Source organism: Pseudomonas oryzihabitans, assembly GCF_032027545.1.
GTDB lineage: Bacteria > Pseudomonadota > Gammaproteobacteria > Pseudomonadales > Pseudomonadaceae > Chryseomonas > Chryseomonas oryzihabitans_F.
The window spans coordinates 113,229-223,759 of the sequence record NZ_JAVSJB010000008.1; the positions used below are offsets into that span (position 1 = coordinate 113,229).

At 65.5% G+C, this 110,531-nt stretch carries 106 protein-coding genes, 1 tRNA gene, 3 pseudogenes and 2 riboswitches (2 of these 112 cut by a window edge); of the genes and pseudogenes, 50 read left to right on the forward strand and 60 right to left on the reverse strand.

Translation table 11 applies throughout. The annotated features are described in order from the left end of the window. Together rhmD and RND78_RS15465 are read right to left on the reverse strand one after the other, a co-directional pair. On the reverse strand, nt 1–341 hold the start of the coding sequence (rhmD, locus tag RND78_RS15460) for an L-rhamnonate dehydratase (protein ID WP_312729999.1). 844 nt of this gene lie to the left of the window's left edge; 341 of the gene's 1,185 nt are visible here — the first part of the coding sequence; its start codon is at nt 339–341; the stop codon falls past the left edge of the window. 12 nt (nt 342–353) lie between these two features. Further along, a complete protein-coding gene (locus RND78_RS15465; protein ID WP_312730000.1) occupies nt 354–1,652 on the reverse strand; it encodes an MFS transporter in 1,299 nt (432 codons plus the stop codon). Between the two features lie 178 nt (nt 1,653–1,830). Between RND78_RS15465 and RND78_RS15470 the strand changes: the two genes are divergently transcribed. The 4 genes from RND78_RS15470 to RND78_RS15485 all read left to right on the forward strand — a co-directional run bounded on the left by RND78_RS15470 (nt 1,831) and on the right by RND78_RS15485 (nt 4,466). Continuing rightward, nucleotides 1,831–2,778, forward strand: coding sequence for a LysR family transcriptional regulator (locus tag RND78_RS15470; RefSeq protein WP_312730001.1), 948 nt, complete (start codon nt 1,831–1,833; stop codon nt 2,776–2,778). 146 nt (nt 2,779–2,924) lie between these two features. Next, a tRNA-Asp gene (locus RND78_RS15475) sits at nt 2,925–3,001 on the forward strand. Nucleotides 3,002–3,158: 157 nt separating this feature from the next. Further along, the gene (locus RND78_RS15480; RefSeq protein ID WP_312730003.1) at nt 3,159–3,734 is read left to right on the forward strand and encodes a hypothetical protein; all 576 of its coding nucleotides are present in this window, start codon (nt 3,159–3,161) and stop codon (nt 3,732–3,734) included. 357 nt (nt 3,735–4,091) lie between these two features. Further along, nucleotides 4,092–4,466: a histone-like nucleoid-structuring protein, MvaT/MvaU family gene (locus RND78_RS15485; RefSeq protein WP_312730005.1), complete on the forward strand. Its 375-nt coding sequence runs from the start codon at nt 4,092–4,094 to the stop codon at nt 4,464–4,466. 453 nt (nt 4,467–4,919) lie between these two features. Here RND78_RS15485 and RND78_RS15490 read toward each other — a convergent pair whose 3' ends face one another. The 13 genes and pseudogenes from RND78_RS15490 to RND78_RS15550 form a co-directional block, all read right to left on the reverse strand. Continuing rightward, a complete protein-coding gene (locus tag RND78_RS15490; protein ID WP_312730008.1) occupies nt 4,920–5,609 on the reverse strand; it encodes a response regulator in 690 nt (229 codons plus the stop codon). A gap of 62 nt (nt 5,610–5,671) precedes the next feature. Continuing rightward, on the reverse strand, nt 5,672–8,296 hold the full coding sequence (locus RND78_RS15495) for a sensor histidine kinase KdpD (protein WP_312730009.1): 2,625 nt from the start codon (nt 8,294–8,296) through the stop codon (nt 5,672–5,674). Continuing rightward, nucleotides 8,293–8,844, reverse strand: coding sequence for a potassium-transporting ATPase subunit KdpC (kdpC, locus tag RND78_RS15500; protein ID WP_312730010.1), 552 nt, complete (start codon nt 8,842–8,844; stop codon nt 8,293–8,295). The genes RND78_RS15495 and kdpC overlap by 4 nt, the downstream gene beginning before the upstream one ends. Nucleotides 8,845–8,854: 10 nt before the next feature. Further along, the gene (gene kdpB / locus RND78_RS15505) at nt 8,855–10,885 is read right to left on the reverse strand and encodes a potassium-transporting ATPase subunit KdpB (protein ID WP_312730012.1); all 2,031 of its coding nucleotides are present in this window, start codon (nt 10,883–10,885) and stop codon (nt 8,855–8,857) included. Between the two features lies 1 nt (nt 10,886). After that, nucleotides 10,887–12,584 (reverse strand): annotated as a pseudogene (gene kdpA / locus RND78_RS15510) (potassium-transporting ATPase subunit KdpA). An 8-nt stretch (nt 12,585–12,592) separates the two neighbouring features. Continuing rightward, nucleotides 12,593–12,682, reverse strand: coding sequence for a K(+)-transporting ATPase subunit F (gene kdpF / locus RND78_RS15515; RefSeq protein WP_312730014.1), 90 nt, complete (start codon nt 12,680–12,682; stop codon nt 12,593–12,595). A 157-nt stretch (nt 12,683–12,839) separates the two neighbouring features. Then, nucleotides 12,840–13,058, reverse strand: coding sequence for a hypothetical protein (locus RND78_RS15520; protein ID WP_059229622.1), 219 nt, complete (start codon nt 13,056–13,058; stop codon nt 12,840–12,842). 281 nt (nt 13,059–13,339) lie between these two features. Continuing rightward, a complete protein-coding gene (locus tag RND78_RS15525; RefSeq protein WP_312730019.1) occupies nt 13,340–14,341 on the reverse strand; it encodes an endo-1,4-beta-xylanase in 1,002 nt (333 codons plus the stop codon). A gap of 128 nt (nt 14,342–14,469) precedes the next feature. Continuing rightward, nucleotides 14,470–14,682, reverse strand: a complete 213-nt coding sequence (locus RND78_RS15530) for a hypothetical protein (RefSeq protein WP_312730021.1) — start codon at nt 14,680–14,682, stop codon at nt 14,470–14,472. A 63-nt stretch (nt 14,683–14,745) separates the two neighbouring features. Next, complete coding sequence (locus tag RND78_RS15535; protein WP_312730023.1) at nt 14,746–17,472, reverse strand: AAA domain-containing protein; 2,727 nt, start codon at nt 17,470–17,472, stop codon at nt 14,746–14,748. Nucleotides 17,473–17,832: 360 nt separating this feature from the next. Next, a complete protein-coding gene (acnB, locus tag RND78_RS15540; RefSeq protein WP_312730025.1) occupies nt 17,833–20,433 on the reverse strand; it encodes a bifunctional aconitate hydratase 2/2-methylisocitrate dehydratase in 2,601 nt (866 codons plus the stop codon). Nucleotides 20,434–21,045: 612 nt separating this feature from the next. Continuing rightward, a complete protein-coding gene (locus RND78_RS15545; RefSeq protein WP_312730028.1) occupies nt 21,046–21,777 on the reverse strand; it encodes an aspartate/glutamate racemase family protein in 732 nt (243 codons plus the stop codon). 8 nt (nt 21,778–21,785) lie between these two features. Next, the gene (locus RND78_RS15550) at nt 21,786–22,490 is read right to left on the reverse strand and encodes a GntR family transcriptional regulator (RefSeq protein WP_312730030.1); all 705 of its coding nucleotides are present in this window, start codon (nt 22,488–22,490) and stop codon (nt 21,786–21,788) included. Nucleotides 22,491–22,788: 298 nt separating this feature from the next. On the opposite strand from RND78_RS15550, the gene RND78_RS15555 reads away from it, so the two are divergent. The 3 genes from RND78_RS15555 (at nt 22,789) to RND78_RS15565 (ending at nt 25,491) form a co-directional block, all read left to right on the forward strand. Further along, nucleotides 22,789–24,234, forward strand: coding sequence for an NCS1 family nucleobase:cation symporter-1 (locus RND78_RS15555; protein ID WP_312730032.1), 1,446 nt, complete (start codon nt 22,789–22,791; stop codon nt 24,232–24,234). A 95-nt stretch (nt 24,235–24,329) separates the two neighbouring features. Further along, the gene (locus RND78_RS15560) at nt 24,330–24,806 is read left to right on the forward strand and encodes a DUF1289 domain-containing protein (protein ID WP_312730034.1); all 477 of its coding nucleotides are present in this window, start codon (nt 24,330–24,332) and stop codon (nt 24,804–24,806) included. 73 nt (nt 24,807–24,879) lie between these two features. Continuing rightward, entirely contained in the window at nt 24,880–25,491 is a 612-nt protein-coding gene (locus RND78_RS15565; RefSeq protein WP_193755065.1) for a tRNA-(ms[2]io[6]A)-hydroxylase, read from the forward strand. Between the two features lie 5 nt (nt 25,492–25,496). Here the strand turns inward: RND78_RS15565 and RND78_RS15570 are convergent, their stop codons facing one another. Continuing rightward, nucleotides 25,497–26,189, reverse strand: a complete 693-nt coding sequence (locus tag RND78_RS15570) for an endonuclease I family protein (protein ID WP_312730036.1) — start codon at nt 26,187–26,189, stop codon at nt 25,497–25,499. Between the two features lie 138 nt (nt 26,190–26,327). On the opposite strand from RND78_RS15570, the pseudogene earP reads away from it, so the two are divergent. The 3 genes and pseudogenes from earP to RND78_RS15585 form a co-directional block, all read left to right on the forward strand. Further along, nucleotides 26,328–27,455 (forward strand): annotated as a pseudogene (gene earP, locus RND78_RS15575) (elongation factor P maturation arginine rhamnosyltransferase EarP); the annotation flags it as partial. A 48-nt stretch (nt 27,456–27,503) separates the two neighbouring features. Further along, nucleotides 27,504–28,070 (forward strand): elongation factor P, encoded by a 567-nt coding sequence (efp, locus tag RND78_RS15580; protein ID WP_007158497.1) that lies wholly within the window; start codon nt 27,504–27,506, stop codon nt 28,068–28,070. 259 nt (nt 28,071–28,329) lie between these two features. Next, nucleotides 28,330–29,070 carry a sulfite exporter TauE/SafE family protein gene (locus RND78_RS15585; RefSeq protein WP_312730221.1) on the forward strand — a complete coding sequence of 247 codons (741 nt, stop codon included), beginning with the start codon at nt 28,330–28,332 and terminating at the stop codon, nt 29,068–29,070. On the opposite strand, the gene RND78_RS15590 is transcribed toward RND78_RS15585, so the two are convergent. Continuing rightward, complete coding sequence (locus RND78_RS15590; protein WP_312730038.1) at nt 29,071–29,922, reverse strand: LysR substrate-binding domain-containing protein; 852 nt, start codon at nt 29,920–29,922, stop codon at nt 29,071–29,073. A gap of 100 nt (nt 29,923–30,022) precedes the next feature. On the opposite strand from RND78_RS15590, the gene RND78_RS15595 reads away from it, so the two are divergent. Next, on the forward strand, nt 30,023–30,274 hold the full coding sequence (locus RND78_RS15595) for a DUF1127 domain-containing protein (protein ID WP_312730040.1): 252 nt from the start codon (nt 30,023–30,025) through the stop codon (nt 30,272–30,274). Nucleotides 30,275–30,309: 35 nt separating this feature from the next. Further along, a complete protein-coding gene (locus RND78_RS15600) occupies nt 30,310–31,509 on the forward strand; it encodes a winged helix-turn-helix domain-containing protein (protein WP_312730043.1) in 1,200 nt (399 codons plus the stop codon). A gap of 34 nt (nt 31,510–31,543) precedes the next feature. Here the strand turns inward: RND78_RS15600 and RND78_RS15605 are convergent, their stop codons facing one another. After that, nucleotides 31,544–32,890 carry a class II 3-deoxy-7-phosphoheptulonate synthase gene (locus RND78_RS15605; RefSeq protein WP_312730045.1) on the reverse strand — a complete coding sequence of 449 codons (1,347 nt, stop codon included), beginning with the start codon at nt 32,888–32,890 and terminating at the stop codon, nt 31,544–31,546. A 113-nt stretch (nt 32,891–33,003) separates the two neighbouring features. Here RND78_RS15605 and RND78_RS15610 point away from each other — a divergent pair, with 113 nt between their 5' ends. After that, nucleotides 33,004–33,753, forward strand: a complete 750-nt coding sequence (locus RND78_RS15610) for a spermidine synthase (protein WP_312730047.1) — start codon at nt 33,004–33,006, stop codon at nt 33,751–33,753. Between the two features lie 279 nt (nt 33,754–34,032). Then, entirely contained in the window at nt 34,033–35,727 is a 1,695-nt protein-coding gene (locus RND78_RS15615; protein ID WP_312730048.1) for a DEAD/DEAH box helicase, read from the forward strand. 68 nt (nt 35,728–35,795) lie between these two features. On the opposite strand, the gene RND78_RS15620 is transcribed toward RND78_RS15615, so the two are convergent. Beyond that, on the reverse strand, nt 35,796–37,178 hold the full coding sequence (locus RND78_RS15620) for an adenylate/guanylate cyclase domain-containing protein (protein WP_312730050.1): 1,383 nt from the start codon (nt 37,176–37,178) through the stop codon (nt 35,796–35,798). A 200-nt stretch (nt 37,179–37,378) separates the two neighbouring features. Between RND78_RS15620 and RND78_RS15625 the strand changes: the two genes are divergently transcribed. Beyond that, the gene (locus RND78_RS15625) at nt 37,379–37,957 is read left to right on the forward strand and encodes a nitroreductase family protein (protein WP_312730053.1); all 579 of its coding nucleotides are present in this window, start codon (nt 37,379–37,381) and stop codon (nt 37,955–37,957) included. Here RND78_RS15625 and RND78_RS15630 read toward each other — a convergent pair. The 4 genes from RND78_RS15630 to RND78_RS15645 all read right to left on the reverse strand — a co-directional run bounded on the left by RND78_RS15630 (nt 37,920) and on the right by RND78_RS15645 (nt 41,172). Further along, a complete protein-coding gene (locus RND78_RS15630) occupies nt 37,920–39,293 on the reverse strand; it encodes a HAMP domain-containing sensor histidine kinase (RefSeq protein ID WP_312730055.1) in 1,374 nt (457 codons plus the stop codon). The genes RND78_RS15625 and RND78_RS15630 overlap by 38 nt on opposite strands. A gap of 54 nt (nt 39,294–39,347) precedes the next feature. After that, nucleotides 39,348–39,782, reverse strand: a complete 435-nt coding sequence (locus tag RND78_RS15635) for a Spy/CpxP family protein refolding chaperone (RefSeq protein WP_312730057.1) — start codon at nt 39,780–39,782, stop codon at nt 39,348–39,350. Nucleotides 39,783–39,905: 123 nt separating this feature from the next. Then, entirely contained in the window at nt 39,906–40,583 is a 678-nt protein-coding gene (locus RND78_RS15640) for a response regulator transcription factor (RefSeq protein ID WP_312730058.1), read from the reverse strand. Nucleotides 40,584–40,587: 4 nt separating this feature from the next. Next, nucleotides 40,588–41,172 (reverse strand): septation protein A, encoded by a 585-nt coding sequence (locus RND78_RS15645; RefSeq protein ID WP_312730059.1) that lies wholly within the window; start codon nt 41,170–41,172, stop codon nt 40,588–40,590. A gap of 61 nt (nt 41,173–41,233) precedes the next feature. Here RND78_RS15645 and RND78_RS15650 point away from each other — a divergent pair, with 61 nt between their 5' ends. From RND78_RS15650 to RND78_RS15660, 3 genes are all read left to right on the forward strand, one after another. Further along, nucleotides 41,234–42,106 carry a PHP domain-containing protein gene (locus RND78_RS15650; protein ID WP_312730060.1) on the forward strand — a complete coding sequence of 291 codons (873 nt, stop codon included), beginning with the start codon at nt 41,234–41,236 and terminating at the stop codon, nt 42,104–42,106. Beyond that, complete coding sequence (locus tag RND78_RS15655; protein WP_059229581.1) at nt 42,103–42,732, forward strand: L-threonylcarbamoyladenylate synthase; 630 nt, start codon at nt 42,103–42,105, stop codon at nt 42,730–42,732. Before RND78_RS15650 ends, RND78_RS15655 begins: the two co-directional genes overlap by 4 nt. A 110-nt stretch (nt 42,733–42,842) precedes the next feature. Further along, nucleotides 42,843–43,571 carry a ScpA family protein gene (locus RND78_RS15660; RefSeq protein WP_312730222.1) on the forward strand — a complete coding sequence of 243 codons (729 nt, stop codon included), beginning with the start codon at nt 42,843–42,845 and terminating at the stop codon, nt 43,569–43,571. On the opposite strand, the gene RND78_RS15665 is transcribed toward RND78_RS15660, so the two are convergent. Genes RND78_RS15665 through RND78_RS15675 form a run of 3 tightly spaced genes read right to left on the reverse strand, consistent with a single transcriptional unit; the run spans nt 43,562 to nt 44,807 of the window. Continuing rightward, entirely contained in the window at nt 43,562–43,936 is a 375-nt protein-coding gene (locus tag RND78_RS15665; RefSeq protein WP_312730063.1) for a cobalamin biosynthesis protein, read from the reverse strand. The two genes, RND78_RS15660 and RND78_RS15665, sit on opposite strands and share 10 nt — an antisense overlap. Then, complete coding sequence (locus tag RND78_RS15670) at nt 43,936–44,610, reverse strand: CbtA family protein (protein WP_312730065.1); 675 nt, start codon at nt 44,608–44,610, stop codon at nt 43,936–43,938. The genes RND78_RS15665 and RND78_RS15670 overlap by 1 nt, the downstream gene beginning before the upstream one ends. An 11-nt stretch (nt 44,611–44,621) precedes the next feature. Then, nucleotides 44,622–44,807 carry a CbtB-domain containing protein gene (locus RND78_RS15675; RefSeq protein ID WP_312730067.1) on the reverse strand — a complete coding sequence of 62 codons (186 nt, stop codon included), beginning with the start codon at nt 44,805–44,807 and terminating at the stop codon, nt 44,622–44,624. 85 nt (nt 44,808–44,892) lie between these two features. Continuing rightward, a riboswitch (cobalamin riboswitch) is annotated at nt 44,893–45,231 on the reverse strand. Nucleotides 45,232–45,289: 58 nt separating this feature from the next. After that, a riboswitch (cobalamin riboswitch) is annotated at nt 45,290–45,476 on the forward strand. A 99-nt stretch (nt 45,477–45,575) separates the two neighbouring features. Here RND78_RS15675 and cobW point away from each other — a divergent pair. The 4 genes from cobW to RND78_RS15695 are packed head-to-tail and all read left to right on the forward strand — an operon-like array spanning nt 45,576 to nt 52,099. After that, entirely contained in the window at nt 45,576–46,628 is a 1,053-nt protein-coding gene (gene cobW / locus RND78_RS15680) for a cobalamin biosynthesis protein CobW (RefSeq protein ID WP_312730068.1), read from the forward strand. 6 nt (nt 46,629–46,634) lie between these two features. Continuing rightward, a complete protein-coding gene (cobN, locus tag RND78_RS15685) occupies nt 46,635–50,390 on the forward strand; it encodes a cobaltochelatase subunit CobN (RefSeq protein WP_312730069.1) in 3,756 nt (1,251 codons plus the stop codon). Next, nucleotides 50,391–51,434, forward strand: a complete 1,044-nt coding sequence (locus tag RND78_RS15690; RefSeq protein WP_312730070.1) for an AAA family ATPase — start codon at nt 50,391–50,393, stop codon at nt 51,432–51,434. Between the two features lie 2 nt (nt 51,435–51,436). Next, a complete protein-coding gene (locus RND78_RS15695) occupies nt 51,437–52,099 on the forward strand; it encodes a vWA domain-containing protein (RefSeq protein WP_409457060.1) in 663 nt (220 codons plus the stop codon). Between the two features lie 163 nt (nt 52,100–52,262). Here RND78_RS15695 and RND78_RS15700 read toward each other — a convergent pair whose 3' ends face one another. The 4 genes from RND78_RS15700 to RND78_RS15715 form a co-directional block, all read right to left on the reverse strand. Continuing rightward, on the reverse strand, nt 52,263–53,183 hold the full coding sequence (locus tag RND78_RS15700) for a metal ABC transporter substrate-binding protein (protein ID WP_312730074.1): 921 nt from the start codon (nt 53,181–53,183) through the stop codon (nt 52,263–52,265). 11 nt (nt 53,184–53,194) lie between these two features. Next, nucleotides 53,195–54,064, reverse strand: coding sequence for a metal ABC transporter permease (locus tag RND78_RS15705; RefSeq protein WP_312730076.1), 870 nt, complete (start codon nt 54,062–54,064; stop codon nt 53,195–53,197). After that, the gene (gene aztA, locus RND78_RS15710; RefSeq protein WP_409457055.1) at nt 54,061–54,795 is read right to left on the reverse strand and encodes a zinc ABC transporter ATP-binding protein AztA; all 735 of its coding nucleotides are present in this window, start codon (nt 54,793–54,795) and stop codon (nt 54,061–54,063) included. Before aztA ends, RND78_RS15705 begins: the two co-directional genes overlap by 4 nt. Nucleotides 54,796–55,045: 250 nt before the next feature. Then, complete coding sequence (locus RND78_RS15715; protein ID WP_312730079.1) at nt 55,046–56,143, reverse strand: DNA topoisomerase IB; 1,098 nt, start codon at nt 56,141–56,143, stop codon at nt 55,046–55,048. A 90-nt stretch (nt 56,144–56,233) separates the two neighbouring features. Between RND78_RS15715 and RND78_RS15720 the strand changes: the two genes are divergently transcribed. The 8 genes and pseudogenes from RND78_RS15720 (at nt 56,234) to RND78_RS15750 (ending at nt 62,096) form a co-directional block, all read left to right on the forward strand. Further along, nucleotides 56,234–56,491, forward strand: a complete 258-nt coding sequence (locus RND78_RS15720) for a DUF3253 domain-containing protein (protein WP_312730080.1) — start codon at nt 56,234–56,236, stop codon at nt 56,489–56,491. Nucleotides 56,492–56,567: 76 nt separating this feature from the next. Further along, nucleotides 56,568–56,876, forward strand: coding sequence for a PepSY domain-containing protein (locus tag RND78_RS15725; protein ID WP_312730081.1), 309 nt, complete (start codon nt 56,568–56,570; stop codon nt 56,874–56,876). Beyond that, nucleotides 56,816–57,172 carry a PepSY domain-containing protein gene (locus tag RND78_RS15730; RefSeq protein ID WP_409457056.1) on the forward strand — a complete coding sequence of 119 codons (357 nt, stop codon included), beginning with the start codon at nt 56,816–56,818 and terminating at the stop codon, nt 57,170–57,172. The genes RND78_RS15725 and RND78_RS15730 overlap by 61 nt, the downstream gene beginning before the upstream one ends. Further along, entirely contained in the window at nt 57,173–57,838 is a 666-nt protein-coding gene (locus RND78_RS15735; RefSeq protein WP_312730086.1) for a response regulator transcription factor, read from the forward strand. Continuing rightward, on the forward strand, nt 57,835–59,181 hold the full coding sequence (locus tag RND78_RS15740) for a sensor histidine kinase (RefSeq protein WP_312730087.1): 1,347 nt from the start codon (nt 57,835–57,837) through the stop codon (nt 59,179–59,181). The genes RND78_RS15735 and RND78_RS15740 overlap by 4 nt, the downstream gene beginning before the upstream one ends. Nucleotides 59,182–59,246: 65 nt before the next feature. Further along, nucleotides 59,247–60,065 (forward strand): annotated as a pseudogene (locus tag RND78_RS28300) (cache domain-containing protein); the annotation flags it as partial. A 102-nt stretch (nt 60,066–60,167) separates the two neighbouring features. Next, on the forward strand, nt 60,168–60,923 hold the full coding sequence (locus RND78_RS28305; RefSeq protein ID WP_409457061.1) for a methyl-accepting chemotaxis protein: 756 nt from the start codon (nt 60,168–60,170) through the stop codon (nt 60,921–60,923). Between the two features lie 123 nt (nt 60,924–61,046). Next, nucleotides 61,047–62,096 (forward strand): AI-2E family transporter, encoded by a 1,050-nt coding sequence (locus RND78_RS15750; RefSeq protein ID WP_312730092.1) that lies wholly within the window; start codon nt 61,047–61,049, stop codon nt 62,094–62,096. Between the two features lie 38 nt (nt 62,097–62,134). Here the strand turns inward: RND78_RS15750 and RND78_RS15755 are convergent, their stop codons facing one another. Then, a complete protein-coding gene (locus tag RND78_RS15755; protein ID WP_059229546.1) occupies nt 62,135–63,004 on the reverse strand; it encodes a MurR/RpiR family transcriptional regulator in 870 nt (289 codons plus the stop codon). A 161-nt stretch (nt 63,005–63,165) separates the two neighbouring features. Here RND78_RS15755 and zwf point away from each other — a divergent pair, with 161 nt between their 5' ends. The 4 genes from zwf (at nt 63,166) to rluB (ending at nt 67,165) form a co-directional block, all read left to right on the forward strand. Beyond that, complete coding sequence (zwf, locus tag RND78_RS15760; RefSeq protein ID WP_312730093.1) at nt 63,166–64,635, forward strand: glucose-6-phosphate dehydrogenase; 1,470 nt, start codon at nt 63,166–63,168, stop codon at nt 64,633–64,635. Continuing rightward, on the forward strand, nt 64,622–65,332 hold the full coding sequence (gene pgl, locus RND78_RS15765) for a 6-phosphogluconolactonase (RefSeq protein WP_312730096.1): 711 nt from the start codon (nt 64,622–64,624) through the stop codon (nt 65,330–65,332). The genes zwf and pgl overlap by 14 nt, the downstream gene beginning before the upstream one ends. A gap of 20 nt (nt 65,333–65,352) precedes the next feature. Then, nucleotides 65,353–65,991, forward strand: coding sequence for a bifunctional 4-hydroxy-2-oxoglutarate aldolase/2-dehydro-3-deoxy-phosphogluconate aldolase (locus tag RND78_RS15770; protein ID WP_312730097.1), 639 nt, complete (start codon nt 65,353–65,355; stop codon nt 65,989–65,991). A gap of 121 nt (nt 65,992–66,112) precedes the next feature. Beyond that, complete coding sequence (rluB, locus tag RND78_RS15775) at nt 66,113–67,165, forward strand: 23S rRNA pseudouridine(2605) synthase RluB (protein ID WP_312730099.1); 1,053 nt, start codon at nt 66,113–66,115, stop codon at nt 67,163–67,165. A 31-nt stretch (nt 67,166–67,196) separates the two neighbouring features. On the opposite strand, the gene RND78_RS15780 is transcribed toward rluB, so the two are convergent. The 5 genes from RND78_RS15780 to RND78_RS15800 form a co-directional block, all read right to left on the reverse strand. After that, a complete protein-coding gene (locus tag RND78_RS15780) occupies nt 67,197–68,120 on the reverse strand; it encodes a GGDEF domain-containing protein (protein ID WP_312730100.1) in 924 nt (307 codons plus the stop codon). Nucleotides 68,121–68,343: 223 nt separating this feature from the next. Then, a complete protein-coding gene (locus RND78_RS15785) occupies nt 68,344–69,345 on the reverse strand; it encodes an NADP-dependent oxidoreductase (protein WP_312730102.1) in 1,002 nt (333 codons plus the stop codon). 56 nt (nt 69,346–69,401) lie between these two features. Then, nucleotides 69,402–70,589, reverse strand: a complete 1,188-nt coding sequence (locus tag RND78_RS15790; RefSeq protein ID WP_312730103.1) for a benzoate/H(+) symporter BenE family transporter — start codon at nt 70,587–70,589, stop codon at nt 69,402–69,404. Nucleotides 70,590–70,597: 8 nt separating this feature from the next. Beyond that, entirely contained in the window at nt 70,598–71,203 is a 606-nt protein-coding gene (locus tag RND78_RS15795; RefSeq protein ID WP_312730104.1) for a LysE family translocator, read from the reverse strand. Nucleotides 71,204–71,311: 108 nt separating this feature from the next. Then, nucleotides 71,312–71,773, reverse strand: coding sequence for a MarR family transcriptional regulator (locus RND78_RS15800; protein ID WP_312730105.1), 462 nt, complete (start codon nt 71,771–71,773; stop codon nt 71,312–71,314). A 79-nt stretch (nt 71,774–71,852) separates the two neighbouring features. Here RND78_RS15800 and RND78_RS15805 point away from each other — a divergent pair, with 79 nt between their 5' ends. Continuing rightward, nucleotides 71,853–73,019 (forward strand): PLP-dependent aminotransferase family protein, encoded by a 1,167-nt coding sequence (locus tag RND78_RS15805; protein WP_312730107.1) that lies wholly within the window; start codon nt 71,853–71,855, stop codon nt 73,017–73,019. Between the two features lies 1 nt (nt 73,020). Continuing rightward, nucleotides 73,021–73,620, forward strand: a complete 600-nt coding sequence (locus tag RND78_RS15810) for a glutathione S-transferase family protein (RefSeq protein ID WP_312730108.1) — start codon at nt 73,021–73,023, stop codon at nt 73,618–73,620. Nucleotides 73,621–73,667: 47 nt separating this feature from the next. On the opposite strand, the gene RND78_RS15815 is transcribed toward RND78_RS15810, so the two are convergent. The 4 genes from RND78_RS15815 to RND78_RS15830 all read right to left on the reverse strand — a co-directional run bounded on the left by RND78_RS15815 (nt 73,668) and on the right by RND78_RS15830 (nt 75,893). Beyond that, nucleotides 73,668–74,090, reverse strand: a complete 423-nt coding sequence (locus tag RND78_RS15815; RefSeq protein WP_312730109.1) for a hypothetical protein — start codon at nt 74,088–74,090, stop codon at nt 73,668–73,670. A 103-nt stretch (nt 74,091–74,193) separates the two neighbouring features. Further along, nucleotides 74,194–74,322, reverse strand: a complete 129-nt coding sequence (locus RND78_RS15820; RefSeq protein WP_295466990.1) for a hypothetical protein — start codon at nt 74,320–74,322, stop codon at nt 74,194–74,196. A 118-nt stretch (nt 74,323–74,440) separates the two neighbouring features. Next, nucleotides 74,441–75,340, reverse strand: coding sequence for a manganese catalase family protein (locus tag RND78_RS15825; RefSeq protein ID WP_312730113.1), 900 nt, complete (start codon nt 75,338–75,340; stop codon nt 74,441–74,443). A gap of 40 nt (nt 75,341–75,380) precedes the next feature. Next, the gene (locus RND78_RS15830) at nt 75,381–75,893 is read right to left on the reverse strand and encodes a ferritin-like domain-containing protein (protein WP_312730115.1); all 513 of its coding nucleotides are present in this window, start codon (nt 75,891–75,893) and stop codon (nt 75,381–75,383) included. 350 nt (nt 75,894–76,243) lie between these two features. On the opposite strand from RND78_RS15830, the gene RND78_RS15835 reads away from it, so the two are divergent. Continuing rightward, nucleotides 76,244–79,114, forward strand: coding sequence for an EAL domain-containing protein (locus RND78_RS15835; RefSeq protein ID WP_312730118.1), 2,871 nt, complete (start codon nt 76,244–76,246; stop codon nt 79,112–79,114). 24 nt (nt 79,115–79,138) lie between these two features. Here the strand turns inward: RND78_RS15835 and rbsD are convergent, their stop codons facing one another. Genes rbsD through RND78_RS15865 form a run of 6 tightly spaced genes read right to left on the reverse strand, consistent with a single transcriptional unit; the run spans nt 79,139 to nt 84,961 of the window. After that, nucleotides 79,139–79,543, reverse strand: a complete 405-nt coding sequence (gene rbsD, locus RND78_RS15840; protein ID WP_312730119.1) for a D-ribose pyranase — start codon at nt 79,541–79,543, stop codon at nt 79,139–79,141. Continuing rightward, nucleotides 79,540–80,448 carry a ribokinase gene (gene rbsK, locus RND78_RS15845; protein ID WP_312730121.1) on the reverse strand — a complete coding sequence of 303 codons (909 nt, stop codon included), beginning with the start codon at nt 80,446–80,448 and terminating at the stop codon, nt 79,540–79,542. Before rbsK ends, rbsD begins: the two co-directional genes overlap by 4 nt. After that, nucleotides 80,438–81,457: a LacI family DNA-binding transcriptional regulator gene (locus RND78_RS15850; RefSeq protein WP_312730124.1), complete on the reverse strand. Its 1,020-nt coding sequence runs from the start codon at nt 81,455–81,457 to the stop codon at nt 80,438–80,440. The genes rbsK and RND78_RS15850 overlap by 11 nt, the downstream gene beginning before the upstream one ends. Next, nucleotides 81,457–82,434: an ABC transporter permease gene (locus RND78_RS15855; RefSeq protein WP_312730125.1), complete on the reverse strand. Its 978-nt coding sequence runs from the start codon at nt 82,432–82,434 to the stop codon at nt 81,457–81,459. The genes RND78_RS15850 and RND78_RS15855 overlap by 1 nt, the downstream gene beginning before the upstream one ends. Then, entirely contained in the window at nt 82,431–83,987 is a 1,557-nt protein-coding gene (locus tag RND78_RS15860) for a sugar ABC transporter ATP-binding protein (RefSeq protein WP_312730126.1), read from the reverse strand. The genes RND78_RS15855 and RND78_RS15860 overlap by 4 nt, the downstream gene beginning before the upstream one ends. Before the next feature lie 17 nt (nt 83,988–84,004). Further along, the gene (locus RND78_RS15865) at nt 84,005–84,961 is read right to left on the reverse strand and encodes a sugar ABC transporter substrate-binding protein (protein WP_295467006.1); all 957 of its coding nucleotides are present in this window, start codon (nt 84,959–84,961) and stop codon (nt 84,005–84,007) included. A 209-nt stretch (nt 84,962–85,170) separates the two neighbouring features. Here RND78_RS15865 and RND78_RS15870 point away from each other — a divergent pair, with 209 nt between their 5' ends. Beyond that, nucleotides 85,171–85,719: an adenine phosphoribosyltransferase gene (locus RND78_RS15870; RefSeq protein WP_312730129.1), complete on the forward strand. Its 549-nt coding sequence runs from the start codon at nt 85,171–85,173 to the stop codon at nt 85,717–85,719. 284 nt (nt 85,720–86,003) lie between these two features. Here the strand turns inward: RND78_RS15870 and RND78_RS15875 are convergent, their stop codons facing one another. The 5 genes from RND78_RS15875 to pnuC all read right to left on the reverse strand — a co-directional run bounded on the left by RND78_RS15875 (nt 86,004) and on the right by pnuC (nt 88,662). Then, on the reverse strand, nt 86,004–86,309 hold the full coding sequence (locus tag RND78_RS15875; RefSeq protein WP_312730131.1) for a putative quinol monooxygenase: 306 nt from the start codon (nt 86,307–86,309) through the stop codon (nt 86,004–86,006). A gap of 61 nt (nt 86,310–86,370) precedes the next feature. Further along, nucleotides 86,371–86,919, reverse strand: a complete 549-nt coding sequence (folE, locus tag RND78_RS15880; protein WP_312730132.1) for a GTP cyclohydrolase I FolE — start codon at nt 86,917–86,919, stop codon at nt 86,371–86,373. A 63-nt stretch (nt 86,920–86,982) separates the two neighbouring features. Continuing rightward, nucleotides 86,983–87,537, reverse strand: coding sequence for a Smr/MutS family protein (locus tag RND78_RS15885; RefSeq protein WP_312730133.1), 555 nt, complete (start codon nt 87,535–87,537; stop codon nt 86,983–86,985). Between the two features lie 37 nt (nt 87,538–87,574). Then, on the reverse strand, nt 87,575–88,102 hold the full coding sequence (locus tag RND78_RS15890; RefSeq protein ID WP_312730134.1) for an AAA family ATPase: 528 nt from the start codon (nt 88,100–88,102) through the stop codon (nt 87,575–87,577). Further along, nucleotides 88,099–88,662 carry a nicotinamide riboside transporter PnuC gene (pnuC, locus tag RND78_RS15895; RefSeq protein ID WP_312730223.1) on the reverse strand — a complete coding sequence of 188 codons (564 nt, stop codon included), beginning with the start codon at nt 88,660–88,662 and terminating at the stop codon, nt 88,099–88,101. The genes RND78_RS15890 and pnuC overlap by 4 nt, the downstream gene beginning before the upstream one ends. Before the next feature lie 265 nt (nt 88,663–88,927). Between pnuC and RND78_RS15900 the strand changes: the two genes are divergently transcribed. From RND78_RS15900 to RND78_RS15910, 3 genes are all read left to right on the forward strand, one after another. Continuing rightward, nucleotides 88,928–89,764: an undecaprenyl-diphosphate phosphatase gene (locus RND78_RS15900; protein WP_312730136.1), complete on the forward strand. Its 837-nt coding sequence runs from the start codon at nt 88,928–88,930 to the stop codon at nt 89,762–89,764. Continuing rightward, entirely contained in the window at nt 89,761–90,264 is a 504-nt protein-coding gene (locus RND78_RS15905; RefSeq protein WP_312730137.1) for a DUF1294 domain-containing protein, read from the forward strand. Before RND78_RS15900 ends, RND78_RS15905 begins: the two co-directional genes overlap by 4 nt. 110 nt (nt 90,265–90,374) lie before the next feature. Continuing rightward, nucleotides 90,375–92,123, forward strand: a complete 1,749-nt coding sequence (locus tag RND78_RS15910; RefSeq protein ID WP_312730225.1) for a gamma-glutamyltransferase family protein — start codon at nt 90,375–90,377, stop codon at nt 92,121–92,123. A 75-nt stretch (nt 92,124–92,198) separates the two neighbouring features. Here the strand turns inward: RND78_RS15910 and mqo are convergent, their stop codons facing one another. Both mqo and RND78_RS15920 read right to left on the reverse strand, forming a co-directional pair. Next, a complete protein-coding gene (gene mqo / locus RND78_RS15915) occupies nt 92,199–93,695 on the reverse strand; it encodes a malate dehydrogenase (quinone) (RefSeq protein ID WP_312730139.1) in 1,497 nt (498 codons plus the stop codon). Nucleotides 93,696–94,149: 454 nt separating this feature from the next. Beyond that, nucleotides 94,150–95,739 carry an ABC-F family ATPase gene (locus RND78_RS15920; RefSeq protein ID WP_312730140.1) on the reverse strand — a complete coding sequence of 530 codons (1,590 nt, stop codon included), beginning with the start codon at nt 95,737–95,739 and terminating at the stop codon, nt 94,150–94,152. Nucleotides 95,740–96,183: 444 nt separating this feature from the next. Here RND78_RS15920 and RND78_RS15925 point away from each other — a divergent pair, with 444 nt between their 5' ends. Then, the gene (locus RND78_RS15925) at nt 96,184–96,366 is read left to right on the forward strand and encodes a hypothetical protein (protein ID WP_312730141.1); all 183 of its coding nucleotides are present in this window, start codon (nt 96,184–96,186) and stop codon (nt 96,364–96,366) included. 615 nt (nt 96,367–96,981) lie between these two features. Here RND78_RS15925 and RND78_RS15930 read toward each other — a convergent pair. Then, a complete protein-coding gene (locus RND78_RS15930; protein WP_312730142.1) occupies nt 96,982–97,176 on the reverse strand; it encodes a hypothetical protein in 195 nt (64 codons plus the stop codon). A 650-nt stretch (nt 97,177–97,826) separates the two neighbouring features. On the opposite strand from RND78_RS15930, the gene RND78_RS15935 reads away from it, so the two are divergent. Beyond that, nucleotides 97,827–98,093, forward strand: coding sequence for a hypothetical protein (locus tag RND78_RS15935; RefSeq protein WP_312730144.1), 267 nt, complete (start codon nt 97,827–97,829; stop codon nt 98,091–98,093). A gap of 333 nt (nt 98,094–98,426) precedes the next feature. Here the strand turns inward: RND78_RS15935 and RND78_RS15940 are convergent, their stop codons facing one another. Next, the gene (locus RND78_RS15940) at nt 98,427–98,825 is read right to left on the reverse strand and encodes a response regulator (protein WP_312730146.1); all 399 of its coding nucleotides are present in this window, start codon (nt 98,823–98,825) and stop codon (nt 98,427–98,429) included. Between the two features lie 241 nt (nt 98,826–99,066). On the opposite strand from RND78_RS15940, the gene RND78_RS15945 reads away from it, so the two are divergent. The 4 genes from RND78_RS15945 (at nt 99,067) to cfaB (ending at nt 101,591) form a co-directional block, all read left to right on the forward strand. Next, nucleotides 99,067–99,330 carry a hypothetical protein gene (locus RND78_RS15945; RefSeq protein ID WP_312730148.1) on the forward strand — a complete coding sequence of 88 codons (264 nt, stop codon included), beginning with the start codon at nt 99,067–99,069 and terminating at the stop codon, nt 99,328–99,330. A 196-nt stretch (nt 99,331–99,526) separates the two neighbouring features. Further along, complete coding sequence (locus tag RND78_RS15950) at nt 99,527–99,895, forward strand: hypothetical protein (RefSeq protein ID WP_312730150.1); 369 nt, start codon at nt 99,527–99,529, stop codon at nt 99,893–99,895. Between the two features lie 116 nt (nt 99,896–100,011). Then, the gene (locus RND78_RS15955) at nt 100,012–100,206 is read left to right on the forward strand and encodes a hypothetical protein (protein WP_312730152.1); all 195 of its coding nucleotides are present in this window, start codon (nt 100,012–100,014) and stop codon (nt 100,204–100,206) included. A gap of 194 nt (nt 100,207–100,400) precedes the next feature. Further along, nucleotides 100,401–101,591, forward strand: a complete 1,191-nt coding sequence (cfaB, locus tag RND78_RS15960; protein WP_312730153.1) for a C17 cyclopropane fatty acid synthase CfaB — start codon at nt 100,401–100,403, stop codon at nt 101,589–101,591. Here cfaB and RND78_RS15965 read toward each other — a convergent pair. Next, nucleotides 101,576–102,787, reverse strand: coding sequence for an MFS transporter (locus RND78_RS15965; protein WP_312730155.1), 1,212 nt, complete (start codon nt 102,785–102,787; stop codon nt 101,576–101,578). The genes cfaB and RND78_RS15965 overlap by 16 nt on opposite strands. Continuing rightward, the gene (locus tag RND78_RS15970) at nt 102,784–103,992 is read right to left on the reverse strand and encodes an MFS transporter (protein WP_312730157.1); all 1,209 of its coding nucleotides are present in this window, start codon (nt 103,990–103,992) and stop codon (nt 102,784–102,786) included. The genes RND78_RS15965 and RND78_RS15970 overlap by 4 nt, the downstream gene beginning before the upstream one ends. Nucleotides 103,993–104,056: 64 nt before the next feature. Between RND78_RS15970 and RND78_RS15975 the strand changes: the two genes are divergently transcribed. Then, nucleotides 104,057–104,530 carry a DUF192 domain-containing protein gene (locus RND78_RS15975; protein WP_312730159.1) on the forward strand — a complete coding sequence of 158 codons (474 nt, stop codon included), beginning with the start codon at nt 104,057–104,059 and terminating at the stop codon, nt 104,528–104,530. Here RND78_RS15975 and RND78_RS15980 read toward each other — a convergent pair. The 3 genes from RND78_RS15980 to xthA form a co-directional block, all read right to left on the reverse strand. Beyond that, nucleotides 104,523–105,275 (reverse strand): class I SAM-dependent methyltransferase, encoded by a 753-nt coding sequence (locus RND78_RS15980; protein WP_312730160.1) that lies wholly within the window; start codon nt 105,273–105,275, stop codon nt 104,523–104,525. The two genes, RND78_RS15975 and RND78_RS15980, sit on opposite strands and share 8 nt — an antisense overlap. 435 nt (nt 105,276–105,710) lie before the next feature. Next, nucleotides 105,711–107,069 carry a substrate-binding domain-containing protein gene (locus RND78_RS15985; protein ID WP_312730162.1) on the reverse strand — a complete coding sequence of 453 codons (1,359 nt, stop codon included), beginning with the start codon at nt 107,067–107,069 and terminating at the stop codon, nt 105,711–105,713. Nucleotides 107,070–107,139: 70 nt separating this feature from the next. Next, the gene (xthA, locus tag RND78_RS15990; RefSeq protein WP_312730163.1) at nt 107,140–107,952 is read right to left on the reverse strand and encodes an exodeoxyribonuclease III; all 813 of its coding nucleotides are present in this window, start codon (nt 107,950–107,952) and stop codon (nt 107,140–107,142) included. Nucleotides 107,953–108,131: 179 nt separating this feature from the next. Between xthA and RND78_RS15995 the strand changes: the two genes are divergently transcribed. Beyond that, nucleotides 108,132–109,808: an autotransporter assembly complex family protein gene (locus RND78_RS15995; protein ID WP_312730227.1), complete on the forward strand. Its 1,677-nt coding sequence runs from the start codon at nt 108,132–108,134 to the stop codon at nt 109,806–109,808. Beyond that, nucleotides 109,805–110,531, forward strand: partial view of a translocation/assembly module TamB domain-containing protein gene (locus tag RND78_RS16000; protein ID WP_312730164.1) — the 5' portion only. 2,966 nt of this gene lie beyond the right edge of the window; the window shows 727 of its 3,693 coding nt (coding positions 1–727); its start codon is at nt 109,805–109,807; its stop codon lies beyond the right edge, outside the window. Before RND78_RS15995 ends, RND78_RS16000 begins: the two co-directional genes overlap by 4 nt.

Below are 110,531 nucleotides of genomic sequence, written 5' to 3' on the forward strand. Positions count from 1 at the left end.
TAGAGGGTGGAGAGGTACATCTGGTCCCAGATCTTCTCCAGGTCGGTGACCTTGGCGCCCTCCAGGAAGCGCGCCAGGTGCCGCTCGACGATGAAGGCACCTAGCTCGCCGCCGGTGGTGACGGCGAAGCCCACGGTGCCGTCGCTGGCCTCGACTTCCACCACCAGGGTACCCAGTACGTTGATGCCGAAACTGCGGCGGCTCTGGCGATATTCCGGGTACTTGGCCATGGGCGTGGCGATGTGGTCGTCGATCCAGTGGCCGTCGCCCTGGTCGTGATAGTCGGCGCCACCGCCGCGAAGGGTGTAGGCGCGCACCTGCTTGATGGTGGGTAGGGTCATGGCGAAGCTCCCTTAATGACTGGGCGTGAGCTGGGGTTGGGGATCGGCCTGGTCGCGGCGGCGCAGGCCGAGGATCAGGGCGGCGGCCACCAGGGTGGTGCCGGCGAGCAGATAGAGGCCGGCGCCGGGGTGGGCGAAGGTCGTCTCGGCCCAGCGCTTGGCGAGGGGCGCGATGAAGCCGCCGATGGCGCCGCAGGTGTTGATCAGGGCGATGCCGCCGGCGGCGGCGCTACCGCGCAACTGATCCGACGGAAAGGTCCAGAACAGCGGCTGCACCGCGATGAAGCCGGCGGCGGCAAAGCACAGGGCGAGCAGCGCATAGAGCGGCGAAAAGGTCACCGAGGCGGCGATGCCCAGGCCGGAGATGGCCAGGGTGGCGGCCGCGGTGCAACGGCGTTCGCCGGTGCGATCCGACCAGCTGGGGATCAGCCAGGCGGCGAGCAGGGCGCACACCCAGGGAATCGCCGAGACCAGGCCGACCAGCAGCCCGACCTTCTGCCCGAGCAGCCCGGCCACCTGGGTCGGCAGGTAGAAGACCACGCCATAGACGCTGGCCTGGATCAGCAGGTAGATGCTGCACAGCAGGAGGATGCGCGGCTGACCGAGCAGGCGCAGCAGCCCGCCGTGGTGCGGCTTGGCGGCGTCCTCGGCGTCCAGCGCCTGTTGCAGCGCCTGCTTTTCCGCGTCGCTCAGCCAGCGGGCATCGCGCGGCCGGTTGTCCAGGTAGAACCAGGCCCAGACACCCACCAGGCTGGCCAGCACCCCTTCGACCAGGAACATCCACTGCCAGCCATGCAGACCGCCGAAGCCGTCGAATTCCAGCAGCAGGCCCGACAGCGGACTGCCGAAGATGAAGGCCAGGGGCGCGCCGAAGTAGAAGAAGCCCAGCGCCCGGGCGCGATAGCGCGAGGGGAACCAGTAGGTGAGGTAGAGGATGACGCCAGGGAAGAAGCCGGCTTCGGCCACCCCGAGCAGGAAGCGCAGCACATAGAAGGCCGTCGCCGTGTGGGCGAACATCATGGCGGCGGAGATCAGGCCCCAGCTCACCATGATCCGGCACATCCACAGCCGGGCGCCGACGCGGTGCATGATCAGGTTGCTGGGAATCTCGAGAAAGGCGTAGCCGACGAAGAAGACCCCGGCGCCAAAGGCGAAGGCCGCGTCGGAGATGCCGGTATCGGCCTGGAAGGCGACCTTGGCGAAACCCACGTTGGCCCGGTCGAGAAAGGCCATGACGTACATCAGCAGCAGGAAGGGCAGCAGGCGCCGGGTGACCTTGGCGACCAGCCCCGGTGACAGGGTGGTGTGCATGGCGATCTCTCTTGTTGTTGTGATTCGGCCACGGCTCAAGGTAGTCGCAGTTGCAATGCCTGGATAATCGCTTTTTGTTTAGGACCGATACCCTTAAGGTATCGGTATGCGTCGGCAGCCTGGCCAGAGCCATCGAACCCTGCTGAACGCGTCCGCTCGCGCTACCAGGATGCCGCCGATGAACGCTTCTCCCCATGCCCGTGCGCTGTTCGGTCGGCTGCGCTACAAGCATCTGCTGATGCTGGTGACCCTGGCCGCGACCCGCAATCTGCACCGCGCCGCGGAAGCTCTGCACATGTCGCAGCCGGCCACCACGCGGATGCTGCAGGACGTGGAGGAAGCCTTTGGCTGCGTGCTGTTCCAGCGTCAGGCGCGGGGCCTGACACCCACGGCGCTGGGCGTGGAGATCATCGAATTCGCCCGGCGTGCCCTCAATGGCCTGGATCGCTGCGCCGAAGACCTCGATGCGCGTCGCTCCGGCGGCTATGGGCATCTGGCGGTGGGGGCCATCATGGGTGCCTTGCCCGATCTGGTGGTGCGCGCCATCGCCGCGAGCAAGGCGCGCCAACCCGGCCTGCAGTTGCGTATCCTTGGTGATACCAGCGACCAGCTCACCGAACTGCTGGAACAGGAGCGGATCGATGTGGCCATCGCCCGTTTCACCCAACCTGCCGATCTCGGTCGCTTCTCCTTCGAGCCGCTGGGCAACGAGCACCTGGCGGTGGTGGTACGTACCGGGCATCCCCTGACCGATCGCGCGCCACCCGATCTGGCCGAGCTGGTGGCGGACTGGCCCTGGATCCTGCAGCCCGAAGCCAGTCCGGCCCGGGTGGCGCTGGAGGCGGCCTTCGCCCGGCGCCAGTTGCCACCCCCGGCGGACGTCATCGAATGTGGCTCGGTGTTCGCCATGCTGCAGCTGGTGCAGATCACCGACGCCATCCTGGTGCTGACCGAGGCGGTGGTGCGCGATCACCTGCGCACCGGGCTGCTGGTCCCGCTCGACCTGGAAATCACCGAACCCCTGACGCCCTTCGGGATCCTGCTGCGCACCGGCCAGGTACCCAGCGCGGCGCTGGAAGGGTTTCTCGGCCTGCTCAGACGCCAGGCCGCGGGCACCACTGTCTGAGCGCCGCCCTTGCACGGCGAGAAATATTTTCGCTGCCCCTGTTGTTTCTTCCCTGGTAAATCAGTATCTTAGCGGCCGCTGGCGCAGAGAACCCCCCTGAACGGGTGCTCCGCTAAAGCCAGCCGGATGCCGCAAGGCTTCCATGCGCAGCGGTAGTTCAGTCGGTTAGAATACCGGCCTGTCACGCCGGGGGTCGCGGGTTCGAGTCCCGTCCGCTGCGCCATCTGTCACCCAAGAGCCCTGGCTCGCGGGAATCGAAGAAAGCGGCCCTCGTGGCCGCTTTTTTTCGTCCTGTGCTTTTGTCGCCAAGTCTTGCCAGAGCGAAACCGCTGCGCGTCGTCGAGTTCAAAAGAACTCTGTCGTTGCCTGTGGGAGTCGCCATGAAGATCGCCTGTCTGGGGTGGGGGTCGTTGATCTGGAAGCCGGCGGAACTGCCGATCGCCTCGGACTGGTTCGCCGATGGCCCCTGGCTGCCCATCGAGTTCGCCCGGGAGGGCGATAGCGGCGAGCTGGCCACGGTGCTCTGCGATGGTGTAGCCGAGGTGCAGGTGCTCTGGGCGTTGCTGGGCGTCTGTGACCTGGACTCAGCCCGTGAGGCCTTGCGCGAGCGTGAAGGCGTACCCAGGGAACAGCCGGAGTGTATCGGCAGCTGGCCATTGGGGCCGGATGCGGCCTTCCAGGCCGTCATTGGCGACTGGGCCTGCGAGCAGGGACTGGACGCCGTGGTCTGGACTGCGCTGCCACCGCGCAGTGCTGGCCTCAACCAGCGCAAGCCGTCGCCCGAGGCGGCCCTGACCTACCTGCGCACCCTCGATGCCGAACGCCAGGCCCACGCGCGCGACTACATCCGCCGCACGCCGGCGGCCATAGACACTGCCTACCGCCGCCTCATCGAGTCGACCTTCAACTGGCGACCCCTGCCGAGGGCGATGCCTGAGGTCGATCGGTCGGCCTGACAACTCGCTACGAACCCTCCGCACTTTTCGTTGAGCGGTCTTTACCCGGTCTTTTCCGCTAGCGAATGTTGGCAAGTTGCGTATAGCCCTGGTACCGGCCATGACTGCCTGCAGGTTTCTTTCTTACCTTACTTAGCGAACAACTGGACCTGCAGCTGGCGTCCAGTTCGCGAGGTGCGAGGGTCCTGGCCGCTTAGGGTTCTATTAATGAACTTTTTCAGCCGGAGCGCCGTATCGTTATCACGCGAAAGTCGCTCTTTATCACTGGTGCGGCGGCGCGAGATGATTTATCTTCGCCCCACTTTCGCTAGTTAGCGAAGTCTTCCTTCATCCTTTTTCGTTTTTCCAGGAGGACTCATGTCCCGTCTTGCCGAATTCCGTGCTGCCGAAGAACAGCTGCGTGCCCAGTTGCAGTTGCTCGAAGATCTCAAGCAGGATTCTTCCCTGCAAAAAGAGATCGAGTTCGAGAGCAAGCTGCAAGCGCTGATGGATGAATACCAGATGAATCTGGGCGATATCATCGGCATTCTGGACCCCAATGCTGCGCCGAAGCACAAGGCCCGGACGCCGCATCCGGAAAAACCGGCCGGCAAGCGTCGTCCGCGTTCCGTCAAGCGTTACCAGCATCCCAAGACCGGTGAGGTCATCGAAACCAAAGGTGGCAACCACAAGTTGCTCAAGGCTTGGAAAGCCGAACACGGTGCCGATACCGTGGAAGGCTGGCTGCAGTAAGTTTCCGCACTACGCTTCTCATCCGGGGCTGGGCGCAATGCCTGGCACCTGGCTGGAACCCTGGTGTTAGTGCGTCTTGCCGAATGACCCATATCGTCGGATTTCCGGGCTGGCACTAACCAATCATTGTTCAGCTCCGCTCGTAAGATCAGGCAATGCCGTTCCAGGCGTGTGCCACCCGTTCGATGTTGCAACCGCTGTTGTCCTGTCCGTTACAAAAGGGCCTAACGTACTGCTACGCAATCCTGCTAGTTGCCTGACTCGGTCGTCCGCATCTGAATGCTTTGTCGACACTAAGCAAGCACTGATTGTGAGCCGCTGCGCAAATACACTTCGGGCCTGCGGGCCTGGCTCGCCATTGTTGGGTGTTGTCCGAGTGTCTGGCGCTGAATGTCATTGCCTGCCGAACAACTTTACTGGCAGGTCAAGTAACGGTGGGCGATGGCTGGGCGTTCAGGCGTCGTTACGTAGCCGATAACCCACGCCGGCTTCGGTGACGATGAAGCGGGGCGCCACGGGATCGTCGGCCAACTTCTGGCGAAGATGACCGATGACGATGCGCAGGTAATGGCTGTCCTGGGCATGGCTAGGGCCCCAGATGTCCACCAGCAGTTGCCTTTGCGTCACCACCCGGCCCGGGTGTTGGGCGAGGGCGGCCAGGACAGCGTATTCCTTGCGCGTCAGGGCGATCTCAGCGCCCGCCAGACTGACCTTCCGATAGGCGAAGTCCACGCGCAACTCGCCTACCTCCAACGCAGCCTCCTGCTGCGTGGTGCTGGCCGGAGTCTGTCGCAGCAGGGCACGCGTGCGGGCGAGGAATTCCTGGATGCCGAAGGGCTTGGTCACGTAGTCGTTGGCGCCGGCGTCCAGGGCGCGAACCTTCTCTCTTTCGTCCGCCCGTACCGACAGCACCAGCACGGGCACCGCCGACCATTCGCGCAGTTCCACCAGCACGTCCTGGCCGTCGCGATCCGGCAGACCCAGGTCGAGGATCACCAGGTCCGGCTGACCGAGCGCCGCCTGGGCCAGCCCGTCGGCGCCGGTGGCGGCCTCGCTCACCTGGTAGCCCTGAGCGGCGAGGCTGATCCGCAGGAATTTGCGGATCTGGGGTTCGTCGTCGATGACGAGGACATGGGCGGGCATCTGAGGGGTTTCCACACGAGAGGGCGTCATCATAGCCTCTGCGACTACCGGGTGAGCCCGCCTTATTCCGCCGGAGGCGCGGGCAGCGGCAGATGCATCCGCAGCGTAGTGCCGCGACCGTCCAGACCGTCGTCCACGCTGACCCGACCGCCATGGGCGCCAACCATGCCCTGGCAGATCGCCAGGCCCAGGCCAGTGCCCTGGCCGCCCCGATCGCCGCGCGCGGCGGTGTAGAACATGTCGAAGATGCGGGTGCGATCTTCCAGCGGAATGCCGGGGCCCTCGTCGGCGACGGCGATCTGCAGTTCGCCGTCCTGGCGCAGCAGGCTGATCTCCAACCGTCCCCCGGGTGCGGAAAAGCGGATGGCGTTCTCCAGTACATTGACCAGCGCCTGTTCGATCAGCGCCGGATGCACCCAGAGCAGCGGCAGGCCGGGCTCCACCTGGGTGGTGACCTGCAGGCCGGCCAGCAACGGCTGCAGGCGCTGCAGGGCGCTGGCGAGAATGTCGCCAGGATCGACCCAGTCCCGCGCCAGCTGCAGGCTGCCGTGGCCCAGGCGGGTCATGTCCAGCAGGTTCTGGATGTAGCGGTCGAGTCGCTCGGCTTCCTGGCGGGTGGCCTCCAGCAACTCCTGGCGGTCCGCGGCGGGGATGGCCTCGCCCAGGGTGGCGAGGGCATCGATGGAGCCGCGCATGACCGTCAGTGGGGTGCGCAGGTCATGGGACACGGAGGCGAGCAGGGCGCTGCGCAGCTGTTCGGTCTCGCCATGCAGGCGCGCGGCTTCCAGGTCCTCGCTGAGCAGCACTCGTGCCAGGGCCTGGGCCAGGGGTTGTGCCAGGCTGGCGAGATGGCGGCGCTCGGCGTCGTCCAGCGGCCTGGCGTCTTCCCGGCGCACGCCGAGTACCGCGAGGCTGCCGCCCTCGGCCAGCAGTGGCCACCACCACCAGCGGCCGGAGGGCAGGGTGTCGGTGCCACAGCCCGCGGGCTTTTCCTGCTTCCAGGCCCATTCGGCGGCGATGCGCTCGCTGTCGACGAGGGGCAGGTCGGCGGGATGGGCGATCAGGCCGTTCTTGCCCTCCGGCACCAGCAGGCAGACCTGCTGGGTGGTGTCGCCCAGGTGCTTGAGGGTGGCGCTGACCACCGCCTGGCGATCGCTGGCGGCGCTCAGCTGGCGGGTGAAGTCCAGCAACGCCTGGGTTTCGCGCTGGGTCAGGCGCAGGGCCTGCAACTGGCGCCGCTGGCGGGCCGCGAGGTCGCCGGTGAGCAGGGCCATGAGCAGGAAGAAGGCCAGGGTGAGGACGTCCTGCTCGCGGTTGATGGTGAGCGAGAAGGCCGGGGGGATGAACAGGAAGTCATAGGCGAGAAAGCCGAGCAGGGCGCAGAACAGCGCCGGACCGCGACTGCTGCGTACTGCCACCAGCAGCACCGCCGCGAGGAAGATCAACGAGATGTTGGGCAGTTCCAACAGGCCTGCGACACCCTCGGCGATGGCTGCTGCCAGGGCGGTGGCGAGAATGGCCACGCCATAGGGGCCGGGCCGCAAAGGACTGCGCGGACGGGGACTGGGTGAGGTATCGCGATCCAGGTCGAGGATGGCCACTTCCAGGCCCTGGGCCAGGCGCAGTAGGCGACTGGCCAGGCGGCGCCTCAGGCTGAAGCCACGTGGCCGGCCACGGCCGATCAGCAGCACGCTGGCGCGCTGGTCGCGGGCGTGGCGCACCAGGGCGCGGGCCGGGTCGCTGTCGCGCAGGGTCAGGACGTCGCCGCCGAGGCGTTCGGCCAGGCGCTGGCTGGCCTGCAGGGTGGCACGGGTGGCTTCGTCGAGGGGCTGGCCGGTGTCGACGTGGACCAGGGTCCAGGGCAAGTGGCGCTGGTCGGCGAGGCGGCTGGCATGGCGGACCAGGCGCTCGGCGGACGGCGCGGTACCCAGGCCGACGATCAGCCGTCCCAGCAGCGGCGGCGCGGCCTGGCCCTGCTGGCGATAGCGTAGCGCCAGGGTGGAGTCCACCTGGGCGGCGGCGGTGCGCATGGCCAGTTCGCGCAGGGCGGTGAGGTTGGTCTGGCTGAAGAAGGCATCGATGGCGGCGCGGGCCTGCTCGGGTACATAGACCTTGCCCTCGCGCAGGCGCTCGAGCAGCTCCCGCGGCGGCAGGTCGATGAGCACCAGGTCATCGGCATCCAGCAGCACCTGGTCCGGCACCGTCTCGCGCACCTGCACGCCGGTGATGTCGCGCACCTCGTCGTTGAGGCTTTCCAGGTGCTGGACGTTGACCGTGGTGTAGACGTGGATGCCCGCGGCGAGCAGGTCGGCGACGTCCTGCCAGCGCTTGGCGTGGCGACTGCCCGGCGCGTTGCTGTGGGCCAGCTCGTCCACCAGCACCAGTTCCGGCGGATCGACCAACAGGCCTTCCAGGTCCAGTTCGGTGAGCTTGAGCCCGCGGTGCTCAACTCGCCGCAGCGGCTGCTGCGGCAGGCCGGCGAGCAGGGCGGCGGTCTCCCGCCGCCCGTGGGTCTCGACGATCCCGGCGCGCACCCGGCGGCCCTGGCGCAGGGCGGTCTGCGCCGCCTGCAGCATGGCGTAGGTCTTGCCCACGCCCGGGGCCGCCCCGAGGAAAACCTTGAGGCGGCCACGGCCTTCGCGGTGTTCGGCCAGCAACGCTTCGGCGCGCCCGGTGCTGTCGGTCATTTACTCAGTTCTGCCAGGGCCAGGTTGAGGAGCAGGACATTAACCGTTGCCGGGCCGAAGAGCGAGGTGTGCGTCTGCTCGCGCACCAGGGTTTCGAGGCGCTCCGGCGCCAGGCCGCGGGCGGCGGCGATGCGGGCGATCTGGTAGCGCGCGCCGGCCGGGGTGATGTCCGGGTCCAGGCCGCTGGCGGAAGTGGTCACCAGCTCCTGGGGGACCGGCCCCTGGCCCGCTACCAGGACGTCGGGCAGCGCCTTCTCGATACGCTCGCGCAGCGCCGGAGCGGACTGCGCCAGGTTGCTGGCGCTGCTGGAGACTGTGGCGAAGTCACCCGCCGAGGGCCGTGGCTGGAACCACTCGGGACCGGTGAATTTCTGCGCGATCAGGCGCGAGCCGAGGACGCTGCCATCGGCGCGCCGGATCAGGCTGCCGCTGGCCTGGTCGGCGAACAGTGCCTGGCCGAGCACCGTGACCAGCAGCGGATAGACGCCGCCGGTCAGGACCGTGAGCAGCAGGAGCATCAGCACGGCGGAACGCAATTGCATGAGCATGGCGGTCTCCTCAGACCAGACCCAGGGCGCCAAGCGCCAGGTCGATGACTTTGATGCCGATGAAGGGCACGGCGATGCCGCCCAGGCCATAGATCAGCAGGTTGCGGCGCAGCAGGGCGGCAGCGCTGGCGGCCTTGACCCGCACCCCGCGCAGCGCCAGGGGAATCAGTGCGACGATGATCAGGGCGTTGAACACGATGGCCGAGAGGATGGCGCTCTGCGGACTGGCCAGGTGCATCACGTTGAGCACATTGAGCTGCGGATAGATGCCAGCGAACAGCGCCGGCAGGATGGCGAAGTACTTGGCGACGTCGTTGGCCACCGAGAAGGTGGTCAGGGCGCCCCGGGTCACCAGCAGCTCCTTGCCCACCTGCACCACGTCCAGCAGCTTGGTCGGGTCCGAGTCCAGATCCACCAGGTTGGCAGCCTCGCGAGCGGCCTGGGTGCCGTCGTTCATGGCCATGCCCACATCGGCCTGGGCCAGGGCGGGGGCGTCGTTGGCGCCGTCGCCGCACATGGCTACCAGCTTGCCCTCCGCCTGTTCGCTGCGGATGCGCTCCAGCTTCTTCTCCGGGGTGGCCTCGGCGATGACGTCGTCCACGCCCGCCTCGGCGGCGATGGCCGTGGCGGTCAGGGGATTGTCGCCGGTTACCATCACGGTGCGGATGCCGAGGGTGCGCAGCTCGGCGAAGCGTTCGCGGATGCCGGGCTTGACCACGTCCTTGAGGTGGATGGCGCCCAGCAGGCGACCTTCGCCGCAGACCAGCAGCGGGGTACCGCCACTCTTGGCGATGGTCTCGATCTCCCGGGCGAGCACCTCGGGCAGGTCGGCGCGGGTTTGGCCCAGGAAGGTCAGGACCGAATCCACCGCACCCTTGCGATACTCGCGGCCCTGCCAGTCGACGCCCGATAGCCGGGTCTCGGCGCTGAAGGGAATGGGCGTCACCTGGGCCTGCGGCGGCTCCTCCAGCGGGTGCAGGTTACGCAGGTACTCGACCACCGAACGCCCTTCCGGCGTCTCGTCCGCCAGGGAGGCGTACAGCGCGCCTTCGGCCAGCGCCTTGGGCGTGACGCCGGGGGTGGCGTAGAGCGCGCTGCAGCGGCGGTTGCCGAAGGTGATGGTGCCGGTCTTGTCCAGCAGCAGGGTGTGGACGTCGCCGGCGGCCTCCACCGCACGGCCCGAGGTAGCGATCACATTGAGCCGCACCAGGCGATCCATGCCGGCGATGCCGATGGCCGAGAGCAGGCCGCCGATGGTGGTAGGGATCAGGGTCACCAGCAGGGCCACCAGGAACAGCAGCGGCAACTGGCCGCCGGCCAGGGCGGCGAAGGGCTGCAGGGTCACCACCACCAGCAGGAAGATCAGCGTCAGGCCGATCAGCAGGATGTCCAGGGCGACCTCGTTGGGGGTCTTCTGCCGCTTGGCGCCTTCCACCAGGGCGATCATCCGGTCCAGAGTCGATTCGCCCGGATTGGCGGTGATGCGCACCCGAATCCAGTCAGAGACCACCCGGGTGTTGCCGGTGACCGCCGAGCGATCGCCGCCGGATTCGCGGATCACCGGGGCGGATTCGCCGGTGATGGCCGCCTCGTTGACCGCGGCCACGCCTTCGATGATCTCGCCGTCACCCGGAATCAGCTCGCCGGCTTCGACGCGCACCACCTGGCCCTTGCGCAGGGAGCTGGCCGGCACCATCCGGTGGCTGCCATTCTCTTCCAGGCGGGCGGCCAGGTTCTGGCCGATGCCCTTGAGGCTGTCGGCGCGGGCCTTGCCGCGGCCTTCGGCGAGGGCTTCGGCGAAGTTGGCGAAGAGCAGGGTGAACCACAGCCAGAGGGTGATCTGCACCGCCACCCCGGTGCTTACGCCATTGCCCGGCGCCAGGCACAGCAGGGTGGAGAACAGCGCGGTGATCTCCACCACGAACATCACCGGCGAGCGGATCTGCTGGCGCGGGTCGAGCTTGACGAAGGCCTGGCGCAGCGCCTGGCGCCAGAGGGTGCCGGCGGTCGGGGTGGGCAGGGTGTGGGTCTGGGCATCCATTTCAGCGGACTCCGAACAGTTGCAATTGATCGGCGATCGGCCCCAGGGCGAGCGTCGGCAAGAAGGTCAGGCCGCCCACCAGCAGGATGGTGACGACCAGCAGGGTGACGAACAGCGGGCCATGGGTCGGGAAGCTGTTGGGGCCAACCGGAACGGCGCGCTTGGCAGCCAGGCTGCCGGCGATGGCCAGGATCGGCAGGATGTAGCCGAAGCGACCGATCAGCAGCGCCAGGCTGAGCATCAGGTTGTGGAAGGGCGTGTTGGCGCTGAAGCCGCCGAAGGCCGAGCCGTTGTTGGCCGTGGCCGAGGTGTAGGCATAGAGCAGTTGGCTGAAGCCATGGGGACCGCTGGCGGCGATGCCCGCTACGCCCGCCGGCAAGCTGGCGGCGATGGCCCCCAGCACAAGCACGCCCAGCGGCATCACCAGCAGGGTGGCCACCAGCAGGCGCACCTCGGGTGCCTCCAGCTTCTTGCCCAGGTACTCCGGGGTACGGCCAACCATGAGGCCGGCGATGAACACGGCGATCAGCACATTGAGCAGCATGCTGTAGAGGCCGGCGCCGACACCGCCGAAGATCACCTCGCCGAGCATCATGTTGAACAGGGCGATCAGACCGGTCAGCGGTGCCAGGCTGTCGTGCATGGCGTTCACCGAGCCGTTGGAGGCAGCGGTGGTGACGGTCGCCCAGAGCGACGAGGCCGTGGCGCCGAAGCGGGTCTCCAGGCCTTCCAGCGAGGCACCCTGGGTGATCGGCAGGCTGGCCAGCAGCGGATTGGCGTGGTCCTGGGCGCCGATGGCGACCACGGCGCCGAGCACCAGCAGGCCGAACATGGCGGCGAAGATGGCCCAGCTCTGCCGGCGGTCCTTGACGTAGTGGCCGAAGCTGAACACCAGCGCGGCCGGGATCAGCAGGATGGCCGCCAGCTCCAACAGATCGCTCAGCGCCGTGGGATTCTCGAAGGGATGCGCGGAGTTGACACCGAAGAAGCCGCCGCCATTGGTGCCGAGTTGCTTGATGGCGATCTGGCTGGCGGCCGGGCCCAGGGGCAGTGTCTGGCTGGCACCCTGCAGGGTGGTGGCGTCCACGTAGGCGGCGAAGGTCTGGGGTACGCCCTGCCAGATCAGCAGCAGCGCCAGCGGCAGGCACAGCGGCAGCAGCACATAGAAGGTCGCGCGGAACAGATCGACCCAGAAATTGCCGATCTCCTTCGTACTGCGCCGGGCGATACCGCGGGCCAGGGCAGCCAGGACGGCCACGCCCACGGCGGCGCTGACGAAGTTCTGCACGCCCAGGCCGACCATCTGGCTGAAGTAGCTCAGCGAGGCTTCGCCGCTGTAGGCCTGCCAGTTGGTATTGGTGACGAAGCTGATGGCGGTGTTCAGCGCCAGGGTCCACTCCAGGCCGGGCAGATGCTGCGGATTGAGCGGCAGCTAGCCCTGCAGCAGCAGGATGGCGAACAGCAGGATGATCCCCAGTAGGTTGAACAGCATCAGGGCGAGGGCGTAGGTGCGCCAATCCTGGCCACGGCCATCGCTACCGGCCAGGCGCAACGTCAGCCGCTCCAGGGGGGCGCCGATGAAGGTCAGCCAGGTCCGCTCGCCTTCCAGCGCCCGGTAGAAGAAGCGCCCCAGGCAGGGCGCGGGAAGAAAGGTCAGGGCCAGGAAGGCCAGGATCAGGAACGCGGCTTGGCTGTCCATGCCGCCTCCTAGGACCGGCCGGCGCGTAGCAGCGCCGCCAGCAGATAGACGAACAGGCCGACTGCGAGTAGCAGGGCCAGGAGATTCCAGGGATTCATTGCGCGCTCTCCACGAAGTAAGGCTCCTCGAACGGCGATTGCCGCGTGGAGAAATTGTCGTGAGGAGGGCTGTAAAGAAGCGAGGCGCGCTTAGGAGAAGGTGCGTAAAGAAAGCGTTAAATCGGCCCCGTCATCCAGCGATGGCGGGGCCTGGCGGTCATTGCTGCGGCGCGTTTTGCTGTTCCTGCTTGGCCTTCTTGTTGGCCTCGTGGTGACCGATGGCGCAACCGGCAGCGGCACCGGCGACACCGTGGCCCCCGGCGACGTGGCCGGCGGCACCGCCCACGACGGCGCCCTTGACGCAGCCGGCGGCGAAGGTAGCTTGACTGGCGCCCAACAGCAGGGCGGAGATGGCAAGGGCAGGCAGGAGTTTCATGGTGGCGACCTCTCGTGGGTGCGAAGTAATGTCCTGTAACAATTGACCAAACTGATCCGTATCAGTTCTCCGGCTCTCCATCTCGGCCACCAGAGTGCCGTGGACGCCACCAATCACCTGCATCGTCAGCGGGCCATCGATATCGCGGCCATGGGCCGCTCCTACAGCCTCAGGTATGACTGTAGGAGCGGCCCATGGCCGCGATCCAGGTACCAGCCGCAACAAGGCTTGGCCTGGGCGAGAGTGAAGAGGCTGCGTCAGAGCCGTTGAAGGTGTACTTACTAACGCGGTCGCAGATGCAGCACCGCCCAGTAGGCCGGTTTCGGCCGCTGCTGGCGGTCGAACAGCAAGGGCTGATCGTCCCCCGGCACGCCCGGCGGGTTATTCAGATAGCTGTGGTCGTCCGCCACGCCCCACCAGGTCACGGCGGTCACCTCGGGATGGGTCAGGAGCATGGCCAGCAGGTCACGATAGCGCTCGGCCTGCAGGTCCAGACGCTGCGGCACGTTCAGCGTGGGGTGATAGTCGTGGTGCTGATAGAGACTCATGTCCAGTTCGGTGATCTGGTTTTCCAGCCCCAGACGCGCGAAGGTGGTGAGCGACTGGTCGATGGCCGCCAGCGACGGCCAGTAGATGCTGATATGGGTCTGGTGGCCGATGCCCTGCACCGGCACCCCCTGGGCCTGCAAGCCCCTGACCACCCGTGCCAGGCAGTCGCGCTTGGCGGGCTCGTGGGTGTTGAATTCGTTGATGAACAGCCGCGCCTGGGGATCGGCGGCGTGGGCCGCGCGGAAGGCCTCGGCCAGGTAGTCCGGGCCGACCACCTGTAGCCAGCGGTCGTTGCGCAGACAGCCCGGCTGGTTGGCGTCTATGACCTCGTTGACCACGTCCCAGGCATAGACCCGGCCCCGGTAGCGGCCGACCACCGTGGCGATGTGCTGGCGCAATCGCTGCAACACCCGCTCGCGGGAGGCCGGCTGGCCGCCATCCCCTTGCCAGAACCAGTCCGGCGTATGGCTGCCCCAGAGCAGGGTATGGCCCCGGATCGCCAGCCCATGGTGTTGGGCGAAAGCGACGATGGCATCGGCAGGGGCGAAGACGTAGCTGTCCTCCTGCGGATGGATACGCGCGGGTTTCATGGCGTTCTCTGCCACGACGCTGCTGAACTGCTGCGCCAGCAAGTCACCATCGGGGCCCTGGAGTTGGTCGGGCTCGATGGCGGCGCCGATCTTCAGGCGCGGCGCATAGGCCGCGGCCAGGGAGCGGCTAGCGGTCGGCGCCATCGGTTCCGCGGCCCCGGCAGCGGCACTGCAAAGACCGAGCGACAACAGCATTGCAACGAGTGAGCGTGGCATCTGCGTGATGCTCCGGAAGGGGCGTGGAATATCGCTTCGGTCGTGCGGAGGATCACTCAGGATTGAGGATGCTGCTGCTCTTCCTTGGCCTTGGTGGCCAGGTGGTGGCCGATTGCGCAACCGGCTACCGCACCCGCAATGGCATGGTGTCCGGCGACATGCCCGGCCACGCCACCGGCAATGGCCCCCTTGATGCAACCGGCCGCTAGACTCGTCTGGCTGACGGCGAGCAGGAGGGCGGACAGGGTGATGGCACTTATACCTTTCATGGAAGGTCTCCGGCGTTATGAAGAGCCGAGCGTAACGGTGCTTGGGTTAACCGGTGCTTAAGGTCAGGCATTTGACGTCACTTCAGCCGGAACCGGGCTCGCCCATTGGGCGATAAACTCGGCGATGCGCTCTTCGATGCGGCTTTCGACGGTACGTAGGCGCAATACAGGGACGCCGCTTTTCGCCAGGATGCCGTCCTTCAGTGCATCACGTGCCGCCTGATCGGGGCGGTCATGATAGCCGCCGTCCACTTCGATCACGCCTACCGGGATCTTTCCTACTCGGAAATAGATGACGAAATCACAACTGGAGCGCCTCATGAAGGCTCTCTCGCTGTCCGTTATGTCCGGATTGCTGGGCGCGGCGACCTGGTCCAGCTTGACCTGGTCGTGGACTGTCAGTGCATGGCACGCTGGGTTGGTTAGCGCCTCGCGCAACAACTGCGCCGCGATCTGCTCGGACTTGTAGCGCGAATCCGCGGGTCGCAAGCGGGCGTTCAACTGAGCCAGGGATTGGTCGTACTCGCGGTATAGCAGGTCAAAGGCCGACACCACCGGCGCTCGAACGATCTGTGTATCTTGCGCGTAATAGATGACGTAGCGGATCAGGGCAGCGATGTGGCTATTGTTGCCCGCGAACACCGCGTCGCCCGTGACCAGGGTGAAGCGGTGCTTGGCCCGCGACACCGCAACGTTGATCATGCGCGGGTCGTCGACGAACGTGAGCCGTTTGTGTTCTTGGTTATAGCGCTTCTTGTCCAGCACCGTAGAGAAGACGATCTCGTCGCATTCCCGGCCCTGGAACTTGTGCACGGTGTCCTTGACGAAATCCGCTGGCAGGCACGTCCCGGATAGCTTGACCTGAGCCCGGAACGGCGCGATGAAGCCACGGCCGTCGCCGTCCATACCGAGTGGCTCGCCGTCTTCATCGAGCACCTTGAGCAAGGAGTCCAATTCTCGAAGGTTCGTGTTCTGTCGGGCATGGTTGCCCTGGGCGGTGATCACTAGACGTAACGGCGCCTCGCCCTTGTCGGCGGTCATCGGCACCAGCGCGTTGTCGTAGAACTGCTGATTGCAGAACTGGATGATCCTAGGGTGGCAGCGGTAGTGCTCTTTTAGTAGGGTCCTAGGCAGCGTCTCCCTGAACACCTTGATGCACGAATCGAGCAGGCTATATCGCTCGCAGTCGTAGGCCTCGTCAGGCGCGGGTAGGCCCAGTTTTACCGGAATGTGCGCCAACTGGCGGTTGTCGCCGACAACGATTAAGTTCTTCGCGCAGCCCAGTGGCAAGATGCCTGGCACGATGTCCTGCAGTGAGGCCTCGTCAATGATCACGTAGTCGAGGATCGTTCCGGGCGCTATCGAATTGACGATGGAATGCGTGCCGCTGCCCAGGATAGGGAAGCGCTTCAAGAAGGAATCGAACTGTTGTCGGTACGTCTTGGCGTCGAAGTTGTTCGATGGCTGAGGCAGGCTGTGCAGCTGCTGCTTCAGATGGCGCATCGACGAGGTTTTCAATTCATCCAGCATGGCGCTGAAATTGCCCCGCGCCAGCGATTCGCGACATGCCTGTAACTCCGCACTTTTAGCCTGCACCGCTTTCTCGTAATAGTGCATCTGCAAGCCATGAAACAGGGCCAGCCGTGCGTCGCCCTCGGCAAGCGGTTTGGTGCGGACAATCCGGAAGTTAAACAGCAGCTCGACCCGGTCTTTTAGGCGGATGCGCTGCTCGCCGAGGTGGTTCAGGTAGGCCATCAGGTCGGTCGTCTTCCGTGGGCTCAATCCGTACCGTGTCAGCGAGACGGGAGACTGAACGCCATTGTCTGCCTGCCACTGCTGCAGATAGCGCTGCTCGATGATCAACTCATCAAGTTCGATCTGTAATTGCGCCGCCCGGTTGTAGTCGTGCAAATGCTGCTTCAGGCGAGCGAGTAACGCTTGGATCTCTTCCAGCGTTGGCGTCGGTTCTGGGTCGCTGGAAGGCCAGGCTGGCAGGGCAGCGAAAAAATCCTCGCGGTTCTCCTGCTTGCCGAGTTTGGCGAACAGATAGCCTAGGCCGCACTTATCCAGCTTCTCGTAGACGTTCTCCACCGCTGCATTGTTGTTGGACAGCACCGCCACCGTTTGCCCACGCAGCAGGATATTGGCAATTATGTTGAGGATAGTCTGGGTCTTACCCGTTCCTGGCGGACCCTCGATCATGCTGACCTGCGCGCGAAATGCCTGTTCCACCGCTGCAAGCTGGCTCTCGTTCAATCCGAACGGATAGATCAGTCCCTGGCTCGACGGCAGTACGCTATTGCGCCCCGTACAGTAGGCCTGTAACGCGGTGTTGGCGCTGGCGGGCAGTCGTCCTAGCTGGCGCACGACATTGGCGGCGATGTCGCGGTCGTTCTTCGACGCCGCACTTTCTTGCCGAGCATTAGCCACCGCAGTGAAATAGCGAAAGACCGGCGTTTCTTTCATCGTCGTCGGCATAACAAAGCTGATGCCATCCATTTTGAAGACGTAGGGTTTGTCGGCGTCTTGATAATGCACGACGGCATAACGCTCGCCGTAGATGGTCGCCTTGACAATGGGAGTGACGATCTTGCTGCCAGGCTTGCTCAGAAGCATCTCGCCCAGATCGCGGGTAGGGGTAATACTGCAAACGCTAAGCGGACGCGTATAGCTTTTCTTGGAGGGGAAATAGCACCTCAGCTGCAGGGCGGCATACTTGTCGTCCCAGTAGATCGCCCAATCGCTGATCTGTGAGGTCCTGTCTTCGCCATCCACCCAGATCGACACCATGCATCTCTTTCCCTGTACGCATAATTTTCGCCGCGTCTTCACCTGAGCAGTGGTGACCGGCATTGTTCAAACCAGAGCGCTATAGTGCCAGTGTCTTTTCCATCGCCGATAGACGTAGGCGAGTCTGATGCTTGCGCAAGACCCGCACGCATGAAAAATCTGCGATTAGCTCTTGAACCTCTGCCGGGCGTTCGTAACGGCGCTAGACGTCCTTCTATCTTATTGGGCGGCTGCTTCCGTTTTTGTTTGGACTCTTCTTACAGTGCTGAGCGTGGCGTGGCGATGTACGGCTCTGGCGTTAACCTGCCCTGAAATAAAAAACCGCCCCGAAGGGCGGTTTTTCAGTACTGAACGCTAGCGTCAGACTTCGACGGCGGCGATGCGGGCTTTCTCGGCGCTTTCACGGAATTCGGCGATCTGGTCGAAGCTCAGGTAGCGGTAGACGTCCGCGGCCATGCTGTCGATGCTCTTCGCGTATTCCATGTACTCCTCGACGGTGGGCAGCTTGCCCAGGATCGAGGCCACCGCCGCCAGTTCCGCCGACGCCAGGTAGACGTTGGCACCGTCGCCCAGGCGGTTGGGGAAGTTGCGGGTGGAGGTGGAGACCACGGTGGCGTTGGCGGCTACCCGTGCCTGGTTGCCCATGCACAGCGAGCAGCCCGGCATTTCCATGCGCGCGCCGGCCTTGCCGTAGATGCCGTAGTAGCCTTCCTCGGTCAGCTGGTGCTGGTCCATCTTGGTCGGCGGCGACAGCCACAGGCGGGTCGGAATCGAGCCCTTAACCTTGTCCAGCAGCTTGCCGGCCGCGCGGAAGTGACCGATGTTGGTCATGCAGGAACCGATGAACACCTCGTCGATCTTGTCGCCGGCCACCTGGGACAGCAGGCGCGCGTCGTCCGGATCGTTCGGGGCGCACAGCACCGGCTCGGTGACTTCGGCCAGGTCGATCTCGATGACTTCGCTGTATTCGGCGTCGGCATCGGCGGCCAGCAGTTGCGGATCGGCGATCCAGGCTTCCATGGCGCGCGCACGGCGCTCCAGGGTACGAGGATCACCGTAGCCTTCCTCGATCATCCAGCGCAGCAGGGTGATGTTGGACTGCAGGTACTCGGTGATGGACTCGGGTGACAGCTTGATGGTGCAACCGGCGGCGGAACGCTCGGCGGAGGCATCGGACAGCTCGAACGCCTGCTCCACGGTCAAGTCTTCCAGGCCTTCGATCTCGAGGATGCGGCCGGAGAAGATGTTCTTCTTGCCCTTCTTCTCGACGGTCAGCAGGCCCTTCTGGATGGCGTAGTAGGGGATGGCGTGCACCAGGTCACGCAGGGTGATCCCGGGCTGCATCTTGCCCTTGAAGCGCACCAGCACCGACTCCGGCATGTCCAGCGGCATGACGCCAGTGGCAGCGGCGAAGGCCACCAGGCCGGAACCGGCCGGGAAGGAGATACCGATGGGGAAGCGGGTGTGGGAGTCGCCACCGGTGCCGACGGTGTCGGGCAGCAGCATGCGGTTCAGCCAGCTGTGGATGATACCGTCGCCAGGACGCAGGGAGACGCCGCCACGAGTACGGATGAAATCCGGCAGGGTGTGGTGGGTCTTGACGTCGATGGGCTTGGGATAGGCCGCGGTGTGGCAGAAGGACTGCATCACCAGGTCGGCGGAGAAGCCCAGGCAAGCCAGGTCCTTCAGCTCGTCGCGGGTCATCGGACCCGTGGTGTCCTGGGAACCGACGGTGGTCATCTTTGGCTCGCAGTAGGTGCCGGGACGCACGCCCTCGACGCCACAGGCCTTGCCGACCATCTTCTGCGCCAGGGTGTAGCCCTTGCTGCTCTCGGCCGGCTGGTCCGGCTTGTTGAACAGGTCGGACGGGCCCATGCCCAGTTCGGCACGCGCCTTCTCGGTCAGGCCACGGCCGACGATCAGCGGGATACGGCCGCCGGCGCGGACTTCGTCCAGCAGCACGGGGGTTTTGAGTTCGAAGGTGGCGAGCACCTCGTCGCTGCCGTGGCGGGTGACCTTGCCGGCCTTCGGATAGACGTCGATGACGTCACCCATTTCCAGGGCGGACACGTCGAATTCGATCGGCAGGGCGCCGGCGTCTTCCATGGTGTTGTAGAAAATCGGGGCGATCTTGGAGCCGAAGCAGAAACCACCGGCGCGCTTGTTCGGCACGTAGGGGATGTCGTCGCCGAAGAACCACAGCACCGAGTTGGTGGCGGATTTCCGAGAAGAACCGGTACCGACCACGTCACCGACGTAGGCGACCGGGAAGCCCTTGGCACGGACTTCCTCGATCTGCTTCAGCGGGCCGATGCTGCCTTGCTGCTCGGGGACGATGCCGTCGCGGGCCATTTTCAGCATGGCCAGGGCGTGCAGCGGGATGTCCGGACGCGACCAGGCGTCAGGGGCAGGGGAGAGGTCGTCGGTGTTGGTCTCGCCAGGCACCTTGAACACGGTCAGGGTGTACTTCTCGGCGATTTCCGGACGCTTCCTGTACCACTCGCCCTCGGCCCAGGATTGCAGCACGGCCTTGGCGTGGGCGTTACCGGCCTTGGCCTTCTCGGCCACGTCGTGGAAGGCATCGAACATCAGCAGGGTATGCTTGAGTTGCTCGGCGGCCACGGCGCCCAGCTCGGCGTCGTCCAGCAGTTCCACCAGGGTGGCGATGTTGTAACCGCCCTGCATGGTGCCCAGCAGCTCGGTGGCGCGCTGCTTGGAGATCAGCGGGGACTGGGCTTCGCCCTTGGCGACGGCGGAGAGGAAACCGGCCTTGACGTAGGCGGCTTCGTCGACGCCCGGCGGCACGCGATTGGTGATGAGATCGACGAGGAATTCTTCTTCGCCGGCGGGGGGATTCTTCAGCAGTTCGACCAGACCGGCCGTTTGCTCGGCGTTCAGCGGCTGGGGCACGATGCCCTGGGCGGCACGCTCTTCTACGTGTTTACGATAGGCTTCAAGCACAGGTTGACCCTCATCAGTGGTCCAATATGGTGTCCGGGGGCTGACGCCCCGAAATCAGTCTGGACGGCCGCGACAGCCAGGCTGCAGGCAGGGCCGGTAACGTTCCGGACGGACTCCGCTAGAAGCTGTTTTCAAAGTTTTACGCCGGCTGCTGGGAAGCTGACCGGACAGCTGGGCGGTTGATGAGGCCGCCGCTGGCCGGACACCGGATACTGTGCTCGTGACGCTTTGAAAACAGCTTCGTATCGGACATTGCGCCTATAAGGCTGCCTAATTCTACGCCAACCTTCTGGCGAAGTTAAGCGTGGCGTTGTCGCATCCCCGAGGTGCGGTCTTGGCGCTTCGCTGCACCTCGGGCTGTCCTGCAGCGTCTGCAGCCCGACGCGCTCGACGTGCTTAGAAACTGGTCACGATCTCGCGAGCTAGAGCCAAACAAGGCGCAACGACCAACGGGAGTAACAGCCAACGGCTGGCCCGTAGGGTGAGCGCCAGCGAATCAAAGGGCTGAGGAAGCGGATCGTACCCGCGCTCGGGTTTACGAGTGGTAAATGAGCATTCCGAAGGGCTTTTCAACGCCGTTTGGCCGACGCGCAGCAGATCGTGAACAGGTTCTTAGCGGCCGAGGTGGGCGAAGCGGCCGGTGAAGGGCTTGCCGATGGGGTACGCCAGGTCGCCATGCTTGCTGGTGCCCAGGCCCAGGTCGACCAGGGACTCGGCCAGCTTGACCGCGGCGCTGACGCCTTCGACCACCGGAACGCCGATGGCCTCGCTCAGGGCCTCGCGCAGATCGGCCATGCCGCCGCAGCCAAGCACGATGGCGCCAGCGCCTTCTTCATCACGCGCCCGCCGGCCTTCGGCGGCGATCAGCTCGATCAGGCTGTCGTCGGCGGCTTCCAGGGCCAGCACCGGCAGGTCGATGCAGCGTACCGAGGTGCACAGCTCGGCGAAGCCGTAACGCTGCAGCAGGTGCTCGGCGATGATGCGGGTGCGGGTGAGGGTGGTCACCACGGCGAAGCGGGTGGCCAGCAGGCTGGCCAGGTGGAAGCCGGCCTCGGCGATGCCCAGCACCGGCCCCTTGGCCATTTCCCGGGCAGCGAGCAGGCCTGGATCGCCGAAGCAGGCGATGACATGGGCCGCGCAACCTGCCTCGACGCCCTTGCGCATTTCCTCGATTACCCCGACCGCGGCCACCGCCTCGTCGTAATGACTCTCGATGGAGACGGGGCCGGCGTCCGGGTTGCTCGCCAGGATGGACGTGCCCGGACGGGCCACCGCCTGGGCGGCACGACCGATCTTGGCGGTCATGGCGGCACTGGTGTTGGGGTTGATGACCTGGATCTGCATGGCGTGCCTCAACTGCGTTTGAAGATGCTGCGGAAGTCCGGCTCGGCCGCGGCGGGCCGGTCGATATGAAGGGATTCGCGGATCAGGCGGAGGTGCTGCGCCATCCAGTCGCCGGCGGCGACGCCGTCGCCTCGTGCGAGCAGATCCAGCAGATCGCCGTGCTGGCCGCAGTCGCAGCCCAGGCTGTGGCGTGAGCCATAGATGGCGATGAGCAGCGACGAGCGGCTGGCCAACTGGGCGACCTGCTCTGTGAGCACTTGGTTATCGGCCAGTGCCGCCAGTTCGACATGGAAACGGGCGGACAGCTGGATCGCCAGGCTGTGGCGCCCGCCATGTTGTGCCTCGTGCTCCTCGACGCAGAGCTGCCGCAGGGGCGTCAACTGAGCCGCGTCGACGCGGGCGGCGACCAGGGGCATCAGCGCCGGCTCGATCAGCTGGCGCGCGGCGAGGATGTCCTGGGCTTCCTTGGCGCTGGGCTGGGCGACCTGGGCGCCGCGGTTGGCGCGCAGGGTGACCAGGCGTTCCAGGGCCAGGCGCTGGAGTACCTTGCGGATGCCGGTGCGGCTGATGCCGAAGGTTTCCGCCAGGGTGTCTTCCGGCAGCCGGGTACCCGGCGCCAGGCGATGTTCGACGATGGCCTCGAGGATGTCCTGATAGATCCGCTCGTCCCGCGGAGAGGCGGCAACGGCGAGTGGCGAGGGTACTGCACTCATGGGCGTGCTCCAGCGATTTGCCTGAATTGTATACAGGATTTGGATCCGCGACGATGAGCAAAAGCGCGAGCGGTTGTGCGCCAAGGTAGCGCTCCGCTGGTACTGAATGCCCCAGTTGAGTGCGATGCTAGCGCGCTATTCAGCAGTGTCTTGGCGCACTTCCTGACAAGTTTTCTGTGTCCGACCAGCCAGTTAGCCCGTTTTGACGCCAGCTGGCACGGTCTCTGCCTTGTGGATTGTATACAAAATCAAACAGGCGCCGTATGCAGGTGCCTGCCCATCACGGAGGCGGCGATCCATGACCCAGCAGATTCCCCCGGGCTACAGCCCACGTCTATACAACGAAGACCTCGGCCCGGTAGCGCAGAAATGGAGCTGGTACAACATCTTCGCCTTCTGGATGAGCGATGTGCACAGCGTCGGCGGCTACGTCTTCGCCGCCAGCCTGTTCGCCCTGGGCCTGGCCAGCTGGCAGGTGCTGATCGCCCTGCTGGTGGGTATCTGCATCATCCAGGTGATCGCCAATCTGGTCGCCCGACCCAGTCAGCAGGCGGCGGTGCCCTATCCGGTGATCTGCCGGCTGGCCTTCGGCGTCTTCGGTGCGAATATCCCGGCGGTGATCCGCGGCCTGATCGCCGTGGCCTGGTACGGTATCCAGACCTACCTCGCGTCCAGCGCCCTGGTCATCGTGGTGCTCAGGTTCTTCCCGGCCCTGGCCGTCTATGGCGACACCAACTTCCTCGGACTCTCCTATCTCGGCTGGATGGGCTTCCTAACCCTCTGGGTGCTGCAGGGCTGCGTATTCTGGGCCGGCATGGAATCCATCCGCCGCTTCATCGACTGGGCTGGCCCTGCCGTCTACGCGGTGATGTTCGTGCTCGCCGCCTGGATCGTCTGGCGCGCCGGTTGGAGCAACATCAGCTTCACCCTGGCGGAAAAGCAGCTGAGCGGCTGGGCCGCTTTCGGCCAGGTGATCATGGCCATCGCCTTGGTGGTGTCCTATTTCTCCGGACCCACGCTCAACTTCGGTGACTTCAGCCGCTACTGCCGTTCCATGCAGGACGTCCGGCGTGGCAACTTCTGGGGGCTGCCGATCAACTTCCTGGCCTTCTCCCTGGTCACCGTGGTGATCGTTTCCGGCACCCTGCCGGTGTTCGGCGAGATGATCCACGACCCCATCGCCACCGTCGCGCGCATCGACAACACCACCGCGGTGCTGCTCGGCGCCTTCACCTTCGTCACCGCCACCATCGGCATCAACATCGTCGCCAACTTCGTCTCGCCGGCCTTCGACTTCGCCAATGTGGCGCCGAGCAAGATCAGCTGGCGCGCCGGCGGCATGATCGCCGCGGTCGCCTCCATCTTCATCACACCCTGGAACCTGTTCAACAATCCCGAGGTGATCCACTACACCCTGGACGTACTGGCGGCCTGCATCGGCCCGCTGTTCGGTATCCTGCTGGTGGACTACTACCTGCTGCGCAAGGGCCAGATCGACGTCGATGCCCTGTTCGACGACACCCCCAGCGGTGCCTACTGGTACAGCGGCGGCGTCAACTGGGTGGCAGTTCAGGCACTGGTCGCCGCGGCCCTGATCGGCCTGTGCTTCACCTTCGTGCCCTGGTTCAAGCCGATCGCCAACTTCGCCTGGTTCACCGGTTGCTTCCTGGGCGGGCTGTTCTTCTATGCCTTGAGCCGCCGCAGCGCCAGTCCGCTGCCGGCCGGTGGCGCCACTGCCGTGTGATGGATCCGCCGATCGCCAGCGGCCGGAGCGGGCTACCTGCTCCGGCCGCTGGCGTTTCGGCTAGACTAGGCGTTTTGCTCCAAGGCGCTTCACCCATGTCCGCTCCTGTCATCAAGACGCCCTGCGTCGGCCTGTGCTCGACGATGTTCGGCGATCACGTCTGCCGTGGCTGCAAGAGATTCCACCACGAGGTGGTGAACTGGAATCTCTATAGCGAAGAGGAGCGCCTGGCCGTCTGGGCGCGCCTGGAGCTCTTGCTGGTGCAGGTGGTGTCGGCCAAGGTGGACGTCTTCGATGCCGAGTTGCTGCGCCAGCAACTGCAGCAACGCAGCATCCGCTTCCGGCCGGATCAGTCGGAATATTGCTGGGCCTATCAGTTACTGGCCCGCGGTGCACGCCATATCCAGCAACTGGACGCCTACGGCCTGCGCCTGCTGCCGGAGTTTCGCGAACGCCCCCTGGCCGAGTTGCGCGATGCCATCGACCGGGAATTCTTCCTGCTGTCCGAGGCCCATTACGACCGCTACATCGCCCCGCGCTTCTTGCTCGCAGGGGTCGACAGCCGCGTCTGAACGTCAGCAGCCAGGGGGCGCTGCCCAGGCGTGCGCCTTTCTCTATAATGCGCGGCTTTTGCACGGGATTACGCTGATGTCCTTGCCCGAGATGAACGACTTCCTCGGCTGCCGCACGCCGGATGCCTGGGTGGAGGCCGCGCTACAGGACCTGCCGACGCTGCTGCAGGACCACGCCAACAACGAGAAGAAGGCCGCCGGCGCCGCCTTCCATTATCTGTTCACCTATTCCAACCGCGCCGAGTTGTCCTGGAAGATGTCACGCATCGCCCGCGAGGAGTTGCGGCATTTCGAGCAGGTGCTGCAGATCATGAAGCGCCGCGGCATCGAGCATCGCAATGTCAGCTCGGCGCGCTATGCCGGCGCCCTGCGCAAGCTCTGCCGCAACCACGAGCCGCTGAAGCTGACCGACAGTCTGGTGATCGGCGCCTTCATCGAATGCCGTTCCTGCGAGCGCTTCGGGGCCGTGGCACCCCATCTGGACGAGGAGCTGGGCAAGTTCTACAGCGGCCTGCTGGCCTCCGAGGCGCGTCACTTCCAGGACTATCTCAAGCTGGCCTACCTCTATGGGGAGCGCGACGACGTCGACGCCAAGATCGCCGAGGTGCGCGCCCTGGAGGTGGAGCTGATCACCTCGGGCGACCGCGAGATGAGATTTCACAGCGGTATCCCATCCGCGGCCTGACCCCCTTACTTGCAGGCCTTGGTCTCGCCGACGTAGGGGTTGCCGCGACCCATGATGCAGGCCAGTCGCTGGTTGCGCTGGCGCTCCCAGGCTTCCGGCGGATATTGCTTGGTCCAGGCGGTGTAGAGCTGGCGATCCTGCTTCGAAAGGCGCAGGCCGTAGCGGTCGCTCATATAGAAGTAGGTCCGGGCGACCATGCCGCGGATTTCCGGGCGTGGCATGGCGGTCTTGGCCTTGAAGTCCACCACCATCTGGCAGGCGCCGTACTGGGTCGGCTTCTGCGGCAGCCAGCCGAAGGCGAAGTTGCTGCGATCGCCATTCACCTCGCCGACCACTGGCACCAGGTTGAAGAGATCGGCTTCGGCCTTCTGGTACACCGGGTCGTGGGCGGTGCAATTCTTGCGGCCGCCTTTCTGCCAGCACTGGCGCTGGTGGCCGATCACCCAGGCGGGCACGATGTGTTCCCATTCGATGCGACTGGCGCGCTGGGCGCTCTTGCGCGGGACGTAGCCGCAGCTCCTGAGATCCACGGTCTTGCCGCTGTAGTGGCAACCGCAGTAGAAGTCCACCCCCTGCTGGGCATAGACCTTGGCCGCGACCTGCTTGGCTTCGCTGAAGGTGCGGGGCGGTTGGGGCGTGGCCAGGACGCTGAGGGACGCCAGGGTCAGGCTGAGCAGCAGGGCGGGGCGCAACGACATGGAGAATCCGTCCGAAAAAGCGCGGATACTACCGGCCCGCACGGGGGCGCGGTGTGACTGGGTTCACCGGAATCCGTCGCGACCCGGAGCCGCCGCTGGCGCGGAACAGATTCGATATCAATGACTTAGAGGTAAGGCATGGCAGCCTGGGACATCTTCTGCACGGTAGTGGACAACTATGGCGACGCGGGTATCACCTGGCGGCTGGCCCATCAGTTGGTCGCCGAGCATGGGCAGCAGGTGCGCCTGTGGATCGACGATCTCTATCCGTTGGCACGTATCCAGCCGGGAGTGGATGGCACCGCCGAGCAGCAATGGCATCGTGGCGTCGAGGTACGGCTCTGGCGCTCTGGCAGGATGGAGACTGAGCCGGGCGACGTGGTGGTGGAAGCCTTCGCCTGCCAGGTGCCGGAAGACTTCGTCGCGGCCATGGCGCGACGCGCCGTGCGTCCGCTCTGGCTCAATCTGGAATACCTGAGTGCAGAGGAGTGGATCGAAGGCTGCCATGCCTTGCCTTCGCTACAGCCCACCGGGTTGAACAAGTATTTCTTCTTTCCTGGCTTCACGCCCAAGGTGGGAGGTCTGCTGCGGGAGCAAGCTCTGCTCGCCCAGCGGGACGAATTCCTGGCGACTGCCCAGACGCGTACCGATTTTCTCGCTGGGCTGGGCGTTCAGCGCCAGCCCGGCGAGCGCCTGTTCTCGCTGTTCGCCTACGAGAACCCGGCGTTGATCGACTGGCTGGATGCCCTCAGCGCAAGCGACCAGCCTACCTGCCTGCTGGTGCCCGAGGGGCGGGTACTGGCGAACGTCGCCGCCTGGCTCGGGGTCGACTGGCTCAAGGCCGGCGACAGCCATCGCCGCGGTGCCCTGCGGGTCCAGGTACTGCCCTTCGTCTCCCAGCAGGATTACGATCGGCTGCTCTGGTGTTGTGACTTCAACGCCATTCGTGGCGAAGACTCCTTCGTCCGCGCGCAATGGGCCGCCCACCCGTTCGTCTGGCACATCTATCCGCAGGAAGAAGACGCCCATTTCGTCAAACTCGAAGCCTTTCTCGCGCGCTACATCGAGACGGCTGCACCCTCGCTGGCCCAGGCTGTCATCGGCTTCTGGCTGGCCTGGAACGGTCGCGGCGACCTGGCGGCGGCCTGGGCCGCGCTCGACGTTCAGGTCGCGGATTGGCGCCGTCTGGCCTGGGATTGGAGCGAACGGATGGCCTCCCATAGCGATCTTGCCGCCAGCCTGGTGCATTTCCATACAGATTGGCTATCATATGGCGCCTCGAAATCCCGTTCTTCCATCCATACGGATTACCGCATGAAAACCGCACAAGAGTTCCGTGCCGGCCAAGTGGCCATGATCGACAACGCTCCCTGGGTCATCCAGAAAGCTGAATACAACAAGTCCGGCCGTAACGCTGCAGTGGTCAAGATGAAGCTGAAGAGCCTGCTCTCCGGCAGCGCGACCGAAACCGTCTTCCGCGCCGATGACAAGCTCGAGCCGGTCATCCTGGATCGCAAGGAAGTCACCTATTCCTACTTCGCCGATCCGCTGTATGTCTTCGTCGACGCCGACTATAACCAGTACGAAGTCGAGAAAGACGACCTGGGCGAAGCCATCGCCTTCATCGAAGACGGCATGACTGACGTCTGCGAAGCGGTGTTCTACAACGATCGCGTCATCTCTATCGAGCTGCCGACCACCATCGTGCGCCAGATCGCCTACACCGAGCCGGCCGTCCGCGGCGATACCTCGGGCAAGGTCATGAAGACCGCTCGCCTGAACAACGGCTACGAGCTGAAGGTGTCCGAGTTCTGCGATATCGGTGACCACATCGAGATCGACACCCGCACCAATGAGTACAAGTCGCGCGCCAAGGTCTAAGAACCTATCCAAAGTCTGCTGCGCGTCGGCCAAACGGCGTTGAAAATGGTTTCGGAATGCTCATTTACTACTCGTAAACTCCGCTTCCTCAACCATTTTCGCCTTGTTTGGCTCTAGCTCGCGAGACTTTGAACAGGCTCTAATCCAGGCGTCTCGATGAAAAGCCCGGCTCGCCGGGCTTTTTGCTGTCTGGGTGCCCGCCGGCCCCGACTGCTGTTTCGCATTCCCTTCGCTTCTGGATAGTGCCGCCGTGGAATCGCTGTTTACGCTGTTGATGGATGTCGTCCTCGGGGCGGTGCTGGGTGTCGTGGGTGGCCTGTTCGGCATAGGTGGCGGCTTGATCGCCATTCCAGTGCTGGCGCTGCTGTTCGGCCTCGACCAGCAACTGGCCCAGGGCACCGCCCTGGTGATGGTGGTGCCCAACGTGCTGCTGTCGGTCTACAAGTACAACCAGCGCAATCGCATCGATTGGCAACGTGCCAGCCTGCTGGCCGCCGCCGGCATGCTCTCGGCGCTGGCAGGGACCGCTCTGGCGGTATCCCTGGATGCGCACTCGATGCGCCATGGCTTCATCGGCTTCCTGCTGCTGCTGGTGCTCTACAACCTCTGGCAACTCTATCGTCGCGGCCAGCCGCCGCTCACCACGCCCAGCCGTACCGGGCTGGGAATACTGGGGCTGGTGGCCGGTTTGGTTGGCGGGCTGTTCGGCGTGGGCGGCGCGGTGATCGCCACGCCGATCCTGGCGGGGGTGATGGGGCTGACCCAGGTCGCCGCCCAGGGCATGTCCCTGGCCATGGCCCTGCCCACCACCGGCGTCACCCTGGCCAGCTATGCCTGGCATGGCGAAGTGGATTGGCAGGTCGGCATCCCCCTGGCCATTGGCGGCTTGCTCAGCGTGAGCTGGGGCGTGCGCCTGGCCCACCAACTGCCCGAACGCCTGTTGCGTCTGCTGTTCTGCGGTTTTCTGCTGCTTTGCGCGGTACTGCTGGCACTGCGCTGATTATTGGCGAAAGCCCTCGGCGATGTGCTCGGCGAGGGTATCGATGATCGGCGAGGCGCTACGCGGACTGCGTAGCAGTTCAATGGAGCAGGAAGGCAGGTCGGGCATGCCGTCCGCTTCCCCCAGCCGCCGCAATTCGTTCGGCAGCAGGCTTTCCAGCTGGGCAGTGACCGCCAGGCCGGCCTTGACGATGCCGAGCAGGGCGGCAAGGCTCGGGCTGCTGTAGGCCAGGCGATAGCCGCGCCCGCGATTGTCCAGCGCGCGGCGCGCCCAGTCGCTGAGGAAGCAGGAGGTATTGAACATCGCCAGCGGCAGCGGATCGCGCTGGTGCACGTCGAAGCCGGGCGCCTCCGCCCAGACGAAGCGTTCCCGTCGCAGCGGCAGGCCGATCTCGTTGCCTGGCTCGCGGGTGACGATGGTCAGGTCCAGATCCTGGCGTTGCAACAGGCCGACACTGGGCTCGCAATGCACGTCCACCTGCACCAGCGGATAGGCCTTGGCAAAGCCCGCCAGGATGCCCGGAATGAACCTCATGACGTAGTCGTCGGGCGTGCCTATGCGAACTGTCCCCACCATGTGCGGCTCGCGCAGGGTGGTCATCACCTCACCGTGCAGCTTGAGGATGCGCCGCGCATAGCCCAGCAGGATCTGGCCTTCCGCGGTCAGCCGTACCTGGCGCCCGTCGCGCTCGAACAGCCGACGTTGCAGCACGTCCTCCTCCAGCTTGCGCATCTGCATGCTGACCGCCGACTGGGTGCGGTTGACGATTTCCGCTGCCCGGGTGAAGCCGCCATGTTCCGCGATGGCGACGAAGGTGCGCAGCAGATCCGAGTCTATGCTGGGATAATTCATTTCATCATCCAGGTGAATGCATCGCATAAGAAAGATTCGTTGGATTGATGTTAAGCGGAATCGGAGACTGGAGCCATAGCCCTCAATGAAGGAGAGTGTCATGGCTCAGCTCGCATCTCGTCGCGTTTCCTCCGTTTGCCTGGCAGCGTCGTCGGGTGCCCTCGGTCGTTTGCATCAGGCGTTTGCCTGGCTACAGCAAGTGCTGGAAGTCTCTCGTCAGCGCCGTGCTCTGTACCGTTTGGATGACACCGCCCTGAGCGACCTTGGCTTGAGTCGTGCCGATGCCTGGCAAGAGGCCGACAAGCCGTTCTGGCAGCAGCCGCTGGATGAGGGTGGCCGCCGATCCTGCTAGGGTGAGGGCTCACCTTCTTTCTATCGGGAGTGCGGATGGATAGCCTTTCCCTGCGTGAGGCCCGGCGTCTGGCCTTGCGCGCTCAGGGCTTCGGTAGCCCAGCCAAGGGCGGCGCGGGCGTGGCCGCTCTGTATCGCCAGGCCGCGCGCCTGGGAGTACTGCAAATCGACTCGGTCAATGCCCTGGTGCGCTCCCACTATCTGCCGCTGTTCAGTCGGCTGGGACGCTATGAGTTCAGCGACTTCGACGCCCTGGCCTGGGGCCAGGGTCGCTCACGCCAGCTCTATGAATGCTGGGCCCATGAGGCCTCGCTGGTGCCTGCGGAGGTCTGGACCGAATTGCGCTGGCGCCGGGAGCTGGCGCGGCAGGGCGTAGGGATCTATCGGCAGTTGGCCCGCTTCGCGGTCGAGCAGCCCCAGGTGGTGGCCCAGACGCTCGAGGCCGTGGTGCAGCGCGGCCCATTGGGCGCCGGCAGCCTGGCGAAGCGCGCCGACAAGGCCGGGCCTTGGTGGGACTGGAGTCCGACCAAGCTGGCACTGGAATGGCTGTTCGCTGCGGGTGAGGTCACGGTGGCCGGTCGCCGCGGTTTCGAACGACTCTACGATCTGCCTGAGCGAGTCCTGCCAGCGACCATCCTGGCGGCCCCGGTGCCGACACCGGCCGCGGCACGGCGGGCACTGCTGCTGCGCAGTGCGCGGGCGTTGGGCGTGGCGACCGAGATTCAGTTGCGCGACTATTTTCGTCTCAGTCCCGCCGAAGCCCGCCAAGGCATCGCCGAATTGCGCGAGGAGGGCAGTCTGCAGCCGATCCAGGTGCAGGGCTGGTCCAAGCTCGCCTACGTCGCGGACACCCCGAATCCAGGGCGACCGGTACGCGCGGTGGCGCTGTTGTCGCCTTTCGACTCCCTGGTCTGGGAGCGCGGACGCACCGAACAACTGTTCGACTTCCGCTACCGGCTCGAGCTCTACACGCCAGCGCCCAAGCGGGTCTATGGCTACTACGTGCTGCCCTTTCTCTATCGGGAGCGCCTGGCGGCACGGGTGGACTTGCGCGCCGAGCGGGCGCAGTCGCGGTTGGCGGTGCATGCTGTGCATCTGGAGTCGGCGGGGCTGGACGAGGAGGGGCGGGAGGCCTTGGCCGGGCAGTTGCGCGAGCTGGCCGACTGGCTGGGGCTTGCCGAGGTGCAATTGCACGGGCCGGCCAGCGTTCTGCAAGAGGCGCTGGCGCGCCGCTAGGTGGTCGCCGCGCACGGCGACCACCTAAAGCTACTCAGCGGCGGATGCCCTTGAGCGTCTCGGCGATCATGAAGGCCAGCTCCAGGGACTGGTCGGCGTTCAGGCGCGGGTCGCAGTGGGTGTGGTAGCGGTCGGAGAGGGCGTCTTCGGTGACTGGACGGGCGCCGCCGATGCACTCGGTGACGTTCTGGCCGGTCATCTCGATGTGTATGCCGCCGGCGTAGGTGCCTTCCGCCTTGTGTACGCCGAAGAACTCCTTGACCTCGCCCAGGACACTGGCGAAATCCCGGGTCTTGTAGCCGCTGGACGCCTTGATGGTGTTGCCGTGCATGGGGTCGGAACTCCACAGCACCTGGCGGCCTTCGCGCTCCACGGTCTGGATCAGCCGCGGCAGGTGATCGCCGACCTTGCCCACGCCCATGCGCACGATCAGGTTCAGGCGCCCCGGATCGTTTTCGGGGTTCAGGGTGTCTATCAGGCGGATCAGGTCTTCGCTGGTGGTGGAAGGGCCGACCTTGACGCCGATAGGGTTGTTGACTCCGCGCAGGAATTCGACATGGGCACCGTCCGGCTGGCGCGTGCGATCACCGATCCAGAGCATGTGCGCCGAGCAGTCGTACCAGTCGCCGGTCAGGCTGTCGCGGCGGACGAAGGCTTCCTCGTAGTTGAGCAGCAGCGCCTCATGGGCGGTGAAGAAGTTGGTTTCCTTGACCTGGGGCGCGGTGTCCAGGCCGCAGGCGCGCATGAACGCCAGGGTCTCGTCGATGCGGTCCGCCAGTTGGTGGTAACGGTCGGCCAGGGCCGAGTTGGCGATGAAGTCCAGGTTCCAGCGATGCACCTGGTGCAGGTCGGCGAAGCCACCCTGGGCGAAGGCGCGCAGCAGGTTGAGGGTCGCGGTGGACTGGTTGTAGGCCTGGATCAGGCGCTGCGGATCGGGGATGCGGCTGCCTTCGGTGAAGTCGATGCCGTTGACGATGTCGCCGCGGTAGGCCGGCAGGGCGATGCCGTCCTGGACTTCCTCGCCCGAGGAACGCGGCTTGGCGAACTGGCCGGCCATGCGACCGACCTTGACCACCGGACAGCCGGCAGCGAAGGTCATGACCACCGCCATCTGCAGCAGCACCTTGAAGGTGTCGCGAATCTTGCCGGCGGAGAATTCGAAGAAGCTTTCCGCGCAATCACCACCCTGCAACAGGAAGGCCCGACCCTGGGTGACCTCGGCGAACTGCCGGCGCAATTCGCGGGCTTCACCGGCGAACACCAGCGGTGGATAGCCGGCCAGGGTGCGCTCCACCTCGGCGAGGCGGGCTTGATCGGGGTATTCGGGCTGTTGCTGGATGGGCAGGCCTCTCCAGCTGGTAGGACTCCAGGGCGCGGACATGGCTCTCTCTGAAAGGGATCGACGAAGCCGGCCATGATAACCGAAGGAGCCGGCAACGCTCGATAGACTATGGCCATGGCGGCTACCATGGCGGTCAATAGAGGAGGGTGGTGATGACGGCTACGGAAGTCTTGCTGGAGGAGGTCGTTGATGCCCATGGGCGAATCCGGGTGGTCGAGGTCGGCCCCTATCGCTTCCTGGAGTTCGGCGAGGAGGTGGAGCAGAGCTGCGTCTTCACCCGGGACCCGGCCTGGCTGGAATACGACTATAACCGCGCCATGCTGCTGGGGGCGCTCTGCCATCCCGCGCCGCGGCGTGCGCTGTTCCTCGGCCTGGGCGCCGGTACCCTGACCCAAGCCTGTCTCAAGTGGTTGCCGCTGGAGGCAGTGGAAGCCCTGGAACTCCGCCCGGAGGTCCCGCGCCTGGCACGGCAGCACCTCGGGCTGGGCAACGATCCGCGGCTCGACATCCGCATCGGCGATGCCATGGAGTTGCTCGAGGCGGCGGCCCCGGCGGATCTGATCTTCGTCGACCTCTATACCGACGTGGGTCCTTCGAGTGCCCATCTGGCCTGGCGTTTCCTGGAAAACTGCCAGGCCAAGCTCCAGGCCGGCGGGTGGCTGGTGATCAATCAGTGGAGCACGAACGACGGCAAGCCACTGGGGGCGCCCTTGCTGCGCGGATTGTTCCGCCACCACTACTGGGAATGTCCGGTGATCGAAGGCAACGTCATTCTGCTGGTGCCGGCCAGTCTGGAGCAGGAGCTGGACGAGGCTGGGGTACGGGCGCGGGTACGTGACCTGACGCCGCAGGCAGGCTTCGATCTCGAGCCTTACCTGGACAGCCTGCGTGCAGCGACCTGATCGGATATCGGCTAACGTCCTCTGGAGAAATGTCCAGGGGTCGGGTATGATTCGCCCCGGTCTTTTTGACCTTCCGTTCAGGAACTGCATTTTCCCGGTCCGCCGCCATGGTCACACCGGTGTGCGTTCGCCCGACGGCGAACAATCCTAGACGCTTCACCCCTTTTTCATCCGCTATTTCGCAAAAAGCTCACACCTTGGCTGCCTGGGCGACTTCGGTCATTCGGATAAGCGCAGCTCTTGGCTTTGGGGTCTTTGCGAAGCACACGAGGCAAGACAATGACCCAGGACATCAGCAATTTCGCTGCGCTCAATCTCAATCCCGCCATCCTCGCCGCCATCAAGGCCGTTGGCTACGAAGAGCCGTCGCCCATCCAGTCGCAGTCCATCCCGGTGATCCTTGCCGGCCACGACATGATCGGCCAGGCGCAGACGGGTACCGGCAAGACCGCAGCTTTTGCTCTGCCGCTGCTCTCGCAGCTCGACCCGTCCCGTCGTGAACCCCAGATACTGGTGCTGGTTCCTACCCGGGAACTGGCTCTGCAGGTCGCTACCGCCTGCGAAACCTACTCCACCGAGATGCCCGGCGTTAAAGTCGTGGCCCTCTACGGCGGCGCGCCCATGGGCCCGCAGCTGAAGTCCCTGCGCATGGGTGCCCAGGTACTGGTCGCCACCCCCGGTCGGCTCTGCGACCACCTGCGTCGTGACGACAACCTGCTGGCCACCGTCCAGCACCTGGTGCTCGACGAAGCCGACGAGATGCTCAAGCTGGGCTTCATGGACGACCTCGAATTCATCTTCGAAGCCATGCCGGAATCCCGTCAGACCGTACTGTTCTCGGCCACCCTGCCGCCGTCGATCCGCGCCATCGCCGAGCGTCACCTGAAGGAACCGCAACACGTCCGCATCGCGGCCAAGACCCAGACCGTCGCTCGCATCGAGCAGGCGCACCTGATGGTCCACGCCGACCAGAAGCCGGCCTCGGTGCTGCGCCTGCTGGAAGTGGAGAACTTCGACGCCCTGATCGCCTTCGTCCGCACCAAGCAGGCGACCCTTGACCTGGCCGAGCTGCTGGAGCGCCAGGGCTATCGCGTCAGCGCCCTGAATGGCGACATGCCGCAGGCCCAGCGTGAGAAGACCATCGAATCGCTCAAGGATGGTTCCCTGGACATCGTGGTCGCCACCGACGTGGCCGCCCGTGGCCTGGACGTGGCGCGTATCACCCACGTCCTGAACGTCGACATGCCCTACGATCCCGAATCCTACGTCCACCGTATCGGCCGTACCGGCCGTGCCGGTCGCGAAGGCCGCGCCCTGCTGCTGGTGACTCCGCGTGAGCGCCGCATGCTGCAGGTCATCGAGCGCGTCACCGGTCAGCGCGTGGGTGAGATTCGCCTGCCCGACGCCGAAGCCGTGCTGGAAGCCCGTATCTCGCGCCTGGCTGATGGCGTGGGTTCGCTGCTGGCCGATGCCGATGCTACCCACGGCGCCCTGCGTCAGGAGTTGTGCGAGCGTCTGCAGTGCGATCCTTCGACCCTGGCTGCCGCGCTGCTGGCCAAGCTGACCGCTGGTCGTGCTCTCGACATCGAGTCGTTGCGCCGTGAGCAGCCGCTGACCCCCGGCTCTGGCCGTGGTGACCGTCCGCGTACCGAACGCGGCGATCGTCCTGAGCGTGGCGAGCGTGGTGAGCGTCCGGATCGCGGCGAGCGTCGCCCGATGCAGCCGCTGCCGGAAGGTCGCGTGCGCTGCCGTACCGCCCTGGGTGCGCGCGATGGCATCGCTGCCAAGAACCTGCTGGGCGCCATCATCAATGAAGGCGGCATGGATCGCGAGGCCATCGGCCGCATCCAGATCCGTGACTCCTTCAGCCTGGTGGAGCTGCCCGAGGAAGGCCTGGAGCGTTTGCTGACCAAGCTCAAGGACACCCGCGTAGCCGGCAAGGCCCTGCGCCTGCGTCGCTATCGCGAGGATTGATCCCCGCGTAATGAAAAAGCCCCGGATATCCGGGGCTTTTTTCTGCCTGCCAGAACAGCGGGACAGCTCTAGAAGATCACCTTGTCGCGCAGTTTTTCGGCGGCCAGTTGCAGGGCCTGGATGACCCGCTCCTTGTCGTAGTTCTGGATGTTGTTGGTATCCAGGTACATGGAGAAGCCGGGCAGCTCGTGTTCGACGTAGCTGGGAGAAGCGCCCAGGTCGCGGCGGAAATCCACCACCTGGTAGATCTGCACCGGTTTGCTGAAGCCCTTGACCGTGATCTGGCTCTTGTCGCGGCACATGATGGTGTCCTTGATCAGCGAATAGGTCTCGTGGCTGATCAGGATCTCGCCGGCGTCTGCGGCGTTTTCCAGGCGGCTGGCCAGGTTCACCTCGCGGCCGATGATGGTGTAGTCCATGCGCGTACTGGAGCCGAAGTTGCCCACCGTACAGTAGCCGGTGTTGAGGCCCATGCGGATTTCCAGCGGCTTGTTGATGCCCTGGCTGCGCCATTGCTGGCGCAGCACCTTCATGTGCTTGCGCATGGCGATGGCCATGGAGACCGCGGCCACCGCATCCTTCTTGGCGCCCTGGCTGTTGGCATCGCCGAAGAACACCATGACGCAATCGCCGACGAACTTGTCGATGGTGCCGCCATACTTCACGGCGATCTTCGACATCTCGTTGAGGTAGTTGTTGAGCATGTCGGTGAGGGCTTCGGCCTCGAGTTCCTCGGACAGCTCGGTGAAGCCCTTGATGTCGGAGAAGAACACCGTGAGCTTCTTGCGCTGGGTGCCCAGGGCGATGTGTTGCTTGCCGGTGAAGATGGATTCCCACACCTGGGGCGACAGGTACTTGGCCAGGTTGTGCGCCAGGATCGCCGATTTTTCCTGCTCGCGCTTGAGGTCGTCGTTGATCTGGATCAGGCGCTTGCGTTGCCGGTGCAGGAAGTAGGCGGTGCCCCAGAGGTGCAGCATGGTGCCCACCACGGCGGTGACGGCCACCAGCAGCGGACTGGTCAAGTCGACACCCTGGAAGAAGGTGGCACTGCCCAGTGCCGCGGCGCTGGTGGCGAACAGCAGGCAGAGCCCGAGCAGACGCGGACCGCCGCGCAGCATGCTGGTATAGCCGAGCATGATCAGCAGCATCAGGGTGGGCATCAGCGGGAAACGCAACACCACCGCGGCCATGCCGACGTGGATGGCATCAACGGCTGCGAGCAGGATGTCGGTCTGGGGGCCGCGGTCGCGCCTGAGCTTGAGGCTGATGGTCTGGGCCAGGTGCGGGTAGAGCAGGGCGTAGGGAATCAGCCACAGGCCGACGGCGTCGGCCTGGGTGTAGTAGCCGGCGGAAATGCTGGCGGCAGCGATCAGATAGGCGAATACCCGAGCGTAATAGACACCCAGGCTGTCACCGGAAGCAGCGAGGAACCGGTTGAGCGCAAACTTCATCTGACGGGTCCGTTTGGAGATAGGCGATAAGTCGGTACAACTCCGTTCGCGACGATGAAAGCGGCCGGGTTTTCGAACTGCAGCAATTTTAGCCGAGAGGCTCGAGCTCGGCCAAGGATGGCACCAAATCCCCTCGTATGACATCGAATTTCAAGGGGGCTCGGTGGGGTACACTGGGCCATTTCCACAGGAGTGACCCCATGGATGCCCTTGAAGCCCTTTGCAATCGTGCGTCGGTCGGCCGCCTCACCGAGCCCGGGCCTTCCGTCGAGCAGCTCGAGCTGCTCCTGCGCGCCGCGGATCGCGCGCCGGATCACAAGCTGTTGCGTCCCTGGCGACTGATCCTGGTGTCGGGCGAGGGGCGCGAACGCCTGGGCGAGCTCTATGCCGAGGCGCTGCTGCGACGCGAGCCCGGGACCGACACCGCGGCCCTGGACAAGGCCCGGCGCATGCCCTTGCGCGCGCCCCTGGTGATCGCCGTGGTCGCCTCTCCCCAGGAACATCCGAAGGTACCGCTGCAGGAGCAGGTCATCACTGCCGGCTGCGTCGCCCACGGGCTGGTCAATGCAGCCTTCGCCCTCGGCCTGGGCGCGGTCTGGCGCTCCGGCGAGTTCAGCTACGACCCCTGGGTGCTGCGAGGGCTGGGGCTGGCTGCGGAGGAGCAACTGGTGGGCTACATCTATCTGGGCACCCCAGAGGTGGCGCCGCGGGTGCCGGTGCCCAGGGATCTGGGGCAGCAGGTCAGCCATTGGCCAGCACCGGCCGTAGCGGCAGGATAACGCTGGCGACGAAACCGCCCTGCGGATGGTTGGCCAGGAGGAGGTCGCCGCCATGGCGCTGCACGCCACGGCGGGCGATGGCCAGGCCCAGGCCGTAGCCGTTGGCTTGCTGCTGATCCGCGCGAAAGAAGGGCTCGCCCAGGCGGGGTAGATCGTCGGCCCGGACGCCGGGACCGTGGTCGCGGACCTGGATGCGTACCTCGCCGGCAACGACCTCCGCCGAGATGACGATGGGTTGTGTCGGCGGGTTGAAGCGCAGGGCGTTGCGTAACAGGTTGTCCAGCGCGCGTTCCAGGACGTCGGGCCAGCCGTCCAGCTGCAGGGTGGGGGGCACGTCCAGTTCGACCCTTTGCTGGGGCGCCGTGAGCTGGGCGTCCTCGACCAGGCCGCTGAGCAGCGGGTGCAGCTCGACCTGCTCGGGCGGACCTGGATCGGCTTCCTGGCGGGCGAGGGCGAGGATCTCGCCGATCAGGGTTTCCAGGCGATCGCACTCCAGGGTCAGGCGCGGCCACATGTTGCCCAGGTCGTGTGGGTCCGAGCGTTCGGCCAGGGCCAGGGCGATGCGCAGTCGCGCCAAGGGCGAGCGCAGTTCGTGGGAGACGTCGCGCAGCAGCTGACGCTGGCTGTCGATCAGCCGCTGCAGGTGTGCGCCCATGCGATTGAAGTCGCTCGCCAGCACGCCCAGTTCGTCCTTGCGGCGGGCCAGGCGGGCGAGGGTGTCCTGCTGATAGGCCGTCTGGCCAAGATCATGGACGGCGCGGCGCAGGTGATTGAGCGGGCGGGTCAGGCTGAGCGTCAGCAACAGGCTGAACAGCGTCAGTACCAGGGTGGCGATGGCCAGGGTGCCGACCGGCCAGAACAGACTCTCACGGCGCCAGGCGCCCAGCTCCGGCGTGGGCAGGTGGTAGATGAACAGGTAATTCTGGCCGCTGGGGCTGGTGTATTCGTCGGTCAGGCGTCGCCAGGGCAGCGGTCGGTTGGGATCGCGGGCGCCTGGGCCGGGGCGCTGCAGGCGCTGTGGCTGGTCGGGATCCTGGTCGAAGAGGCGCGGTGGCAGGGTGCCGCGCACCAGGGGCGAGCCGTTCTCGCCCAGCACCAGCACATCGATGCCGTAGCGCCCCTTGCGCTGTTCGAGGAGTCCCTGGGCCGCGGCAGGGCCGTCGTTTTCATAGCGTTGCACCCATTGTTCGGGCAAGTCGCGCAAGCCTGGGTGCTGCGCGAGGATCCAGGAGTCCTGGTCGGCCAGGTGGCCGAGCAGCATGGTCAGGCCGACCGCGGAGAGGATGGCCAGCCAGAAGGTTGCGAAGATGCGCCAGAAGAGAGAGCGAAAAACCATGCGGTCGCCTTGCGCAAACGCCGCGCCGAGAACCATCGGCGCGGCGGAAGGGGGTTACGAGGATTTGTGATCTTGCTTCCACTGCTGGAACTCGGCCCATTCCTTGGCGCGATCCTCACGCTTCTTCTCCATTTCGTCGAAGCGCTTCTGCTGATCGGGCTTGAGCAGGGCGCGAATGGCCTGGCGGGTCTTGTCGCGATTGCCGTCGAGCTGCTCCTGCAGGGCCTTGCGCTGGTCCTCGGGAAGTTTGTCCAGGTAGCTCTTGACGATCTCACGCTGCTGCCGGTGTTCCGCTCCCATCAGCTTGCCCACCTGCTCGCGCTGATCGGGGGTGAGCTTGAGACCGCGCAGCGGGCCTTCACCGCGGTGGGCACCATCCATCGGCTTGGCCTGGGGAGGCGGGGTGATGGCGGTGCCGTCCGGGGTGGCGGCCAGCGTCAGGGTGGGCAACAGGGCTGCGAAGAGGACGGCGGGCATGAGTTTGCGCATCGAAAAATCTCCTTGGGATGGCCGGTTGCGATACCGGATAGGCCCAAGTCTAGGAGCCGGGGAGTCAATGGCGGTCAGCGGGCGTAAAGGCGGGGTAAAGGCGCGGGTGCAAGCTCCCGTCGCCTAGACACTGTAGTAGTAGCCGCGGCCACGCAGGGCCAGGATGCGCGGACGGCCGTCGGCATGGCTGCCGAGTTTGCGTCTCAGGTTGCTCACGTGCATGTCCAGGCTACGATCGTAGAGCGTCAGCTTGCGCCCCAATGCGGCCTGGGCCAGCGCCTGTTTTTCCAGGGGCTCGCCTGGTTGGCGCAGCAGGGCTTCGAGGATACGGCTTTCGGTCAGGGTGAGGGTGATCTCGGTCTCACCGATATTGGCCACACCCCGTGCCAGGCTCAGTGACAGGTCACCCAGTTGCAGGCGGGCGGCGGGTTGCGCCGGATGGCTGCGCCTGAGGATGGCCCTCAGGCGTGCGGTGAGTTCCCGCGGATCGCAGGGCTTGGCCAGGTAATCGTCGGCGCCGAGTTCCAGGCCGAGAATGCGGTCGAGCGGCTCGCCGCGGCCGGAGAGCATCAGCACCGGCAACTGTGGATGGTCGCTGCGCAGTTGCTTGAGCAGTTCCAGGCCACTGCCGTCGGGCAGCATGACGTCGAGCACCACCACGTCGGGCGTCGCGTCGCGCAGGTGGTTGCGAGCATCGACACCGGTATGGCAGGCGGTGACCTCGAAGCCTTCCTGTTTCAGCCAGGCGCCGAGCAGGTCGCAGAGTTCCTGGTCGTCGTCGATCAGCAGAATCTGGCTCATGGCACTAGTCTCGCGGTTCGTCCATGGGTTGCAGATGGCGCGCCAGATACAGGCCCTGGCCGAGCATGAAGACCAGGGTCATCGCCAGGCTGCCGAAGACCTTGAAGTCCACCCAGATGCTCTCGAAGGTGAAGGCGACGAAGAGATTCGCGCAGCCGCAGACGATGAAGAAGATGATCCAGGCGATGTTCAGGCGTGTCCAGATCGGTGCCGGCAACTTGACCGCATGGCCGAGCATGCGCTGGATGAGCGGTTTGTCACCGATGAAATGGCTGCCCAGGAAGGCCAGGGCGAACAGCCAGTTCACCACCGGTGCCTTCCATTTCAGGAAGGTTTCGCTGTGGAAGGCCAGGGTCATGCCGCCGAACACCAGGCAGGCCAGCAGCGTCAGCCACTGGCTCTTCTCCAGTCGACGCTGGGCCACGTAGAGGGCGCCATAGACCACCAGCGAGGCCGCGATGAGCACGGCGGTGGCACTGAAGATGCCCCCCAGGGTGAACGCGTGCCCGGCGAATTCCACCGGACGCGGGTCGAGCTTGTAGACGAGGAAGAACAACAGGAGGGGGATGAAGTCGATGAATTGTTTCATTACCGCAGCCGATAACCGTGCATCGCGGCATAATACCCGATGAAGCCGGAGGAGAAAGCCCATGCGTGTCGACCTGCACTGCCATACCACCGCGTCCGACGGTGCCTTCGCGCCCGCCGAGGTGGTCAGGCGCGCCCATGAGCGCGGCGTGCAGCTCCTGGCGATCACCGATCATGACACGCTGGACGGCTACGCAGAGGCGCTGGACGTCGCCCAGGGGCTGGGTATCCGGCTGCTGCCGGGGATCGAGATGTCCTGTACCTGGGGTGGCGCGACGCTGCACGTGCTCGGTTATGCCTTCGCGCCTGGAGCGCCGGAACTGACCGCGGCGCTCGAGGCCCTGCACGAGGGCCGCTGGGAGCGCGCCCGGGAAATCGACCGGCGGCTGGCGGCCAAGGGCATGCCAGGCGCCCTGGAAGGCGCCCGCGCGGTGCAGATGGCCCTGGGCGACAGCCGCAACGCCCCGGCGCGGCCGCACTTCGCCGAGCACCTGGTGCAGGCCGGCTATGTGGAGGACCGCAACGACGCCTTCCGCAAGTGGCTCGGCGGCGGCAAGCTCGGCGACGTCAAGCAGCACTGGCCGACGCTGGCGGAAACCCTGGACACGCTCAAGGCGGCCAAGGCCTGGATCAGTCTCGCCCATCCGCTGGCCTATGGTTTCACCCGCACCAAGCTGCGCAAGCTGATTGGCGACTTCGTCAGCGGTGGCGGCCATGCCATCGAGGTGGTCAATGGCGTGCAGCCGGCCGAGCAGGTGGGTACCCTGGCAATTCTGGCGCGGGAATTCGGTCTGATGGTGAGCGCGGGCAGCGACTTCCATGCGCCGGCCGACTGGTCGGAACTCGGTATGTACCGACCGGTGCCCGAGGATCTGCCGCCGCTCTGGGCGCGTTTCAGTCAACCGCTGTACCCTCAGGATCGGGAACCCCAATGAGCCAGTTCATCGAGATTCATCCGCAGAATCCCCAGCCGCGGCTGATTCGTCAGGCCGTGGATATCATCCAGTCCGGTGGTGTGATCGCCTATCCGACCGATTCGTCCTATGCGCTGGGCTGCCGGATCGGCGAAAAAAGCGCGGTGGAGCGCATCCGTCGTATCCGCCAGCTCGACGACAAGCACAACTTCACCCTGGTGTGTTGCGACCTGTCGGAGCTGGGCATCTACGCCAAGGTGGACACCAGCGCCTTCCGCCTGCTCAAGGCCTATACCCCCGGCCCCTACACCTTCATCCTCAACGCCACCCGCGAGGTGCCGCGCATGCTGCTGCATCCCAAGCGGCGCACCATTGGCGTGCGGGTGCCGCAACATCCCATCACCCTGGCGCTGCTGGAGGCACTGGGTGAGCCGCTGATGAGCGTGAGCCTGATCCTGCCCGGCGATGACGAGGCGCTGGGCGATGCCTGGGAGATCCGCGAGCGCCTGGAGCATTTCGTCGACCTGGTGATCGAGGGCGGTCCGGGCGGCCTGCAGCCCTCCACGGTGATCAGCTTGGCGGACGACGAACCCGAGGTCATCCGCGTCGGGGCCGGTGATCCGACGCCCTTCATGATCGAGGCATGAGCGAGGTGCTCGATACGGAGCTGCTCGAACCCGAGCAGCTCCGCCTGGCGTTGGTCTACGGTGAAGCCTTCACCGAGCTGCCGCAGGACCTCTATATCCCCCCGGACGCCCTGGAAGTCTTCCTCGAAGCCTTCGAAGGGCCCTTGGACCTGCTGCTCTATCTGATTCGCAAGCAGAACATCGACATCCTCGACATCCCCGTGGCCGAGATCACCCGGCAGTACATGACCTACGTCGAGCTGATGAAGGCCGTGCACCTGGAATTGGCCGCCGAATACCTGTTGATGGCGGCCATGCTGGCGGAGATCAAGTCACGCATGCTGTTGCCACGTCCGGAAGGTCTGGATGCGGAAGAGGAGGATCCGCGCGCGGAGCTGATCCGCCGTCTGCAGGAATACGAGCGCTTCAAGAAGGCCGCCGAGGACCTCGACGAGCTACCGCGCGAGGGGCGCGATTTCGTGGTGCCGACGTTGCCAGCCCCCGAAGCCCGGGCGCGCAAGCTGCTACCCGAGGTTGAGCTGGGCGAATTGCTGCTGGCCATGGGTGAGGTGCTGCGGCGGGCGGACCTGTTCGAGAGCCACCAGGTGACCCGTGAAATCCTCTCGACCCGGGAGCGGATGAGCCAGGTGCTGGAACGACTCAAGAATGGCGCCTTCGTGCCCTTCGTGGCCCTGTTCACGCTGGAGGAGGGGCGACTCGGGGTGGTGGTCACCTTCATGGCCATCCTCGAGCTGGTCAAGGAATCCCTGGTGGAGCTGGTGCAGAACGAGCCCTTCAGCCCCATCCACGTGCGTGCCCGGGTCAGCGGCATCGACGCGGAAGAGGAGCTTCAGGCGTAGGCCAGGGCTGCCGTGGCCGCGGCGCTCTTGCGTTTCGCGACGGTCAGGCGGGCGCCACTACCGGCGGCCAATAGCGCCGCGGCTTCGGCGACGCTCGGGCTGCCGGTGTGCTGCTGTACCCTGGGACTTGGCGTGCTGACGCCGGCTTGTCGAGCCAGTTGGTGCGCCGGAAAGCCCCGCAGAGGCAGGCGCCAGCGTTGGGCGAGGGCCTGAACCGCGGGTTCGTCCAACCGCCCCGTCATGGTCGCCAGGGCGGTCAACGTTTCGACCGGGCAGTTCGCCTCCTGCAGCACGGCCAGCGCCAGTCCGGCCAGTTCCTCCGCTGGGCAGCCCTGGCGACAGCCGACACCGAGCACTCTTGTCATCAGCCTTGAGCGCCCTGGCGGCGGAACAGCCAACTGCAGGCCAGGCCCAGCAACAGCCAGAACGGGAGATTGCTCACCAGCACGGCGAGCTGGAAGTGCCGTTGCAGGTCTTCCGGCGCCAGGCTCCCATGCGCGACCGGTTGGGGCGCACCCAGCAGGTGGGGAAGGACCAGCAGGCCCAGGGCGACAAGCTTGAAGCCGGGATGACGGGCGAACGCCAGCAGGGCGAAGGCAGTCGCGGTAGCCGCGGCAGTGCCTATCCACCAGGCCTGGCGCAGGCTGAGGTCGGCTGCGGCGGTGCCCGGTAGCTCCGGCGGCAGGCCCAGGCTGGGAGCGACACAGAAGGTGGCATAACCCGCAAGGCCCCACAGCAGTCCCTGGCGCAAGCGGGTTGGCGGCTTCAGGTTGAACAGGCCAGCCAGGACCAAGCCGAAGCCCACGGCCACCACCAGGTTGCCGCCGAAGGTCGACAGGGTGCGCGGCCAGCCGTCTTCCGGCGACCAGGCTTCGTCGCCGTGCTCATGGTGCTCGGCCATGGCCGGGGCTTCGGTCTGGACCTCGTAGGTTTCTGCCTGGAGTATGAGCGGCGTCATCCAGAGGCTTTGCAGGACGCTCAGCAACAGGGCGGCGAGCAGCCCGGCGACGCCGGCGCTGAAGGCGATACGCTGGAACATGGCGAACTCCTTCAGTGGCAGGGAAAGCCTTCGCTGTGGCGGGTATCGTGGGCACCATTGTGCAGGGCCTCGATGTGGGAGAAACCGGCCAGGAACACCAGGCCCAGGCCGAACAGGCCGGCGAGCAGGGTGGCGGTCAGGCGCTGGGTGCGGGTACTGGTCTGGGGTAGGGCGGTGGTCGAGCGGGTAGCGGTCATGGCAAGGCCTCGGAGTCGAAGCGGCAGGGACGCGCCAAGGCAGCGAGCCGCAGGCGGCCGCCGTCCAGCACGACCGCCCACCGCGGGTTGCTTGAAAGCGACAGGCCGGTCTCCGGACTCACGAGGGTTGCAAGGTGCGGCCTTGGCTGTGCGTCGGCCTGGCTGCGTTGAAACCCACCGCGGAATGCTCATTTACTCTCGGTAAACCGCGCTTCCTTGGAGGATTTCGCCTTGCCAGGCGCTAGCTCGCTCAAGACCGCATATCTAGGCAACTACCAGGATCGCCTTCCCCAGGCTTGCCGGCCGGGTGGCATCGTGATCCTGCGCTCGTCTACCGTTGCGGGGGCAGTGCCGGACTCGGACCGGCTTCCCGTTTCACCGCGACCCATGGCGGAGTCGCGACACCTGAAGCAACGGCGAGCAGACCACGGGCTTCCGCTACCGGTCAAGCCCCTTCGATTGACACCCCGGGAGGGCGCTCGTAGCCTGTCGGGCTTCGAGGTGCTTTCCTCACCGAAAGCTTGAAAGGGAACGCGGTGCGACACCGCGGCTGCCCCCGCAACTGTAAGCGGCATCTATCTATGCCTCTCCATAAGGCCACTGCTCACGCGGGAAGGCCGGAGCCGGGCGCCGCGAGCCAGGAGACCTGCCTCGCCAGCTTCGAACACGCAACCGGGCGGGGTGATCCGGGCTGCCACCAGGGCTTCGCCAACGCGAGCGCCCGGCATGCCTGCCCGTCTTTTTTCGCTTTATCTCTAAGGGCAGCCCATGAAAACCCTGGCCAAGACCCCCGTCACCATCGTCACCGGCTTCCTCGGTGCCGGCAAGACCACCTTGCTGCGCCACATGCTCGACCATGCCGAAGGCCGCCGCATCGCGGTGATCGTCAACGAATTCGGCGAACTGGGCATCGACGGCGAGATCCTTCGCCAGTGCAGCATCGGCTGTACCGAAGAAGAGGCCCAGGGCCGCGTCTTCGAGCTGGCCAACGGTTGCCTGTGCTGTACCGTGCAGGAAGAATTCTTCCCGGTGATGAAGGAGCTGGTGGCGCGCCGCGGCGACATCCACCATATCCTCATCGAGACCAGCGGCCTGGCACTGCCCAAGCCCCTGGTGCAAGCCTTCCAGTGGCCGGAGATCCGCAACGCCTGCACCGTGGATGCGGTGATCACCGTGGTCGACAGCCCGGCGGTGGCGGCCGGCACCTTCGCTGCCCATCCCGAGCAAGTGGACGTCCAGCGTCGCCAGGACCCCAACCTCGACCATGAATCGCCGCTGCACGAGTTGTTCGAAGATCAGCTCGCCAGTGCCGACCTGGTGATCCTCAACAAGGCCGACGGCCTGGACCCCGAGGCCCTGGCCCGGGTGCGTGCCGAGGTGAGCGAAGAGTTGCCGCCGGCGGTCAAGGTGGTGGAAGCCAGTCGTGGCGTGTTGCCCCTGTCAGTGCTGCTGGGCCTGCAGGCCGAGTCCGAGGCCCATATCGACAGCCGTCCGACCCACCATGACCTCGAAGGTCATGAAGACCATGACCACGACGAATTCGACTCCTTTGGCGTCGAGCTGCCGGAAGTGGCCGAGGCGACCTTGCTGGCGGCCCTGACCGAGGTGGTCAAGACCCATGGCGTGCTGCGGGTGAAGGGTTTCGCCGCCATCGCCGGCAAGCCGCTGCGCCTGCTGGTACAGGGTGTGGGTACCCGTTTCGACAAGCACTTCGACCGCGCCTGGCAGTCCGGTGAAAGCCGCAGCACCCAGCTGGTGCTGATCGGTCAGGAGCTGGACCAGGCGGCCATCACCGCGCAGTTGCGCGCCGCGGTGGCCTGACCCCGGATGCATCTGCTGCGTACTCAGCCGGGCGGTTTCGTACCGGACGACGGCATCGCTCACCTGGCACAGACGCCGGGCGAGATCGTCGTGCTCTGCAGTGGCGATTCGCACCTGGCGCTGCTGGCCGAGGCTACCCGCACCCTCGACGCCGGCTATCCCAGCCTGCGCCTGGCCAATCCCATGCAACTGCAGAACCACGCCTCGGTGGATCTCTATGTCGAGGAGGTGCTGAGCCAGGCGCGGGTGGTGTTCATCTCCCTGCATGGCGGCCAGGGTTACTGGCGCTATGGCATGGAGCGACTGGCGGAATTGGCGGCGCATGGGTTGACCCTGATCGCGGTCCCCGGCTGCGACCGCCCCGATCCGGAGCTGATGGCCCTGGGTACGGTAGCTCCCGAACTGGCCGAGCGGCTGTGGCGTTATCTGCGCCAGGGTGGCCTGGCCAATGCCCGGGACTTCCTACATTGCCTGGCCGCCGAATGCCTGGATGCCCAGTACACCTACGAGCCGCCGCGGGAATTGCCGCGAGTGGCGGTGTACCAGGTCGAAGGCCTGGGCCTGGGCCTGGACGGCTGGCGCCAGCGCTGGCGACCGGACTGGCCAACGGCGGCGCTGCTGTTCTATCGCACCCACCTGCAGGCGGCCAACACCGCCTTCGTCGAGGTCTTCTGCCAGCAGCTAGAGGCTCGGGGCCTGAATCCGCTGCCCATCGCCGTGGCCAGTCTCAAGGAGCCGGCCTGCCTTCAGGAGGTGGAGCGACTGCTGGACGAGACCGATACGGCGTTGATCCTCAATACCACCGGTTTCGCCCAATCCAGCCCGGAGCGGCCGAATCTCGCCCCCTTCCGCCGCCCGGTGCCGGTGCTCCAGGCCATCTGCGCCCAGGACAATCGCGAGCGCTGGCAGGAGAATCCCCAAGGGCTGGGCGCGCGCGACCTGGCCATGCATATCGCCCTGCCCGAGCTGGACGGGCGCATCATCACCCGGCCGATCAGCTTCAAGGGCCTGGCCTGGCGCTGCGAGCGCAGCCAGAGCGATGTGGTCAACTACCAGGCCGATGGCGAACGCATGGCCTTCGTTGCAACGCTCGCGCGGAATTGGATCGAACTGGCACGGCGCCCCGTGGCGGACAAGCGCATCGCCCTGATCCTGGCCAACTACCCGACCCGCGACGGCCGCATCGGCAATGGCGTCGGTCTGGATACCCCGGCGGCGGCGCTCAAGGTACTGCAAGCGATGCAGACGGCAGGCTACCCGGTGGCCAATCTGCCAGAGAGCGGTACCGCCCTGATCGAACGCTTGCTCGGTGGGGTGACCAACGACAGTGCCCTGCGTGACCTGCGGCCGGCGTTGCAGAGCCTGGCGCTGGATGACTACCAGGCCTTGTTCTCCGGCCTGCCGCTGACTCTGCAGCAGGCGGTGACCGAACGCTGGGGTGGGCCCGCGGCCGATCCCATGCACCGGCGCGGTCGCCTGATGGTAGCCGGGGTGCGCTTCGGTCTGACCTTCGTCGGCATCCAACCGGCGCGGGGCTATGACGTCGATCCGGCGGCGGTCTACCACGATCCGTCGCTGGTGCCGCCCCATGGCTACCTGGCGTTCTATTTCTGGCTGCGCGAGGTCTATGGCGCCCAGGCGGTGGTCCACCTGGGCAAGCACGGCAATCTGGAGTGGCTACCGGGCAAGGGCGTGGGAATGTCCGCAGCCTGTTGGCCGGATGCCATCCTCGGACCGCTGCCCAACGTCTATCCCTTCATCGTCAATGACCCGGGCGAGGGCGCCCAGGCCAAGAGGCGCACCCAGGCGGTGATCATCGACCACCTGATGCCGCCGCTGACCCGTGCCGAGAGCTATGGCCCGCTACGTGACCTGGAGCGCCTGGCCGACGAATACTATGACGCCAGCCTGCTGGACCTGCGGCGCGCCACCGAATTGCGCGGCGAGATCCTGCAACTGGTGCGCGAGACCGCCCTGGATCGCGAGCTGGGCCTGGTCATCACCGATGACCCGGACAGCTGGCTGCCGCAGCTGGATGCCTATCTGTGCGACCTCAAGGAATCCCAGATCCGCGACGGCCTGCACGTGTTCGGCGAATCCCCGACCGGCCAGTTGCGCCGCGACACCCTGGTGGCGCTGCTGCGTATTCCCCGCGGCGATGCCCAGGGTAGTAATGCCAGCCTGTTGCGGGCACTGGCCAAGGATCTGCAGCTGGACTTCGATCCCCTGGCCGCCGACCTGGGCGTGCCCTGGCAAGGTGAGCGCCCGGATTGCTTGGCGGCGCTGTCCGCCGAACCCTGGCGCACCCTGGGTGATACCCGGGAGCGCTTGGAGTTGCTGGCACTTGCCCTGGTAGCCGCGATGGTGGATGACGAGCCTCTGCCGCTGGCGCTGGAGGATCTGCCGGCGACCCGTCCGGTGTTGGAACACCTGATCACCCAGGTGGCGCCGGCGCTGGACGGCTGTGGCCCCGCCGAAATCGGTGGCTTGCTGGCGGCCCTGGACGGGCGCTTCGTTCCCGCCGGACCCAGCGGCGCGCCCAGTCGCGGCCGGCTGGACGTCCTGCCCACCGGGCGCAATTTCTTCTCGGTGGACGTGCGCAACCTGCCGAGCATGACGGCTTGGCGACTGGGCTGGCAGTCGGCCAATCTGCTGCTGGAACGTCATCTGCAGGAGGAGGGCGACCACCTGCGCCAACTGGGCCTTTCGGTCTGGGGCACGGCGACCATGAGGACCGGCGGCGACGATATTGCCCAGGCCATGGCCCTGTTGGGCGTGCGCCCGGTGTGGCAGACCGGCAGTGCCCGGGTCGAGGACTTCGAGATCCTGCCGTTGTCGCTGCTGGATCGGCCACGCGTGGACGTCACCCTGCGCATCTCTGGTTTCTTCCGTGACGCCTTCGGTGGTCTGGTGCGGTTGTTCGACGCTGCCGTCCAGGCAGTGGCGGCCCTGGATGAGCCGGAGGATCTCAATCCCCTGGCGGCCCAGGTACGGCGCGAGCGCGCCGAGCTGGAGGCTGCAGGGGCCGCTGCCGAGCTGGCGCGGCGTCAGGCCGGCTGGCGCATTTTCGGCGCCCAGCCCGGCGCCTATGGCGCTGGCGTTCAGGGCGCGATGGAAGAGCGCCAGTGGCAGGACCGCAGCGAGCTGGCCACCGCGTATCTCAATTGGGGCGGCTACGCCTATGGCGCGGAGGATGAGGGCACCGCCGCCCGAGGCGACTTCTCCCGCCGCCTCGGGCGCCTGCAAGCGGTGCTGCAGAACCAGGACAACCGCGAGCACGACCTGCTCGATTCCAACGACTACTACCAGTTCCAGGGCGGCATGCTGGCCGCGGCCGAGACCCTGAGCGGCGAGCGTCGCGCCAGCTACTTCGGCGACCATGCCCAGGCTGACCTGCCAAAGATCCGCACCCTCAAGGAAGAACTGGGCCGCGTCGTGCGCTCCCGGGCGGCCAATCCCAAGTGGATCGCCGGCATGAAGCGCCATGGCTACAAGGGCGCCTTCGAGATGGCCGCCACCGTGGACTACCTGTTCGGTTTCGGCGCCACCACCGAGCTGGTGGAGGATCATCAGTATCGGCAACTGGCCGATGCCTACCTGCTGGACGCCGAAACCCGCGATTTCGTCGAACGCCACAACCCCGAGGCCCTGCGCGACATGACCGAACGCTTGCTGGAAGCCCAGCAACGTGGCCTCTGGCAGGAACCGGGCGACTATCGCGAGGCCCTGGAACAACTGCTGATGGATATGGATGAAGCCTGAATGACCGCTCCCGTCTTTCCCCTGGCCGCCGTGGTCGGTGCGGACGCCTTGAAGCTGGCGCTATGCCTGAATGCCATCGACCCGCGCATTGGCGGGGTGCTGATCGAAGGGCCGCGCGGCATGGCCAAGTCGACCCTGGCTCGTGGCCTGGCCGATCTGCTCGGTGGCGGTCCCTTCGTCACCCTGCCGCTGGGCGCCAGCGAAGAGCGCATCGTTGGCACCCTGGATCTGGATGCCGCGCTGGGCGAAGGCCGGGCGCGCTTCGCGCCAGGGGTGCTGGCCGCGGCGGATGGCGGGGTGCTCTATGTCGACGAGGTCAATCTGCTGCCCGATCACCTGGTGGACCTGCTGCTGGACGTCGCTGCCAGTGGCGTCAACCGCGTGGAGCGCGATGGCATCTCCCATGAGCACGCCACCCGCTTCCTGCTGGTAGGCACCATGAATCCGGAGGAGGGCGAGCTGCGCCCGCAACTGCTCGACCGTTTCGGTTTCGCCCTGGCGCTGGACAGCCGCCCGGCACCGCGCGAACGGGCCGAAATCCTGCGGCGGCGGTTGGCGTTCGACAGCGACCCGATGGGTTTCGTCGCCCAGTGGGAGCCGACCCAGGCGACGTTGCGTGAGCGTTGTGCCCAGGCTCGTGCGCGCCTTGCCGGCATTCCTTTGGACGACGCGGCGCTGGAAGCCATTACCGAAGCCTGTCACCAGGCCGGGGTCGATGGCTTACGGGCCGACTTGGTCTGGCTGCGTGCGGCTCGCGCCCATGCGGCCTGGCGGGGTGCCGCTGCCATCGAAAGCACCGACATCAATGTCGTGGCAGGCTTCGCCTTGCGCCATCGCCGTCGAGAGCTACAGGACGTCTCACCAGTAATACCACCCCTGCAGGAAGCATCCTCGGTCCCTACCCCGGAGCGAGGGGCAGGTAACCAAGGTGATCGCGGCGCCGCTGAATCTTCAGGCAGTGAGGGAGATGCCTGGGGCGCCATGGCGCCGGAGCCCGTGGCGACTGGTCCACGCCGCCGGCTGGAGCAGCCAAAAAAGTCCTAGGCATCCGATCCCCCCGCACCCCGGATCGTGATGCCCGGATCGGGGTAGGCCAATCTGCGGGGGGGCGACAGGGGGCCCGCTCGCTTGGTGCTGAGGGCGCCATCGCCTGGTTGCCGACGTTGTTGCAGGGCCGTCCTCGGCGCGCCAGCGATCTCGTGCGTCAGCCGCGCAGCCGACGTCCCGCCCAGCTCTGGCTGGTGATCCTCGATCATTCCGCCTCTACCCGTCGCCATGGCGCGCTAGCTCAAGCCAAGGGCTTGCTGGCCGACTGGTTCGAGCAGGCCTATCGCCAACGGGTGAAGGTCGCGGTGCTGCAGGCGGCAGGGGAGCGACCCGCGTGGTCCTTCCAGGGGCAGCGCAGTGGCCAGGCGCTGCAGGCGTGGCTGGACCAGCTGGGAGCGGGCGGTGGCACGCCGTTGCTGGCCGGCCTGGCGGAAGCCGAGGTGTGGCTGCAGAGCCGTCGGCGGCGGCATCCCGGTGAGGAGTATCATTTGCTGTTGGTCACCGATGGGCGCCTGCGCGACTTGGCAGGGCTGACCGGACCGGACTGTCCTACCCAGGTATTGGATATCGAGCTGGGACCGCTGCGCCTGGGCCGTGCGGCGGCGCTTGCCCGTCTTCTCGGCGCGCAATACCGGCACCTGGAAGAGGTGTCGGAGGTCTAGCCGACAGTTGGGCTTCGCCGCGCAGCCCAACTTACGAGGTTAGGGACGGCAGGTGGCTGAATGCTCCCTCTCCCGGCGGGAGAGGGTTGGGGGCAGGACTCGTTGGACTCGCCGCGCTCAGCCCGCGAGCCGGCCAAGCCGGACGACTCGTGGCAACGTCCCATCAATGCCCTGCTTTCATCGCCTTGACGAGCGTATCCACGTTGTAGCGGAACATCGCGGCGTAGGTGGGCGCCGGGCCATCCGCCGGGGACAGGGACTCGACGTAGAGTTCGCCGCCCGGCTGGGCGCCGCTGGCCTTGGCGATCTGCTGCACCAGGCGCGGATCATTGGAATTCTCGAAGAAGTAGGCCGCCACGTGCTCCTGCTTGATCTGGCGGATCAGCTTGGCCACGTCCTGGGCCGAGGCCTCGGCTTCCGTCGACAGGCCCAGCGGCGAGATGAAGGTCACGCCATAGGCATCGGCGAAGTAGCCGAAAGCGTCATGGGAGGTCAGTACCTTGCGGCGTGCCTGGGGAATCTGGCCGATCTGCTCGCGAGCGTAGCGGTCCAGCGCCTCCAACTGAGCGATGTAACGATCGCCGTTGGCCTTGAACAGGGCAGCGTCAGCTGGATCGACGTCCGACAGCGCTTTCACCACGTTGCGGGTGTAGACGATGACGTTCAGCGGGCTGTTCCAGACATGAGGGTCGAGACCGCCATGGTCATGTCCGTGGTCGTCATGACCGTGCTCGTCCTCGTCGTCGGCCATCTCGCGAGTCTTGACGCCTTCGCTGAGCACCACCGGCGGGCGAGCTTGGCCGGACGCCTTGATCAGACGATCCATCCAGCCTTCCAGGTGCAGGCCGCTCATGAACACCACATCGGCCTGCTTGAGTGCCTGGGCATCGGCAGGCGTCGGCTCATAGGCATGGGGATCACCGTTGGGTCCGACCAGCGAAGTGACCTGCACGTGATCGCCACCGACCTGCTTGACCACATCGGCGATCACGGTGAAGGTGGCGACCGCCTTGACCGGCGCAGCCTGGGCTTGGCCGGCCACCACGAACAACAGGGCGGCGCCCAGCGAGAACAGGGATTTCATGACGACTCCTTTCAGTGGGTGAGATGAGGGCGCGGACGCAGCCGCCGATACAGGCCGAGACGACCGAACACCAGGGAGAAGAGGTAGCAGGCACCCGCGGTGAGCACGATGGCCGGCCCCGAGGCGTAACCGAGGTGGTAGGACAGCACCAGGCCCACCAGGCCGCTCAGACTGGCGATCACACTGGCCACTGCCATCAGTCCGGGTAGGCTGTGGGCCCAGAAGCGCGCGGCGGTGGCCGGGAGCATCATCAGACCGACTGCCATCAGGGTGCCCAGGGCCTGGAAGCCGGCCACCAGGTTGAGCACCACCAGCAGCAGGAACAGCAGGTGGTAGAGCGAGCCGCGGCCACCCACGGCGCGCAGGAAGCCCGGATCGAAGCACTCCAGCGCCAGCGGCCGATAGATCACCGCCAGGACCACCAGCGACAGGCTGGCGATGCCGGCGACCAGGTACAGCGCCGTGGCGTCGATGGCCAGGATGGTACCGAACAGCACGTGCAGCAGATCCACACTGGAGCCATGGGCCGAGACGATCAGGACCCCGGCGGCCAGGGAGATCAGGTAGAAGCTGGCGAAGCTGGCGTCCTCGCGCTGGCTGGTGAAACGGCTGACCAGGCCAGCCAATCCCGCCACCAGCAGGCCGGCGAGCATGCCACCGATGCCCATGGCCGGCAGCGACAGGCCGGCGACCATGAAGCCCAGCGCGGCGCCTGGCAGCACGGCATGACTCATGGCATCGCCGACCAGGCTCATGCGGCGCAGCATCAGCAGCACGCCTACCGGGCCAGCGCCCAGGGCCAGGGCCAGGCAAGCGACCAGGGCACGGCGCATGAAGCCGAATTCCACGAAGGGTTCGAACAGCAGTTGATAGAGCGTCATGCGCGTTCACACACCGCCGCATTGGCGTCCCAGTGCTCGGCAAGGTTACGCGCCTTGGCCAGATTGTCGGGGACCAGCACCTGCCGGGTCTCGCCCCAGGCGATGGCCTCGCGCGCCAGTAGCAGCGTTTCAGGGAAGTGCTCGCGGACCTGCTCCAGGTCGTGCAGCACGGCGATCACCGTACGGCCCTGGCCATGCCAGCGGCGAACAATGGTCAGCAGATCGGCGGTGGTACGGGCATCGATGGCAGTGAAGGGCTCGTCCAGCAGCAGTACCGGGGCGTCCTGCAGCAGCAGGCGAGCGAACAGCACGCGCTGGAATTGCCCGGAGGACAAGGTGCCTACCAGACGCTCCTCCAGCCCCTCCAGCCCTACGGCCTGTAGCGCCTGACGCGCTTCCTGGCGCTGGGCGGCGGTGACGCCACGCCAGAGACCCAGGCCACGCCAGGCACCCAGTATCACGGTTTCGAGCACGCTCAGGGGAAAGCTCCGGTCGATCTCCGCGGCTTGAGGCAGATAGCCCAGGCGGCGCTGCGGCACGGCGCGATCGACCCGGCCACTGACCGGGCGCAAGGTGCCGGCGATGGCCTTGAGCAGCGTCGACTTGCCAGCGCCGTTGGGACCGACGATGGCGGTAAGACTGCCCGCGGCGAAGCGACCGCTCAGATGGTGGATGGCGGGATGGCGTTGATAGGCCAGGGTCAGGTCCCGCAACTCGATGGCGGCGCTCACGGCAGGGCTACTGCCCAGCGCACGGCTAGCCAGAGTGCTGCCAGTGGCACGCATGCCAGCAGCAGGCGGGTGGGAACGGAAAGCAGCAGGAGGGAGGGAGGTTTGGACGACATAGGAAAGCCTTCGCTAGATCGCAAAAGTTATAACATAACGTTTAGCCTCCGTCATCCAGATCGTTGAGATTGAGGTCATGGACCCTCTGCCAGGCGATCGCGATCGTGACGTGCCAGGAATGCGCCGCCCGCCACCTCTAGGCCGCTTCGGTTTCCGCGACGCGCTGCTCCAGCCGTTGCAGGAAGTTGAGCAGCAGCACCTCTTCCTCCTTCAGCCCTTTCCGCTTGCGCGGCCGGGGCAGGGTGCAGAGATCGCCGGCGAGGAAGGCGTCCAGCACGCCGGGATGGATGTAGCACTTGCGGCACACCGCCGGGGTATTGCCCAGGGTCCGCGACACCGCCTTGACCATGTCCACCAGCTCCTTCTTGGCTTCGGTCTGGGATTCGCAGCGCAACTCGCGCAGGGCTTCCAGGGCCAGGGCGCTGCCGGCCCAGGTGCGGTAGTCCTTGGCGGTGAAGTCCGCGCCAGTGAGTTCGTGCAGGTAGGCGTTGACGTCGGAGGAGGTCACCGTGTGCCGCTCGCCCTCGGCGTCCACGTATTGGAACAGGTGCTGACCTTTCAGCTCCAGGCATTTCTTCACGGTACGCGCCAGGCGCGGATCGCTGACCTTGACGTCGTGCTCCACGCCGCTCTTGCCGCGAAAATGGAAGGCGATGGTATTGCCGTGCACCTCGGCGTGGCGGTTGCGCAAGGTGGTGAGGCCGTAGGACTTGTTACTCTTGGCGTACTGGGCATTGCCGACGCGGATCAGGGTGGCGTCCAGCAGGCTGATCACCGTGGCCATGATCTTCTCGCGGCACAGGCCGCGCCGACTCAGGTCTTCTTCCACCCGTTGGCGCAGTTTGGGCAGCGCCTGGCCGAAGGCGAGCATCCGCTCGTACTTGTCGGTATCGCGAATCTCGCGCCAGCGTGGATGGTAACGATATTGCTTGCGTCCGCGGGCATCGCGGCCGGTGGCCTGCAGGTGGCCGTTCGGGTCCGCGCAGATCCAGACGTCGGTATAGGCCGGCGGAATCGCCAGTTTGTTGATGCGCTCCACCTCGGCCTGGTCGTGCACACGTTCGCCGTCCGGGGTGAAGTAGGCCCATTTACCACGCAGCTTGCGCCGACTGAGGCCGGGCTGGGCATCGTCGACGTAATTGAGGTCCGGTGGCAGCGGCGTGCAGAGGGCGGTGCCAGTATCATCTCGCTCATCGGCGGGGATGGGCAGATCGGTCTGGGCGAGGCGTTGCATGATTTTTGAGGTTTTCGAGCGAGAGGTCATGACTGCACCGACGATTTACTGGTCGAAACGATGGACTCCAGGAGACGGGACCGGGTTCTCATGACAGCGCTCAAGCCGACCGACGCACAGTTGCGCCATGCCTTGCTGGCGAAGGCCCGGGCGCGTCGTCCTGGTATGACCTTCTGCCCTTCCGAGGTGGCACGCGAGCTGGCGACGGACTGGCGACCACTCATGGAGCCACTGCGCCAAGTCGCCCGCGAGTTGGCGCGTCAGGGTCTGCTGAGCGTGACCCAGAAGGGGGACATCCTGAGCCCGGAAGCGCCCTGGCATGGACCGATCCGCTTAAGCTTGGCTTAAGCGGCGTTTAAGTTTCGATTAATGGCGCGTCGCTACTCTGGCCTCAGAACGAACAGCAACCAGAGAGATAATCGACATGAAAAAGCTGACCGCCCTGACGACTGCCGCCATCCTGCTCACCGGCGTGGGCATCGCCCAGGCCCGCGACCTCGGCCCCGATGAAGCCCTCAAGCTGCGCGACAGCGGCAAGATCAAGAGCTTCGAGGTGCTCAACCAGGCCGCCATCGCCAAGCATCCGGGCTCCACGACCCATGAAACCGAGCTGGAAGAAGAGTACGGCCGCTACATCTACCAACTGGAATTGCGTGACCCCAAAGGTGTGAAATGGGATCTGGAACTCGACGCCACCACCGGCGAAGTCTTGAAAGACCAGCGCGACGACTGAGTCTCGCACTCGTCGGGTTGATCCTGCTCGGCGCCGCCGCCCCCCTGGTCCAGGCCCGTGACCTGGACCAGGACGAGGCCCTAAAGCTGCGCAAGGAGGGGGTGATCAGACCCCTGGAAACCCTGTTGCAGCGCGTCAACGAACGCTATCCGAACGCCCGGCTGCTGGAGGCCGAGCTGGAAGAAGAAGACGGCCAGTATCGCTACGAGATCGAGATTCTCGTCGGTGACGGGGTCCGCGAACTGGAAATCGGTGCCATGGATGGCGCCATCATGAAGGATGAGGTGGACGACTAGATGCGCCTGTTGTTGGTGGAAGACGATGTAGCCCTGGCTGACGAGCTCTCGGCCTTTCTGACCCGCCAGGGCTATGCCATCGACTGGCTCGCCGACGGCCGCGACGCCGCCTGGCAGGGCGCTCAGGAACCCTACGACCTCATCGTGCTCGACCTCGGCCTGCCGGGGCGACCGGGTCTCGAGGTGCTGTGCGAGTGGCGCGACGCCGCCCTGGCGACGCCCGTACTCATCCTCACTGCCCGCGACAGCTGGGCGGAGCGCATCGAAGGACTCAAGGCGGGCGCCGACGACTACCTGACCAAGCCTTTCCATCCGGAGGAGCTGGGGCTGCGCATCGCCGCCCTGTTGCGCCGCGTTCGCGGCATGGCCAACCAGCCGCTACTGCAGGCAGCCGGGCTGGCGCTGGACGAAGCGCGCCAATGCGTGGTTCGTGGCAGCGAGACCATCGCCCTCAGCGCCGCGGAATTCCGACTGCTACGTTGTTTCCTGCTCCATCCAGGACAGATCCTGTCCAAGACTCGCCTGAACGATCACCTCTACGATGGTGAAAGCGAGCGCGACTCCAATGTCATCGAGGTACACGTTAACCACTTGCGGCGCAAGCTCGGGCGGGACGTCATAGAGACGCGCCGCGGCCAGGGCTATCGCCTGGGCGGTGTCGATTGAGGTCCATCCAGACCCACCTGCGGGTCGGCCTGGTCGTCGTCCTGCTGGTCGCCGGTCTGGTGCTGGTGGTGGGTGGCGCCTGGCTGGTGGACCACGCCTTGCGTCGCTACCTGGAAACCGGCCTGCGCAGCGAGACGGAAAACCTGCTCGCCGCGCTGGTGCGCGGACCCCATGGCCTGCAGCTGGACGAAGGCCGGCTGGGCAGTCTCTACACGCGGCCCCTGTCGGGCCGCTATTTCCTGATCGAGATTCCCGCGCTGGACATCCGCTGGCGTTCGCGCTCCCTGTGGGACGCCCAACTCGAAGCGCCGCCCACCGCCGGGCTGAGTGACACGCTCGTCGACGGACCCAGCGAGCAGCGCCTGCTGGCCTATCGCGCTGATTACCAGCGTTATGGCCAGCAGGTAAGAGTCACGGTCGCCGACGACTATAACCCGTTGCTGGCGAGCCTTACTCGCATCCTCGGTTTGGGCGCCGCGCTGGGATTGGCCACCCTGGTGCTGCTGCTCTTGCTGCAGCGCCTGATCGTGCGCCGCGCGCTGTGGCCTTTGGAGCAGGTGCGCGACCAGATCGCCCAGCTGCATCAGGGCCGACGCTCGGCGCTGGACGCCGCGGTACCTGCCGAGCTCGCACCACTGGTGGCGGAGATGAACGCCCTGTTGCGCCACACCGAGGAGGGCCTGAAGCGCGCGCGCCATGGCATCGGCAACCTGGGCCACGCCCTGAAGACGCCCCTGGCGGTGCTCACCAGCCTGGCCGAGCGGCCTGAGCTGCAGGCCCTGCCGGAGCAACGCGACACGTTGCGCGAGCAACTGGCGCGCATCCGTGAACGGCTGGAGCGGGAACTGCGCCGGGCGCGGCTGGCCGGCGAGGCGCTGCCGGGAGCGCACCTGGACGTAGCGGAGTTGCGCGAGCTCTGCGTACTGCTCCGGCGCCTGCATGGCGAGCACCTGGTGTTCGACTGCCGGCTCCCCGAGCGCCTGCGCCTGCCGTGGGACCGCGAGGATCTGCTGGAGCTGTTCGGCACCTTGCTGGACAACGCCGGCAAATGGGCGCATCGGCAGGTACGCCTGGAAATCGTCCACGGAGCCGGGGGCTATTTCATCCGCATCGAGGACGATGGGCGAGGTGTGCCGGAAGGCGAACGCGAAGCCATCCTGAATCGGGGAACCCGCCTGGACGAAGGCGTCGCCGGCCACGGGCTCGGCCTGGGCATCGCCAGGGATATCGTCGACAGCTGTGGTGGCACCCTGGCACTGGAGCCGTCGGCCCTGGGCGGGCTGGCAGTGGTCATCCACTTGCCGTCGCCACCGGGAGGCAGGCAGTACCAGCCAGCCAGGTGACTTCTTGGTCAAGTTCGGCCTTGTACGGTCGATAACCGCACAGCTCTTGTTGCCAAGGAGAACCCATGAGCCTGAAATTGAAAGTCACCCTGTTGGCGATCCTGCCCGTCTGCCTCTTCACCATCGTCCTGGGTGGCCTGTCCTACTGGGTGCTGCACGAACAGGCGGCCAGGGACGTCGGCGAAGCCCGCGAGCGGCTGATGGCGCAGAGCCGCAGCGCCCTGCAGAACACCGTGGAAGCGGCCATGACCGTGGTCAAGCCGCTGTACGACAGCGCCGCCCCGGGGGATTCCGAGGCGCGCAAGGAAGCCATTCGCCTGCTGTCGGCCATCGCCTACGGCAAGGATGGCTACATCTTCGGCTACGATTCCAACGTGGTGCGCCTGTTCAAGGGCAACGATCCGGCCGGCATCGGCAAGAGCTTCAAGGACAATCGCGATCCCAATGGCGTCTACCTGAACCAGGAATTGGTCCGGGTCGGCAAGGATGGCTCGCACTTCAGCCGCTACAGCTCGTCGCTGCCTGGCAACAAGGACATCCTGGTGCCCAAGCTGGCCTACACCGACTACCTGGCCAAATGGGACCTGGTGATCGGCTCCGCGGTGAACCTGGACGGTGTCGAGGCCGAGGTCGCCGCCGTGGCCGAACAGGTCGCCCAGCGGACCCGCAGCCAGCTCTGGCTGATCCTCGGCGTCGCCGGGGTGCTGCTGGTGGTGATCGGCATCGCCGCGCAACTCTTCGCCACCCGGACGCTGCGACCGCTGGCGCAGATCCGGGCGAATCTCGACGACATAGCTGCCGGGGAGGGCGACCTGACCCGCCGTCTTCCGGTCACGGGTCGCGACGAGATCGGTGAACTCGCCGCCTCCTTCAACCGCTTTGTCGATCGCATCCAGGGCACCATCGTCCAGGTCGTCGACATCACCCGGCAGCTCACCGCCCTGCTCGACGACGTCGCCCAGCAAGCCCAGCGCACCGATCGCGACATGCAGCGCCAGCGCAACGAGACCGACCAGGTGGCTACCGCCATCAATGAGATGTCCGCCGCCGCCCAAGAGGTGGCGCGCAGTGCCCTGCAGGCCTCCGAGGCCACCCGCCAGACCGAGGAGCAGGGCCGCATGGCCCGCGAGGTGGTTGCCTCCAGCGTCGCCCGCATCCACGGCCTGGTCGAGGAGGTGCGCCAGAGCGCTGTCTCCCTGGACGGCCTGAAGCAGGACGTCGGCGCCATCGTCGGCGTGCTCGACGTGATCCGTGCCATCGCCGAGCAGACCAACCTCCTGGCGCTCAATGCCGCCATCGAAGCCGCCCGGGCGGGCGAGGCGGGACGCGGTTTCGCCGTGGTGGCCGACGAAGTCCGCGCCCTGGCCAGCCGCACCCAGCAGAGCACCCAGGAGATCCAGGCCATGATCGACCGCCTGCAGCAGGCGACCGGTCGCGCGGTGGGCGCCATGGAGCGTTCCGGTGGCATGGGCGAGGCCACCACGGCCCAGGCCGAGCAGGCCGGCGCGGCGCTGGCATCCATCAGCGAACTCATCGCCACCATCAACGCCATGAACACCCAGATCGCCAGCGCCGCCGAGGAGCAGACGGCGGTGGCCGAGGAAATCAATCGCAGCGTCCACACCATCGCCGGGGCCGTCGACAGCATGGCCCAGGGCGCCCAGCAGGGCGCCGCGAGCACTGCCGGCATGGTCGGCCTGGGCGAGCGTCTGGGCGGGTTGGTTCGCCAGTTCCGTGTATGATCAGCGGCGCGCCGGGGTCTCCGGCGCGCCTCTTCGGGTCGAGTTGGGGGCGCTCATGGGAACCCAACGGCTTCCGAGGCTCTAAGCAAGGCCCGTCATCCTTGTTTGGAATCGCGAAAGCCAATGAAAAGTGCTCGGCTGGAAAACAAAACGTTCCTGATCCTGCTGGTGGTGGTCTCGCTCGCCTTCATCTGGATCCTCACCCCCTTCCTGGGTGCGGTCTTCTGGGGCGCCATCCTCGCCATCCTGTTCGCGCCGCTGCAGCGCTGGTTCGTCCGCCGCTTCAACAACAGACGCAACCTGGGCGCGCTCTGCACGCTGTTCGTGATCCTGCTCATCGTCATCCTGCCGGTGGTGTTCATCGCCATCTCCCTGGTGCAGGAAGGCTCGCTGCTCTACCAGCAGATCAGCAGCGGTCAGCTCAACTTCGGTCAGTACTACCAGCAGATCTGGGGCGCCTTGCCGGACTCGGTGCGCAGCGTGCTGGAGCGCTTCGGCGCCGGTGACCTCGACGGTATTCGCCAGAAGCTCTCCGATGGCGCGATGCAGGGTAGCCAGTTCGTCGCCACCCAGGCCTTCAGCTTCGGCCAGGGCACCTTCCAGTTCCTCATCGGCTTCGGCGTGATGCTCTATCTGCTGTTCTTCCTGTTGCGCGACGGCTCGCAACTGGTGGCGCTGATCCGCAAGGCCATTCCGCTGAGCGATATGCACAAGCGCAGCCTGATGGCGAAGTTCACCGCCGTGGTGCGCGCTACGGTGAAGGGCAACATCATCGTGGCCGTGGTGCAGGGCGCCCTTGGCGGTTTCATCCTCGGCGTGCTGGGGGTGCAGGGCGCGGTGCTCTGGGGCACCCTGATGGCCTTCCTGTCGCTGTTGCCCGCGGTCGGCTCGGCGCTCATCTGGGTGCCGGTGGCGATCTACTTCCTGGCCACCGGTGCGGTCATCAAGGGCGTGATCCTGATCGTCTTCGCCGTGGTGGTGATCGGCCTGGTGGACAACCTGCTGCGCCCCATCCTGGTCGGCAAGGACACCAAGATGCCCGACTACGTGGTGCTGATCTCCACCATCGGCGGCATGTCGCTGTTCGGCCTGAACGGCTTCGTCATCGGCCCGCTGATCGCCGCGCTGTTCATGTCCACCTGGGATCTGTTCAGCCATCGCGACGACATTTAGCGACTGGCGGGCTCCGGGAAGATCGGAGCCCGTGGGCGTCAGCCCTGGTCGGGCTCCGAGGGATAGCGGGTCGCGACCAGGCTTTCCTTGACCTTGCGCAGGTGCGGCTGGAAATCCACGCCGCGCTTCAAGGTCACCCCGGTCGCCAGGATGTCCAGCACGGTGAGCTGGATGATCCGCGAGGTCATCGGCATGTAGATGTCGGTGTCTTCCGGGAGCGGGATGTCCAGGCTGTGGGTGCAGACCTTGGCCAGCGGGGTGTTGCTGGCGGTGAGGCCGAGCACCGATGCGCCGTTGTCCCGTGCCAGCTTGGCCACGTCCACCAGCTCGCGGGTGCGGCCGGTGTAGGAGATGATCACGAACAGCTCGCCGGTCCGGGCGATGGAGGCAAGCATCCTCTGCATCAGCACGTCCGAATGTGCCGAAACCGCCATGTTGAAGCGGAAGAACTTGTGCTGGGCGTCCAGCGCCACCGGTGCCGAGGCACCCAGGCCGAAGAAATGGATCTGCCGGGCCTGGATCATCAGGTCGACCGCGCGATCCACCGTCCGGGCATCCAGCCGCTGGCGAGCGCTGTCCAGCGAGGCGATGGTGCTGCTGAAGATCTTTTCGGCGTAGGCTTCGGGCTCGTCGTTGGCTTCTACCGCCTGGCTGACGTAGACGGCGCCGCTGGCGATGCTCTGGGCCAGCTGGATCTTCATCTCCGGATAGCCGCTCACCCCTAGCGACCGGCAGAAGCGGTTCACCGTGGGTTCGCTGACCTGGGCTGCCTGGGCCAGGGCGGCGATGGTGTAGCGGGTGGCCTGCCGCGGATTCTGCAGAATGACTTCAGCGACCTTGCGTTCGGCACGGTTGAGTTCGCCAACGCGCGTCTGGATGGTTTGCAGCAGGGTGCTGGCACGATCCATGAGAACTCCTAATGGTTGTTGTGCCTCTATCCTAAGGCTATAAAAGGATTGGGCCGGTATTGTCGGGCCGCATTTTTTGATATTAAGACTACGCGAATCGCGCCGCATCCCCTATGATGGCCGCGGAATATCTCAAACTTTAAGTAAAAGAACGAATATTTATGGCTGGCGTCCGAGTTCTACCCTGTACCCTGGCAATCTTCGGCGCGTTGGGCGACCTGGCCCTGCGTAAACTTTTCCCTGCCTTGTATCAGCTGGATCGTGAAGGTCTGCTGCACGACGACACCCGGATCATGGCGCTCGCGCGCGATCAGGGGGACGGGGTCAAGCAGCTCGAACACATCGCGGAGCGTCTGCGCCACTATGTGCCCAAGGCGGACTGGGACGAGGCGGTCTTCGCCCGGATGCAGGCCCGTCTGGGCTATCGCGCCATCGACTTCCGCAACCGCGAAGACTATACGGGACTCGCCGAGGATGTGGGTGATACCGAGACGCTGATCGCCTATTTTGCCACGCCAGCCCTGGTCTACAGCGCCATCTGCGAGAACCTGGCCGCCGTCGGTCTGTGCGAGCGTACCCGGGTGGTGATGGAGAAGCCCATCGGCTACGACCTGGAGTCTTCCAAGGTGGTGAACGACGCCGTGGCGCGCTTCTTCCCGGAAGACCGCGTCTATCGCATCGACCACTACCTGGGCAAGGAGACGGTGCAGAACCTCATCGCGCTGCGCTTCGCCAACAGCCTGTTCGAGACCCAGTGGAACCAGAACTACATCTCCCACGTGGAGATCACCGTGGCCGAGAAGGTGGGCATCGAAGGTCGCTGGGGCTATTTCGACCAGGCCGGCCAGCTGCGCGACATGGTGCAGAACCACCTGCTGCAACTGCTCTGCCTGACCGCCATGGACCCGCCGGCGGACCTCTCGGCCGACAGCATCCGTGACGAGAAGGTCAAGGTGCTCAAGGCCCTGGAGCCGATCACCGCGGACCAGCTCGCCAGCCGCGTGGTGCTCGGTCAGTACACTTCGGGCTACAGCGACGGCAAGCCGGTCCCGGGCTATCTCGAGGAGCCCAATTCCAATACCGAGAGCCGTACCGAGACCTTCGTCGCCATCCGCGCGGATATCCGCAACTGGCGCTGGTCCGGCGTGCCTTTCTATCTGCGTACCGGCAAGCGCATGCCGCAGAAGCTGTCGCAGATCGTCATCCACTTCAAGGAACCACCGCACTACATCTTCGCGCCCGAGCAGCGCAGCCTGATCAGCAACCGCCTGATCATCCGCATCCAGCCGGACGAAGGCATCTCGCTGCAGGTGATGAGCAAGGACCAGGGCCTGCGCAAGGGCATGCAACTGCGCAGCGGTCCGCTGCAGCTGAATTTCTCCGAGACCTTCAAGCACCTGCGTACCCCGGACGCCTACGAGCGGTTGCTGCTGGAAGTCATGCAGGGCAACCAGTCGCTGTTCGTCCGCAAGGACGAGATCGAGGCGGCCTGGAAATGGTGCGACCAGCTGCTGGCCGGCTGGTCGAAGATGGGCGACTCGCCCAAGTCCTATGCGGCGGGTAGCTGGGGTCCGCTGACCTCCATCGCACTGATCGCACGAGACGGGAGATCCTGGTATGGCGACATCTGACCTGGGGCAGGGTGTGACCCTGCGCGAATTACCCGACCGCGAGGTCCATGCCGCGGCGCTGGCCGAGGCGGTCACTACCGCGTTACGCGAGGCCCTGGCCGCGCGCAACGTGGCGCTGCTGATCGTTTCCGGCGGTCGCAGTCCGGTGCCCTTCCTGGAGCGGCTGGCCAAGGCTGAGCTGGACTGGGCGAAGGTGACGGTCACCCTGGCGGATGAACGCTGGGTACCCAGTGACGATCCGGACAGCAACGCCGGTCTGCTGCGCAAGCACCTCTTCCAGGGGCCTGCGGCAGCGGCGCAGTTCGTCGAGCTGTACACCCCGGCGAATTCTCCAGAAGAGGGCATGGCCCTCACCGAGGCGCGCCTGCGCGATGCCCTGGGCACGCCGGATGTCCTGGTGCTGGGTATGGGTGACGATGCCCATACCGCCTCGCTGTTCCCCGGCAGCCCTGGCCTGGAAGAGGCCCTGGACCCGGCCAGCGAGCGTCTGAGCTTCCCGGGTGTCGCGCCTTCCGCGCCGCAGCGCCGCATCACCCTGAGCCGTGCCTACCTGAGCCGCGCGCGGCAGCAGATCCTCGCCATCCAGGGCGCAGGCAAGCGACAGGTACTGGAAACCGCTCTGGCCGAGGGCGACGAGTTGGCCACTCCGATCAAGGCGTTCCTGCGCGAACCCCTGGTCGTCTATTGGTGCCCCTGACGAGGAGTTAGTTTGTGGACATGCAGAACAAGATCGCGACCCTAGATGCCCTGTGCGCGCGTGCCCGGATCCTGCCGGTGATCGTGATCAATGATCCTGCCGACGTGCTGCCGTTCGCCGACGCCATGGCGGCCGGTGGCCTCACCGCGCTGGAGATCACCCTCAGATCCGCGCACGGACTCGATGCGGTGCGTCTGCTGCGCCAGGAGCGGCCGAACCTGGACGTTGGCGTAGGCACCGTGCTCGATGTGCGGATGTTCGATGCCGCGGTCGAGGCGGGCGCCCAGTTCATCGTCACCCCGGGCACCACCGAGGAAATCCTCCAGGCCGGGGTATCAGCGCCCATTCCACTGCTACCGGGCATCGCCACGCCGTCGGAGATCATGCAGGCCTATCGCCTGGGGTACCGTCGCTTCAAGCTGTTTCCGGCCAACGTCTATGGCGGCGTGGACGCGCTCAAGGCCTTTGCCGGTCCCTTCGCCGAGCTGAAGTTCTGCCCCACGGGCGGCGTCAACCCGGGCAACGTGAAGAATTACTTCCAGCAGTCCAATCTGCTGTGCGTGGGCGGTAGCTGGATGCTGCCGGGCGATGTGGTGAAGGCCAAGGACTGGGGCCGCGTCGAGCAACTCTGTCGCGAGGCGCTGGCCACGCTGGATTGAAGCTGCGGCCAGCCGTCACCCGCTAGGCTAGCGGACCCAGGGGCGCTATCATGCGCCCCTGTCTTTTTCCTGGCGCCCGTTCCGTGGCGCCCCTGTCGTCCACTACACCGGGAGGTGCCAGATGACCCTCGATAGAAACCCCGATAAAGAATCCCTCGACGAGACCGCCCCCGCGCCGGCTGGCGAAAAGCTGCAGAAGGTATTGTCGCGCCTGGGCGTCGGCTCGCGCCGTGACGTCGAAGCCTGGATCGGCGAAGGCCGGATCAAGGTCAACGGGGTGGTCGCCACCCTGGGGCTGCGGGTGATGCCCAAGGATGCCATCGCGGTCGACGGGCGCCTGCTCAAGCGCGACCAAGCCGAAGAGGTCGTACGCCGCGTCCTGATCTACAACAAGCCCGAGGGCGAGATCTGCACCCGCGACGATCCCGAAGGCCGGCCTACCGTCTTCGACCGCCTGCCCAAGCCCAAGCAGGGGCGCTGGATCAACGTCGGTCGCCTGGACATCAACACCACCGGCCTGTTGTTGTTCACCACCGACGGCGAACTGGCCAACCGACTGATGCACCCGTCCTACCAGATGGACCGCGAATATGCGGTGCGGGTCCGTGGCGAGGTCACCGAGGAGATGCTGCTGCGCCTGAAGAATGGCGTGATCCTCGAAGACGGTCCGGCACGCTTCACCGACGTCCAGCAAGCGCCCGAGGGTGACGGCTTCAACCACTGGTTCCATTGCGTGGTGATGGAAGGCCGTAATCGTGAGGTTCGCCGCCTGTGGGAATCCCAGGGGCTCCTGGTGAGTCGCCTGAAGCGGGTGCGCTTCGGTCCCGTGTTCATGACCAGCGATCTGCCGGTCGGACGCTGGCGCGAGATGACCCAGTCGGAAATCGACATCCTCGCCGCCGAGGTAGGCCTGCCCCCTGTGGCCCTGCCGGCCATGGGCGGCAAGACCAAGGAAAAACTGGAGCGCCAGCAGCGCAAGACCGCCCGGCCCATCGATGCGGGTCGCGGTTCGCGTAACAAGACCACCAAGGCCGGCAAGACGCAGGGTTCGGCCGTGGCCGAGCGCCCCAGCGAAGTCGGCCGCAAGCCGGTGAGCAAGGGCCGCACCTCGCCAGGTATCGCGCCGCGTCGCGGCCCGAGTGGTGGTGGTACCGGCAAGGGGGGTCGCCGCTAGGAAGTGAGGTCGCCTGCCCAGCAGGTGACCTTCAGGCCAGACTGCAGAGGCGATTGCGGCCGCTGGCCTTGGCTTGGTACAGGGCGCTGTCGGCGCGCTGCAGCAGGCAGCGCGCCGACTCCACGTCACGCAGGGTCGCCAGGCCAATGCTCAGGGTGACCGACAGGGGGATGGCGCCCTCACGCGAGGTCTGAGTCTCGACCGCCACTCTCAGCCGCTCCGCCACCGTATGGGCCGCCTCGTGGGAGGTGGCTGACAGCAGCACGCAGAACTCCTCGCCGCCGAAGCGGAACACCATGTCCATACTGCGCAGGCAGCTGGCGATGGTCTGGGCAGTCTGTCGCAGTACATCGTCACCCACGCCGTGGCCGAAGCGGTCGTTGATGCGCTTGAAATGGTCCAGGTCGAGCATCAGCAGCGACAGGGGCTGCTGCGTCCGACGCGCCAGTTCCAGTTCGCGTACCAGGGCGCGATCCAGGGCGCTGCGGTTGCCTACGCCAGTGAGAGCATCACGCAGGGCGTTGTTCAGCGCCTCGCGGTAGAGCAGGGCGTTGCGCAGGGGAAACATCAGGCTGCCGAGCAGCAGTTCCAGCGCCATGAGTTCGCTTTCATGAAAGCGCTCACTTCGACACACGCTCAGATCACCCAGGAAAATATCGCCCTGGCTCAGGTGATAGTGGACCTGATGGCCGGTTTCCAGTCCCAGGCTGATGTCGATGCCCTCCCGCGCATGGCGATAGGACAGGCCGGGCAGGTCCACCAGAGCGCTGACTTCCTGCTGGAAGAGCTGCAGCACGCGGTCCAGGTCCAGCGACGCCTGCAGCACCGTCGTCAGCCGTTGGCGCAGGGCGCGCAAGACCTCGGGGTCGCTTTCGCGAGTGAGGGCCGCCGGGCTCGCATTACGTTGCTGGCGGGCGAGATCGAAATCGATGGTGTTGGATGAGGGCGGGACCATGCCTGATTCTCCTTGGCCGATGATCCCTCTCCAGCGAGAACTGTGCCAATTCACTTATGGCCAATAAAATCAATAACTTGTGCTAATGATGGCCAATCGCCGCTGGTAAGTTGACACCCAAATAGCAAACCGGCGCGTCTTTCGTCGAATCTGCGACAGCTTTCCGACGCCCGGTTTGCAGGTGCTGTTTCAGGAGTTGACCAATGACCCCAGGAACACCGCGCTAGACCTTCAACACCAGTTTGCCGAAGTTCTCGCCGGAGAACAGCTTCATCAGCGTCTGCGGGAAAGTATCCAGGCCTTCCACCACATGTTCACGGGACCTGAGCTGGCCATCCGCCAGCCAGGTGGCCAGTTGCTGCTGGGCTTCGGCGTAACGTGCGGCATGGTCCAGCACGATGAAGCCTTCCATGCGCGCGCGATTGCTGAGCAGCGCCAGGTAGTTCTGCGGACCCTGAACCTTGTCGCTGTTGTATTGGCTGATGGCGCCGCACAGGACTACCCGAGCGCGGAAGTTGATCTGGGCGAGCACCGCATCCAGCGTCGGACCGCCGACGTTGTCGAAATAGATGTCGATGCCATTGGGGCATTCCCGGCGCAGGGCGGCGGCCAGGTCCGGCTCGGCCTTGTAGTCGATGGCCGCATCGAAGCCCAGCTCCTCGATCAGGTAGCGGCACTTCTCGGCGCCACCGGCGATGCCCACCACGTGGCAGGCCTGGAGCTTGCCGATCTGGCCGACCATGCTGCCGACCGCGCCGGCCCCGCCGGAGACCACGATGGTCTCGCCAGCCTTGGGCTCGCCCACTTCCAGCAGGCCGAAATAGGCGGTCAGGCCGGTCATGCCCAGCACCGAGAGATACTGCGGCAGGCTGGCCTTGGTGGGATCGACCCGGTAGAAACCCTGGGGCTCGCCCAGGTAGTAATCCTGGATGCCCAGCATGCCATTGACGGTGTCGCCCGGCTTGAAGTCAGGATGCTGGGAGGCGAGTACCTCACCCACGCCCAAGGCCCGGATGACCTCGCCGATGCCGATGGGCTTTATGTAGGACTTGCCCTCGTTCATCCAGCCGCGCATGGCGGGATCGAGGGACAGATAGAGGTTCTTGATCAGCACTTGACCGGCGCCAGGCTCGCCTACCGGCCGTTCGACGCGCTCGAAGGTTTCCGCAGTGGGTTCGCCGGATGGGCGCTTGGCGAGCAGGAATTGGCGATTGGTACGGGACATGGTGGTCTCCTGTGGGGAACGATCAAGTTCCGACCGATCAGGAGCCCACTCGTTTCCTAGGCGCGGCGTGCGGTGAGCAGCAAACTGGCCACCAGACCCGCCACCAGGCCCCAGAAGGCTGACCCCACCCCAGCCAGCGTCAGGCCCGATGCCGTCACCAGGAAGGTGATCAGGGCCGGCTCGCGCTGGCTGGGTTCGGCCAGGGCGCCGTGCAGGCCGTTCATGATCGAGCCGAGCAACGCCAGCGCCGCGACCGAGATCACCAGTTCGCTGGGCAGCGAGGCGAAGAGGGCGGCCAGGGTCGCGCCGAAGAGGCCGGCGATGCCATAGAAGAGTCCGCACCAGACCGCTGCCGTGTAACGCTTGCTGGCGTCTTCGTGGGCCTGGGGACCGGTGCAGATCGCTGCGCTGATGGCCGCCAGGTTGATGCCATGGGAGCCGAAGGGGGCGAGCAGTAGGGAGGCGATCCCGGTCGTGGCGATCAGCGGCGAGGCCGGCACCGCGTAGCCATCGGTACGCAGTACGGCGATGCCGGGCATGTTCTGCGAGGCCATGGCCACCACGAACAGGGGAACGGCAATGCCGATGGTGGCGGTGAGTGAGAAGGTAGGGGCGGTCCAGACCGGGATCGCCAGTTCCAGGCGCAGCTGACTGAAGTCCAACAGGCCGAGGCTGGCCGCCAGCAGCAGGCCGGTCACCAGAGCCACCAGGACGCAGTAGCGGGGCCAGAGTCGCTTGGCCACCAGGTAGCTCAGCGCCATGCCCAGCACCAGCAGGGTCCGGTGCTGGGCTGCCGCGCAGATCTCGATGCCGATGCGGAAGAGTATCCCGGCCAGCAGGGCGGCGGCCAGGGCCGGCGGTACTCGGCGCAAGAGCCGGTCGACGCTGCCGGTCAGGCCGCACAGGGCCAGCAGGGCTGCGCAGACGATGAAGGCGCCGATGGCGTCGCTGTAGGGCACCGATGGCAGGCTGGTGACCAGCAGGGCCGCGCCTGGGGTCGACCAGGCGATGACGATGGGCGTCCGGTACTTCAGCGACAGACCGATGGTGGTCAGGGCCATGCCGATGGACAGCGCCCAGATCCAGGAGGAAATCTGCCCGGTGCTGAGGCCGGCGTTCTGGCCGGCCTGGAACATCAGCACCAGGGAACTGGTGTAGCCGACCAGCATGGCGACGAAGCCGGCCACGATGGCCGCGGGAGAGGTATCGGCCAGCGGTCTGAGCCGGTGCGTGGTGACGTCCATGGTGGATCTCAATGGTGGCCGAACAGGATCGGATAGAGCGACAGCACCAGCAGCAGCGCCATGCTCCAGTTGAATACCCGCAGACGCGCCGGGCTACTCAGCAGGCGGCGCAGACCCATGCCGAACAGGGTCCAGAGACTGACGCTGGGCAGGTTGATGAGGGCGAAGAGCAGGGCCACCAGCAGCAGGTTGGCGGTGAAGTTCTCCGCCGGAATATAGGCTGTGACGGCGGTGATCGCCATCACCCAGGCCTTGGGATTCACCCACTGGAAGGCAGCGGCCTGGAAGAAGCCGAAGGGCTTGCCGCTGGCGCCGTCACGGGGGGAAGGCGCGGCGGCGGTGGCGAGTTTCCAGGCGAGATACAGCAGGTAGGCACCGCCCACCACGCGCAGAGCGAGCTGCAGCGGCGGATAGAGCAGGAAGAGTTGCGCCAGCCCCAGGCCGGTACAGATGACCAGCAGCATATGGCCGAGGCTGATGCCGAACATGTGCGGCAGGGTCCTGCGGAAGCCGAAATTCACGCCTGAGGCCAGCAGCATCATGTTGTTGGGGCCGGGCGTGGCGGAAGAAACGAAGGCGAACAGAACGAAGGCGGCGAGAATTTCGACGGTCATGGTGGATTCCCTGGGCTTTGTCCCAGCTTAGCCAGAGCGCGCGTGCGGGTATCCGTACACCGGCGCGGCGAGAAACCATTACAGTTGCGCTATCTCGACTGACAGTTTTCAACTGTCCTGGCGTCCTTTCGCCACTGTGTAGCGGCCACTCAAGGCCTGGTTGAACGCCAGCCAGCCCTCGGCGGCCTGGGGACCGACGCTGGCCAGCGCCGTCTGCACCAGGCGCATCTGCTCGCGTCTCAGGGTCTGCTCCAGTGCCGCGCCACCGCGGGTCAAAGACAGTCTGCGCTTGCGCTTGTCGCTGGCGTCGGTCTCCACCACCACCAGCTGCATCTCCAGCAACTGCCGCAGCGGGATGTTCAGCGCCTGCTTGCTGACGTTGAGCACCTCCAGCAGCGCTTTGTTGCTGAGCCCGGGATCACGCGCGATGAAGAACAGGATGCGCTGGTGGACACGACTCAGGCCGCGGCGGGCGAGCATGTCGTCGGCCTTGGCGGTGAAAGCCTGGTAGCCGAAGAAGAAGCTTTCCATGACTTCGCGTTGGCTGGCGGTCTGGTTTAGGTCAAGCATATTGACTTGTCTTTCCAAGGTGCATTAGGGTCGGTCAATCAGTTTGACTCATTAGGCGGCCGCAGGCCACGGAGGGAAGATGGCATTTTCCGAGCGGGTGACCAGGCTCAAGAGCAGTCTGATCCGGGATATCCTGGCAGCGGCGCAGCGTTCGGAGGTGATGTCCTTCGCCGGTGGCCTGCCGGCAGAGCGCTGCCTGCCGACAGTGGACTGGAGCGCCATGCCCGCTGGCCTGGGCCAGTACGGCATGAGCGAGGGCGAGCCCGCGCTGCGCGAGGCCATCGCCGTCCAGGCCCGCGCCTATGGCCTGGACTGCACGGCGGAGCAGGTACTGGTGACCACCGGCTCGCAGCAGGCCCTGGATCTGATCGCCAAGCTGTACCTCGACGTCGACACCCCGGTGCTGTTGGAAGGCCCCACCTACCTGGCGGCCCTGCAGAGCTTCCAGTTCTTCGGCGCCGACTGCCTGAGCGTGAGCCTCACACCGGAAGGACTGGACCTTGCCGCCTTGCGTGACTGCCTGGCAGCGCGGCGCCCGGCCTTCGCCTATCTCATCCCGACCTTCCAGAATCCGTCGGGGGTACGCTACAGCCCGGCCAACCGGGCAGCGGTGGCGGCGCTGCTGGACGAGTTCGGCGTCACCCTGGTGGAAGACGAACCCTATCGCGAGCTGTGCTATGACGGTGAGCCTGCACAGCCGCTTTGCGCCCGCCTCCAGCGCAGCGCCTGGATCTACACCGGCAGCCTGTCCAAGACGCTGCTACCCGGTCTGCGCGTGGGCTATCTGATCGCCTCGCCGGAGCTGCTCAAACCGTTGCGGGCGCTCAAGCAGGCGGCCGACCTGCATACCTGCCGCGTCAGCCAGTGGCAGGTGCTGCAATGGCTGGGCACCGAGCGTTATCGTCGGCATCTGGACGAGGTACGGGATTTCTACCGGGAGCGTCGCGACAGCTTCGCCGTGGCCCTGAGTCGGCATTTCAGGGATATCGCTGACTGGCAGGTGCCCCAGGGTGGCCTGTTCTTCTGGTTGCGGCTGAAAACGCCCATCGATACCCGTACGCTGTTGGATCAGGCCTTGGCGGAACACGTTGCCTTCATGCCCGGCGAGCCCTTCTTCGCCGATCCCGAACAGCACCGTGGTTTCCTGCGCCTCAACTTCAGCCATGTGGTACCCGAACGCCTCGATACCGGCTTGGCCCGCCTGGCGACAGTGATCCGGCAAGCCACCCCCCACAAGGAGCTATGAGATGTATCAGGTCTATGGCGATCGCCGTTCCGGCAACTGCTACAAGGTCGTGTTGATGCTGCACCTGCTGGGGGTGGAGTATCGCTGGCACGACGTCGACATCCTCGCGGGCGAGACCCGTACCGCGGCGTTCCTGGAGAAGAATCCGAATGGCAAGATTCCAGTGCTGGAACTGGAGGATGGCACCTGCCTATGGGAGTCCAACGCCATCCTCAATTTCCTGGCGGAGGGCACCGCCTTCCTGCCGAGCGAGCCGCGTCTGCGTACCCAGGTGCTGCAGTGGCAGTTCTTCGAGCAGTACAGCCACGAGCCCTATGTGGCCGTGGCACGTTTCATCAAGCTTTACCAGGGGATGCCCGCCGAGCGCCTCGAGGAATACGAGATCTGCCTGGTGCGGGGCTACAAGGCATTGCGGGTGATGGAACGGCAACTACAGCGCACGCCCTTCCTGGTGGGTGAGTGCTACTCCATCGCCGACATCGCGCTCTACGCCTATACCCATGTGGCCCATGAGGGCGGCTTCGCGCTGGATGACTTTCCGGCGATCTGCGCCTGGCTGGCTCGGGTAGCCGCCCAACCAGGCCATGTCGCGATTGGCTGAAAACAAAAGAGCGACCTCAGGTCGCTCTTCGTACCAGCCTGGCCGGTTCAGCGTGCGCTCACCACGAATTGCCAGTACTGGTTGAGCCGCCGTTCGCCGCCGTTGGCGGTCAGCAGGACCGAGGACGGTGGCTTGGTCTGCAACGCCGGCAGGGACTTCATCAGCGCCGTCCAGTTGCTGTAATAGGTCTGCAAGCAACGGCGCGCGGTGCCGTTGTTCTGCAACGAGGTAAGGGCCTTCTGGTAGGCCGGCTCGATCTGCGACAGCGCCTCGGTGACACAGCTGTCGGTATCGGCGAAACGGGCCGTGTCGCCGATTCGCGTGCCGGCGATGACCGCCTTGTTGGCGCAGGTCTTGAAAGCGGCCATGGTGGTCTGCTCGAAGAGCAGCGCATCCTGGTCCATGGCGAAGGCAGGGGTGCTGCAGAGGGCAGCGACCGCAACGGCTGAAGCGAAAGCGTGGCGTTTCATGGTGGGCGTCCCTGACTACGTCGGTGCAACGTGGTGGCATCAATGCACAGCGGCAGACTACGCTGCCAGGCAAATGTTCAGCACAGAAGGCGGCAAAGCGCCATCAGGTGATTTCCACCAGACCGACGGTCGTGAGGCCGATGAAAAGCGCGGTCAGAGCGACCATGGCGAAGGCCAACAGATAATCTTCCATCAAGGTTTCCCCTACTACGATGATGGCGATAGGACTCATGGCAACTGGCCAGGTTCGTAGGGAGTGTGGCGATTTGCCGGCGTGCCGACGAAAGGTAAGACGACAGATAAAGGAGGAAGACTTGCCGACGCTACTGCCGCGTCGGCAAGTCGGGGCATCACTCTTCCAGGCGGTTCTTGTCGAGCTTCTGGGCGAGACCGGCGCCCAGGTCGGCACCGGTCACCGGGGCGGCGCTCGGGTCGGACAGGGTGCGGGTCGCTAGTTGTTCGACCGCCTTGGCTTGCTTCGATGGCAGTTGCACGGCGGCCAGGCCGTCGCCGCCATCCACCGCCGGGCCGGGCTGCTCGACGTATTCCCAGTCCTGGCCCTGGTTCCAGGGGCCGCGCAGATCGCCTTCGCCTTGCGACAGGTTGTAGTAGACGCTGGCGTATTCCGGCCGCGGCGGCACCTTGCCCTGGGGGAAGTTGGGCTGGATGGAGTGCAGGGCGTTCTCGAAGGACTTCTGGTGGGCGATCTCGCGGGTCATCAGGAAGCTCAGGGTGTCCTGGATGCCCGGATCATCGGTGACGTTGATCAGCCGCTCGTAGACGATCTTGGCGCGGGCCTCGGCGGCGATGTTGGATCTCAGGTCGATGGTCGGCTCGCCGATGGTGTCGATGTAGGCGGCGGTCCAGGGCACACCTGCCGAGTTGACCAGGGCAGGGCCGCCGCCATAGAGGATCTGGGTGACGTGGGAATCGTTGCCGGCTCCGGTCAGGGATCGATACATGTCCGCCTCAGCCTGGGTCTTCTCCGCCAAGTCGCCCTTGGCGCCCTTGTTCAGCATGGCGATCAGCGAGCCGATGATCTCCAGGTGGCTGAGTTCCTCGGTGGCGATGTCGAACAGCATGTCCTTGCGGCCCGGGTCCAGCTCGGCTATCGCCTGGGTGAAGTAGCGCATGGCGGCGGCGAGTTCGCCTTGGGGACCGCCGAATTGTTCCAGCATCAGGTTGGCGAGGCCGGGATTGGGTTCGGACACGCGCACGGTGTATTGCAGTCGCTTGTTATGGACGAACATGTAACCTCCAGGGGCTAGTCACGGGTAACGCGGGGGTGGTTCAGCGCTTCGCGGTCAGGTCGGGATCGGCGGAGCGTTCCAGGAAGGCTCTGGTGGTGGCGGGCAGGTCTTCGAGCAACCAGGCCGCCATGGCCTTCTCCTGTTCGAGGATGCGTTCGCAGGCCTGCTGCGTTTCGCTGTCGCCGATCTCGGCAGCCGCCGCGATCAGCGTGGTGTAGGTGGCGATCTCGATGTTTTCGAAGGCATAGCCGGCGATGGCGCCCTTGATGACCTCATCGCTCATGGCGCTGCCGCCGATGGCCTGGCCCAGCGCCAGCAACTTGCCGCCCATGTCCTTGAGGGTGGAGGGGCTGCTGCCGAGTCGGCTCAGGCAACTCTCGATCACCTGGCGCTGCTCCTGGGTTTCCCGGATGTGCTGCTCGATGCGTTGGCGCAGGCGGGGGTAATGCTCCAGGCGGGCCAACTGGGCAGTGAGCATCTTTTCCGCCTGCTCTTCCATGCCGTGGGCGTCGCGCAGCCAATCGATAAGGTTGTCTTTTTTGGATACGGTCATGGAAAACTCCTGCTGGAAAATGACGTGGCGATGGTCCGTCGTCGCCACCGGATCCAAGTTCTGTCTGGTCATTAGTGGGCCAGGAGGAAGCAGAGATTCGGGCGGGGAGGGCCTTTCGGATCGGTGGGGAAGGCGGGCGGATTTTGTTTGACAACCCCAGCGGCGGCGGGAGGTCTGGCAGCCCTTTTTGTTGTACGCAACGGTTTTGGTTGTATAAGTCTTGTCTCGGCTGGGCCCGCTTATAGTCATATTTTTACCGTTCGCACGGCCCTGGATACCGTTCACCCTCCACGTGGCGGAACGATCTGCATTTGTGTCAGGATTCGACGATGCAGGGGGAAGGAGTCAGCATGAACGTGCCTGAGGAGGGACATCCGGGCTCGGGTTCGACTGGGCAGGGTGGGCACGAGAGCAGCCGCTGGCCGGACCCGAACGGCCTGGACGTCGATCCGGAGCGGATCGTCGCGCGATTGCGCGAGTCGGCCGCCGACGCCGATTGGGCCTGGTATCAGCGCCGTGGCGGCTGGTGCCGGACCGCAGAGGGCGACGCGGCGGGCCACTGGCCGATGTCGCTCGACGATGCCCAATTGGCCGCGCTGCGTGCCGAGCACGCCGTCCTTTCCCATCCCACCGGCTGCGGGCCTACGCCGCCGGGCTGGTTGCTTGCCCGTCCCGATGGCCGTACCGATTTCGCCGCCCTGGCCCTGCGCTTCGGTTTCGTTCTGCAGCAGCGGCAGCTCGAGCGCGCCCAGGCCATCCAGCAGGTGCTTTACGACATCACCTACCTGGCAAGTTCGACGGTGGATCGCCAGCTGTTCATGCAGCGCACCCACGAGCTGCTGGAGGCGCTGATCGATGCCGAGAATCTCTGCCTGGCGCTGCTGGATCCGGTATCCGAACGCATCCACTATCCCTACTATTTCGACCAGCGCGACGAATCTCCGCCCGAGCCTGGTTCCTTCGAGTCCCTGGATCGCCACCGGCCGAGCCTGACCGCCCATATCCTGCTCCACGGCGAACCGCTGCTGCTGTCCAAGGAGGCCATCGAGTTCGCCCTGGAGCAGGGCCCCTACTATTGCCAGGGCACGGTGCCCGAATTCTGGATGGGCATTCCGCTCAAGGACGGCGCCGACCGCACCTTCGGCGTGCTCAGCCTGCAGGTCTATGATCGCGAACGCCGCTACGGCAGCGAAGACCAGGCGCTGTTCCAGGTCATCGCCCGCGACGTGGCCATGGCGCTGGATCGCATTCTCCGGCGCGAGGATCTCGAGGCGACGGTGGGACAGCGTACCCAGGAGCTCTCCGAGCTCAACGCGCGCCTGCGCGAGCAGATCATCGAACGGGAGCGCGCCGAGCAGTTGCAGGCGGCGCTGTTTCGCATCGCCGAGCTGTCCAGCGCCAGCCCCGACATGACCGACCTGCTGAGCGGCCTGCACCAGGTGGTGGGGGAGCTGATCTATGCGCAGAACTTCTACATTGCGCTGTATGACGATGCGTCCGGCGAGGTGAGCTTTCCCTATTTCGTCGACGAGCGACGTACCCAGGCGCCGATCAGGCGCCGCAGGACCCGTGGCTACACGGAATACACCATCCGCCAGCGCTGTCCTTGCCTCATCGATCAGCAGAAGGCACGGGAGCTGATCGAGCGAGGGGAGATCACACCCGTCGAGGGGACGCCCGAGGCCTATTCCTGGCTGGGTATACCGCTCTACGATGGCCAGCACGTCCGTGGGGTGCTGGCGGTGCAGAGCTATCGTGAGGAGGTCTACTACAGCACCCGCGATCAGGAACTGCTCACCTTCGTCTCCCGCCACATCGACACCGCCTTGTCGCGGCGCAGCGCTGCGGAGGCGGTACTGCAATCCCGGCTGGCCCTGGAAGTGCGGGTGCAGGAGCGGACCAAGGCGCTGGACGAAGCCAACGCCCGGCTGCTGTACGAGAACAACCACGACGCCCTCACGCGCCTGCCCAATCGCAGCTTCTTCCAGCAACGCCTGGGTGAGCTCTGGAGCGCGCTGGAACGCGATGGCAGTGGCCTGGCGGTGATGTTCCTCGATCTGGACCGTTTCAAGCGGGTCAACGATCAGTTCGGTCATCCCTTCGGTGACCTGCTGCTGGTGGCGGCGGCCGCGCGGCTGTCCGGTTGCCTGCGCGAGACCGATCTGCTGGCGCGCCTGGGCGGCGACGAATTCGCCATCCTGGTGCCCGGCGCTGGGCTGGAGTTTCCGGTGGCCATCGCCCAGCGCATCATCGAGGCCTTCGATCGTCCCCTGGTGATCGACGATCACAGCCTGTTCGCCTCCTGCAGCATCGGCATCGTGGTCGCCGATCCGAGTCTTCATCGCCAGCCGGATGATCTGCTGCGCGACGCCGACACCGCGATGTACCGCGTGAAGCAAGGCGGGCGCGACAACTTCGCCGTGTTCAACCAGGAGTTGCGCCAGGTCGTCTCCGACCAGGTGGTCCGCGAGGGTGCCTTGCGCAAGGCACTCAAGCACGACAACGAGCTGGAGCCTTTCTTCCAGCCCATCGTCGAGGTGACGAGCGGGCGGGTGGCGGCACTGGAGGCCTTGATCCGCTGGCGCCAGCCCGATGGCAGCGTCCTGGCGCCGGGCGCCTTCCTGCCGGAGCTGGAAGGCCTACGGCTGATCGGCCGGTTGGATACCTACATGCTGACGCGCATCGCTGCCATCCTGGCCGAGCCGGCCCAGGCCGATTGGCCGGTGGTGCATGTCAACTGCTCCAGCTACAGCATCGTGCGACCGGAATTCGCCGACGAGGTGCTGGGCATCCTGGCCGCCCATGGCGTGGCGCCTTCGCGCATCTGCCTGGAGCTGACCGAGGGAGCGCTGGTGGCTGAGCCGGCCCAGGCCAAAGCCACCATGGAGGCCCTGGATCGCCACGGGGTATCGGTGGTGCTGGATGACTTCGGCGCGGGCTTCTCGTCGCTCGGCTATGTCCACGAATACCGCTTTCGCGGCCTCAAGATCGACAAGTCCTTCGTGCTGCGCCTGGCGGACAGCACGCGCAGCGTGGCCATCGTGCGCGCCATAGTACGCATGGCCGAATCCCTGGAACTCGACGTGGTCGCCGAGGGCGTCGAGGATGACCAGGCACTGCAACTGCTCAAGGACATGGGCGCCGGCCATGCCCAGGGCTATCACTTCGCCAGACCGATGGATCTCCCGGCGATCCGCCGGCTGCTGGCCGCCAACCCCTGAGCGCCTCTTCCAGCCGTTAGGCCACTAGAAGGTGACGCCAGCGACCAGGATCAGGTTGGTGTAGGGCTGGCACTCTCCAGTACGGATCTGCACCCGGGCTCCCTGACACAGCGCCTTCAGTTCCTCGTGGGAGACCCGCTGGCGGCGGCCGAGGGCGCCTGCGGCGGTCAGGCGTTCCAGCTCGGCCAGCGCCGGTGGCTGAGCGGTGAGGGTTTCCTCGGCGAGCAGGTGGCTTTCCACCTGCATCTCGCTGAGCAGCGCCTGCAGCACACTGAGAAAATCGGGGATCCCGTGGCTGACGGCCAGGTCGACCAGGGGCGTGCCGGGTGGCACCGGCATGCCGGCGTCGCCGATGACCACTCGATCACCGTGGCCGAGACTGGCGACGGCGTGCGACAGGGCGATGTTGAGCAGGGCGGTCTTCTTCACCGGGCGAGCTCCTGGCGTGTGGGAATGGACGGCTGGGCGCCCGGGCGAGTGACAGCGATAGCGGCGGCCCGCTGGCCGAGGGCGATGGCCTCCGTGACGCTCAGCCCCTCCGCCAGGCCGGCTGCGAATCCCCCGAGGAAGGTGTCGCCGGCGGCGGTGGTGTCCACCGCCTGCACCGGGGTGGCCGGATGGTGCCGGCAACCCTCGGCGGTGACCTGCAGCAAGCCCTGGCTACCCAGGGTCAGCAGCACCTGACGGGCGCCGGCCGCGATCAACTGGCGCGCCGCGGCCTCGGCTTGCTCGCGATTGTCCACCGGTAGTCCGGTGAGCAGGCTCGCTTCGCTTTCGTTGGGCACGAGGTAGTCGATATGGGCGTACCAGTCGGCGGGCAGGGGGCCGGTCGCGGGTGCCGGGTTGAGGATCACCGTCTTGCCCAGCGCCCGGGCGCGCGCCAGGGCGCCACCGACGGTGGCGAGCGGCACTTCCAGCTGGGCGATGACGATCTTGGCCTTGGCCAGCAGGGCTTCCTGGGCCTGCAGGTGCGCGACGGACAGCTCGCCGTTACCGCCCGCGACGATGACGATGGCGTTCTGGCCCTGGTCGTCGACCAGAATGGAGGCGATGCCGGTGGGTACGTCGTTCGCCACCGAGACGCCGCGGCAGTCGATGCCTTCCTGGACCAGGCTGCGGGTGAGGAAGTCGCCATAGGGATCGGCGCCGACGCACCCGATCATGGCGACCTGGGCGCCCAGGCGCGCGGCGGCTACCGCCTGATTCGCGCCCTTGCCGCCCGGGGCGGTGGCGAAGGCATGGCCGGCGAGGGTTTCGCCACCCTTGGGCAGGCGCGGGGTGCGCACCACCAGATCCATGTTGAGGCTACCGATGACGACGACGTCAGGGTGCATGGGAGGTCTCCAGAGCAGAAGGGGCCGCGGTGGATTCGCGCAGCACCAGCCGAGGTACGGCGATGTCGTGGGTGGAAGGGCTGCTGACCGTTTCGCGGCGCGCCAGCAGCAACTGCGCTGCCTGCTCGCCAAGGTCGCGGATCGATTGGCCGATGGTGGTCAGTGCAGGGTAGAGGTAGCGGCTGAGTTCGATGTCGTCGAAGCCCACCACCGACAGTTGCGCCGGTACCCGCAGGCCGCGTTCGGCCGCCGCACGCAGCACGCCCAGGGCGATGGTGTCGTTGCCGGCGAAGATCGCGGTCGGGCCACCTGGCTGTGCCAGCAGTGCCTGGGCTTCGGCGTGGCCAGCGGCCGCGGTGAAGGCGCAGCGACGGATCATGCCTGGCGCGAAGCCAGCCTCGGCCAGGGCTTGCTGGTAACCGGCCACCCGCTCGCTGGCGACCGGTGAGTCGGCCGGGCCGCCGAGGCAGGCGATGCGCCTGTGCCCCAGCTCCAGCAGGTGCCGCGTGGCGAGCAGGCCGCCCTGGTGGTGGTCGACGCGGATGTGCCCGGCCTGGACCCCTTCCAGCGGACGGTCCACCAGCACCAGTGGGATGCGCAGCCCGGCCAGCGCCTTGGCGAAGCGCGGATCGCCGTCTACCGTGGCGACCACCAGGCCGTCGATGCGGCGCTCGCGCAAGACCCGCAGGTAGCGCAGCTGTTTGTCGGCATCGTCATCGGAATTGCACAGGATCACGCTGTAGCCCTGGCGTTCGCAATGGTCCTCGATACCCCGGGCCAGTTCGGCGAAGTAGGGGTTCACCGCATTGGGCACCAGCACGCCGAAGGTGCCGGTGGCCTGGTTGCGCAAGGAACGGGCGACGCCGCTGGGCACGTAGCCCAGTTCGGCGATGGCGGCCTCGACCTTCTCCCGCACTCCCGGACTGACCGGACGGGTGTTGTTCACCACGTGGGACACCGTGGTGTAGGAGATGCCGGCGCGGGCCGCGACGTCCTTGATCGTGGCCATCAGCCCTGTCTCTTGGCGCGCTGGCTACGGTAGGTGTCGAGGATCACGGCGACGACGATGACCGCGCCGGTGATGATGCGCTTGGTCGGCTCGCTGGCACCGATCTGGGCCAGGCCCGCGGCCAGTACCGAGATGATGAGTACTCCGAAGAAGGTGCTGATCACCGAGCCACGGCCGCCCATGAGACTGGTCCCGCCGATCACCACGGCGGCGATCACCTGCAGTTCCAGGCCGACGCCGGCATTGGGGTCGGCGGCTTCCAGGCGCGAGATCTGGAACAGCGCGGCCAGGCCCGCCAGCAGGCCCATGAGGGCGAAGACGATGACCTTGTAGGGCTTGGGATTGATCCCCGCCAGACGTACCGCTTCCTCGTTGGTGCCGATGGCGATCAGGTAGCGGCCGAGCACCGAGCGGGTCAGCAGCAGTTGCGCCACCACGATCACCAGCAGGGCGATGACGAAGGAGGGCGAGATGCCGAAGGCGAAGGGCGTCGACAGCCAGGCATAGGCATCGCCGATGTAGGCGGTGCGCGAGTCGGTCAACTGGTAGGCGGCGCCGCGGGCCATCTCCAGTACGCCCAGGGAGACGATGAAGGAGGGGATGCGCCAGGCCACCGTGACGCTACCGGTGAGGGTGCCGGTCAGGGCGGCGGCGAGCATGCCCAGGGCAGCGGCGGGCAGGATGCCCCAGCCCCATTCCAGGGTGGCGACGCTGACCACCGCCGCGGCCAGGGCCACCACCGAGCCGACCGAGAGGTCGATACCGCCGATGATGAGGATGAAGGTCATGCCGGTGGCCAGCACCATGAGGTCGGGGATCTGGTTGGCCAGGGTGGTGAAGGTGGCGTAGGAGAGGAAATGGCTGCTCAGCACGGAGAACAGCACGATCATCGCCAGCAGGGCGGCGGCCAGGCCCACGTAGGTACCCAGGCCCAGGCCGAAGGCACGTCGGGAGGAGGTGACGGGAAGACTGCTCATCGAATGGCTTCCTGAGAAAGGGGTTGCGGCGGGACAGGTTCTTCCAGCAGGGCTTCGCGGGAGCGATAGCCGGCGAAGGCGGCCGCCAGCAGCCGCTCCTGATCCCAGTCATGACGATCGAAGGTATCGACCAGGCGGCCGGCGGACAGCACGCCGATGCGATCGCAGATCAGCATCAGTTCGCGCAGGTCGCTGGAGACCACCACCAGGGCCTTGCCCTGACGGGTCAACTCGGCCAGCAGGCCGTAGATCTCGAACTTGGCGCCGACGTCGATGCCGCGCGTGGGTTCGTCGAACAGCAGCACCTGGCAGTCACGCTCCAGCCAGCGGCCGATGACCACCTTCTGCTGGTTGCCGCCGGACAGTTCGCCCACTGCCTGGGTGCCGTCGTTGCAACGGATGCGCAAGCCCTTGATGTGACGCTGGGCCAGCTCGGCCTCGCGACTGCCGTTGACCAGGCCCTGCTGCGCCACCTTGTCCATGTTGCCCAAGGCGAGGTTGGCGGCGATCGGCTGGCTGAGCAACAGGCCTTCGCCCTTGCGGTCCTCGGTGATGAGGGCGATGCCCTGGCGCACCACCTTGGCGGGCGAACCCAGGTCCACCGGCTGACCGGCCAGGCGTACCGCGCCGGAATCGGCCCGGTCGGCGCCGAAGATCAGGCGCAACAGCTCGGTCCGGCCGGCACCGATGAGGCCGGAGATGCCGTAGATTTCCCCGGCCCGCACACTGAAGGACACGTCCTGGACCTTGTCGGCACGCTTCAGGCCCTGCACTTCCAGCAGGGGCGGGCCGAAGCGGCGTTCGCCCATGTCCAGGTGTTCACCGAGATCGCGTCCCACCATGAGGCTGACGATCTGGTCGGTGTCGTATTGCACCATGGGTGCATCGGCGACCAGGCGGCCGTCGCGCAGCACCACCAGTTGCTGGGCGATGCGCTTGAGCTCTTCCAGGCGATGGGAGATGTAGACCAGCGCCACCCCCCGGGCGCGCAGGCGCTCGATCTGCTCGAACAGCAGTTCCACCTCGCGGGAGGTGAGCATGGCGGTGGGTTCGTCGAGGATCAGCACCCGGCAATCGCCGATCAGGTTGCGGGCGATTTCCACCATCTGCTGGTGCCCCACGCCCAGTTCGGCGATGGGGGTATCCGGGTCGATGGCTTCCAGGCCGACCTGGGCCATCGCCAGTCGCGCCTGTTCGCGCAGTTGGCGACGGTCGATCCAGCCCAGCCGCCGGGGCAGCCGGTCGAGAAAGAGATTTTCCGCCACGGTGAGGGTGGGCAGCAGGTTGAGTTCCTGCATGACCATCCGCACCCCCTGGGCCTCCGCGTCGCGGCGGCTGCCCGGGGCATAGGGTCGGCCGAGGAAGCTCAGTTCGCCGGTGGTGGGTTGCACCAGGCCACAGAGGATCTTGGACAGGGTGCTCTTGCCGGCGCCGTTTTCCCCGGTGAGCGCCAGCACCTCGCCGGCGCGCAGTTCCAGGTCCACGCCGCCGAGTACCGGCTGTGCATAGGTCTTGCCGATGTCACGGGCGCTGAGGATCACCTCGGACGACATGGGAGGCTCTCCTCGGATCAGGGCTGGGTGACGAGTTCGACCGGTGTCTCGATCACCCCGTCCTTGGCACCGGTGGGCTCGCCCTTGACCAGCTTGAGCGCGGCTTCGATACCGAACACGGCCTGCTTGGCGGCGAACTGGTCGGCGGTGGCGAGGACGCGACCGTCTTTCAGCATCGGGTGGATGGCCTTGATGTTGTCGTAGCCGACGACCTGCACCTGGCCCTTCTTGCCGGCCGCGCGCACCGCGGAGACCGCGCCCAACGCCATGCTGTCGTTACCGGCCAGCAGGGCCTTCAGATCGGGGTATTCGTTGAGCATGGCCGCGGCGACGGCGTTGCCCTTGTCGATCTCCCAGTTGCCGGACTGCACGCCGACGATCTTCATGCCGGCCGCTTCCATGGCGTCCTTGAAGCCGGCGGTGCGCTGCTGGGCGTTGGTGGTGGTGGAGACGCCCTCGATGATGCCGACCTGATCACCCTGCTTGAGCTGCTTGGCCAGGTATTCGCCCACCAGGCGTGCGCCCTTGCGGTTGTCGGGACCGACGAAGGGGATGTCCAGGGACTTGGATTTCAGTACCTCGGGGTCCAGGCGGTTGTCGATGTTGACCACCTTGATACCCGCGTCGCTGGCCTTCTTCAGCACCGGGACCAGCGCCTTGGAGTCGGCCGGGGCGATGACCAGGGCATCGACCTTGGACACGATCATCTGCTCGACGATACGGATCTGGCTGGAGGTGTCGGTCTCGTCCTTGATCCCGTTGGAGATCAGGTCGAAGTCGGCGGCATGTTCTTTCTGGTAGGTCTTGGCGCCGTCTTCCATGGTCAGGAAGAATTCGTTGGCCAGGGACTTCATGACCAGCGCGACCTTGGGTTTCTCGGCGGCCGTGGCATGACTGGCGGTGAGCGGCAGGATCAGCGAAGCGGAGGTAAGGGCGATGGCCGCCAGCAGGCGGGCAGGACGGAAGGCCAGCATAGGGGATCTCCGAATTCTTATGGTTGTTGTAGTCGCGCAAACGTTTGCGTCCGCCAAAGAATGGTGCGAGAGCAGGTAGCTGTCAATCACTGCCACTACATGAATCGATTCAGCGCGGCGGGACGGTTGGTTGGCTCCGGTCAGCCATGGACCGCTATACTGCGCCCCTTGTTTTTCTGCCAGGCGCCCGCCGCCGACGAGTCTTCGCCATGTCCTTTTCCGAATCCGCCTTGAAATCCCTCATCCGCGCCGTGCCCGATTTTCCCAAGGCCGGGGTGATCTTTCGGGACATCACGCCGCTGTTCCAGTCGCCCGAGGGCCTGCGGGCCGTCATGGAGGCGCTGCTGGAGCGTTACCGAGGCGCCTCCTTCACTCATGTCGGGGCGCTGGACGCGCGGGGCTTCCTCATCGGTCCGATCCTGGCCTACGAACTGGGCAAGCCGCTGGTGCTGTTCCGCAAGCAGGGCAAGCTGCCGGCCGAACTGCTGACCGAGGTCTACAGCACCGAGTACGGCGATTCCGTGATCGAGGTGCACAAGGACAGCGTCGGCGCCGGTGATTCGGTGCTGCTGGTCGATGACCTCATCGCCACCGGCGGCACCCTGGTCGCCGCCGGCAACCTGATCAAGCGCCTGGGAGCCCACGTCCACGAAGCCGCGGCCATCGTCGACCTGCCGGAACTGGGCGGCTCCAAGCGCCTGCAAGCTGCCGGTATTCCGACTTTCGCGCTGACGAGCTTTGCGTTGTCCGAGTATTGAGTTGCGGCTGATCGCGGCCATCGCGGTCCGCCTGCTGTGCTTTTGCTCTCATCCATCGCGGCCATGGGCCGCTCCTACAGGTACACCGAACATCTGTAGGAGCGGCCCATGGCCGCGATTGTGTTAGCCCGTAGCGTTTTCCACTTGATGCCAATGCCCGTTCGTGGACAAGGCTGCGCCGTTGTCCACTCTACGACTCTGGGGGCTGCAAGCGGCCAGAGGAGATTGGTACCTTAGTGCTGTAGGAGCGGCCCATGGCCGCGATAACGGCGTCGTCCTCGAACTCAACTTCCCCCTATCGAGCCCCTCGGCGCCAAGGGATAAAGATCCACCTCATCCGCCAGCTTGGGTAACTCGTCGAGGAAGGCGAGGGTATGCGGCTGGTTGAAGTGGTCGTCCTGAGCCGCGACCGATGCCCAGCGCGCCTGGATCACCCAGAGATCGCCATCTTCGCTGCCCTGGAACACCCGATAGTCCAGGCAGCCGGCATCCTTCACGGCCAGTGCGGCCAGGTCCAGCAGGTGGGCACCCAGCGCGAGGGATCGTTCGGGTTGGGCTCTTAGCAGGGTGAGGCTGTGGACATCCGGCATGGGCGGGGCTCCTGGAAGGTCGAGGGTTCGACCCTCCAGGGCAACGGACGTCGCGGCGGGCTCAGCGATTGATCAGGCCGAGGAATTCGGCGCGGGTCGCGTCATTGGAGCGGAACTGGCCAAGCATCACCGAGGTGACCATGGAGGAGTTCTGCTTCTCCACGCCGCGCATCATCATGCACATGTGCTGCGCCTCGATGACCACCGCGACGCCGGCTGCGCCCGTGACCTTCTCGATGGCCTCGGCGATCTGCCGGGTCATGTTCTCCTGGATCTGCAGCCGGCGGGCGAACATGTCGACGATGCGCGCCACCTTGGACAGGCCCAGCACCTTGCCACTGGGCATATAGGCGACGTGCGCCTTGCCGATGAAGGGCAGCATGTGGTGCTCGCACAGGGAGTACAGCTCGATGTTCTTGACCAGCACCATCTCGCTGTTATCGGAAGTGAAGAGCGCTTCACCCACGACTTCTTCCAGCGTCTGGTTGTAGCCACGGCAGAGGTACTGCATGGCCTTGGCCGCCCGCTTGGGCGTGTCCACCAGCCCCTCCCGGCCGATGTCTTCGCCGAGTCCGGTCAGGATCGAGGAGTAGTGCTGTTCGAGAGACATTTGGGTTCCTGTTTGTCGATAAGGAGGTTGGCGCTCGGATGAGACGTCACCCGAGTCGCGGAGTCACTCGTCGCGACCTTCGAGCATGGTGCGCTTGAGCAAGACATAAAGCGAGCCGGTTCCACCGTGGCGGGGCAGGCAGGAGGTGAAGCCCAGCACCTGCGGATGCTGACGCAGCCAGGTGTTGACGTGACTCTTGATCAGTGGCCGGCGCCCGTCCAGGCGGGCGGCCTTGCCATGGGTGATGCGCACGCAGCGGATCTCCAGGCGGGTCGCCTCGGCGAGGAAGTCCCAGAGGGTCTGCCGGGCCCTTTCCACGGTCATGCCGTGCAGGTCCAGGCTGCCTTCGAAAGGGATCTGGCCGGCCTTGAGGCGCCGCAGCTGGGTGTCCTGCACGCCATCCCGGCCCCAGTAGAGTTCGTCTTCGGCGCCTACGTCGATGACGAAAGCATCGCTCAGGCCGTCGACCCGGATGCTGGCCGTGGTCTTGGTCGCATCGGTGCGGCGCTGGGCGATCTGGGCGCGGTCGGCGCGTGGTTTGCCGGTGTCGGCACGATCCTGCTTGAGCGGACGGATCCCGCGGGTGAAGTCAGCGAAAGAGGCATCGTCATCGTGCATGGGGTTCTCCGGTACAGGGCGTCATTCTACCGGCGGGTCAGGCCTCGTGCAGCAATCGGCTGACCGCCGCCAGGGCGGCGTCCTGTCGCGCGCCCCAGTCGCCGGCGATTTCCAGTACCGGTTGATCGTGAGCCCCTAGCCAGTTCCGACAGCGGTCGAAGAAATCCATTCGGGCGTCCAACTCCGGCTGGCAGCGCTGACCGTCGTCCTGCCAGTCGACCCCGCGGGGATCGAGCAGCAGGTGCAGATCGTAGCGGCGCGCCAGCAGGGCTGGCTCCAGCCAGGCCGGTGCGGTGCCGAACAGCAGCCGACTCCACAGCAGGTTGCTCAGCAGATGGGTGTCCAGCAGCAGGAGTGCTGGGGCAACGACGCGGCCCGCATCTTCGCGGCGCAGTTGCTCGCGCGCGATGACGTCAACGTCGGCCAGGGTGGTGTCGGTGCCATGCAGCGCGCAATACTCCCGCACGTACTCGTCCACTCGGAGACCGCCGAATCTCTCGTTCAGGTTCTGCGCGAGCCAGGATTTGCCGCTCGACTCGGGGCCGGTCAGCACCACTACTTTCATCGTGCGTCCGCCAGGGCCCGGCGCCAGTCACGCCAGCCATAGGCCGCGAGGCCAACGAAGACGGCGTAGAGCACCGCGGTGGGGTAGAGGCCCTTGTAGTAGAAGAGCCCGACGTAGATGACGTCCAGCACGAACCACAGCGCCCAGCACTGCAGGCGCTTCTGCGCCATCCAGAACTGGGCGACCAGGCTGAAGCCAGTGAGCGCCGCATCCAGCCAGGGTAGGGCGGCGTCGGTATGGGTGCCCATGAGATAGCCGAGCGCGAGGCTGCCGAACGCGCCGACGGCCAGACCGCCCGCTATCGGTGCCCCGCCGAGCGAGGTGACCTCGCGGCCCTGATGTTGTCGGCCGCCGCGCAGCCACTGCCACCAGCCGTAGAGTTGCAGCACCGCATAGACGCACTGCAGCAGCATGTCCGAGTAGAGCTTCACGTCGTAGAAGATCCAGACGTAGAGCACCACCATCACCAGGCCGATGGGCCAGCCCCAGATGTTTTGCCGCACGGTGAGCCAGACCGCGACGATGCCCAGGACAGCAGCCACCAGCTCGATCGTGGACATGCCCATGAAGGTGGTGAGAGATTCCAGAAACGACATGCTTCACATCCGGAGAGATTCGATTGGCCATTGTACGGCACCTAATGGCCGTTCATCGGTCTCTTCAACCGGTCTCGCTCTGGTAAGGTGCCGGGCGACCACCACAGCTCAAGCTGTCCTGGGTACCGCAAAGGGCCATGCCCTGCGGAGCGTCACGGTTCGAACCCCGTTGCCGCTGGAGCCTGCAGCTCCGGCTACCTGCAATGTTTCACTTGGATGGAGTAATACCATGGACCTATGGAGTGCCTTGCAGGCGCTGATTCTGGGGATCGTCGAGGGCATCACCGAGTTCCTGCCCATTTCCAGCACCGGTCACCAGATCATCGTCGCCGATCTCATCGGTTTCGGTGGCGAAAGGGCCATCGCCTTCAACATCATCATCCAGTTGGCGGCCATCCTGGCCGTGGTCTGGGAATACCGGGTCAAGGTCTTCGAGATCGTCACCGACCTGCCGCGCAAATCCTATGCGCAGCGGTTCACCGGCAACCTGATCGTCGCCTTCCTGCCGGCCGCGGTGCTCGGGGTGATCCTGGGTGGCCTGATCCACGAGTACCTGTTCAACCCCATCACCGTGGCCTTCGCCCTGGTGATCGGCGGCGTGATCATGATCTGGGCGGAAAAGCGTACCCATCGCATCCGCGTGGAAGAGGTGGACGACATGCGCTGGCATGACGCCCTCAAGGTCGGCTGTGCCCAGTGCCTGGCGATGATCCCGGGTACCTCGCGCTCCGGCTCGACCATCATCGGCGGCCTGCTGTTCGGCCTGTCGCGCAAGGCGGCTACCGAGTTCTCCTTCTTCCTGGCCATGCCGACCATGGTCGGGGCGACCGTCTACTCGGTCTACAAGTATCGCCACCTGTTCACCGCCAACGACGTGCTGGTGTTCGGGGTCGGCTTCATCACCTCCTTCATCTTCGCCATGTTGGCGGTCAAGGCCTTGCTCAAGTTCATCGGCAAGCACAGCTACGAGGTGTTCGGCTGGTATCGCATCGTCTTCGGCCTGCTCATCCTGGCCACCTGGCAATTCGGCTGGATCGACTGGCACGCGGCCAAGGCGGCCGGGTGAAACCGGAGCAGGAACAGCAGAGCCGGCGCAAGCCGGCTCGTGCGTCTACGCAGGCCGCTGCGCCGAAGACCGCCAAGCGGGCGACCGCACCGACGCCCTATCAGCAGCGCGCTGCCATCGCTCGGCAAGACATGCTGCTGCTGTTGCAGATCGGCGTCTTCATCCTGCCCCTGGTCGGCATGCTGTCTCTGGCCTTCGGTCGTGGGGTGCTCTGGCCGATGGCGCTGTATGCCTTGGCCAGCGTCGTGACCTTCTTGCTCTACCGGCACGACAAGCAGCGCGCCCGCGACAAGGGCTGGCGCGTACCGGAGCGGATCCTGCACCTGGGTGAATTGCTGGGCGGCTGGCCCGGCGCCCTGATCGCCCAGCAGCGCTTTCGCCACAAGACGGTCAAGCTGAGCTTTCGCCTGGTGTTCTTCGCCATCGTCGCCCTGCATCAGTTGCTCTGGCTGGACGTGCTCTGCGGCGGTGTCCTGCATCGCCGGTTGCCGCTCTTTTAGCGCCGGCGAGGGTGATGGTCTAGGCTTGGCAGGCGAACGCCGCCCCGTTGCCAAGGAGACACCCGTTGCCCATTCCTCCATCGCTGCTCATTCCCTCGCTGCTGGCGTTGATGCTGGCCGCCTGCACCCCCAGTCAGAAGACGACGCTGCCTCCAGCCCCGGAAGCCGGTTCCGGTTACCGAACCGGACTGGTGGCGACCCAGGCCCGGCAGCAGTTGGCGGCGGCGGCCAATCCGCTGGCAGCCGAGGCCGGTCGCGAGATCCTGCGCCAGGGTGGTAGCGCCATCGATGCCGCCATCGCCATGCAGGCGGTCCTGACCCTGGTCGAGCCGCAGTCCTCGGGCATCGGCGGGGGCGCCTTCCTGCTCTATTGGGATGGTCGCCAGGTCCAGGCCTACGATGGTCGCGAGACCGCCCCGGCGGGTGCCACGGAAGGGCTGTTCCTGCGACCGGACGGGACGCCCATGGCCTTCGAGGAGGCGCGCATCGGTGGCCGCTCGGTCGGGGTGCCAGGCGTGTTGCGCGCCCTGGAACTGGCGCACCGCGACCATGGACGGCTGGCTTGGCAGAGCCTGTTCGCGCCGGCCATCCGCCTGGCACGTGAGGGCTTTCCGCTCTCGCCGCGGCTGCACAACCAGCTCCTTCACGATCCCTTCCTGCAGGATTCGCCCGCCATGGTGGCGCTCTATCTCGATCCGCGCGGAAAGGTGAAGCCGGTTGGCACCCTGCTGCGCAACCCGGAGCTGGCGGCGACCCTGGCAGCGATCGCCAAGGAGGGGGCCAATGCTCTCTATCGCGGCGACATCGCCCAGGCCATCGCGACGGCGGTCCAGCAGAGCCCCAATCCGGGTAGCCTGAATCTGCAGGACCTCACCGGCTATCGCGCCAAGCCCCGTACGCCGCTCTGCAGCGACTACAAGCGCTGGCGTGTCTGCGGCATGCCGCCGCCAGCCGGCGGCCTCACCGTGGCCCAGACCCTGGGCATCCTCCAGGCCTTGGAAGCCCGCGATCCCGCCTGGGCCCTGGCGCCCCTACGACCGGTGGCGACGCCGCTGCCGGCCGGCCAGGAGCCGCGCCCGGAAGCGGTGCACCTGATCGCCGAGGCCGAGCGCCTGGCCTATGCCGACCGCGCTCAGTACGTGGCGGACCCGGATCGTGTACCGGTCAATGTCAAGGGCCTACTGGATGGTGGCTACCTGGCCAGTCGCGCGCAACTGATCGGCGAGCGCAGCCTCGGCAAGGCTGCGCCTGGCACGCCGCCTGGTCCGAATCTGGCCTGGGCGCCGGACCGCTCGCCGCTGCGCATCTCCACCTCCCAGGTAGTGGCGGCCGATGCCTGGGGTGGTGCGTTGTCCATGACCACCACGGTGGAGAGCTACTTCGGTTCCCACCTGATGGTGAAGGGCTTCATGCTCAACAACCAACTGACGGACTTCTCCTTCGTGCCGCGGGAGAAGGGCCTGCCGGTGGCCAATCGGGTGGAACCGGGCAAGCGTCCGCGCTCGACGATGTCGCCCACCCTGGTGTTCGACCGGGACAGCGGCGCCCTGGTGGCGGCCCTGGGGTCGCCCGGCGGTTCGCAGATCGCCGGCTACGTGGTCAAGACCCTGGTCGGCTTGCTGGACTGGCAGCTGGATGCCCAGGCGGCGGCGGGATTGCCGAATTTCGGTAGCCGCAACGGTCCCACGGAGCTGGAGCTCGGGCAGACCACGCCAGGCTTGCGCAAGGCGCTGGAACAGCGGGGGCATGAGGTGCGCGAGGACGAGATGACCAGTGGCATCCAGGTCATCCGGCGTATTGGCTCGGGTTGGCAGGGCGGCGCCGATCCGCGGCGGGAAGGGGCGGCGTTGGGTGATTAGGGGGGGCGCTCGCCGACCGGCGATAGGCGCTCACCCCAACCCTCTCCCAGGGGAAGAGGGAGCGGAGCAGGGCGGTTACGCGGGTTGATCGAGTTGCAGTACGCGGGTGGTGCGTTCCCGCACTTCACGCAGCAGCTCGGGTTCTTCCGCCAGCTTGTGGCCGAAGGCCGGGAACATGTTGCGCAGCTTGGCCTGCCAGTCTTCGCTCTGGAAGCGGCTCGGGAAGCAGCGTTCGACCAGGGTCAGCATGATGGACACCGAGGTGGAGGCACCGGGGGAGGCGCCCAGCAGGGCGGCGATGGTGCCGTCACCGGAGGCGACGATCTCGGTGCCGAACTGCAGGATGCCGCCTTTCTGCGGGTCCTTCTTGATGATCTGCACCCGCTGGCCGGCCACTTCCAGGCGCCAGTCCTGCTTGCGCACGGCCGGGTAGAAGGCCCTCAGTTCCTCGACGCGCTGGTCGAAGGACTGCATGACCTGGCCGACCAGGTAGCGGGTCAGCGGCATGTTGTCTCGCGCCACGGCGAGCATGGGGCCGATGTTGCTCGGCTTGATCGACTTGGGCAGGTCGAGGAAGGAGCCGCGCTTGAGGAACTTGGTGGTGAAGCCGGCGAAGGGGCCGAACAGCAGGGATTTCTTGCCGTCGACCACACGGGTGTCCAGGTGCGGGACCGACATCGGCGGCGAGTTGACGCCGGCCAGGCCGTAGACCTTGGCCTGGTGGCGCTCGACGATGTGCGGATCGTCGCAGCGCAGCCACTGGCCGCTCACCGGGAAGCCGCCGTAGCCAGCGCCCTCGGGAATACCGGACTTCTGCAGCAGCGGCAGGGCCGCGCCACCGGCGCCGAGAAAGACGAACTTGGCGATGACCGTACGGGTGGCCCCGGAGCGGCTGTCCTCAATCGTCAGGCGCCACCGCTGGTCGGCCTCGCGGCTCAGGTCCACCACCTTCTGGTTGTAGCGGACCTGGGTGCCCGGGCGGGTCTGCAGGTGACCCAGCAGGCTCATGGTCAGGGCACCGAAGTTGACGTCGGTGCCTCCGGCCACGTGGGTGGCCGCCACGGCTTCGGTCGCCGGACGGCCTTCCATCACCAGGGGCATCCACTCGCGCAGCTTGGCGTGGTCCTCGGAGTACTCCATGCCGTCGAAGCAGGCATGGTCCTTGAGCGCCTCATAGCGCTTGCGCAGGAAGGCCATGTCCTTGGCGCCGTGGACGAAGGACATGTGCGGCACGGGACTGATGAAGGCACGGGGCGAACCGAAGTGGCCTTCCTCGACCAGGTAGGACCAGAACTGCTTGGAGGCCTCGAACATGCCATTGATGCTGAGTGCCTTGGTGATGTCGATGCTGCCGTCGGCCTTCTCGGGCGTGTAGTTCAGCTCGCAGAGAGCTGCATGGCCGGTTCCGGCGTTGTTCCAGGGGTTGGAACTTTCCGCTGCGCCTACGTCGAGCAGTTCGAGCACTTCGACGGTACTCGCGGGCTCCAGCTCCTTGAGCATGACCGCCAGGGTCGCGCTCATGATTCCCGCGCCGACGAAAACGAAATCCGACTCTTCGTTACCACTGTGCATTCATCGTACTCCTGAGACCGTGTCTCGCATTACACCTGAGGGAGACCAGGCGTCGGCGCCTGACCTCGAATGGGGCGACCCGCATCGGCCAACGAGGGCCAGACATGGGTAGGCAACCGGTAGGGCGCAGCAGTCAGATGCGACAGCGGCCGTCCGGCAATGTTCTGATTGAGAGGGGTGGAGCGGCTTGCCTTGGCGTTCCGCGGAAGCCAGGCGGTGTAGCGGGCGATCAGGATGCGACAGGGAGCCCGTCGAGCGTGCCGGTGAGGGGCGCTACGTGTTACGAGACGTGGCAGGAGACCCCTGGTCTCCCGGCGCAAACGATGGCTATTGATCGCGGCGATCCTGGTCGAGTACCCGTTTCGGTGCGAAATGATACCTAGGGTAACTGCTTAGGGCACCCTCTATTTTGCCCGTGTAGTGAGTCCTGATAGTCACTACACGGGCCTTGACGTCAACCGTTGATGCCCTGGCTGCGCAAGTAGTCGTCGTAGCTGCCGCTGAAGTCGACGATGCCGCTCTCGCTCATGTCGAGGATGCGGGTGGCCAGGGAGGACACGAATTCCCGGTCGTGGCTGACGAAGATCAGCGTACCCGGGTAGTTCTCCAGCGCCAGGTTGAGGGCCTCGATGGATTCCATGTCCAGGTGGTTGGTGGGTTCGTCCATCACCAGCACATTGGGCTTCTTCAGGATCAGCTTGCCGAACAGCATGCGACCCTGCTCGCCACCGGAGATCACCTTGACCGACTTCTGGATGTCGTCGCTGGAGAACAGCATGCGCCCCAGGGTGCCACGTACCAGTTGCTCGCCACCCTGGGTCCACTGGCCCATCCAGTCGAACAGGGTGACGTCGTCGGCGAAGTCCTCGGCGTGGTCCTGGGCGAAGTAACCGACGTCGGCACTGTCGGTCCACTTCACCTCGCCGCTCTGCGGCGCCATCTCGCCCACCAGGGTACGCAGCAGGGTGGTCTTGCCGATGCCGTTGGGACCGATGATGGCCACGCGCTCGCCGGCCTCGATCTGCAGGCCAAGGCGCTTGAACAGCGGGGTGCCGTCGAAGCCCTGGGTGACGTTCTCCAGCGTCACCGCCTGGCGATGCAGCTTCTTGTACTGCTCGAAGCGGATGAAGGGGCTGACGCGGCTGGATGGCTTGACCTCGTCCAGCTGGATCTTGTCGATCTGGCGCGCCCGGCTGGTGGCCTGCTTGGCCTTGGAGGCGTTGGCCGAGAAGCGGCTGACGAACTGCTGCAGTTCGGCGATCTGGGCCTTCTTCTTGGCGTTGTCCGACAGCAGGCGCTCGCGGGCCTGGGTGGCGGCGGTCATGTACTCGTCGTAGTTGCCGGGGAAGAGGCGCAGCTCGCCATAGTCCAGGTCGGCCATGTGGGTGCAGACGCTGTTCAGGAAGTGGCGGTCGTGGGAAATGATGATCATGGTGCTGTTGCGCGCGACCAGGATGCCTTCCAACCAACGAATGGTGTTGATGTCCAAGTGGTTGGTGGGTTCGTCGAGCAGCAGCAGTTCCGGGTCTGAGAACAGCGCCTGGGCCAGCAGCACCCGCAGCTTCCAACCGGGAGCGACTGCGCTCATGGGACCGAAGTGCTGGTCCTGCGGAATACCCAGGCCGAGCAGTAGCTCGCCGGCCCGGGCTTCGGCGGTATAGCCGTCGAATTCGGCGAACTGCACTTCCAGTTCGGCCACGGCCATGCCGTCGTCTTCGCTCATTTCCGGCAGCGAATAGATGCGGTCGCGCTCGGCCTTGACCTTGGCCAGTTCGGCGTGGCCCATGATCACCGTGTCGATGACCGTGCAATCCTCGTAGGCGAACTGGTCCTGGCGCAGCTTGCCCAGACGCACGTTGGGCTCCAGCATCACCTGGCCGCCGGTGGGTTCGAGATCGCCCCCGAGGATCTTCATGAAGGTGGACTTGCCGCAGCCGTTGGCGCCGATCAGGCCGTAGCGATGACCGTTGCCGAATTTGACGGACACGTTCTCGAACAGCGGCTTGGCGCCGAACTGCATGGTGATGTTAGCGGTGGAGATCAAGGGGCTTACCTATCAAGGACGTAAAGCTTTGCCGGAATCGCCGATACCGTTTCGGTACCCACGCCGAGCTTGGCTATCTTGCTCGAGTCTGAACCTGGGGCGGCTCAGCGAGCGTAGGTGGAAAGGAGGATCTGGAAGGTGCTTCCCAGCTGTTGGGCGATGAAGGTGGTGTTCATGCCGGACATTGAGCACATTGTCGCATAGGTGTGACGGCACTTATAAGGCCGCCGGCAGCGGAGGCGCTGGGTTGCCGGCGCCACGCCGAAGAAGGGCCGACAGGCGCTTGGCCTGCCGTTCCGGGCTTGCCGAGGACGAAAGGCGGTCGGATTTTTATTCACTCGGCCCTTCACGGGCTCTTCGGACCGCTGGTGATAGTGGCCATTGAACGGCACCCGGGCTGACGTTTCCCATGTTGCTCATACGTCGCCGTTACGGGAGCCGAAAATGTCCGAGCAAACGAAATCCAGGGTGGATGCGGGGGCACCGCGCGAAGAGTTACCACCCACTCTGGAAGAAACTCAAGCGCGGAATGCCGAGCTGCGCATTCAGAAGATGGCGAAGCAACGTCAGCAGGAGCTTTCAGAGCGTTCGTTGATCGCCGACAAGAATGCCAGGCTGGTGCCTTGAGCCCAGCTATGTACGACCTGTCGTCGAGTGATGGGCGGGCGGTCGCAGAATCCGCCAGACGCGTGGCGGTCTGCGGTCCACGGTGGGCCAGCCTGCATCTCGAGGTTCAGCCTGCGGTAGATCCTGCGCCTAGCGTAAGCCGCGGTGTGAAGCTAAGAGCCTGTTCAAAATCCGCTGCGCGTCGGCCAAACGGCGTTGAAAATGGCCTGGAAGGCCAGCCCCACCTAGGCGGCCCCGTCGGAATGCTCATCTATCACTCGTAAACTCGAGCGCGGGTCCGATCCGCTTCCTTCAGCCCTTTGATTCGCTAGCGCTCACCCTTCGGGCCAGCCGTTGGCTGTTGCTCCCGATAGGTCGTTGCGCCTTGTTTGGCTCTAGCTCGCGAGATCATGAACAGGCTCTAAGAGTCCGGCTGTCCATGCGCCAGTGAATAACGCCCAGCCCCAGCCTTAAGCGGGGCGCTGCCCCTTCCTGCGGTGCGCGAATGACCCTGGCCGTCTCGTGAACCCGGGGTAGCTAGCTGCCGATGGCCAGGGGGGGCCGAGCCTATGGCCGGTGGCCGCCGCTTTCGTTTTCGCTAGGCACGGTTGAGCTGGACCTGGCGATGGCGCGGCGTCAATGGACTATCTTGCTACGGGCGATACTGCGTTTCAGTCTGCTGATTTCTTCAAGTTCATCGGAATAACGCTGAAAGAGAATCTCGAGCGCCGCTCGGTCTGCCGAGAGTTTCAGCTGTTTGATTGCTATTTGCCGCTCGATGGGTTGTGCCGACGAACTAGTAGCGGCTTTTGCGTTCTTCTGGCTGCTCATGAGTCTATTCCCTTGGTAGTGGTAAAAATGTCCCTTTCGGCTGTGGGTATAAAACACGGAATAGGGGGCGGAAGCCTAGAAGAATTGCTCGAGAAGTGGTGATGCAATCGGCAATATCGAAGAGAATCTAACGCGGGAACGCTGGAGGGCTGTTGTAGCCGCTTCGTTCTGCGTTAAGCGAAACGACTTTGGCTTGCTCGAATGAAGGGCGGTCACATTCGCCCGGAGTTTCTTCAACTCGTCCGGGCCAATCAAGGCAAGGCAAGGCAAGGCAAGGCGCTATTGGCCGGGAGGGTTTTCTTGGATATCGAGTAGAAAGCGAAATGCACGTTGAACGGTCGCCTGGTGATCCTGTATTTCAGTAATGCACAGCTGCAGCATCTCTCTGAACACCTGAATCTGCGGTACCGTGGCATTCGTAGATTGTCTATCGCGTCCTGTTCGGCGGAAAATCGCTCTGAAAGTAGCAGGCCATGTTTCCTGGCCTGGTCGTTCGTTCGCCTGGCTCCTACATTTATGCCTTAGGCGGGGCAGTTTCCGCGACAATTAAAAGAGGTGGCCATCTGGGTGGTCGGATGGATGGTGAGTGACAGAGTTAGCGGAGAAAGGTCCAAAATTGAAGTGTATTGATAGATTCACCAGGTAACCCCATGAACAGGCTAAAAGAAACTTTGGCGACCCTGAATCCCCCGGTGAAGCATTTCTTCGAGTACAGGGGTGAGGATGTGTTACTTACGTTATTGGATCCCGGGGTACCGGCAAAGGTATCCCGCCTGATTACCAGGCGCACGGTGATGAATACCGTGGCGCTCAACGTGATGGTGTTGTATGCGGTCAATGAACTCCGCGTGAAAGGCTCTCATGTGCCTTTGCAAGGCGACACTGTACTTATCGGTCAAAAACCATCGGTAGCCTGAGCTTCGGATATCAGCTGATGGCATGCCACTCAAAAGCTCGACAGCCATAACTGGCTTGCTGGTGACAGTCCTCGCCAGGGATGCCTACAGCGCGTGGCCTAGCGTCTTTTAGGGATTAAATCCGCGGACAGGTAGGCTTTCCTCGGCATCGCCCTCCGTTTGTCTTCATGGTGGCGATGCCGGCTTGCACCGACCTTTGCTGCAATACCTTCTCCGCCGGACTGTTGAGCTCGATGGGAGGTGCATTCCAGCGGTGAAACGGTGTCGAGGCGTGTGTTTGAAAGACCAGCGGATCCGCAAGTATCCAGTTTGTGACGCCTGCCTGAGGCAAACCTAGGGAATCGACAGCGGTACCACCTTCCTGACCGCCTCTGTCAACTGGTCCAGGGTCCAAGGTTTGTGCAGGAAAGGGATACCCGCAGGAATGTCGTTTCTCAGGCCGGCATAGCCGGACATCAGTACGAAGGGGAGCGAGGGCCAGCGCTCGGTGACGATCCTGGCCAGCTGGATGCCATCGATCACCCCTGGCATTCGCACGTTCGACACCACCAGGTTGACCTGCTGCGAGTGTAGTTCCAGAAACTGCAACGCAGCATCGGCGGTGCCGAAGGTTTCCACTTGGAAGCCTTCCTGCTTGAGGACTTCGCGAACCAGGGCTTGCAACAGCAGCTCGTCTTCGGAGACGACGGCAAGCCGTTCACCGGTGACTTCGGATCGGGTCGGAGAGACCATCGGCATGAGCTCCAGAGGGGCGATGTACCGAGTCTAGTCGCCGCTGGCCGAATACGCTGAGGTGTTCATGACAACGGCGTGACTGGGGCCGGTGCAGAAGGCGGATGCAGGCGAAGGCCGTCGTGCCAGCGGGTCTTATCGGACTGATGGTGATAGTGGCCACTGAACACCAGGGGCGGACCAGCCTCACATGCCTGAGGCCATCCTGGTCTCACTGAGAGGTAGCAACATGATAATTGACATGCGCACCTGGGCCCGGGCGGCTTCGCCCAGCGCACGGCCCCAGCCGACAGCTCCGCTATCCGTATTGCAAAGCTCCATCAATAGCCTTCATCAGGCCAACGAATCACGGAAGCTGAAGATGAGTCAGGCGGCGGTCCAGGGTGTCGAGCCCGATCCGGTAGAACCGCCAGACCTGGCTGAACCGGACGACGAGGACGAAGATGAGGCCAGCCCGGGCGAGATCGATGATCAGGCTGACGTTGGCGATCCGCTGAACCGCTGATGCCGCCAGGGCTCGGACGTGATCCAGGGCGGCCCGGTACGGCCTACCGTCGAACGAGTACGGGTGGCTGTTCGCGGCCTGGGGAGCCCGCTATCAATCGGCGGCTCCGCCGCCTCGGTCCTGTGCTGATGGCAGACCGGTCATCGGCGTGCACCGATCATCCATTTAGGTCCCCGGTGGACCTGCAGGGGAAAAGATGGCCTTCTTCTTGAGTGGTATCGGCAACCTGCAGGTGCTGCTGGACAACTGCCTGCAACGTGAGCGCGAGTATTTCGTTCAGCCCCAGGGGCAACGCCAGTGTGCAGACCCCTTCGTCTTCGTGCGGGCCGCCATGATCTTTCGCAAACGGCATGACCCTATCGCCGAGCGGGAGATCTGCGCACGCTGGGATCTCATCCTGCAGGATTTCGAGCGGCAGGCGCCTGGGCTGCTGCCCGATGCCGATCTTGCCCCAGGCAGGCAACTTCGCAATCGCAAGCTGCTGCTTGATCTGCGAAGGATGAATCCTGTCTCGCCGAGATATCCGGTAGTCGCTCAGGAAGCCAGGATTTTCCAGGTTGAATGAAGGCTGCAGCGGGAAAAGACCTTGGCTACTGGAACGACGTGCGGTCATGGTTTTGTTGAAACGAACGCCCTTCGTTGCCGCCTAATCACCGACGACCTTCGACCAGGAGCCGCAACATGATGTCTTCATCCCTCGATGGCGCCACCCCGGCAATGTCACCTATGTGGTGGCTGGGAGGCGACCAGGCGCCCTTGAATGATTCCGATATGGCCGATGAAGAGGTTGATATCGAGCTTCCCGACAATGTGGTGGAGAACCTGACCGAGCCGGCCAAACCACCTGCCCCTATTCCGGACCCAGGTCCGCTCTAGTCTTTCCCAGGGTACGCTCCCTGTTTATTCTCCCTTCGCGCCTATGCTTGCGAAGCGTACAAAGCTGTATTTCTCAGGGGACATGTAACAGAAGATGTATTCCGAGTAGGTTGTTGGCCAGCGGCGCCACCGGGGCCGAGGAAGGGCCGGGCGCTGGCGAGTGTTGCACTCTCACAGCCTTCAGGAGCCTACGCATGATTCCTACGCTACCCACAGCACTACGCCGATTGAATATTCCCTTACGCATCCGCATCGACCAGGGGCCGGAGATCGATCTGGGCGCCACGCCACGGGTGACCCTGGTCGTCAAGGATCCCCAGTTCCTGGCCGATCCCCGCCAGCTAAACCTGGATGCCCTGGGCCAGGCCTTCGTGGAGTCGCGGATCGATCTGGAAGGGAACATGAGCGATGCCATCGAGATCGGTGATCAGCTGAGCCAGGCGCTGGTAGGGCTCGAGCAGACGCCGGACGGCCTCCATCAAGCCCATGACAAGGCCACCGACGCCTCGGCCATTGCCTATCATTACGACCTGTCGAACGACTTCTATCGCCTGTGGCTGGACCCCGAGCTGGTGTATTCCTGCGCCTATTTCAAGACCGGGACCGAGGACTTGGCCACTGCCCAGCGCGACAAGCTGGAGCTTCTCTGCCGTAAGCTGCGGCTGCAGCCCGGCGAGCGGCTGCTGGATGTGGGCTGTGGTTGGGGCGGCCTGGCGCGCCATGCTGCTCGTGAGCATGGCGCCGAGGTGCACGGCATCACCCTCTCTCGCGAGCAGCTCGAATTGGGCCGGGCGCGGGTGGCGGCTGAAGGCTTGAGTGATCGCGTGACACTGGAGCTGTTGGATTATCGCGACTTGCCCGAAGAGGGTCGCTACGACAAGGTGGTCAGCGTTGGCATGTTCGAGCATGTCGGCTATGCCAATCTGCCCCTGTACTTCCGCAAGCTGTTCGCCGCGGTACGTCCTGGTGGGCTGGTGCTCAACCATGGCATCACCGCGCTGCATGCCGATGAGCGCGCGGTCGGTCATGGCGGCGGGGAGTTCATCGACCGCTACGTCTTTCCCAAGGGCGAATTACCCCATCTGTCACGGGCCATTGCCAACATGAGCGACGCGGGACTGGAGGTGGTCGATGTCGAAAGCCTGCGCCTGCATTACGCCCGTACCCTGGATTTCTGGAGTGCCGCCCTGGAGGCGAATCTCGACGAGGCGGCGCGTCTGGTGCCCGCCGAGGCCCTGCGCATCTGGCGGCTGTACCTGTCGGGTTGCGCCTATGCCTTCCGCAAGAACTGGGTGAACATTCATCAGGTGCTCGCCAACCGGCCTCATGTCGACGGCCGGATCGAGCTGCCTTGGTCGCGGGCTGATATCTACGCCCGAGGCTGAGCGACCGCAGCCTCGTTGAGCGCTCTGCGATAGAGCAGGGCGCTCAACGCGAGGCCGGCCAGCGCCATCAGCCCGGCGAAGAGGAAGATGGCACTGAAGCCGAAGCCATTGGCGATGGCGCCTGCCAGCGGCCCGGTGATGCCCAGGGCCAGATCCAGGCACAGGGAATAGGCGCCCAGGGCAGCGCTGCGATTGGTCGGCGGCACCTTGACGATGGCTTCAACGCCCAGGGCCGGATAGACCAGCGACAGGCCGAAACCCGCCATGGCCGCGCCGATCAACGCCATCTGCGGCGTCACCGCCAGCCAGAGCAGCAACAGGCCCAGGGTTTCCACCGTGAAGCAGGCGAGTGCCACGCGGAAACCGCCGATCTTGTTGATGGCGCCAGCGAACAGCAGGCGGGCGCAGATGAAGGCCGCGCCGAAGGCGGTCAGGCAGAAGGCGGCGTTGGGCCAGCCATTGCTGGCGTAGTAGAGGGTGACGAAGGTCGCGATGGCACCGAAGCCGATGGAGCTCAGCAGCAGACAGAGGCCGAAGGGGCTGATCCGCCAGAATACCTTGTGGAAGGGCAGCCGCTCGCCCGGAATGACCGGCGCCGCCTCCTTGTTCCAGGCCAGGGCCAGGCCGAGAGCGCCAAGCAGGGCGATGGCGACGCCCAGGCTCCATAGGCCCAATCCCGCGACCATGGCAACGCCCAGCGGTGCGCCGATGGCCAGGGCGCCATAGGCGGCAATGCCGTTCCAGGAGATCACCTTGCTGACGTGCTGCATGCCAACGCTGCCCATCCCCCAGCTCAGGCAACCGGTCCCGATCATCGCCTGGGACATGCCCAGGATCACCCGGCCGACGATCAGCAGCCCCAGGCTGGCAGCGGGAAAGCTTTGCAGGGCAGTGGCGAGCAGGGTCAGGACGCCACAGGCGACGCAGCCGAACAGGCCGTAGATCACCCCGCGCTTGGCACCGATGCTATCCGCCAGCTTGCCGGCGAGTGGGCGGGTGAAGAGTGTGGCGAGGTACTGGATGCTGATCGCCAGCCCCGCGATCACCGAGCCGTAGCCGAGGTCGTCGTGCACGTAGCCCGGCAGGATCGCCAGCGGCAGGCCGATGGCGAGGAACAGCAGAAAGCTGAAGATGACGATGGAGATGATGCGCAGGGTGACGGCGAACGCGGTGGTGGGCGGAGCGGTCGTGGTCATGGCTGTTCTCGAGACGACTCGTCGAAGCGGCGAAGAAGGCCGACGCTGAGCGCCAGGCCGGCGAGGGCGGCCAGGGCGGCGCAGAAGAAGCTGGCGGCGTAGCCGAAATGAGTGGCCACGGCGCCGATCAGCGGACCGGTCACCGCCAGGGACAGGTCGATGAACACCGAATAGCCACCCAGGGCGGCGCCGCGGTTGGACGCCGGCACCCGTTGCACCGCCTCGACCGCCAGTGCCGGGAACACCAGGGAGAAGCCGATGCCGGTGAGGGCGGCGCCGACCAGGGCGGTCGTCACGCTCGGGGCGAGCCAGAGGACGGCCAGGCCCACGGCCTCCACCGCCAGGCTGACGATGGCCACGCGGAAGCCGCCGTGGCGATTGATGGCGTTGGCGAACACCAGCCGCACGCCGATGAAGAAGCAGCCGAATACCGACAGGCAGAGGGCCGCGCCGCTCCAGCCCTGGCTGGCATAGTAGAGGGTGATGAAGGTCGCCAGGGTGCCGAAACCTATGCCTCCCAGGGCCAGGCCGAGCCCGAACGGCAGCACCCGGCCGAGCACGGTGCTGAAGGGCAGGCGCTTACCGCGCACCGGGACGATGGCGGGCCGCGGTTTGGCGATGCGGTAGCCGAGCAGCGCCAGGGCCATGATGCTGGCGCCCATGATCCAGAGTCCCAGCAGATCCACCAGTACCACGCCCAGGGGCGCGCCGATGGCCAGGGCCCCGTAGCTGGCGACGCCGTTCCAGGAAATCACCTTGGCGGTATTGGTCGGACCTACCCGGCCGATGGCCCAGGAAATAGCGCCGGTACCCGAGAGGCTCTCGGCGCAGCCCAGCACCAGGCGTCCCAGCAGCAGCGCGCCGAGGCTGACCCAGGGCCAGGGCTGCAGCAGCACCGAGGCGAGCATCAGTAGACCGCTGAGACCACAGCCGAGCATGCCGTAGAGCACCGATTGCTTGGCCCCGACGGTATCTATGATGCGTCCGGCATGGGAGCGCGAGAGCAGGGTGGCGACATACTGGCTGCTGATCACCAGGCCGGCGATGATGGAGTTGAAACCCAGTTCGCCGTGCACGTAGCCTGGCAGCACGGCCAGCGGGATGCCGATGGTAAGGTAGGCGATGAAGGTGAACAGCACCGTGCCCAGCGTGATGCGGGTAGCCTGGGCGGACGAAAGCGTGGGTGGTGGGGTAGCGGTGGACATCGGCTTCGGGAGGTTGTCTGACAATGTGGGATAGATCGCTTTCGCCTGGCAAAGGTCACATGCGATGAAGGTTTTTGTCCATGCCAGGGGCAAGGCCAGCAGCCGGCGAGCCTGGGTAGCCGCGTTGTTGACCGCTCTGGCCGGGATGCCTGCCGGGGCCGGCGACCGTCTCCAGTTGCGCATCGGCGATCAGATACTGCGGGTCGAGGTCGCTGCCACGCCCGCGCAACGTGCGCAGGGGCTGATGGGGCGTGCCCCGCTCGGGGCCGATGAGGGCATGTTGTTCGTCTTTCCCGGTGACGACATCCGCTGCCTGTGGATGAGGGATACCCCCAGTGCCCTGGCCGCGGCCTTCATCACGGCCAGCGGCGTCATCCTCAACCTCGCGGAGATGCAGCCGCAGACCGATACCCGCCACTGCTCCCGGGCGCCGGCACGCTATGCCCTGGAAACGGCGACCGGCTGGTTCTCCCAACGAAGTGTCGCCGCCGGGGCGAAGATCCAGGGATTGGACGCGGTGCCGCCGGCCCTCAGGTGAGAGGACCGCTGTACACCAGGGTGTCGTAGTCGAAGCGAACCCGGCCCTGTTCGGCGTGGGCGTCGAACAACTGGCCCACCTCGGCGCTGAGCGCTGCATGGCCTGGGCTGCCGGGCGCGGGTAGGTAGGAGGATGACTCCACGCGCGCCTGCAGACCCTCGCGATCGAGCCATTGCGCGTTGCTCGTCACCCACAGCTGGCAACCTTCGGGGCCAAAGAAGCGTGCCAGTTCTGCCGGGCGCAGATTGCGGTGCTCCACCTGCCGGTAATCGGTGCCGTGGCGTTGCAGCAACTCCTCGTAACCAGCCATGAAGGGGCTGCTGTCGGACAATCGATAGTTCCAGATCAAGGCGAGGGTGCCAGCGGGTCGCAGGATCCGGGCGAACTCCGACCGGGTTCGCAGGCGGTCGAACCAATGGAAGGCCTGGCCCACGACGATCAGGTCCACGCTCCGTTCGCCCAGCCCGGTGTCTTCCGCCGTACCGTTCCAGGTATGGAAGCCCGCCCGCTGGGCGAGACTCGCTGCCATCGCCTGGCGCATGGGGGCGTTGGGCTCGATGGCGTGAACGGTGTAGCCCGCCGTAAGAAACTCCCGGGTCAGCAGGCCCGTACCGGCGCCGACATCCGCCACCACGGCATCCGCTGCGAGATCCGCCACCAACCGCTGGATCACGGTCGAGGGGTAGCCCGGACGACCTTTCTCGTAGGCGGAGACCCTGTCGCTGAATCGCTCTTCGTTTTTCATAAGCCTCTAATATCAGCTAGTTAGGTCGGATTCTTGCTGTAAATTATCGATTTACCTCATAAATCACTTTAACTCTGTTCTTGCAGCCTGCCTGCGCTCGACTTAATGACTTCCGCAGACGCCAGGCGTGAAGAATCCTTCTCCGAAAAGAATGGCTACAGTGGTACGAATTTGTCGAGAGAACCTTGGTTGAAGGCGGTGGCTGCTGGCAGTGGCGGTTATGGCGCAGAGCCCTTGGCCCAGGACCCTTCGCCTCGGCTAAGGGTAGGAGCGAAGTCCCTGGATGCTCGCCGCGCTCAATGGCTCGCCTGAGACGGTCCCGGGCTAGGGAGTGGGAGGTGACTGCTCGCTCCGGGCTGGGCTGCCAGGTGCGCCCCAGGGTGCTTGCCTCCGTGGGCCAGGTCGCGCGGCTGCGGAGCCGCTCAAGCGTCGCCGCTATTGGAGCCAGGCCTCGACGCGGCGATTCTTCACCCGGCCGTTGGGCGACAGTCCGGCTACCGGCAACTGGTCGCCGAGGGAAAGCAGGTCTGCGGCGAAGACCTTTTGGTGGCGCAGGGCGGTGGCCACCGCCAGGGCTCTGAGGCGCGCCAGCAGGGCGGCACGAGCGGGATCCTCGGTGGCATCGTTGAAGCCTGCCAGCACCAGGCGTCGGCTGGCATTTCCCGGCAACCGCATGAAGTCGGCCAGTCGCTCGACATCGCGCAAGGCCTTGTTGTCGAGTTGGGCGCTGCCCGCCGTGAAGCGGAAATTCACCGTGAGGCGCTGGGCTCGCCGAGCCAGGTCGGCATAGGCCTCGGGCATGCCCTGGGTGTCGGTGATCCGCAGCGGCTCGATGCGCTGGGCGACGAAACCACTCTGTTGGACGATGCTCTGGCCGGCGGGTGTCTGGCTGAACTCCAGCAAACTGCGTACCCAGTCCGACCGTTCGTTGGGCGGTGCATAGAGGAATAGCCTGCGCGCCAGGGGATAGTCCTCGGTGGCGACGCTCGCTTCGCTGGGCAGGATGGCGCGTCCCTCGCCATCGCGCAGAGCCAGCATCGGTAGCTTGGCCGCGGCCGCCAGGCTGGTGAAGCCGATCCCAGCGGGATCGCTGGCGACCTGCCCTGCCAATTCTTCGTTGGACTCGTAGCGTTTCGCCTGCGCATTCAAGCGCTTACCGGCGGGATTCAATACCAGTTCGCGGAAGGTATCGTAAGTGCCGGAGCGGTCATCCCGGGCGTAGAGATGGATCGGGCTGGGCTGACCCCCTAGCTGCTGCCAATCGCTGATGTCGCCGGCGAAGATCTGCGCCAGCTGCTGCAGGTCGAGTTCGCGCAGAGGATTGCCCGGGTGCACGATGATCGCCAGACCATCCAGGGCGATTACGTACTCGGCTTGCCGGCTACGCAGGTCCCCAAGGGGCGCGAGGGTGGCCGCCTCGGCATCGGTGATAGGACGGGAGGCAGCAGCGACATCGGTGGTCTTGTTGGCCAGGGCCGCGAAGCCGGTGCCGGTACCATGGGCAGCGATCTGCACGGAGACGGAGCTGCCGTCGGGGGCGCGGGCCACCAGACGCCATTCATCCACTACGCCGGTGGGCAGGGTCTGCGGCTGTTGGTAACCGCGTTCCGCGAATAGGCCAGCCACCAGGCGAGGGCCCAGGCGGGCGTTCACGGTGTTGGAACCCTGGAGCCGCAACAGCGGCATGTCGGTCTCCGCGGCCAAGGTGGCGGACGATACCAGGGGAAGCAGCAATAGAGTCAGCACCGCTCGCCGTAGCAGCGTACGGCGGAATACCGGGGCGGAGCAGTTCATGGGTTGGGCCTCGAACCTACGACGAGGCCGCCACCTTAGGGCCGCTCCGTGACGCCGACGTTACAGCCGTTCAGCGCAACTCCAGCCAGACCGGGGCGTGGTCGGAGGGTTTCTCCATGCCGCGGATGTCGTAGTCGACGCCGGCCGCGGCGATGCGCTCGCGAAGGGCGCGGGAGGCGAGAATGGTATCGATGCGCAGACCGCGCTTGGGCTCGTCTTCGAAGCCGCGACTGCGATAGGGGAACCAGCTGAACCTGTCGTCGACCTCGGGATGCAGGTGGCGGTAGCTGTCGACCAATCCCCAGCCGAGCAGGCGTTGCATCCATTCCCGTTCTTCGGGCTGGAAGCTGCAGGCGCCCGTTCGCAGCCAACGCTTGGCGTTGGCTGCGCCGATGCCGATGTCGTGGTCCTGGGCGGAAATATTGAAGTCACCCATCAACAGCAGAGGTGTATCGGCGGAGAAACGCTCTTCAAGTAGTTTCTGAAGATCTGCGTAGAACTTCCTCTTGCCAGGGAATTTTGTTGGGTGAGCGATATTCTCGCCCTGGGGAAAATAGCCGTTCATGACCACCAGCGGCTGGCCCTGGCGATCGGCGAAGACACCATAGATGAACCTCTTCTGGGATTCCTCGCCATCTCCCGGAAAGCCCTTGTGCAGTTCCAGGGGCGCCAGGCGCGACAGCAGGGCAACGCCGTAGTGGCCCTTCTGGCCGTGATAGTGGACGTGGTAGCCCAGCGCCTCGACCTCCGCCTGGGGAAACTGATCATCCGAGACCTTGGTTTCCTGCAAGCCGATCACGTCAGGATCGTAGCGTTCGATGATGGCAGAAAGTTGATGATGTCTTGCTCTCAAGCCATTGATATTAAAGCAAACTATCTTCATTCTGGCTGTCCTGGGAAAAGAGAGATCCTAGCCTATTCCGCCGTACTCTGGCGAAACGGCCCGGTAGCGAACCCTGGACGCATCCGTTTGTCTGACAGCGCAACGCCCGTTAGCATCCCTGTATGAATAGTCCGACAGCTCTACGCCGTGCCTTGATTGGAGTCTGTTGCCTGCACGGGATGGCCTGGGCAGCGCCGGCCGAGGTGAGCGTCCGCGTCGAGCCGGCCAATACCCCCTTGCGTGACAACATCCAGGCCTACATCGGCTCCGTCGAGGGGCGCGATAGTGCCGCCTTGCAGCGCTTGCGCCCGGCCGCCGAGCGCCAGGCCGAGCAGGCCGCCCAGGCCTTGGGCTACTACCATGCGCAGATCGAGACCCGCGTTGATCCCGGCGAAACGCCGCGGCTGGTGGTGGAGGTTCGCCCAGGCGAGCCGGTGAAGCTGCGCAACGTGGACATCCGCATCGAAGGACCGGCGCGCCAGCTGCGGGTCTTCCAGCGGCCGATACCCGCAGGCCTCAAGCCGGGCCAGCCGCTGAACCAGGGGCTGTACGAGGATGCCAAGAGCCTCATCCAGAACCAGGCGCAGCGCTACGGTTTCTTCCGCGGTACCTTCACCCAGCACCAGCTGCGCATCGACCCGGCCACCGGTTTCGCCGACATCGCCCTGGTGTTCGAGAGCGGGCCGCGTTTCGTCCTGGGCCAGGTGACCTTCGAGGGGGATGCGCCCTTCGATCCCGATCTGCTCCAGCGCATGGTGCCTTTCACCCAGGGCACGCCCTACGATTCCGAACTGATCGCCGACTTCCAGAGCAACCTGCTGGCCAGTGGCTTCTTCGATGGTGCCCGGCTGGACACCTACCCCAAGACCGAAGGACCTGCGGAAGTCCCGGTGACGGTGACCCTGCGCACCCGCAAGCCGCGAACCTTCGGCTTCGGTCCGGGCTACTCCACCGACGTTGGCCCGCGTCTCAGATTCACCTGGGAGAACCACTGGCTCAACCCGCAGGGGCACAGCCTGGGCGCCGAGGCCGAGCTGTCGGCGCCGCGCCAGAGCGTCGCCACCTGGTACGACATTCCGGGCCAGGACCCGATCAACGACAAGTTCCGCTTCGCCGGTGGCTACCAGTACGAGCAGATCGCCGACGACGACTCCCTCAGCCAACTACTCACCGTCGGCCCCGAGTGGCACCGCAAGTTTCCCAATGGTTGGGAGCGGGTGCTGTCGGTGAAGTGGCGCAACGAGAGCTATCGCCTGGGCAACGACGACGGCACCTCCAACCTGGTCATGCCGGGTGTGGACTTCTCGCTGCTGCGCAGTGACAACCGCATCGATCCCAATCGTGGCTACCGCCTGCAGTTCGGCGTGTCGGCGGCCAAGGAAGGGTTGCTGTCGGACGCCAACATGGTGCATGCCACGGCGCTGGCACGGGGGCTGATCACGCTGGGCGACGGCCACCGCTTCCTCGGGCGGCTGCAACTGGGCGGCAACCTCACCAATGGCTACAACAAGATTCCGCCGTCGCTGCGCTTCTTCGCCGGCGGCGACCAGAGCGTGCGGGGTTACGACTACCAGACGCTGTCGCCGGAGAACGACGAGGGCGACTACGTCGGCGGCCGCTATCTGATCGCCGGTGGCGTCGAGTACCAATATCCGCTGCGGGACAAGTGGCGCCTGGCGACCTTCGTCGACCAGGGTAGCGCCTTCAACGATCTCAACAATTATCAACTCAAGACGAGTGTCGGCGTGGGCGTGCGCTGGGTCTCGCCGGTCGGCCCGATCCGCGTCGACCTGGCCCACGGCCTGGACGAACCCGGTGGCATCCGCCTGCATTTTTCCATAGGGCCCGAGCTGTGAAGTCGGTCGGTGGTGTCGTTCTCGGAATCCTGGCGGCCCTACTGGGCGCGCTGATCCTGCTGCTGGTGCTCGTGCTGGGCAATGCCAACATCGGGCGGGCGGTACTGGGCCAGGTGCCCGGCCTGACGCTGACGGACTTCCAGGGCCGTCTGGGGAGCCATTGGCAGGCACGGCAGCTGGTCTGGCAGGGCGGTGCTACGCGGGTGACGGTGGATGAACCGCAATTCACCTGGCGCCCACGCTGCCTGCTCCGCCTACAGCTGTGCATCGATACCCTGGCCGCCTCGCGGGTTGCCATCGACCAGGCGCCGAGCACCGAGCCGGCGTCCGCGCAAAGCGAGCCGGTCCGCTTGCCGTCGCTGGGTTTGCCCGTTGGTGTGCAGTTGGGCGAGGTGCGCCTGGGGCAGGTGCTCTACAACGGCGCCGAACAGGCTCGTGACCTGCAACTGCAGGCGCGCTGGCAGGCCGACGGTGTTGCCATCGAGCGCCTGGCTGGTGCGGCCTACGGCCTGACGCTGGATACCCAGGGGCATCTGCAGCCCCAGGGCGACTGGCCGCTGCAACTGAACGGAACCCTGGGCCTGCCGGCACCGGACCAGGCGCCCTGGTCGCTGGCTTTGAAGGTCGAGGGTGAGCTGCATAAGACCCTGCGCCTGACGGCCGACAGCAGCGGCTACCTGCCGGGACGGTTGACCGGTACGGTCCAGCCCCTGGTCGAGAATG

What these genes read in the sequence shown, in the direction of transcription:
- rluB (WP_312730099.1), top strand. Translation starts at nt 66,113, where the DNA reads ATGACCCTCGATAGAAACCCCGATAAAGAATCCCTCGACGAGACCGCC.
- RND78_RS15615 (WP_312730048.1), top strand. Translation starts at nt 34,033, where the DNA reads ATGACCCAGGACATCAGCAATTTCGCTGCGCTCAATCTCAATCCCGCC.
- RND78_RS15855 (WP_312730125.1), bottom strand. Translation starts at nt 82,434, where the DNA reads ATGAGCAGTCTTCCCGTCACCTCCTCCCGACGTGCCTTCGGCCTGGGC.
- RND78_RS15635 (WP_312730057.1), bottom strand. Translation starts at nt 39,782, where the DNA reads ATGCGCAAACTCATGCCCGCCGTCCTCTTCGCAGCCCTGTTGCCCACC.
- RND78_RS15550 (WP_312730030.1), bottom strand. Translation starts at nt 22,490, where the DNA reads ATGAGTGCAGTACCCTCGCCACTCGCCGTTGCCGCCTCTCCGCGGGAC.
- RND78_RS15655 (WP_059229581.1), top strand. Translation starts at nt 42,103, where the DNA reads ATGAGCCAGTTCATCGAGATTCATCCGCAGAATCCCCAGCCGCGGCTG.
- RND78_RS15595 (WP_312730040.1), top strand. Translation starts at nt 30,023, where the DNA reads ATGGCTCAGCTCGCATCTCGTCGCGTTTCCTCCGTTTGCCTGGCAGCG.
- RND78_RS15820 (WP_295466990.1), bottom strand. Translation starts at nt 74,322, where the DNA reads ATGAGTCCTATCGCCATCATCGTAGTAGGGGAAACCTTGATGGAAGAT.
- folE (WP_312730132.1), bottom strand. Translation starts at nt 86,919, where the DNA reads ATGTCTCTCGAACAGCACTACTCCTCGATCCTGACCGGACTCGGCGAA.
- cobN (WP_312730069.1), top strand. Translation starts at nt 46,635, where the DNA reads ATGCATCTGCTGCGTACTCAGCCGGGCGGTTTCGTACCGGACGACGGC.
- cobW (WP_312730068.1), top strand. Translation starts at nt 45,576, where the DNA reads ATGAAAACCCTGGCCAAGACCCCCGTCACCATCGTCACCGGCTTCCTC.
- RND78_RS15860 (WP_312730126.1), bottom strand. Translation starts at nt 83,987, where the DNA reads ATGTCGTCCGAGGTGATCCTCAGCGCCCGTGACATCGGCAAGACCTAT.
- RND78_RS15530 (WP_312730021.1), bottom strand. Translation starts at nt 14,682, where the DNA reads ATGAAAGGTATAAGTGCCATCACCCTGTCCGCCCTCCTGCTCGCCGTC.
- kdpF (WP_312730014.1), bottom strand. Translation starts at nt 12,682, where the DNA reads ATGAATCCCTGGAATCTCCTGGCCCTGCTACTCGCAGTCGGCCTGTTC.
- RND78_RS15835 (WP_312730118.1), top strand. Translation starts at nt 76,244, where the DNA reads ATGAACGTGCCTGAGGAGGGACATCCGGGCTCGGGTTCGACTGGGCAG.
- RND78_RS15480 (WP_312730003.1), top strand. Translation starts at nt 3,159, where the DNA reads ATGAAGATCGCCTGTCTGGGGTGGGGGTCGTTGATCTGGAAGCCGGCG.
- kdpC (WP_312730010.1), bottom strand. Translation starts at nt 8,844, where the DNA reads ATGCTCATGCAATTGCGTTCCGCCGTGCTGATGCTCCTGCTGCTCACG.
- RND78_RS15795 (WP_312730104.1), bottom strand. Translation starts at nt 71,203, where the DNA reads ATGACCGTCGAAATTCTCGCCGCCTTCGTTCTGTTCGCCTTCGTTTCT.
- RND78_RS15525 (WP_312730019.1), bottom strand. Translation starts at nt 14,341, where the DNA reads ATGGCGCCGACCGCTAGCCGCTCCCTGGCCGCGGCCTATGCGCCGCGC.
- RND78_RS15790 (WP_312730103.1), bottom strand. Translation starts at nt 70,589, where the DNA reads ATGGACGTCACCACGCACCGGCTCAGACCGCTGGCCGATACCTCTCCC.
- RND78_RS15810 (WP_312730108.1), top strand. Translation starts at nt 73,021, where the DNA reads ATGTATCAGGTCTATGGCGATCGCCGTTCCGGCAACTGCTACAAGGTC.
- RND78_RS15830 (WP_312730115.1), bottom strand. Translation starts at nt 75,893, where the DNA reads ATGACCGTATCCAAAAAAGACAACCTTATCGATTGGCTGCGCGACGCC.
- pnuC (WP_312730223.1), bottom strand. Translation starts at nt 88,662, where the DNA reads ATGTCCACGATCGAGCTGGTGGCTGCTGTCCTGGGCATCGTCGCGGTC.
- RND78_RS15850 (WP_312730124.1), bottom strand. Translation starts at nt 81,457, where the DNA reads ATGGCCACGATCAAGGACGTCGCGGCCCGCGCCGGCATCTCCTACACC.
- xthA (WP_312730163.1), bottom strand. Translation starts at nt 107,952, where the DNA reads ATGAAGATAGTTTGCTTTAATATCAATGGCTTGAGAGCAAGACATCAT.
- RND78_RS15470 (WP_312730001.1), top strand. Translation starts at nt 1,831, where the DNA reads ATGAACGCTTCTCCCCATGCCCGTGCGCTGTTCGGTCGGCTGCGCTAC.
- RND78_RS15950 (WP_312730150.1), top strand. Translation starts at nt 99,527, where the DNA reads ATGGCCTTCTTCTTGAGTGGTATCGGCAACCTGCAGGTGCTGCTGGAC.
- RND78_RS15935 (WP_312730144.1), top strand. Translation starts at nt 97,827, where the DNA reads ATGAACAGGCTAAAAGAAACTTTGGCGACCCTGAATCCCCCGGTGAAG.
- RND78_RS15805 (WP_312730107.1), top strand. Translation starts at nt 71,853, where the DNA reads ATGGCATTTTCCGAGCGGGTGACCAGGCTCAAGAGCAGTCTGATCCGG.
- RND78_RS15700 (WP_312730074.1), bottom strand. Translation starts at nt 53,183, where the DNA reads ATGAAATCCCTGTTCTCGCTGGGCGCCGCCCTGTTGTTCGTGGTGGCC.
- RND78_RS15690 (WP_312730070.1), top strand. Translation starts at nt 50,391, where the DNA reads ATGACCGCTCCCGTCTTTCCCCTGGCCGCCGTGGTCGGTGCGGACGCC.
- kdpB (WP_312730012.1), bottom strand. Translation starts at nt 10,885, where the DNA reads ATGGATGCCCAGACCCACACCCTGCCCACCCCGACCGCCGGCACCCTC.
- RND78_RS15465 (WP_312730000.1), bottom strand. Translation starts at nt 1,652, where the DNA reads ATGCACACCACCCTGTCACCGGGGCTGGTCGCCAAGGTCACCCGGCGC.
- RND78_RS15735 (WP_312730086.1), top strand. Translation starts at nt 57,173, where the DNA reads ATGCGCCTGTTGTTGGTGGAAGACGATGTAGCCCTGGCTGACGAGCTC.
- RND78_RS15780 (WP_312730100.1), bottom strand. Translation starts at nt 68,120, where the DNA reads ATGGTCCCGCCCTCATCCAACACCATCGATTTCGATCTCGCCCGCCAG.
- RND78_RS15715 (WP_312730079.1), bottom strand. Translation starts at nt 56,143, where the DNA reads ATGCAACGCCTCGCCCAGACCGATCTGCCCATCCCCGCCGATGAGCGA.
- RND78_RS15910 (WP_312730225.1), top strand. Translation starts at nt 90,375, where the DNA reads ATGCTGGCCGCCTGCACCCCCAGTCAGAAGACGACGCTGCCTCCAGCC.
- RND78_RS15545 (WP_312730028.1), bottom strand. Translation starts at nt 21,777, where the DNA reads ATGCAGATCCAGGTCATCAACCCCAACACCAGTGCCGCCATGACCGCC.
- RND78_RS15625 (WP_312730053.1), top strand. Translation starts at nt 37,379, where the DNA reads ATGGATGCCCTTGAAGCCCTTTGCAATCGTGCGTCGGTCGGCCGCCTC.
- RND78_RS15630 (WP_312730055.1), bottom strand. Translation starts at nt 39,293, where the DNA reads ATGGTTTTTCGCTCTCTCTTCTGGCGCATCTTCGCAACCTTCTGGCTG.
- pgl (WP_312730096.1), top strand. Translation starts at nt 64,622, where the DNA reads ATGGCGACATCTGACCTGGGGCAGGGTGTGACCCTGCGCGAATTACCC.
- RND78_RS15890 (WP_312730134.1), bottom strand. Translation starts at nt 88,102, where the DNA reads ATGAAAGTAGTGGTGCTGACCGGCCCCGAGTCGAGCGGCAAATCCTGG.
- RND78_RS15875 (WP_312730131.1), bottom strand. Translation starts at nt 86,309, where the DNA reads ATGCCGGATGTCCACAGCCTCACCCTGCTAAGAGCCCAACCCGAACGA.
- RND78_RS15940 (WP_312730146.1), bottom strand. Translation starts at nt 98,825, where the DNA reads ATGGTCTCTCCGACCCGATCCGAAGTCACCGGTGAACGGCTTGCCGTC.
- RND78_RS15945 (WP_312730148.1), top strand. Translation starts at nt 99,067, where the DNA reads ATGCGCACCTGGGCCCGGGCGGCTTCGCCCAGCGCACGGCCCCAGCCG.
- RND78_RS15535 (WP_312730023.1), bottom strand. Translation starts at nt 17,472, where the DNA reads ATGGTGTCGATCTGGGTGGATGGCGAAGACAGGACCTCACAGATCAGC.
- RND78_RS15815 (WP_312730109.1), bottom strand. Translation starts at nt 74,090, where the DNA reads ATGAAACGCCACGCTTTCGCTTCAGCCGTTGCGGTCGCTGCCCTCTGC.
- RND78_RS15605 (WP_312730045.1), bottom strand. Translation starts at nt 32,890, where the DNA reads ATGTCCGCGCCCTGGAGTCCTACCAGCTGGAGAGGCCTGCCCATCCAG.
- RND78_RS15490 (WP_312730008.1), bottom strand. Translation starts at nt 5,609, where the DNA reads ATGCCCGCCCATGTCCTCGTCATCGACGACGAACCCCAGATCCGCAAA.
- RND78_RS15755 (WP_059229546.1), bottom strand. Translation starts at nt 63,004, where the DNA reads ATGGATCGTGCCAGCACCCTGCTGCAAACCATCCAGACGCGCGTTGGC.
- RND78_RS15970 (WP_312730157.1), bottom strand. Translation starts at nt 103,992, where the DNA reads ATGTCCACCGCTACCCCACCACCCACGCTTTCGTCCGCCCAGGCTACC.
- efp (WP_007158497.1), top strand. Translation starts at nt 27,504, where the DNA reads ATGAAAACCGCACAAGAGTTCCGTGCCGGCCAAGTGGCCATGATCGAC.
- RND78_RS15485 (WP_312730005.1), top strand. Translation starts at nt 4,092, where the DNA reads ATGTCCCGTCTTGCCGAATTCCGTGCTGCCGAAGAACAGCTGCGTGCC.
- RND78_RS15675 (WP_312730067.1), bottom strand. Translation starts at nt 44,807, where the DNA reads ATGACCGCTACCCGCTCGACCACCGCCCTACCCCAGACCAGTACCCGC.
- RND78_RS15925 (WP_312730141.1), top strand. Translation starts at nt 96,184, where the DNA reads ATGTCCGAGCAAACGAAATCCAGGGTGGATGCGGGGGCACCGCGCGAA.
- RND78_RS15720 (WP_312730080.1), top strand. Translation starts at nt 56,234, where the DNA reads ATGACAGCGCTCAAGCCGACCGACGCACAGTTGCGCCATGCCTTGCTG.
- RND78_RS15750 (WP_312730092.1), top strand. Translation starts at nt 61,047, where the DNA reads ATGAAAAGTGCTCGGCTGGAAAACAAAACGTTCCTGATCCTGCTGGTG.
- RND78_RS15825 (WP_312730113.1), bottom strand. Translation starts at nt 75,340, where the DNA reads ATGTTCGTCCATAACAAGCGACTGCAATACACCGTGCGCGTGTCCGAA.
- cfaB (WP_312730153.1), top strand. Translation starts at nt 100,401, where the DNA reads ATGATTCCTACGCTACCCACAGCACTACGCCGATTGAATATTCCCTTA.
- RND78_RS15965 (WP_312730155.1), bottom strand. Translation starts at nt 102,787, where the DNA reads ATGACCACGACCGCTCCGCCCACCACCGCGTTCGCCGTCACCCTGCGC.
- RND78_RS15800 (WP_312730105.1), bottom strand. Translation starts at nt 71,773, where the DNA reads ATGCTTGACCTAAACCAGACCGCCAGCCAACGCGAAGTCATGGAAAGC.
- RND78_RS15725 (WP_312730081.1), top strand. Translation starts at nt 56,568, where the DNA reads ATGAAAAAGCTGACCGCCCTGACGACTGCCGCCATCCTGCTCACCGGC.
- RND78_RS15955 (WP_312730152.1), top strand. Translation starts at nt 100,012, where the DNA reads ATGATGTCTTCATCCCTCGATGGCGCCACCCCGGCAATGTCACCTATG.
- rbsK (WP_312730121.1), bottom strand. Translation starts at nt 80,448, where the DNA reads ATGCACCCTGACGTCGTCGTCATCGGTAGCCTCAACATGGATCTGGTG.
- RND78_RS15900 (WP_312730136.1), top strand. Translation starts at nt 88,928, where the DNA reads ATGGACCTATGGAGTGCCTTGCAGGCGCTGATTCTGGGGATCGTCGAG.
- RND78_RS15995 (WP_312730227.1), top strand. Translation starts at nt 108,132, where the DNA reads ATGGCCTGGGCAGCGCCGGCCGAGGTGAGCGTCCGCGTCGAGCCGGCC.
- RND78_RS28305 (WP_409457061.1), top strand. Translation starts at nt 60,168, where the DNA reads ATGCAGCGCCAGCGCAACGAGACCGACCAGGTGGCTACCGCCATCAAT.
- RND78_RS15600 (WP_312730043.1), top strand. Translation starts at nt 30,310, where the DNA reads ATGGATAGCCTTTCCCTGCGTGAGGCCCGGCGTCTGGCCTTGCGCGCT.
- RND78_RS15670 (WP_312730065.1), bottom strand. Translation starts at nt 44,610, where the DNA reads ATGTTCCAGCGTATCGCCTTCAGCGCCGGCGTCGCCGGGCTGCTCGCC.
- RND78_RS15590 (WP_312730038.1), bottom strand. Translation starts at nt 29,922, where the DNA reads ATGAATTATCCCAGCATAGACTCGGATCTGCTGCGCACCTTCGTCGCC.
- mqo (WP_312730139.1), bottom strand. Translation starts at nt 93,695, where the DNA reads ATGCACAGTGGTAACGAAGAGTCGGATTTCGTTTTCGTCGGCGCGGGA.
- RND78_RS15785 (WP_312730102.1), bottom strand. Translation starts at nt 69,345, where the DNA reads ATGTCCCGTACCAATCGCCAATTCCTGCTCGCCAAGCGCCCATCCGGC.
- RND78_RS15650 (WP_312730060.1), top strand. Translation starts at nt 41,234, where the DNA reads ATGCGTGTCGACCTGCACTGCCATACCACCGCGTCCGACGGTGCCTTC.
- zwf (WP_312730093.1), top strand. Translation starts at nt 63,166, where the DNA reads ATGGCTGGCGTCCGAGTTCTACCCTGTACCCTGGCAATCTTCGGCGCG.
- RND78_RS15560 (WP_312730034.1), top strand. Translation starts at nt 24,330, where the DNA reads ATGTCCGCTCCTGTCATCAAGACGCCCTGCGTCGGCCTGTGCTCGACG.
- RND78_RS15665 (WP_312730063.1), bottom strand. Translation starts at nt 43,936, where the DNA reads ATGACAAGAGTGCTCGGTGTCGGCTGTCGCCAGGGCTGCCCAGCGGAG.
- RND78_RS15730 (WP_409457056.1), top strand. Translation starts at nt 56,816, where the DNA reads ATGGGATCTGGAACTCGACGCCACCACCGGCGAAGTCTTGAAAGACCA.
- RND78_RS15865 (WP_295467006.1), bottom strand. Translation starts at nt 84,961, where the DNA reads ATGCTGGCCTTCCGTCCTGCCCGCCTGCTGGCGGCCATCGCCCTTACC.
- RND78_RS15930 (WP_312730142.1), bottom strand. Translation starts at nt 97,176, where the DNA reads ATGAGCAGCCAGAAGAACGCAAAAGCCGCTACTAGTTCGTCGGCACAA.
- RND78_RS15620 (WP_312730050.1), bottom strand. Translation starts at nt 37,178, where the DNA reads ATGAAGTTTGCGCTCAACCGGTTCCTCGCTGCTTCCGGTGACAGCCTG.
- RND78_RS15985 (WP_312730162.1), bottom strand. Translation starts at nt 107,069, where the DNA reads ATGAACTGCTCCGCCCCGGTATTCCGCCGTACGCTGCTACGGCGAGCG.
- RND78_RS15570 (WP_312730036.1), bottom strand. Translation starts at nt 26,189, where the DNA reads ATGTCGTTGCGCCCCGCCCTGCTGCTCAGCCTGACCCTGGCGTCCCTC.
- RND78_RS15770 (WP_312730097.1), top strand. Translation starts at nt 65,353, where the DNA reads ATGCAGAACAAGATCGCGACCCTAGATGCCCTGTGCGCGCGTGCCCGG.
- RND78_RS15885 (WP_312730133.1), bottom strand. Translation starts at nt 87,537, where the DNA reads ATGCACGATGACGATGCCTCTTTCGCTGACTTCACCCGCGGGATCCGT.
- RND78_RS15520 (WP_059229622.1), bottom strand. Translation starts at nt 13,058, where the DNA reads ATGAAACTCCTGCCTGCCCTTGCCATCTCCGCCCTGCTGTTGGGCGCC.
- RND78_RS15640 (WP_312730058.1), bottom strand. Translation starts at nt 40,583, where the DNA reads ATGAGCCAGATTCTGCTGATCGACGACGACCAGGAACTCTGCGACCTG.
- RND78_RS15555 (WP_312730032.1), top strand. Translation starts at nt 22,789, where the DNA reads ATGACCCAGCAGATTCCCCCGGGCTACAGCCCACGTCTATACAACGAA.
- RND78_RS15975 (WP_312730159.1), top strand. Translation starts at nt 104,057, where the DNA reads ATGAAGGTTTTTGTCCATGCCAGGGGCAAGGCCAGCAGCCGGCGAGCC.
- RND78_RS15870 (WP_312730129.1), top strand. Translation starts at nt 85,171, where the DNA reads ATGTCCTTTTCCGAATCCGCCTTGAAATCCCTCATCCGCGCCGTGCCC.
- RND78_RS15610 (WP_312730047.1), top strand. Translation starts at nt 33,004, where the DNA reads ATGACGGCTACGGAAGTCTTGCTGGAGGAGGTCGTTGATGCCCATGGG.
- RND78_RS15980 (WP_312730160.1), bottom strand. Translation starts at nt 105,275, where the DNA reads ATGAAAAACGAAGAGCGATTCAGCGACAGGGTCTCCGCCTACGAGAAA.
- RND78_RS15705 (WP_312730076.1), bottom strand. Translation starts at nt 54,064, where the DNA reads ATGACGCTCTATCAACTGCTGTTCGAACCCTTCGTGGAATTCGGCTTC.
- RND78_RS15645 (WP_312730059.1), bottom strand. Translation starts at nt 41,172, where the DNA reads ATGAAACAATTCATCGACTTCATCCCCCTCCTGTTGTTCTTCCTCGTC.
- RND78_RS15495 (WP_312730009.1), bottom strand. Translation starts at nt 8,296, where the DNA reads ATGACCGACAGCACCGGGCGCGCCGAAGCGTTGCTGGCCGAACACCGC.